Raw genomic sequence first — 115,343 nt, forward strand, 5'->3', positions numbered from 1 at the left:
GGCTCCAGCCGGGCCCACTGGCCGTTCGTCAGATCACCACGTCCCACAGGACGTGATCATCAACGAACAAGATCCACTTTCGCAACAGGCCCTAGGCCGTCCACCAACGAGGCCACCAGGCGCGTCATGGCGGACCGTGGGTCAGGCGCGCCGGGCCAGCTGGTCAGCAGAAGATGGTGGGCGGTACCGACGATCGCGAGAGCCATGGTGCACGGGTCGACGGTCTCCGCCACCCTGCCGAGCCCCTGCTCGGCCTTCAGATAGCTGGTGATGGCCTCCTGGATCGCGGTGAAGCCCGGTGCCCCCTCTTGCATGGCCGCGCGGATGCGCAACGCGGCGGCAGGTCGAGTCATGGCCAGGCCCGACAGTGCGGGGCCGCCGGAGTCGAACAGCGCGAGGACGACAGCGTCGAGGTTCCGCGCCGCCGTGCCCTGCCCGGCGAGCACCGACAGCGCCTGCGCCTTCGCCGCCGTCCGCGCGAACCGGTCGAGGCAGAGCTCGGCCACGAACTCGTCGAACCCTGCGAAGTGCGCGTGCAACAGCCCCTTGGCACAGCCCGCCTCGGTGGTGACCGACCGGCTGGTGAGCGCGCCGGGGCCGTCCCTTTCCACGACACGCTCGGCGGCCGCGAACAGCCGCTCGCGCACGTCCGGCGTCGCTACTCCGCGCGGTGACATGGGCCTCTCTTCCGTTCTGCCGCCATCACCCACAAGGGTTTCAACTCATTGGATGGTAGCGGGAATTGTTTATTTGGGCACGTGCCCATACAGTTTGGGCGCACGCCCATTCTCCGTCGTCCCTTCAGGAGGCGCCCGTGTCAGACGTCGTCAACATCGACCAGGCAAAGGCATGGAACGGCCCCGAAGGCGCCCACTGGGCACGCAACCAGGACCGCTGGAACGCCGTGAACGAGGGTTTCAACGAGCCGCTACTCGAAGCCGCTGCCATAACCGCGGCTCATCGGACACTCGACCTCGGCTGCGGCTCTGGGCAGACCACGCGCCTCGCCGTGCTCCGGGCACTCCAAGGGAGCGCGCTGGGCCTCGACCTGTCCGGCCCAATGCTGGCTGAGGCTCGGGCCCGCGCGGAGAAGGACGGCATCACCAACGTCTCCTTCGCACAAGGCGACGCGCAGGTGTACCCCTTCGAGCCTGGCGCGTTCGACGCGGCGATCAGCCGCTACGGGGTGATGTTCTTCACCGACCCTGTGGCGGCCTTCAGCAACGTCGGCCGGGCACTGCGACCTGGTGGGCGCCTGGCGTTCGTCTGCCCGGCCGATGCCATGCTCAACGGCTGGGTGGCGGCGGTGGCGTCACTGCGCGACTTCCTGCCGGTCGGCGACTTCGGGACGTCGGGGCTGCCCGGAATGTTCTCCCTGGCCGCCCCGGACCACATCCGTGATGTCCTCACCGCGGCTGGATTCACCGGCATCACCATCACCCAGGCGCAGGTGTATGGGGCATGGGGACGCGGAGCCGAGGACGCGGCGGAGTTCCTGCTGGGAACGGGCCCCGGTCGCCACCTGATGGAGCAGGCCGACCCGGCTGCACGGGCACGCGCCCGCCGCACCCTGACGGAACACCTGCGCGACCACGAGGCGGCAGACGGCACGGTCCGGCTGCGCAGCACGTCATGGCTGGTCACGGCAGATCGCCCGGCCGACCCATCGGACAGGCCCTAGACCAGCGGTTGTGTACCCGTCAGCCGCCGTCTGCTCGGTCCACGTACCGGTGACGACGTTCCGGTCAGCTCCACGCTCACGAACCCCTCGCTGGCGCAGGTCAAGCAGAAGATCGGCGCGTAGCGGCCCAGGGCGGGCCCTAGCCGATGTGGCCTCGTGTCGGCAGGGGCTTGCCGTACCAGAGTTCGATCAGTCGGGCGGCGATCGAGATGCCGTAGGGAGGCAGCACCTCCCCGGACTCGAACGCGGCCCGCAGCTCTTCGCGGGAGAACCAGCGGGCCTCGTGTATCTCGTCGCCGTCGACGTCCACGGCGGTCGAGGTGGCGCGGGCCATGAAGCCCAGCATGAGGCTGGAGGGGAAGGGCCAGGGCTGGCTGGCGATGTACTCGACCCGGCCGACAGTGACGCCCACCTCCTCGTGGACCTCGCGGCGCACGGACTGCTCGATGGACTCGCCGGGTTCGACGAAGCCCGCCAGGGTGGAGAAGCGGCCCTCGGGCCAGTGCACCTGGCGGCCGAGCAGGATGCGGTCCTCGTCATCCGTGACCGCCATGATCACCGCCGGGTCCGTGCGCGGGTAGTGCTCGGCGCCGCAGGCCGGGCAACGGCGGATGTGGCCGGCCGCCGCGATGACCGTGCGCTCCCCGCAGCGGGAGCAGAAGCGGTGGGTGCGCTGCCAGTTCTCCAGACCCACCGCGTGGACCATCAGGCCCGTGTCCCGCGGCGACAGCAGCATGCCCGCCTCGCGCAGTCCGGCCGGGCGGGCGGACTGGTCCATGCGGCCGGGGAGCGCGTCCTTCTGGAGTGCGAAGTAGCTCACACCGTCGGCGTCGGTGCCCAGGAAGTAGCGGTGGGCCTCGGTCAGGGGTGCCTCGAAAGAAGGGGTCATGACGAGTTCGGTGGTGCCGTCCGCGGTCTCGTCGATGAGGACCTGGCCGCCGGAGACCACGAAGCAGCGGGTCGTGGGGTGGCTCCACGCCGCCGCGAGCCAGGCCTCGTCGAGCCGGTGGTGGGCGGCCCGGTCGATGCCGCTCGGGGCGGTGAGTGAGATGGGGCGGTCGGCGGTGTGGTCGGTCCAGGTGGTCACGTGTGCTTCCAACTCCCCCGGTGAAACGGTTGATGGGGCGGGCGATGCGGAGGGGCGTGCGGCGGGCGCGTGCGCCGGTCCGCGGGGGGTCTTCTTCAGGGTGCCTCGCGGGCGCTTCGGGCCAGTTCGTCCCAGAGGTGGGCGCTGGTCTCCACGCCCTTGAGGAGCAGGTCCAGTTCGATCTTCTCGTTGGGGGCGTGCCAGCCGTCGGAGGGGACGGAGACGCCCAGGAAGAGCACGGGTGCGTCGAGGACTTCCTGGAGGTCGGCGGCGGGGCCGGAGCCGCCCTCCCGCGTGTAGCGGACCGGCTGCTGGAAGGCGCGGCCCATGGCTCGTACGACCGCCCGCAGGGCGGGGTGGTCCAGAGGCGTGAGGCATGGGCGGGTGGAGCCGCTGAAGGTGATCTCGTGCCGGATGCCGACGGGGATCCGCTCGGCTGCCCAGGCGGTGACAGCCTTCTGAATGTGGTCCGGATCCTGCCCGGCGACCAGACGGAAGGACAGTTTCACCATGGCCGAGGACGGGATGATCGTCTTGCTGCCCGCGCCCTGGTAACCGCCGCCGATGCCGTTGACCTCGGCGGTCGGGCGGGCCCAGACGCGTTCCAGGGTGGTGTGTCCGGCCTCTCCGTGTGTGGCCGTGGACCTGGCCGTGCGCAGCCAGCGCTCCTCGTCGAAGGGGAGTTCGGCGAAGAGTTCGCGCTCATGGTCGGTGAGGTCGACGACGCCGTCGTAGAAGCCGGGGATCGCCACGCGTGCGTGCTCGTCGTGCAGGGCGGCGACGAGGCGGGCGATCGCGGTGGCCGGATTCGGCACGGCACCGCCGAAGGAGCCGGAGTGGACGTCCTGGTCGGGGCCGTACAACCGGATCTCGCACTCGGCGAGGCCGCGCATGCCCGTGCACACGGTGGGGGTGTCCTCGGCCCACATACCGGTGTCCGAGACCACCACCGCGTCGGCGGCGAGCCGCTTGGCCTGCTCCTCGACGAGGGCCCTGAAATGCGGGGAGCCTGACTCCTCCTCGCCCTCGATCAGCATCTTCAGGTGGACGGCGGGGGCGGTGCGGCCTGTGGCGGCCAGGTGGGCGCGGACACCGAGTGTGTGGAAGAACACCTGGCCCTTGTCGTCGGCCGCCCCGCGCGCGTGGAGGCGGTTGCCACGGATCACCGGCTCGAACGGCTCGGTGTCCCAGCCGTCCACTCGCGCCGCGGGCTGGACGTCGTGGTGCCCGTAGACCAGGACCGTGGGGGCCTCGGGGTCCTCGCAGGGCCAGTGCGCGAAGACGGCGGGGGCGCCCGGCGTCTCCCAGACCTCGGCGGTGGGGAAGCCGGTCTCCTGGAGCTTGGCGGCCAGCCAGTCGGCGCTGCGTCGTACGTCCGTCGCATGCTCGGGCTGGGCCGAGACGGACGGGATGCGCAGCCATTCCACGAGGTCGTCAAGGAAGGCGGCGCGGTGGGTCTCGATGTACTCACGGACGACGCTGACGTCGCTGTCAACGGGCTGGCTCATGCTCACGAGCCTATCGGCCCGCACCGGCGCGCTCGTCCGGCGGATCGTCCGTGAACGCTCCTGGCCCGTCGGCGTCCCCTTCCTGCCTCTCGGTACCGGCCTCCTCCAGCAGCAGCCGCTCCAGTGCGTCCCGGCCCGGCAGGTCCCCGGGCCGTACGACGTCTCCGGTCCGGACGTACAGGAAGGAGGCCCCGACCGCCTCCAGGGGCACGCCCCGCTGTTCGGCCCAGGCAAGCCGGTAGAGGGCGAGCTGGAGCGGATCCGCAGTGCGGGTGCGGCTGGTCTTCCAGTCGACGATCTCGTACGTGACCGTGCCGTCAGCGTCGGTCTCCCGGTAGACGGCGTCGATGCGGCCGCGTACGACGCGGCCGGCGATGCCGAGCTGGAAAGGTGCCTCGACGCGGTACGGAGTGCGGTGCGCGTACGGGGTCCGCTCGAAGGCGTCCTTGAGTGCCTCGAGGTCCCGTTCGTCGGCGATCTCGGCGTCGCCGCCGGGCAGCTCCTCGGGCTCCAGCATGGGCAGCCGCAGTTCCTCGAAGCGTGCCTCGACCCAGGCGTGGAAGCGGGTGCCTCGGCGCGCCGCCGGCTGCGGGGGGCGTGGCATGGGGCGCGCGAGTTCCTGCGCGAAGCCGTCCGGGTCGGCGGCCAGGCGCAGCAGTTGCGAGGCGGTCAGCGACGCCGGGAGCGGTACGTCGGTGACCTTGGCGCGGGAACTCAGGAGCTCTCCGGTGAGAGCGTCCAGGTCGCGGTCCCAGGAGGCGACGGTGCGGGCCTCCTCGGGGGTGAGGCCCGATGCGGCGGGGGGCCTGCGGGCGTGCGGGACGACAGGTGGGCGCTCGTCCTGGCCGACGCTCGGCACGCGCGCGCGGGTGGCCTGGTCGGGCCGGTCGGGCCGGTCGGGCGACCAGGAGTTCCAGTCGGAGGTGTCGTCCTGCGGGAAGCCGTCGGACGTGTCCGGGGGGAGGCCGTCCTCCTCGTAAGGGGCTCCGTCCGGGAAATCGTCGTCCCCGTACCGGGCTTCTCCTTCCTCGCGGAGGAGTTCTTCGTCGTCCGGTGGCGGTGGCCAGTCCGGGTCGTCGTAGGAGTGGGCCTCGTAGGAGTGGGCGTCGGGGGCATGGGGGTGGGCGTCGGGGGCGGCGCCGGGATGTGTGTCCTCGTGGGAGGAGGCCCTCTCCAGGTGGGCCAGTACGGTCGCGGCGGCCGCGCGGCGGCGTGTCAGTGCCGTGTCGTCGAGCGGGAGTGGCCAGGCGTGGTCGGCGGCCGCCTCGTGGAGGGCGGGGTTCTCTGCGTCCTCCTCGGGTTCGTCGGCCCAGAATTCGATCTCGCCGTGTCCGGCGGCACAGTGCGCGTACAGGTCGAGCAGGAAGTCGGACGGTCCGCGCGGGCGCTTCTGGGACGGGCCCCACCAGTGGCCGGAGCCGAGGAGCAGGGAGCGGGGGCGGGTGAACGTGACGTAGCCGAGGCGGAGTTCCTCGGTGTGCTGGTGGTCCTTCATAGCCTCCTGGAAGGCCTTCAGGCCCCGCGAGTCCCAGGCCTCGACGTCGGGGAGGGTGTCGGCGTCCCCGCGCAGTCCGTGTGGCAGGACCTTGCCCTGGGCGGTCCACCTCTCGCGTCCCTGGGTGCTGGGGAAGGTGCCGGTGACCAGCCCGGGGACGGCGACGACGTCCCATTCCAGACCCTTGGACTTGTGGGCGGTGAGCACCTTGACGGTGTTCTCGCCGCCCGGCAGGGCGTTGTCGAGGCCCTTCTCGTACTGGGCGGCCGTAGCCAGGAAGCCGAGGAAGGCCAGCAGGCCGGCCTCGCCGCCGCTGTTGGCGGCGAAGGAGGCGGCGATGTCGAGGAAGTTGGACAGGGTCTCGCGGCGGCGGGCGGCGAGCGCGTGCGGGGAGGCGGACAGTTCCACCTCCAGCCCCGTGACGGCGAGCACCCGGTGGAGGACGTCCATGAGCGGGTCGGCGAGCGAGCGGCGCAGGTCGCGCAGCTCGGCGGCGAGGCGGGCGAAGCGTACGCGCGCGTCCGGCGAGAACGGCAGTCCGTCGTCCTGTGCCTCGGCTTCGAGGGGCAGCTCCAGGAACGTGTCGAGCGCGTCCGCCAGCGAGATCACCTCGGCCGGGTCGACACCCTCGACGGCCGCGGCGAGCCGTCGGTCCGGGTCGTCGTCGCCGTCCACGCGCGCGTGGGAGACGAGCAGCCTGGCCCGGCGCCCCAGGAGGGCGAGGTCGCGCGGGCCGATCCGCCAGCGGGGGCCCGTCAGGAGGCGGACGAGGGAGGCGTTGGCGCCGGGGTCCTGGAGGACCTCGCACACGGCGACGAGGTCGGCGACCTCGGGGAGGTGGAGGAGTCCGGAGAGGCCGACGACCTCGACCGGGATGTCGCGGGCCACGAGCGCGCCCTGGATCTCGGCAAAGTCGCCGGCCGTGCGGCACAGGACCGCGATCTCGCCGGGCTCCTTGCCGGTGCGCACGAGGTGGGCGATCGAGTCGGCGATCCAGTCCAGTTCCTCCGCGTGGGTGTTCAGCAGGGCGCAGCGGACCACACCGTCGCGTTCGGCGCCGGGGGCGGGTCGCAGGGCCTCCACGCCCGCGTGCATGGCCCGCAGCGGCTCCGCGAGGCCGTTGGCGAGGTCGAGAAGGCGACCGCCGCTGCGGCGGTTCTCGCTGAGCGACTGGCGGGTCGCGGGGCGGCCGTCGGCGCGTGCGAAGTGTTCGGGGAAGTCGTCGAGGTTGGCGACGGAGGCCCCGCGCCAGCCGTAGATGGCCTGGCAGGGGTCGCCGACCGCCGTCACGGGGTGGCCGGTGCCGCCGCCGAACAGGCCCGCCAGCAGTACACGTTGGGCGACCGAGGTGTCCTGGTACTCGTCGAGCAGAACGACCCGGAACTCGTCCCGCAGGATGCGCCCCACCTCGGGGAGCCGGGCGAGGCCGGCGGACAGGGCGATCTGGTCGCCGAAGTCGAGGAGGTCCCGCTCGCGCTTGGCCGCGCGGTACCGGCCGACCAGCTCGGTGAGTTCGCGCCGGGCCGCGGCCGCCTCGGGGACCTTGCGGAGGTCCGCGTTGGTGAGCTTGGCGCTCTCCAGTTCGCGCAGCAGTTCCGCGTCGTACGCGCGCAGGTCCTCGGGGCGGACGAGGTGTTCGGCGAGTTCGGAGTCGAGGGCGAGGAGGTCGCTGACCAGGTCGGGGAAGGAGCGGGTGAGCGCCGGGTAGGGGCCCGGGGACTCGCGCAGGACCCGTGCGGCGAGTTGGTAGCGGGTGGCGTCGGCCAGGAGCCGGGAGCTGGGTTCCAGGCCGATGCGCAGTCCGTGGTCGGTCAGGAGGCGGCCCGCGAAGGCGTGGTACGTGGAGATGACGGGCTCGCCCGGCGGGTTGTCCGGGTCGATCACGTCCGGGTCGGTGATGCCCGCCTTCACCAGGGCCTTACGGACACGCTCGGCGAGTTCGCCCGCCGCCTTGTTGGTGAAGGTCAGGCCGAGCACCTGCTCGGGGGCGACCTGACCGGTGCCGACCAGCCACACCACGCGCGCCGCCATCACCGTGGTCTTGCCCGACCCGGCTCCGGCCACGATCACCTGCGGGGCGGGCGGCGCGACGATGCAGGCCGTCTGCTCCGGGGTGAACGGGATACCGAGGAGCTCCTTGAGCTGCTCGGGATCGCTGATACGGGCGGACATTCCAGAGAGGCTAGCGGCGGCCACTGACAGCGGGTGCCGGGTGGCCTGTGGACGGTGTCACTCGACCACGTGGCGTCCCTCCGGGCGGGCACTGCAGGACGCCCGGAACGCGCAGTGTGCGCAGTGTTGTCCCGTGGTCGGGGAGAAACGTTCGTCCAGGACCTTGCCGGCGGCGGTGGCGAGGAGGTCCCCGACCCACTCTCCTTCCAGGGGTTCCTGGGCCTGCACCTTGGGCAGGGTCTCGCCGCCGTTCTTCTTGGCGGCGCCCTGCCGCAGTTGGACGAGTTCGGCGCCGCCCGGTTCGGGGCGGGTGCCGCCGAAGGGCTCGTCGACGGCACCCTCGCGGACCGCGAGCTGGTACACGGCGAGCTGGGGGTGGCGGGTCACCTCGGCGGAACTCACGGGCTGCTTGCCCGTCTTGAAGTCGACGACGTAGGCGCGGCCTTCCGTGTCGGCCTCGACGCGGTCCATGGAGCCCCTGATGCGCACCTCGTAGTCGCCCGCTTCGAGGGTGACGTCGAAGTCGTGCTCGCTGACCACCGGGGCGCGCCCCGTGCGGTCCATGACGTGCCACTTCAGGAAGCGTTCGAGCGCCACGCGCGCGTGCTGCTTCTCCTGCTCCGACTTCCAGGGCGCGTCGAAGGCGAGCGCGTTCCACACGGAGTCGAGGCGCTCCATGAGGACATCGAGATCGGCGGGGGTGCGTCCGGAGGCGACCTCGTCGGCGAGGACGTGCACGACGTTGCCGAAACCCTGGGCGGCTGTCGCGGGCGCGTCGGCCTTCACCTCTCGGCCCAGGAACCACTGCAGGGCGCAGGTGTTGGCGAGTTGGTCGAGGGCACTGCCGGACAGCACGACGGGCTGGTCGCGATTCCGGAGCGGCACCTTGCTCTCGGTCGGCTCGAACATGCCCCACCAGCGGTAGGGGTGCGCCGACGGCACGAGCGGGCGCCCGTCCTCGTCGCTCAGCGCGGCCAGGCGGGCCAGACGCAGGGCGGCGGCCTCTCGGAGGGTGTCCGACACCCGCGGGTCCACCGTCGTGGCCCGCAGCTCGGCGACGAGGGCGGCGACGGACAGCGGGCGGCGGGGGCGACCGGTGACGTCCTGGGGTTCGACGCCGAGTTCGGTGAGAAAGCGGGAGGGCTGGTCGCCGTCGTCGGCGGGAGCCTTCACGGCGGTGACGACGAGGCGTTCACGCGCGCGCGTGGCGGCCACGTAGAACAGCCGCCGTTCCTCCGCGAGCAGCGCGCCCGGAGTGAGCGGTTCCGCGAGACCGTCGCGGCCGATGCGGTCGGCTTCGAGGAGCGAGCCGCGGCGGCGCAGATCCGGCCACAGGCCCTCCTGGACGCCCGCGACGACGACCAGGCGCCACTGGAGGCCCTTGGAGCGGTGCGCGGTCATCAGGCGTACGGCGTCGGGGCGGACGGCCCGGCCGGTGAGCGTGTCGGCGGCGATGTCCTCGGCCTCGATCTCCGCCAGGAAGTTGAGCGCGCCGAGGCCGCCCGTGCGCTCCTCCGCGCGGGCCGCCGTGGCGAACAGCGCGCACACGGCGTCGAGGTCACGGTCCGCGTTGCGTCCGGCCGCGCCACCGCGCCGGGCGGCCCGCTCCAGCCGCCTGGGCCAGGGTGTGCCGTCCCAGAGCTCCCACAGCGCCTCCTCGGCCGTCCCGCCACCGGCGAGTCGCTCACGAGCCTTCCGCAGCAGCGTGCCGAGACGTTGTGCGCCCCGCGCGTACACCGGATCGTGCGCCACCAGCCGCTCCGGCTGCGCCAGCGCACGCGCCAGCAGTTCGTCCGAGGGCGGCGGTACGGGATTGCCCCCCGCCCTCTCCTCCTCCCGCAACGCGCGGCCGAGACGCCGCAGATCGGCGGGGTCCATGCCGGCTAGCGGGGAGGCGAGGAGGCTGAGCGCGGTCTCGGTGTCGAGCCAGGAGGGCTGTGGCTCGGGAGCGTCGGACGGGTCGGCGAGAACGACGGACGGGCTGGCGAGGTCGACGGGAGCGCCGGACGAGTCAGCGAGAGCGCCGGACGGCTCAGCAGGAGCGCCGGACGAGTCGGCGAGAGCGCCAGACCGGTCGACAGGGGCGTCGGACAAGCCGTCAGGGGCAGTGGGCAGGTCGTCCGGGGCCACGGACGAGCCGTCGGACGCCTCGGCCGGCGCGGTCGCCGCCGGCCCTCCCGACTCCGCCCGCGCCACGGCCCGCAGCGCCGTCAGCAGTGGCTGCACGGCGGGTTCGTGACGCAGGGGCAGATCGTCGCCGTCGACCTCCAGGGGGACGCCGGCGGCGGTGAGGGCGCGCCGGATCGAGGGGATCGTGCGGGTGCCGGCACGCACCAGGACGGCCATCTCGTTCCAGGGGACGCCGTCCTCCAGGTGGGCCCGGCGCAGGACGTCCGCGATGTTGTCCAGTTCGGTGCCCGAGGTCGGGTACGTGTAGACCTCGACCCGGCCGCCGTCGCGGGCGGGCCTCAGTTCGCGGTGGGCCCGTACCTTCTCCGCCGGAAGACGGGTGAGCGGCATGCGCTGGGTGAGCAGGCGGGTGGCGGCGAGCAGGGCCGCTCCCGACCGGCGGGAGGTCCTGAGGACCGCGACCGGGGCCCGGCGGCCGTCCGCGCGCGGGAAGGCGACCGGGAACTCCAGGATGCCGTTCACATCGGCGCCCCTGAAGGTGTAGATCGACTGGTCGGGGTCACCGAACGCGACCAGGGTGCGCCCCCCGCCCGTGAGGGCCCTCAGCAGCCGTACCTGTGCCGGGTCCGTGTCCTGGTACTCGTCGACGTAGACCGCGTCGTACCGCGCGGCCAGTTGCTCGGCCGTGCCGGGGCGGCCGGCGAGGAGCACCGCGCGGTGGACCAGTTCCGCGTAGTCGAGCACTCCCTGCAGGTCGAGGACGTCGAGGTACTCGGCGAGGAAGGCGGACGCCGCGAGCCAGTCCGGGCGGCCTGTGCGGCCTGCGAAGGCACGCAGGTCCTCGGGGGCCAGTCCCAGTTCACGGCTGCGGGCGAGGACCGCGCGGACCTCGTCGGCGAACCCGCGCGTGGTGAGGCAGGCGCGCAGTTCGTCGGGCCAGCGCACATGGGCGAGGCCCAGGCGCTCCAGATCGGGCTGGCCCGCGAGCAGTTCTCGGACCGCCACGTCCTGCTCGGGACCGGACAGCAGCCGCAGGGGTTCGACGAACAGGTCGCTGTCCTGGTGGGCGCGGACCAGGGCGTAGCAGAACGAGTGGAAGGTGGTGGCCTGCGGGGCGCGGGCGGCGCCCATGCGCAGGGCCATCCGGTCACGCAGTTCCACGGCGGCCTTGCGGCTGAAGGTGAGGACCAGGACGCGTGCGGGCTCCGCTCCGCGGGAGACACGGGCCGCCACGGACTCGACGAGCGTGGTCGTCTTACCAGTACCCGGACCTGCCAGGACGAGCAGAGGTCCGGTCTCGTGGTCAACCACGCCGCGCTGCTCGGCGTCCAGACGAGGGGGGTCCGTCCGGGCCGGTGGGGTACGCACCAGTCGGTAAGCGCCACGACTCCCCTGTCGCACCGGGGGGTGCGACAGGCGTCTGGTGGAGAAAGAGGAGCTCACGTGGTTCGCCGGTCCTGGTGGGTGTGCGAGATGTCACTGCCGACGCGGTGCGCCGTCGTCGAGGGGTGGTGGTCGGGAAACGGGGGGAGGGCCCGCCGCTCGGTGAGGACGGTGGCCACGGAGTGAGGGGGACGCGTGCAGCCGACGCTACGCCGACGGAGGGCACGGAAACAGGGCTTCCTCTTGTTCCCTCCCGACTCGCGCGGCGCCTGCGTCCCTCGCCCCACGAACGTACGGCATGCCACCGACGTCCCCCGCTTCCCCCGTACGGGCCAGGGGGCGCCCCGACGTCCGCCGTATGCCGGAAGCTGTCAGGTGTGACCCTCCGCGCGTCCGACGCCGTCCCAGCGTGCTCGCCTCATGTCGACACGCGGCACATGACCCTCGCTGGTGCGGCTCGCCTCGCGCAGGGGGGTGCCCTCGGCCCGGTAGTGGTCCAGGGCTCTCAGCTCGTGGCCGGGCAGCAGGACACCGTCGGAGCGGACGACCCGCCACCACGCTGCCGCGCCTCCGTAGAGGGCCATCACACGGCCCACCTGGCGCGGGCCGCCCTCCCCCAGCCATTCGGCGACGTCCCCGTATGTCATGACCCGGCCCGGCGGGATCAGGTCGGTGACCTCGAGGACCCGCTCCGCGTACTCCGGCAGGGCATCCGTCGGAAGGCTCTCCTCGCTCATCCGCCCCATCCTGCCCCACCCCACCGACAATGGGAGGTGGTGGCCGACGTGTGCGTTCCTCGCCCCGGGGGCGGTCTTCCGGCAGACTGTGCGCCCCCGCATCGCACCCTGATGCCCCCGTGTGCCCACCGGGCATGCCACCATCGTGCGGGCGGTGACTGGTGATACGAGACCAAGAAGAGACGATGAAGCAGCAGAGCGTGCACCCCGAGGACGCGGCGGGCACCTCTGACGCCTCCTCGCGCCCGGACACCTCCGAAGCGGACGACAAGGACGCCGGCGCCGGCTCGCAGAAGGACTCCGGTGCCGTCTCGAAGGACTCCGGCGCCGCCTCACCCTCGGGCCAAACGGACTCCCCCAGGGCGCAGGAGAGCGAGAAACACCAGGTCGGGCCGATCGAGGACGATCTGGCGGACGCCCACGCCGAGGAGGTCGAGGGCGACGAACCGTTGCTCCCCGCGCGCGTGCACCGTCCTTCCGATCTCATGCGGCTCTCGGTCGGCATCCTGGGGATCATCGTTCTGCTGGCGATCGCCGCGTTCGCCCATGGCACCACCTCCGGGCTCGAACAGGACATCAGCAAGGGCACGGGACAGGCGCCAGACCTCCTGATCAAACTCGCGGGCCTCGGGTCGAGCATCGCGATCCTGCTGGTACCGGTCGCCTTCGCGATCGAGCGGCTGATCAAACGGGACGGCCTGCGCATCGCCGACGGTGTGCTGGCGGCGGTCCTGGCCCATGGTGTGACGCTGGCGACGGACCTGTGGGTCGCACGGGCCGCCCCGGACTCGATCCAGGAGGCGCTCACCCAGCCCTCCCCGGGCGACGTCCACGCCCTCACCGACCCCGTGCACGGCTATCTCGCGCCGGTCATCGCCTACATGACCGCCGTCGGCATGTCACGCAGACCCCGCTGGCGGGCCGTGCTGTGGATCGTCCTGCTGCTGGACGCCTTCTCGATGCTGGTGACCGGCTACACCACACCGTTCTCGATCATCCTGACGGTCCTGATCGGCTGGACCGTCGCCTACGGAACGCTGTACGCGGTCGGCTCGCCGAACGTACGTCCGACCGGCCGGACCCTGATGGCGGGCCTCCGGCGGGTCGGCTTCAGGCCGGTGAGCGCGGCCCGGGAGGAGATCCCGGAGACGGCGGAGGTCGGTGACCGGGGCCGCCGGTACTTCGTGACCCTGGAGGACGGCCCACCCCTCGACGTCACCGTCGTCGACCGGGAGCAGCAGGCACAGGGGTTCTTCTACCGCGTCTGGCGGCGGCTGACACTGCGCGGCATCACCACGCGCCGGAGCCTCCAGTCGCTGCGTCAGGCGCTGGAGCAGGAAGCCCTCCTCGCGTACGCGGCGATCGCCGCCGGCGCCAACGCGCCCAAACTGATCGCGACCTCCGAACTCGGGCCGGACGCCGTGATGCTCGTCTACGAGCACACCGGCGGACACACCCTGGACTCCCTGGCGGACGACGAGGTCACCGACGAGCTGATGTCCGACACCTGGCACCAGGTGAAGGCACTGCAGTCGCGGCGGATCGCACACCGCCGGCTCGTGGGCGACGCGATCCTGGTGGATCGTTCCGGCACGGTGATCCTGACCGATCTGCGCGTCGGCGAGATCGCGGCCGGCGACCTCGTCCTGCGCATGGACGTCTCCCAACTCCTGACGACACTGGGCCTGCGGGTGGGCGCCGAACGCGCGGTGGCCTCGGCGGTGAGCGTTCTCGGCCCCGACGCGGTGGCCGACTGCCTGCCGATGCTGCAACCCATCGCGCTCTCCCGCTCCACGCGCGCGACACTGCGCCGACTGGCCCGAGAGCGTGCGGAGCGCGAGCGCGAGGCGGTCCTGGAGGCCTCCCATCTGGCCAAACAGGCGCGCGCGGAGGAGCACAAGGAGGCCGCCGAGCCCGGCAAGGCCGACAAGAAGGCCGTAAGGGCCGAGCAGCGGGCCGAGAAGCGGGCGATCGACGAAGCCGTGGAAGAGGCCCGCGAGGAGGACCTGCTCACCCAGATCCGCCACCAGGTGTTGTTGATCAGGCCCCAGGCACCGGTCGAACCGGCCCGTCTGGAACGGGTCAAGCCGCGCACACTGATCAGCCTCATCGCCGGTGCGATCGGCGCGTACTTCCTGCTGACGCAGCTCACCCACATCGAGTTCGGCCCGCTCATCGAGAACGCCGAGTGGGGCTGGGTCGCCGCCGCCGTGTTCTTCTCCGCGCTGAGCTATGTCGCGGCGGCGATGAGCCTGCTGGGCTTCGTGCCGGAGCGGGTGCCGTTCCTGCGGACGATCGCGGCGCAGGTCGCCGGCTCGTTCGTGAAGATCGTGGCGCCGGCCGCCGTGGGCGGTGTGGCACTCAACACACGCTTCCTGCAGCGCGCGGGGGTGCGGCCGGGGCTCGCGGTGGCGAGTGTCGGCGCGTCGCAGCTCTTCGGGCTCGGCTGCCACATCCTGATGCTGCTCGCCTTCGGCTACCTGACCGGCACGGAGAAGACCCCGTCCCTGTCGCCGTCCCGTACCGTCATCGCGGGCCTCCTGACGGTCGCGGTGCTCGTCCTGGTGGTGACGTCGATCCCGTTCCTGCGCAAGTTCGTCGTCACGCGCGTGCGGTCGCTCTTCGCCGGTGTCGTGCCGCGCATGCTCGACGTGCTGCAGCGGCCCCAGAAGCTGGTCACCGGTATCGGCGGCATGCTGCTGCTCACCGGCTGCTTCGTGATGTGCCTGGACGCCTCGATCCGCGCCTTCGGCAACGACGACGTATCGATCAGCATCGCCAGCGTCGCCGTCGTCTTTCTCGCGGGCAACGCGCTGGGGTCCGCGGCGCCGACCCCGGGCGGTGTGGGCGCGGTCGAGGCCACTTTGACGGTCGGTCTGATCGCCGTCGGCCTCCCCAAGGAGGTCGCCGCCCCCGCGGTGCTGCTGTTCCGACTGCTGACCCTGTGGCTGCCCGTGCTGCCGGGATGGCTGGCGTTCAACCAGTTGTCACGCAAGGGCGCGCTCTAGAGACGGTGCCACGCGCGTGGCAGCCGTTCCATACGCGCGCGTGGGCAGCCGTCGCCGCAGACGCGGTGCCACGCGCGCGTGGGGGTGGAGGCATGTCCCGTTCCTCACCCGCACGGGCCCGTGTCCCGAGCGCGCCGATCCCGGCGGCTCCACGATGGACGCATGCCCACCTCGCCCCGGCCGCCCGCCGTCGCCGTGACCGTCGTCGCCGTGACCGTCGTCGCCCTCGTCATGTCCCTGTCCGCGGCGGGCTGCGGCGGCGGGGCGCCGGGGAACGGCGAGGACCTCAGGGCCCAGAAGCTGAGCTGGCAGACCTGTGAGGCACCCTCGGAGGCCGAGGGCGGTGGCGCCGCTCCCTCGCCGCTGCCGGGCGGCGAAGACTGGCAGTGCGCGACCATGAAGGCCCCCCTCGACTGGGACGCCCCCGACGGTGACACCATTTCCCTCGCCCTCATCCGGGCCCGGTCGAGCGGCGCCCGGGACCGGCGCATCGGCTCGCTCCTCTTCAACTTCGGCGGGCCCGGCCTCTCCGGCGTCAAGACGCTCCCCGCCTTCGGCGAGAGCTACGCGAAACTGCGCACCCGCTACGACCTGGTCAGCTTCGACCCACGCGGCGTAGGCCGCAGCGCGGGGGTCGAGTGCCTGGACGACGACAGACTCGACGAGTACTTCCAGCAGGACGGGACCCCGGACGACGCGGGCGAACGGACGGAGTTGCTCGACAACACGAAGACGTTCAACTCCGCCTGCGAGAAGAATTCCGGCAAGACCATCCCGCACGTCCGCACCACGGACGCGGCCCGTGACATGGACCTCATTCGCCAGGTCCTGGGCGACGACAAGCTCCACTACGTCGGCTTCTCCTACGGCACCGAACTCGGCGGCGTCTACGCCCATCTGTTCCCCAAGAACATCGGACGGGCCGTCTTCGACGCGGTCGTCGACCCGACGCAGACGGCGGAGCAGGGGGCGCTCGCACAGACCAAGGGCTTCCAACTGGCGCTCGACAACTTCGCGCGGGACTGCGTGTCCAAGCCGGAGGGTTGTCCGGTCGGCGACACCGTGCAGGACGTCCAGGGCCGGATCACCAAGCTGCTCGGCGACCTCGACACCAAGCCGATCAGCGGAGTCTTCCCCCGTGACCTGACCCAGTCGGAGGCGACGACCGGGATCGCCCAGGCCCTGTACTCCCAGAACCTCTGGCCGTATCTGACACAGGGCCTCGAACAGGCATACGGCGGGGACGGCCAGCTGCTGATGCTGCTGTCCGACTCGATGAACGGGCGCGACGAGAACGGCGAGTACAGCAACCTCGCCGCGGCGCACACCTCCATCAACTGCGCGGACAACAAAGCGCGCCACACGGTCGAGGACGTGGAGGCCAGGCTGCCCGCGTTCCGGGCGGCCTCACCCGTATTCGGCGAATGGCTGGCCTGGTCCATGATCACCTGTACCGACTGGGCCGTCGCCGGCGCCGCCGACCGGCCCGACGTGCGTGCCCCGGGCGCGGCGCCGATCCTCGTGATCGGCAACACCGGAGACCCCGCCACGCCCTACGCGGGTGCACGGAAGATGGTGGAGGCACTGGGGGCGGGCGTCGGAGTCGAGTTGACGTACAGGGGGCAGGGGCACGGCTCGTACAGCAGCGGGAACGCGTGTGTACGGACGGCCGTCAACGACTACCTGCTGGCGGGGAAAGTACCGAAGAGCGAGACGATCTGCTCGTAAAACCGCAGGTCAGATCGTTATCCACAGGCAATCCCGCAGGCACGGCGGTCCACATACCATGGCATGACCGTCATTCGGGACGACCGGCGGACGGTATCGCGAGAGGGGGGAAGTACTCATGGCGCGATTTTCACGGGGAGCGACTCTGGCCGCGGCGGTGCTGCTGGCCGCCGGCTGTACCGGCGGCACGGACGAGAGGGCGGACGACAAACCGAGTGACGGCAGGGCACCGGCCTCTTCACCGGCGTCACAAGAGCTCGACTGGGGGCGCTGCAAGGCGACTTCCGAGGGCCCGGCGCCGGGTGACGAATGGCAGTGCGCGACGCTGAAGGTGCCGTTGGACCACACGAACCCGGACGGCGGGACGATCGACCTCGCCCTGATCCGCAGCGAGGCGACCGGCGGCGACGACAAGCGCCTCGGCTCGCTCCTTTTCAACTTCGGCGGGCCCGGCGGCTCAGGCGTGTCGATGCTGCCTTCGTACGCGGGGCTCACGAGTGAACTGCGCGAGCGGTACGACCTGGTGAGCTGGGATCCGCGCGGGGTCGCCGAGAGCGAGGGCGTGCGCTGCCGCGGCGACAAGGAGATACAAGCCGGCGAGTCGGTGGACGCGACCCCCGACGACGCGGCCGAGGAGACGGCCTTCTTCGAGGACGCGGCCGCCTTCGGCGCGGGCTGCGAGAAGGCGGCGGGCAAGCTGCTGTCGCATGTCTCGACCGCGGAGACCGCACGTGACATGGACCTCATGCGCCAGGCCCTCGGCGACGACAAGCTCCACTACTTCGGCATCTCGTACGGCACCGAACTCGGCGGTGTGTACGCCCATCTGTTCCCCGAGAACGTGGGACGTCTTGTCCTGGACGCGGTGGTGGACCCGACCGCCGACACCGTGGGCCACGCGAAGAACCAGGCCCTCGGTTTCCAGCGCGCCCTCGACAACTACCTGAAGTCCACGGGCCAGGACCCCGAGGAGGGCACGCGGAAGATCGCGGCCCTGCTCGAGCGGATCGACGCGAAGCCGCTGGCGACGACATCCGGCCGTGAGCTCACCCAGACGCTCGCGACCACCGGCATCGTGCTGCCGCTGTACAGCGAGCAGAGCTGGCCCACTCTGACCAGCGCGCTCGACGCGGCGGAGGACGGCGACGGCACCGAACTGCTGGCGCTCGCCGACGGGTACAACGAGCGCGACCCCTCGGGCCGTTACGGCACGACGACCCACTCCCAACGGGTCATATCGTGCTTGGACCAGAAGCAGCGGCCCACACCGGAGGCGACGAAGAAGCTGCTGCCCGAATTCCGGGAGATCTCGCCCGTGTTCGGCGAGTTCCTGGGCTGGGACACCGCGGGCTGGTGCCACGACTGGCCGGTGTCCGGGCTCACCGACTCACCGGAGGTGAGCGCGCCGGGAGCGGCACCCGTCCTCGTCGTGGGCAACACCGGGGATCCGGCGACTCCCTACGAAGGGGCGCGGAAGATGGCCGAGGAACTGGGCGCGGGCGTCGGCGTGATGCTCACCTGGAAGGGCGAGGGCCATGGGGCGTACGGCAGCGGCAGCAGTTGCGTCGACTCGACGGTGAACGCCTATCTGCTGAACGGGACGGTGCCGAAGGACGGCAAGGTCTGCACGTAGCCGGCCCCGCGACGGAAAGGGGCCCGGCACCCGTGGTGCCGAGCCCCATCCAGGAAGGCCGGTGCCTAGTAGACCGGCTTGTGCGGCTCGATCTGGTTGACCCAGCCGATCACGCCACCGCCGACGTGGACCGCGTCTGCGAAGCCGGCCGACTTCAGGACGGCGAGGACTTCCGCACTGCGAACACCCGTCTTGCAGTGCAGGACGATCTTCTTGTCCTGCGGGAGGGCCTCCAGGGCCGTGCCCATGAGGAACTCGTTCTTGGGGATCAGCCTGGCGCCCGGGATGGAGACGATCTCGTACTCGTTGATCTCCCGGACGTCGATGATCTCGATGTTCTCGCCGTCGTCGATCCACTCCTTGAGCTGCTTGGGAGTGATGGTCGAGCCGGCGGCCGCCTCCTGGGCCTCCTCGGAGACGACGCCGCAGAAGGCCTCGTAGTCGATGAGCTCGGTGACGGTGGGGTTGTCGCCGCAGACCGCGCAGTTCGGGTCCTTGCGTACCTTGACCTGGCGGTACTGCATCTCCAGGGCGTCGTAGATCATCAGGCGGCCGACCAGCGGCTCCCCCGTGCCGGTGAGGACCTTGATGGCCTCGGTGACCTGGATGGAGCCGATGGAAGCGCACAGCACACCGAGGACGCCGCCCTCGGCGCAGGAGGGGACCATGCCCGGCGGCGGGGGCTCCGGGTAGAGGCAGCGGTAGCAGGGGCCGTGCTCGGACCAGAAGACGGAGGCCTGGCCGTCGAAGCGGTAGATCGAACCCCAGACGTACGGCTTGTTCAACAGCACGGCCGCGTCGTTGACCAGGTAGCGGGTCGCGAAGTTGTCCGTCCCGTCGACGATCAGGTCGTACTGGCTGAAGATGTCCATCACGTTCTCGGCCTCGAGCCGCTCTTCGTGGAGGATCACGTTCACGTACGGGTTGATCCCCAGGACGGAGTCGCGCGCGGACTCGGCCTTGGAGCGGCCGATGTCGGCCTGGCTGTGGATGATCTGGCGCTGCAGGTTCGACTCGTCGACCTCGTCGAACTCCACGATGCCGAGCGTGCCAACGCCCGCCGCGGCCAGGTACATCAGCGCCGGCGAGCCCAGGCCGCCGGCGCCCACACAGAGCACCTTGGCGTTCTTCAGCCGCTTCTGCCCGTCCATCCCGACGTCGGGGATGATCAGGTGGCGGGAGTACCTGCGGACCTCGTCTACGGTGAGCTCGGAAGCGGGCTCGACCAGGGGTGGCAGCGACACGGGGACTCCGTTGGTCGGTCAATCACTACAGTTGTTCTCCGCGTAACACTGCCACGCCCTTTTTCATTCCGAGACACCCGTTCCAACAAGCGAGACGATGTCGTCCCAGTAGCCGGGCATCGTCGCCCAGGGGTCGATGCGGCCGCCGCGGTCCGTGCGGTCGGTGAAGTAGATCGTGGCGGCGCCCTGCCAGCGGGCGATGCGCAGCGCCTCGTCGAGGTGGCCGCGGGGGACACCGTGGACGAAGTGGCAGAAGCGCTCGGGTGGATGGTCGGCGGTCCATTCCGCGACCTGCGACCAGCGGTAGTCGCTCCACGAGCCGGAGTAGGTCACCAGTTGGTCGGCGATCTCGGGCGCGGCATAGCCGGGATACGGGTGGGTGCCGTGCCCGAGGACGATGTGGCCACCGCCGAGGAGCGCGCGGAGCGCGGTGACGGTGCGGCGGATCTCGGTCAGGGCACTTGGCTCGGCGGGACAGCGGCCCAGGAGGAAGCCATCGACCTGATACCAGTCGCGATAGCGACGCGCCTCGGAGACGGTCTCGGTGAGGGAGCGCGCCCCATGGGTCGCGTCCAGGTGGCCGAGGATCCGGACACCGGCGTTCCGCAGCCGCCCGGCCGCTTCCAGGCAGTGCGGGTCGGGCCGGGCGCCGGGGCCGTCGGAGACGTTCAGGACGACCCAGTGCAGCGGGGTGCCGGGGCGGGTGAGTTCGCCCCATTCCAGTGGAGCGACGAGGGGGTGGGCATAGCCGGGGATGCCGAAGCGGAGACTCAGGCCGGTGCTGGTGGTGCCCGACGGCGCGGGCGTCAGATACGGCATGCCGCCTCCATCCAGATGTCGGCCAGGGACTCCTCGAGGTTGATCCGGGGCCGCCAGCCGAGCCGGTCGCGGGCGGTGCGTACATCTGCCTGCTGCCAGCTTCCGCAGCCGTCGGGGTAGGGGTGGGTGACGGGGGTGGCGTGGTCCGGGTCGGGGCGGGGGTGACCGATGGTCGGCCTGAGAGGCACGGGTGGGGAGTCGAGTTCGTGGAGGGCGCCGCCGTAGCCGGCCACGCGGGCCAGGACGGCCGCCGCGTCGCGGAGGCGCACGGCTCGGCCCGAGCCGATGTTGATCACCCCCTGGGCGGCGGAGAGCGAGGCTGCGTGGACTGCGCGGGCCACGTCGCGTACGTCGACGAAGTCGCGCTGGACGCCGAGGCCGCCGAGTTTGAGTTCGCCGTCGCTGGACTGCATGGCGCGGCGCATGGCCTCGGCGAGGCGGCCCAGCGGGGAGCCGGCGGGGGTACCGGGGCCGGCGGGCGAGAAGACCCGGAGGACCACGGCGTCCAGGCCGGAGCCGAGGACGAGTTCGGTGGCGGCGAGCTTGCTCACGCCGTACGGGCCGCCGGGGCGGGGCACGGCGTCCTCGGCGGTGGAGGAGCCGGGCTGGCTGGGCCCGTACTCGGCGCCGCAGCCGAGTTGCACCAGGCGCGCCCCGCAGCCGCTGCGGCGCAGGGCCTCGCAGACGGTGGCGACGGCCACGGTGTTGTGCCGGGTGAGTTCGCGGGCGCCGCCGCGGGTGGCTCCGGCGCAGTTGACGACGACTCCGGGGTGGACGGCGTCCAGGAAGCGGGTGAGCGCGCCGGGGCTCCCGGTGGCGAGGTCGAAACGTACGTCGGCGTCGTCGCCACGGCCGAGTGCGGTGAGCTGCACGGCCGGGTCGGCGAGCAGGCGTTCGGCGACGAAGCGGCCGAGATATCCGTTGGCTCCGATCAGCAGGACCCTCATCGGGCGGCTCCCGGGGCGGGTTCTCCGGTTCGGGAGGTGATCATCTGGTGGTCTCCTTATGGGTGGTGCCGTGAGTGATGAGGTGGGCCCGCGGTGTCGGCCCCGTGAGAGGGAGGCGTCCGGGACGTGGGTCCGGGCCTCGGTCGGGCTCGGGCTCCGCCACGGCGATGTGCGGCCGCAGTGGCGGGGCGGAACTGGGGTCAGGCCGCCCCCGGGGACTGGGCGTGGGCCGAGGCCCGGGTCAGCGTGCGGGTGGCGTGGACGAGGAGGACGAGTGCGGCCGTGCCGCACACGAGGGCGGGGACGGCGCCGGGTCCCCAGGCAGCGACGACGGCCTCGACGGGAACGGCCAGGTAGGAGCAGGCGGGCAAGCGGCTTGCGAAAGCCGTGGCCAGTGCGACCGCCTCCGTCAGGGCGGCCGCGCGGAGGGCGACGGCCGGGGCGTGGGTGAAACCGCGCGCGATGAGGAGCCTGGCGAGCAGGAGAAGCGCGCCGAGTGCGCCGGCTCCGGCATACCCGGGCGGCTCCTCCACAACCCTGCCGCTCAGCGCCAGCAGGGCGGCCAGGGCGCAGAGGTGGAGTGCGAACACGCCGAGGATCAGGGGCTTCACGGAATCGGAGAACTCCGCGAGGCCCCGGCTGGCGGCGAGTCTGCGGCGGGCGCGCACGGAGAGGAGGTGGGCGCACCAGGTGGCGGGGGCACAGGCCAGGGTGAGCGCGAGTACGGGGGCGGTGGCGAGGGGCCACGGACCGTGGGGGCCGTCGTCGAGGCCGGCGGTCAGCAGGCCGTCACCGAGGAGGGCGTACGCGATCAGCCAGCAGGTCCAGGTGCGGGTGCGGCTCGTGGTGCCGGACGGGGTGCGCAAGGGGCCCCGGTCGATGGCCACGCGGAGGCCGAACGCCACCGCGAGGGCGCCGACGGCGGCGATCACGAGACGGGACGGCCCGTCGGTCAGCCGTACTCCCACCACGGCAGCCGCGCACAGGGCGCCCGGCAACAGGGCGAGCACCGCCCATCCGCCGCGCGCGCCGGGCGCATGGGGCATCGGCTCGCGCTGGGTGGATTCCTCCCCGTCACGCGGCACGCGCGCGTACATCTCCTCGGCCAGCGAGAACACGTCCCGGTGCCGGAAGCGGGCGGCCGTCCGGTCGGTCACCCCGTGCGCCTCCAGCCCGGCGGCGATCTCCAAGGGGTCCACCGCACGCTCGCAGAGTTCCCGGTGCCGGTGCATCAGGGCCTTCACGGGGTCGACGGCACCGCGTCGAGCGGCGGGCTCGGCAGTGGCCTCGGCGGAACTGTCGTCGACCGGCCGGGGGGTGGCAGTGGGGGCGGCCACCGGGACGGGGTCCTGCGGGGCCAGAAGGCTTGAGGAGGTAGAGGGATCTGAGCAAGCGGATGAAGCAGACGAAGCGGATGAAGCGGACGAAGGAGGGCCGGGGTCGACCCACGGTTCCAGCCCGGCGGAGTGGTCAAGCCCATGGAGCCCGTCCACCTGCAACTCGCTCATCGGGACCCCTCCCCCGCACGCACGGGCTCCCCGGCCGCCGCGGCCGGAGGCGCAGCGCCGGTCCTGGCCGGTGGCGGAGGCGCTGTCGAGGCCGCAGTCGACGCCGTGGCCCGCCCAGCCGTAGTCGACGACACCGGCGATCCCACCGCCCAGCGCGGTCGCCCGACGGCGCCCCCGCCGAGGCCCGTGACACCGGCAACCCCAGCCACACCGGTCACCACATCAGCGACGCCGGCCACCCTCGCGACCCCTGCCACCCCCGCCACACCGGCACCTCCCATAGCCCCAGGGCCCCTCTCCTCTGCCGTGGACTCGGCCCAGCGGCCGGGTACACGGGACTCGGCCGGCGTACCGAAGGGCCGTGGTTCGCCGGTGTCGTCGAGGACGAACCTGCGTACCGGAGCGTGCGCGAGAACCTCGAGGTAGATGCCACGAAATGCCGCGACGTTCTGCTCGACGGTGAAGAGTTCGAGGGCACGTGCGCGGGCGGCCGCGCCGAGACGCGCACGGCGTCGGGGTTCGCGCAGGAGCGCCACGCACGCCTCGGCGAGCGCGCGCGGATTGCGCGGCGGGACGACGAGCCCCGTACCGCCGATGACCTCCACGACCGCCCCCACATCGGTGGAGACCGTCGGCCGGCCACAGAACATGGCCTCGACCAGGGTGATCGGGAACCCTTCGACGACACTCGACAGCACGACGACGGCACCGGCCGCGTAGGCCTCGGCCAGGTCGGGGACGGCCGGGTCGCCGACCTCCTCGAAGGAGACGGGGTGGTCGCCGATCGCATGAACGCCTTCCGCCTCGTCGGGGAAGAGCTGCGCGGCCAGAACCTTGCAGTGGCCCAGATAGGCGGTCGCCTCGGCGCCCGCCGCCGCTCCCACGATCCTGAGCCGCGCCTTGGGCTCCGCCCGGCGGATCTCGGCGAAGGCGTGCAACAGGGAGATCAGGTCCTTGGCGGGTTCGATACGGCCGACCCACACCAACGTGTGCGGATCCGCGCTCTCCGGTGACTCACCGACCTCCGCGAATCGAGCGGCGTCCATTCCGGGATAGACGGTCCGGATGCGCGCGCGGTCGGCACCGCAGCGCTCCTGCCAGCGTCGGGCATGAGTGTTGCCGGGAGTGAGGCAGGCGGCCCGCCGGTAGACCTCGGCGGTCAGTCGCCGGTGGAAGGCCGCGAGCAGGGCGCGTACCGGCGCCTCTCCACAGGCCCCGAGGTAGTGCGCCCGCAGCGGCACGCCGTACTCGGTGACCAGGAGTGGCACTCCGTGGAAGTGACGGGCAAGCAACCCGGGCAGTGCGGCCGAGCCACCCGCCGCCGCGTGGCAGAGGTCGACCGAGCCGAGCCCGTCGTCCTCGTACCAGCCGAGCGAAAGAGGGCGCAGGGCGCGTTCGAGATGGGAGGCGACCGTCAACAGATCCGGTACACGCGCCTCGCGCGCCCCTCGTAGAGCGCCCGGCGCCCGACAAGCTCGCTCCAGCGTGCGCACGGCGCTCTCGGACCGCAGCGCGCCCACCAGTCCGCCCTTGTCACGGGCCAGCTCGGCGAGCCCGTACAGCGCGTTGCCGAAACGGTCCGCCTCAGGGTCGGAGCCCCCTTCGCAAGCCCCCACGCCCTCACCGGCCCCACGGGCCTCACCCGCTCGAGCAGCCGCCCCGACCCCGCCGAGCGCTCCGGCGACGCTCGTCGCCCCACCGAGCAACCCGCCTACACCGAACGCCCCGCCGCCTCCTCCTGAGCACACCGACGCCACCAGTTCGCCGTACGCCTCCACGAAACGCCTGCGCGCCCGGCGCCCGTGAACCACTCCGTCGTCCTCGGCGGTCCACAGCGGTGCCGTACGGACCCGGCTGACCTGCTGCGGCAGGGGGACCCAGCCCTCGTCCTCCTGCCGCTCGCTGCGGCTGAGCGCGTAGATGTCGAACTCGTGGCGGTCCAGCCCACGTACGAGTCGGTCGCACCAGAGCCTGGCGTCACCGCTCACATACGGATAGCCACCCTCCGTAAGCAGTCCGATGCGCACGCGTGCACCCCCGATCTCCCGTTTGAGGAGCCGCCGTTCACCCGGCGGCCAGCGGGACGAACGTATGCGGACAAGGCGGTGGCGCGATGGACGGTTGTCCATCGCGCCACTAAAAGGGGTGAACGGCCGTAACTTTCGCTAGCAGGCCGCGTTCGGTCGCGCTAAGGGATCAGTTGATCACGGGACGCCATATCCACGACCGGGATCCGTTCAGCTCCCGGGGTACGGCCACGGATTGGCTCTGCAGGTGATGCCGCCGTACGTGAGGAACTTGCTCTGCTGCTGCATGACGGGCGCGAGTTCGCCGTCCTTGTCGCAGGTCACATGGCTGTAGCCGAGACGATGGCCGATCTCGTGGTTGATCAGCATCTGCCGGTACGCGTGGATCTCGTCACCGTACGTCTCCGAGCCCTGGGCCCAGCGGTATGCGTTGATCATCACGCGTTCGGTGGCCGCCGAGTCGCAGGACACGTTGTCCACGGTCGTGTCGAGCCCCGACTTGGCGCACCAGGTCGCGGTGGTGCCCGGACTGGCCAGGGTGATCACGAAGTCCGGCGTCCCGGAGGAGATCCGTTCGAACGTACGGCCGCCGCTGTGGGCCCAGCTCCGGTCGTCGTTGAGTGTCTTGTGCACGGCCTCGGCGAACAGCTCCGCGTCCAGCCCGAGCCCCGCCTCGACATCAACCCGGTAGCGGTACCTCTGCCCTGCCCCCGGCCCCTCGTCGAAGCCCCTGACCGCCTCGAACTCCCCACCGCCGGCCAGGTCGGCCGGGAGCGCGTACTTCTGCCCCATCTTCTCGTCATAGGACAGCGGGGTCGCGGTCGGGCTCGGCGTGCTGGACGGTGTGGGCCGGTCTTCGCTGCGCGAGGTGTCGCGCACATCACGCTCTCCGGCAGCGGCGTCGGCGGCCTGCGGCCGCGTGACGGTGGCGTCCTGTCCGCCCAGGACCTGCCCGCCCACGACGGCAACCAGCACGGTCGTCACCGCGGCGGCCGCGATCCCGGCGAACGCCCGACCCTTGCCGCCCTTCGCCGCCCGCTCGCCCCCAGGCTCGTGCTCGTCGCGCCGTGACCGCTCTCGCGCAGGGGCTGGCGGCAGTGGCTGCTCCTCGATCGCCGCCTCGACCCCGCCATCGGCGTCGGCATCCGCCGCGCCGCGGGGGGTTGAACCGGGTGCGAAGACGTCGTCGAGCTCGTCGAAGGCGTCCAGATAGGCCTGACGGGGGCCACCAGGAGGCATGGTCTCCTGCCGCTGCCGGGGGATGGGGACACGGCGGCCGGAACGCTCCGGAGACCCGCCGTGCGGGGCGCCATGGCGTGCCGCCTCGCCCGGCACACCATACGGATCCCCCGGAGGCGCTCCTCGCGCCACGCCGTGCCCGGCACCCGACCGGCCCCCACCGTCACCCAACTGCCCCCAGCCTCCGCCAGCTTCTTGCTGCTCCGGGTGGCCGCTTCGGCTCCCGGAGAAGCCACGGGCCGCAGTGCCGTCGGGGAGCTGGGGAGAACCATGAGCAGCCGTGCCGTCGGGCAGCCGGGGAAACCCGTGCGCGGGCGTGCCGTCGGGGTGACTCGGCACACCGTGGACCGGCACCCCGTGAACCGGCACACCGTCAGGAAGCCGCGGGAAGCCGTGCGCGGGCGTGCCGTCATGGAAACTCGGCACGCCATGAGCGGCCACGCCGTGAACTGGCACGCCATCAGGCAGGCGCGGGAAGCCGTGCGCGGGCGTGCCGTCGGCGAAATGAGGCACTCCGTGGGACGAGGTGCCATCAGGGAAACGTGGAAAACCATGCGCGGGCGTGCCATCAGGGAAGCGCGGACCCTGCTGCCCGGGCGCTCCGTCCGGGTAGCGGGGCGGTCGTACCCCCGCCGCCGTCGCCCGAGCCGGTGCGCCCCCGGCGCCCCGGGACGTCGGCTCGCCCGAGTCCGACGCGCCCTTGGCCCCTGGCGCTCGCAACGCCGCCGATCCGCGGTCGCCCGATCCTGCGGGCCTCACCGCTCCGGCTTCCCTCGTATCGCTCGTGTCGCCCTTCGGCGCCCGCCCCTTGCGGCTGTGCCGTCCCACGCCGCGCCTCAGCTCCCCCCACCGGGAGAGCCCCCTGGGGGCCCGCCGGTGGCCGATTCCTCACCGTCGGCGGCACCCGAGGCGGAGACCGAAGCCGAAGCCGAAGCCGATGGAGCCGAAGGCGACCCTCCGTCCGCACCCGTTTCCGCGACCGCTTCCCAAGCGTCCGCGGTCTCCGCCGCCCCGGAACCCATCACCGGACTCGCCGGTGCGTCCACCCCACCGCCCGTCTTCGCCGCATCCGCGAGCAGTTCCCGGAAGGCGGCGGCGACCGCCTCCGGGTACTCCATCATCGCCACGTGGCCCGCGTCCGGCAGGCAGACGAGGCGGGAGTCACGGAAGGCACGGGCGGCGCGCTGGGCCATACGGAAGCCGACGAGCTGGTCGCGACGGCCGTAGACGAGGAGGGTGGGGGCGAGGACGCGCTCGGCCTGGCGCCACAGCGAGTGCTGCCCGCCGAGGGTGTACGCGTCCACGATCCCGCGCGCGGAACGAGTCAACGCGTCCCACATGTACGGCAGTTGGAGGCGTCGTTCCATCTCCTCCACGGCGTTGCGGAAGCCCTCCTCCGTGACCCGCCCGGGGTCGCCGTAACAGAGCGCCGTGACGCCCCGTACGCGCTGCTCGGCGCTCCAGCCCCTGGTGAAGCGGGTGAAGAGCGCCGCCATGCCCGGCAGCGCGAGCATCGCGGTCGGCACGGCGGTCCGCTGCACACGGAGCTCCGGCAGGGCGGGCGACACAAGGGTCAGGGTGCGGACGAGATCGGGGCGCAGGGCGGCGACGCGCGTGGTGATCGCGCCGCCGAGGGAGTTGCCGAAGAGGTGCACGGGGCCGCGCCCGGCGGCGTCGAGACAACGGATGACCGCGCGCGCGTGGCCCGTGACGGAGTAGTCGCCGTCGTCCGGCGGCGGGGAGTCGCCGAAGCCGGGCAGGTCGAGCGCCTCGCTGTCCACGAGCCCGTCGAGCAGTGGCATCAGCGCCGACCAGTTCTGCGAGGAACCGCCCAGGCCGTGCACGTACAGAGCGGGCGGGAGCCCCTCGCGCGCCGGCGGTCTCGACCGCAGCGTCAGTGTGATCCCCGGCAACCGGACCGACCTGAGCCGCTCCCCGGGGGCCACGCGCACGGCACTCGCCTTCGGCGACGCGGTGGCGGTCAGCAGGGACGGCAGATCGGTCGAAGACATGCGGCAATGTTACGAGACGATCACGCAGTGGCTCATGTGTTCGCCGTCACAGCATCCGCTGTAAATCGGCCACTTGTCCGGGGGTACAGGGGTGCGGAGCAGCACCGCCGGAGGGCGGTCGGGGATGACACCGCCGGAGAGGATGCGAAGTGGTCACCGCGGGAACCCGAGCAGTCACAACCGCGGGAACCGGAGCGATCACCGCAGGAACCGGAGCAGTCACACCGCGGGAACCGGAGCAGTCACCACCGGATCACGCCGGACCGCATAGCGCCACCATCGGCTGTCTCCTAGGCTCGTAGGCAGGGCACCCGTATGTGACCCCTGCCGCCTCCAGGACGTCCGGCGGCACCAGGGCAGCACCAGGAAGGGAACCCCACGATGGCCGTTGACCCGAGCGACCCCGACACCTTCGTCGAGGAGGAATCCGTGGAGATCGACGACGTCGAGGCCCCCGAGGCCGATGCCGCCGAGCAGCACACGGACGTCGCCCCGGACCGGGACGCCCCACTGATCGACGTCGACCGGGACGCCGCCAGCGAGGCAGACCTGGCGGAGCAGGCCCGTGTGGTCTCCCTCGACGAGGACGACTACCGGTGACCGGTCCTCCCCGGATACCCCCCGATCACCGATCCTCACCAGCGGCGATGACCGTGGACGCGAAAAACGACGATCGGTGACGGGAAAGGGCATCCTTCTGCCCGCCCTGCCCTTGTTTGACGTGGTACGCGGCACTTTCCCCGCCGTCCGGTCCGTGAAATTCTGCGCTCGCACCGCGCACACCCGGGTTACCGAAAAGTACGATGGCGGCGCGGCGCACACCGCATGTGGACGATCTTGGGAGGCGGCGTGACAGCCATCGAGCAGACAGAGGCGGCGCGCCCGCGGGGCACACGCCTGCCGCGCCGAGCCCGACGGAACCAGTTGCTGGGCGCCGCCCAGGAAGTCTTCGTGGCCCAGGGCTATCACTCGGCCGCGATGGACGACATCGCCGAGCGCGCCGGCGTCAGCAAGCCGGTGCTCTACCAGCACTTCCCCGGCAAGCTCGACCTCTATCTGGCTCTGCTGGACCAGCACTGCGAGTCCCTGATCCAGACCGTGCGCAGCGCGCTCGCGTCGACCACGGACAACAAGCAGCGCGTTCTGGCCACGATGGACGCCTACTTCGCGTACGTCGAGGACGAGGGCGGCGCCTTCCGGCTGGTCTTCGAGTCGGATCTGACGAACGAGCCCGCCGTCCGCGAGCGCGTCGACAAGGTCACGAACGAGTGCGCCGAGGCGATCCGCGACGTCATCGCCGAGGACACCGGTCTCTCCCGCGGTGAGTCGATGCTCCTCGCCTCGGGTCTGGGCGGCCTCGCCCAGGTGGTGGCGCGGTCCTGGCTGCACAGCGACCGCAGCGTCCCGCGCGAGCAGGCGGTCCAGTTGCTGGCCTCGCTGGCCTGGCGCGGAATCGCCGGCTTCCCGCTCCACGGCATCGACCACCACTGATCAGCCACCGATCGGCCCGACCGGTCGGCCACCGCTGATCGGAGACCTTCGACCAGCCACCTCTCCATCCCACCCGCGCCGATCGGCCGTACCGGTCACGCACATCCCGGGCCGGGGCCGTGACACGGCCCCGGCCCGGAGTTTTGTTCCCGCGCTCTGTTCGCTCCTGGCGTTCTCACCCGGAGCGTGTACGTCCCCTCACCGGGCTAATGTGTGCTGCGTACGGCGCGGAAGCCCGCGCGTTTTCACTGACCGTCGGAGGGACATAGCCGTGGAGGTCAAGATCGGCGTGCAGCACGCACCCCGCGAGATCGTGCTGGAGAGCGGTCAGAGTGCCGAGGAGGTCGAGCGTGCCGTTGCCGAGGCGCTGGCCGGCAAGTCGGCGCTGCTGAGCCTCACGGACGAGCACGGCCGCAAGGTGCTGATCCCGGCCGACCGTCTCGCCTACGTCGACATCGGCGAGCCGACCGTCCGCAAGGTGGGCTTCAGCGCGCTGTAGTCGAGGGCACGGAGACCAGAGGAAGGGGCCCGGTGGTGTGAACCCACCGGGCCCCTTCCGCATACCCGCGCGTGTCCGCTCCTCATCCCCCATGGCACACGCCCGCGCAGAGCGACCACATCTCATCCACAGCCGATGATTGCGTTCGGTGACTCGCGGGTAATACGGGCTACGACCGATTTGCCCAGGCCAGGCCGTGCGGGAGGGAACCCGATCATGTTCTTGGAAGCACTCGGATCCGCACTCCTCGGCCTGGCCCTGGCCTGCGCCGCCGCCTACCGTCTCCCCCACCGCCTGCCGCCCCGCACCCTGGTCCTCCCGACCGGCACGGCCGGCGCCCTCTTCGGCGCCTTCCTCACCCACACGGCACTGGGCTCGGCGAACTACCCGCTGATCCTCAGCGGGGCCCTGATCGTCGCCGCCGCGTCGCTCTCGCTCCTCCTGCGCCCGACGGAACGCTTTCGACGCAGGGGCTCGGCAACGGCGTAAAGAAGACCGCGCCCCCTGATCAAGGGGCGCGGTCCAGTGCGGCAGGGCGGGCCGGAGCCCGGTCAAGCCCGGCTCACGCCGCGAGGCCCAACGCGGCCATCCGCTTGGTGTGCGCCTCGGTGATCCGCGAGAACATCCGCCCCACCTCGGCCAGATCGAACCCGTCGGCAACACCCCCCACCAACATGGTGGACAAGGCGTCCCGATCGGCCACCACCCGCTGGGACTGCGACAGCGCCTCCCCCATCAAACGCCGCGCCCACAGCGCCAACCGCCCACCCACCCGCGGGTCCTCGTCGATGGCAGCCCGCACCTTCTCCACGGCGAACCCGGCGTGACCCGTGTCGTCGAGCACCGCCAGCACCAGCCCGCGTGTGTCGGAGTCGAGGTGCGCGGCGACCTCCCGGTAGAAGTCACTGGCGATCGAGTCACCGACGTAGGCCTTGACCAGCCCCTCCAACCAGTCGGACGGCGCGGTCTGCTTGTGGAAGCCGTCGAGCGCGTCGACGAACGGCTCCATGGCCCGCGTCGGCTCCTCGCCGACTTCGGTGAGCCGACCGGCGAGCCTCTCGAAGTGATGGAACTCGGCCGCCGCCATCTTCGCCAACTCCGCCTTGTCGACGAGGGTCGGCGCCAGCTTCGCGTCCTCCGCGAGCCGTTCGAACGCCGCGAGCTCCCCGTACGCCAGCGCGCCGAGCAGGTCCACGACCGCGGCGCGGTACTGCGGGTCGGCGGAGGCCCGCGCCCAGTCCTGGGCGGCGATCCCGGTGACCTCGGCGGTGTCGGTGGAGTCGGTGCCGGCGGCGTTCTCAGGCTTGTCAGACGTGGTCATGCAGCGCACAATAGCCCGCTCCGCGCGCGGCGGAAGGGCACGGTCATCCAGTGTGACGACGACTACGTGACCAAATCGGCCATCGCATATGCGTGATTCCGGGGTATGGTGGTAATGCGCCTGCTGGTACGTCGACGTAGCTCGACCGTGTCTCGACAGGCCGCACGCATGAGGATGCCCGGTCGGTGGCCCGATCGGCTCCGACCCGACAGCCCTCCTTTTCCGTACGGCTCTACGCGTACGGCGTCCGGAGGGAACCCCTCAGCGGTATGAGCGCTAGAGCGTCGGCAGTGGTCCCGTGCCACACGGCCCGCCCGTGAGGGCGGCCGACGTCCCCCGGTACGGTCCGACACGACCCCCGCGCTCGCCTCACGCCGCGTACACAGAAGAGGCAGCACCCTGACTACGACTTTCCGAGATCTCGGAATCTTTCCCGAGACGGCCGAGGCCCTCGAGGCCGTCGGCATCATCAACCCCTTCCCCATCCAGGAGATGACGCTCCCGGTCGCCCTCTCCGGCACCGACGTCATCGGCCAGGCGAAGACCGGCACCGGCAAGACGCTGGGGTTCGGCCTCCCGCTCCTCGAGCGCGTCGTCGTCCCCGCCGACGTCGAGGCCGGCCGCGCCAAGCCCGAGGACCTCGTCGAAGCCCCGCAGGCGCTCGTCGTCGTCCCGACGCGCGAGCTGTGCACCCAGGTCACCAACGACCTGCTGACCGCGGGCAAGGTGCGCAACGTCCGCGTCACCGCGATCTACGGCGGGCGCGCCTACGAGCCCCAGGTCGAGGCCCTGAAGAAGGGCGTGGACGTCGTCATCGGCACCCCCGGGCGGCTCCTCGACCTCGCGGGCCAGAAGAAGCTGAACCTCAAGCACGTCAAGTGTCTGGTCCTCGACGAGGCCGACGAGATGCTCGATCTCGGCTTCCTGCCCGACGTCGAGAAGATCATCAACATGCTTCCGGCCCGGCGCCAGACGATGCTGTTCTCGGCGACCATGCCGGGCGCGGTCATCGGTCTGGCCCGCCGTTACATGTCGCAGCCGACCCACATCCGCGCCACGGCGCCGGACGACGAGGGCGCGACGGTCCGGAACACCTCGCAGCACATCTACCGCGCGCACAACATGGACAAGCCCGAGTTGGTCGCGCGCATACTGCAGGCCGACGGCCGGGGACTGGCCATGGTCTTCTGCCGCACCAAGCGCACGGCCGCCGACCTCGCCGACCAGCTCAAGCAGCGGGGCTTCGCGTCCGGCGCGGTCCACGGCGACCTCGGCCAGGGCGCCCGCGAGCAGGCCCTGCGGGCCTTCCGCAACGGCAAGGTGGACGTCCTCGTCTGCACCGACGTCGCCGCGCGCGGAATCGACGTCGAGGGTGTCACCCACGTCATCAACTACCAGTCCCCCGAGGACGAGAAGACCTATTTGCACCGCATCGGCCGTACCGGCCGCGCGGGTGCCAAGGGCATCGCGATCACGCTCGTCGACTGGGACGACATCCCGCGCTGGCAGCTCATCAACAAGGCGCTGGACCTCGGGTTCAACGACCCGCCGGAGACGTACTCCACCTCCCCGCACCTCTTCGAGGAACTGAGCATCCCCGCCGGTACGAAGGGCGTCCTGCCGCGCTCCGAGCGCACCCGGGCCGGCCTGGACGCCGAGGAGCTGGAAGACCTCGGCGAGCCGGGCGGGCGTGGGCCGCGCGGTCGTGGCGGCCGGTCCTCCGGTCCGTCGTCCGCCGAGCGGGACCGTGAACGGGAGAGCCCGGCGCGTACGCCGCGCCGTCGCCGCCGGACGCGTGGTGGCGCCACCGTCGACGGGGCGTCCCCGGAGGCCGCCGCCGTCACGGAGCCGTCGGCGTCCGCGCGGACTGCGGGTGCTGACTCCGCCGAGGCCGAGCCCCGTGCGCCTCGCCGTCGCCGCCGTACCCGCGCCGGGGTGAACCCCGCCGCCGAGGCCGTGGTGGAGACGGTCGAGAGCACGCCAGCCGCGGAGGCGGTCGTCGAGCCCGTCCAGCCCGCGGAGGCGGTCGAGGATGCCGCCAAGCCGCGTCGCCGCCGCACCCGTAAGTCGGTGGAGGCTGTTACGGCTCCGGTCGCCGAGGCCACGTCCAGCCCGGAGGCCGCGCTCGACACGGCCGAGGGCACGACCGCCGCCGAACCGGCCGACGAGACCCCGGCCACGCCGCGCCGACGCACCCGCAAGGCCGCCGCCCCCGCCCAGGCCGTGGTCGAGGAGGCCGTCGCCGAGGAGGCTCCGGCCAAGCCCCGACGACGGACCCGCAAGGCCGCCGAGGCCGCCGAGGCCGCCGTCGAGGCGACGGACACTGCCGCCGAGGCCGTGGCCGACACCGTCGAGGCGCCCAAGCCGCGCCGACGCACCCGCAAGGCCGCGGTGGCCGAGGCTGCCGAGAGTGTGGTGGAGGCTGTCGCGGAGGAAGCGACGCCCGCGCCTCGCCGCCGGACCCGGAAGGCTGCGGCGGCTGTCGCCGAGGCCGCGCTCGACACGGCCGAGGGCACGACCGCCGCCGAACCGGCCGACGAGACCCCGGCCACGCCGCGCCGACGCACCCGCAAGGCCGCCGCCCCCGCCCAGGCCATGGTCGAGGAGGCCGTCGCCGAGGAGGCTCCGGCCAAGCCCCGACGACGGACCCGCAAGGCCGCCGAGGCCGCCGAGGCCGCCGTCGAGGCGACGGACACTGCCGCCGAGGCCGCGGCCGACACCGTCGAGGCGCCCAAGCCGCGCCGACGCACCCGCAAGGCCGCGGTGGCCGAGGCGTCGGTTCCCGCGCAGCCGACGGAGGAGCAGGCCACGAAGCCGCGTCGGACGCGGAAGGCCGCGGTGTCTGCGGCTGCCGCTGAGGACGGGGTGACAGGTGAGGCTCCGGCGCCGCGGCGTCGGACGCGGAAGGCTGTGGCTGCCGTGGAGCCCGCGGAGGGCTGAGCGATCCGGTCAGTGAAGGCCCGGTTCCCGATTCGGGGGCCGGGCCTTCAGGGTTCTGTGGGTTTGTCGCCCCCGCCGCCCCTACCCGTCCCATCCCCAGGGGCGGTGCCCCTTCGATCCCCGTCAAAGAGACCCCCGTCAAAGACTCGGGGCTCCGCCCCGGGCCCCGTTCGCACAGTTCCCCGCGCCCCTGAAGGGACAGTCCTCCGCGCTCCTGCCGCGTCGGAAGTGCCGCCGGTTTTCCGCAGTTCCTCGGCTCTTTGGCCGTCAGGGTCACGGGACCAGCAGGACCGTCCCCCCGCCCGCCAGCTACCCTCCCCCCATGAGCCGTCCCCCGACGTTCACCCCGCCTCCCGGCGCCCGTGCCCATCTGCTGCGCACCTCCCGTGGGGAGTTCGCGGTGATCGAGGCAGGAACGGCGGTGAAGGGGAGTGTGCTGCTCGTGCCGGGGTTCACCGGGAGCAAGGAGGACTTCATCGCGCTGCACGAGCCGTTGGCCCAGGCCGGGTACCGGACGGTGGCGGTGGACGGCCGGGGACAGTACGAGAGCCCGGGCGCCAGGGACGACGAGGCGCCGTACGCACAGGCGGAGTTGGCCAAGGACCTGCTCGCTCAGGCGGCGGCCGTGAGTGACGGCGGCCCGCTGCATCTCGTCGGCCACTCCCTCGGCGGCCAGATCTCCCGTGCCGCCGTACTGCAGGACGCCTCCCCCTTCGCCTCGCTCACCCTCATGGCCTCGGGCCCCGCCCAGATCTCGGCCGGCCAGCAGCAGCGTGTGCAGCTTTTGCGGGACGCCTTGGCCGTGATGGACATGGAGCAGGTGTGGGAGGCCATCCAGGCGATGGAACCGCCGGAGGAGACCGAGACGGGGACTCTCGACGAGGGGCTGGACGATCGCGCCGACCTGCGCCGCCGATGGCTCGCGACCAGTCCCGCCCAGCTCATCGCCACGGGCCGCCAACTCTGCGCGGAACCGGACCGCGTCACCGAACTCGCCGCCGTGGACGTGCCCAAGCACGTCCTGTCCGGCGAACGCGACGACACCTGGCCGATCCCGGTCATCGACGACATGGCCGTACGTCTGCGGGCGCGCCGCACCGTGATCCGCGACGCGGAGCACTCCCCCAACACGGACCAGCCGAAGGCCACGGCGGCCGCCCTCACCGGCTTCTGGGACGAGATGACCGGCTGACCCGACGAGCAAGCGGACGGGCCGGCAGACCGTTGAACCCGGGTGGGCCCTCCGGCTGGTGATCGGGACGGGGGCGGCGGTCCCCGACGGAAGTCGGCGATACGGTGCTCGACCCACTCGGCGTAGGCGCGCGCCGGGCGCCGTGCCCGACGACCGGGTCAGCAGTGGCGACGGGCTCGAAGGCGACGCACCGGCCCAGCAACGCCCCGCCGGCTAGTACTGCGCCCTCAAGTGCTCCCAGAACCCGTCCCGCAGCGCACGTCTCAGATCGGCCTGGCCCCGCATCGAGTACTGGAGCAGCCCCTCCGCCTCGACGAGCAGGTCCTGGTCGACGGAGCCAGGAAGGTACGGGTGGCCGTGCAGAAGCTCCTGCAGACTCTCCCGACCCCGGGAGGCCAGCCACTTCGCGGCGATCTGGGCGCCGACGAAGCGGACGTCCTCGCGAGTGGGCCGAACGCCGGTGGCGGCCTCGTAGATGGTGGCGGCCCGCCGTGACACATACGGCTTGAAGAAGTCGAGGTCGAAGGTGCGCTGGCTGTCGACCTCCCAGAGCAGCGGTTCGGCCTGGTTGCGCCCCTCGGGTGCCTCGATGCCCCACAGGTGGACCCGCGCCCCGTACCCCTGCGCGGCCTCGACCGCCGAGACCAGGTCCTCGTCGCCGCCGATGAGGGCCGCGTCGCTGATCGCCCGGTGCCGGGCCAGTGACTCCAGGTCGGTGCGGATGAGGGAGTCGACGCCCTTCTGCTGGTTGTTGGCGTTGAGGTTGCCGAGCCGGACCTTCACGTCCGGCAGTTCGGCGATCGACTGCTGCTCCGCCGTGTGGATGCGGCGGCGCGCCCCGTCGTACCAGTAGACCCTCAACAGCCGGCTGTCCGCGAAGATCGTGCGCGCCTTGTCGATCAGCGCCTCGATGAGACCTTCCGGGTCGAGATCGAAGGACCGCCGGTCCTCGGTGCCCGCGACGAGCCGTCCCACCGCCGCGTACAGATACCCGGCATCGACGAAGATCGCGTGTGTCGAGGGCGTCTTCGCCACCTCGGCGAGCATGCGGTGCAGCAGCTCGTTCGTACGGTCGATGCGGGCGCCGAGCGCCGTGAGGTCGTCGTTCATATACTTCCATTGTCCCGGTGGTCACGCTACGAACACAACCGGTCCCGTTCAGTCTTCCTGCCTCCAGGTAGCCATACCTGGTCGCACCGCTCACCGGTTAGTAATTAGTCACTCAAAAAATTTCGTTAGCGTAGGGAATGTTCGCCGTGTGCATACCGTTGAGCACTCATGGAACACGGGCACCGACGACCCGCGCACCACCACCAGCAGTTCTCCTCAGGAGGATGACCAGACGAAGGGAGAAGCCCTTGCGCTTCGAAATCCTGCGACTCGACGATGTCAGCGGCATGCCCGTCGACAGCACCGTCGTGGACGCCGCCTCCGTCAATCGGATCGTGCAGCAGGCCGCCGCCATCGGGCAGCGCCTGTGGATCCGCCCGGCCGACGCGACCGCCTTGTAACGGGCGGATCCGTTCACACTTCAGAGCCCCGTACGGCCCATGCCGTATGGGGCTCTGCCACATGCGGTGACACTCCGGGTGACACGCGGCGACCGTGGCTCAGCCGCCCCGCACCACCTGGGTGACACCGTTGATGATCTGCTGCACGGCGATCGCGGAGAGCATCATGCCCGCGAGCCGGGTCACCAGCACCACACCGCCGTCCCTGATGACCCGGATGATCAGCAGCGAGTACCTCATCGTCAGCCACAGCACGACATGGATCGCCAGGATGGCGGCCCACACGGAGGCCTGACCGGCCACACCGTCGGCCTTCTGCACCGCCAGGATCACCGACACGATCGCACCCGGACCGGCCAGCAACGGCATTCCCAGCGGCACGAGCGCGACATTCACGTCCTTCGTCTGCTTCGGCTCGTCCGTCTTGCCGGTCAGTAGATCCAGCGCGATGAGCAGGAGCAGCAGTCCACCGGCGATCATCAGCGCCGGCACGGACACATGCAGGTAGTCCAGGATCTGGTGCCCCAGCAGTCCGAAGACGGTGATCACGCCCCCGGCCACACATACGGCCTGGAACGCCATCCGCTTCTGCGTCCGAGCCGGCCGCCCGGCGGTGAGCCCGAGGAAGATCGGAGTGATCCCCGGAGGATCCATGATCACGAACAGGGTGAGGAAGAGGGAGCCGAACACGGCGAGATCGAACACAGCGATGCCTTGCGAGAGATGATGACGTAAGAAAAAAGGGCAGCCCGAGGACGGTCCGTCGATGGCCACTGGACGACCGCGGTGGGCAGTCGTTCCGCGTCGGCGGAACGGTGGGCACGGCCGGCAGCGGCCGGGTGCCGTACGACCTACGACCGGGATCGGCTAGTTCCCGCCGGTCCCCGGGACGGGAAACGCTCCGGTGGCCCGTCGTGTGATCTCCCCGTAGACCTCGGGGTCGGTCGTGTACTCGCCGAGCACGCAGGTCTTTCGGCTGCCGTGGTAGTCCGAGGAGCCGGTGGTGAGCAGCCCCGACTCCCGGGCCAGCCCGCGCAGCCGCGCCCGCGTGGCCCGGTCGTGCTCCATGTGGTCGACCTCGATACCGTCGAGCCCCGCGGCGGCGAGCTCGGCGATTGCGGACTCCGGTACGGTACGGCCGCGCTTGACGGCGGCGGGGTGGGCGAAGACGGCGACACCGCCGGCACCCTTGATCAGCCGGATCGCCTCGAACGGGTCGGTCTCGTGCTTCTCGACGAAGGCGCGGCCCCCGTCGGCGAGCCACTGCTCGGTGAAAGCGTCGTCCACGGTCGGTACGACGCCGAGTTCGACGAGGGCGGTGGCCACATGCGGCCGCCCCACGGAACCGGCCCCGGCGATCCGCGCGACCTGCTCCCACGTCACCGGCACACCCAGTTCGTTGAGCTTGGCGATCATGCCCTTGGCCCGTGGTACCCGGTCGTCCCGGACCAGCTCGCGCTCGGCCAGCAGGTCAGGCTCCTCGGGGTCGAACAGATAAGCGAGCATATGCATGCTGACGCCGTCCAGCCGGCATGACAGCTCGGCACCGGTGACCAGCGTGAGCCCCTCCGGCAGCGCGGCGATCGCCTCGGCGTGCCCGCGCGTGGTGTCGTGGTCGGTCAGCGCGACGACGTCCAGCCCGGCCTCCCGCGCCTTGCGGACCAGCTCCGCGGGAGTGTCCGTACCGTCGGAAGCGGTGGAGTGACAGTGCAGATCGATACGCACGACTCGGACTCCAGGCGCAGACGACGAAACGGAAGCGGACACTCAAAGCAGCGGACGCTCAAGGATAGCGCCCTTTCGGACTACTCCTGTCATACCCGAAAGCGCCGAGTGCCCCCTACACACCTCGACGAGCACACGCGACGGTGCGGGGTCGGCGCCACCCCGACCCGGGGCAGTGGACCAGGGCGCCCTACGGTTCGAGGATCCGAGGCGACAGCGCCCCGCACGGCAGCAGTTCCACCTCGGCGCCCGCGTCCCGCAGATCCGTCAGCACGAGCTCGTCATACATCAGCAACCCCGTCTGCTCGGGCCACACGATCGCCCACAACCACAGCCCGAGCGCCTCCCCCGCGAAGACCGCACGGTCGTCCGGCGCACCCGAGACGTGCCACAGCGGTGTCGGCCGCCCGGCGGCCAGCACCTTCGCCTGCGGCGGCTTCTCGACGTTCAGATACGGTCCGGGGTCGGGCCCGTCGATGCCGGCGTACCGCGCGCCGAGGCCGACGCCGAGTTCCTCCGCGATGAGGACGAGTTCCCCCACGCCCCCGAGCGGGCCCGGACCGGAGCAGGCCACGGCCGTGGCGCGACCGCCGCTGCGGTCGTCCCCCGCGAACGCGGCCCCGGTGAACAGCCAGCCCACGGGCAGCGGCCACGGCATCCAGACCGGCACCTTGGCGCGGTGCACCACCACACCGAGGGCCTCGACGCTGGGCGGGATCACGGGCTGCATCGGGTGCACCGTGCCGTGCACGGCGCACTGCCAGGAGTCGGCAAAGAGGCCGGGAGCCCTGACCCGGCCACCACACTTCGGGCAACTGGGTTCGCCCCTCATAGGGCCCAACGGTCCTCCCCGTGCTTCCTCGCGTCAAGGACGATCACCCGTCCGGCGTGTGCGCGTCACATTCCGCGCACAGTCGCCCGAGTCGGGACAGCGGCCGACCCGCTGGACCAACCAACGGAATCAACTACCCACACGGTCAAGGGAAGCGGCGGTTTTCAGCCACCTGCCGAGCGCCCTCCGGTCACGAACGGCGTGCCGTCCGTCACACGAGGAAGTCGGCAAGGGTGGTCCGGTCAGTCCAGCGGGACAGACCTGCGGGCCGGGTCGCGGAGATCCGTCCCGTGGGTGAGCCAGCGCTCCTGGAGCGCCTGGGCGCCGTGCACCCGCTTCCAGGCGGCCTCGTTGGCGGTCATCGGCAGGAGGGGCAGGAACCGTACGGGGTCGGCGGGGGCGTCGAGTTCGAGGTCCTCGACCAGACCGCCGGGCTCGGCGACGAGGACGGCGGTGAACGGCGCACCGGGCCACAGCGGCCCGCCCACGTCGAGGGATGCGCCGGGGGCCACGATCACACCTTCGACCTGCGGCGACGCCGCGAGCACGGCGAGCGGGCGGAGCACCTTGTCGGTGTCGGCGACGCCGTGCCGTACGGACAGCACGAGCTCGGCGCGGGGGCCCTCGACCGGGTCGGCGAGCACCGCCGTGGGGTCGGACATCGGCTGGGCGGACATCCCGAGGGTGGCGTAGCGGACGACGTCGCCGTCGGTGAAGCGGAGGACCTCGATACGGTCCGTGCCGAGGAAGGTGACGGCGGCGCGCGCGTCCGGTTCGCCCAGCGCGATGCGCAAACGGGCCTCCACCAACGGAAGAACATCAGCCATGGGCCGAGCATAGAACTCGTCAGGAACCGGCAAACGGGCACCTTGACACTTCAGCTGACTGTTAGTCTTGGCCGCCGGTCGAGACAGCGCACGGGCACCACGCAGAAGCGTCGCTCTCACGCCTTCGCGTCTCGGACCGAAAGACTGACTCCCCTACGGGGAACCCCGGAAGGGGTATGGAACGTCCCTTACGAGGGACCGGCCGGAGGAGGTGGGGCTGCGATGGACCGAAGTCGACCGTGCAGTACCACCCGCTCTTCCGCCCACCGAGTTCCGTAGCTCTGGCTTCAGCTCTCTGCTTGGCTGCCACCCTCATTCGCGCCGTACCGCCTGTCGGTCGTCGCGCAACGGAAGAGCACTTCTTTCCCGTCTTGATCTGAATCACTGATCTGAATCAAGCGAAGCTGTCACCGCGACGGTGCGGTGCTCCCCGCTTTGTGGACGTGCCAAACATCCGCAGTCAAAACGTCCCCATTCCGGGTAGTTCCAACCGTCGTCGACGGCCTTTCGTTGCGAAGGAGCCTGCTCATGTCGATGATCCACAACCTGCGTGCCGCAGTTCGCCCGTCCCGTCCCTCCCGGCTGTCGCTGCGCAAGGACGGCGGCGTGTACGACGCCACGCGTCCGGCGGAGGCGCCGACGGCCGTGGTCGACTGCGGCGTGTACCGCGACGGCGCGCGGGTCGCGTTCGAGCGCAGCCTGACGCCGCACGAGGCGATCCGTCAGGTGCGTCGCGACGGGGGCTTCGTCTGGATCGGGCTGCACGAGCCGTCGGAGGCCGAATTCTCCGATATCGCGGCCGAGTTCGGGCTGCATCCACTGGCCGTGGAGGACGCGGTGCACGCGCACCAGCGGCCAAAGCTGGAGCGCTACGACGACACGCTCTTCACCGTCTTCAAGACCATCCACTATGTCGAGCACGACGAACTCACCGCCACCAGCGAGGTCGTGGAGTCCGGTGAGGTCATGTGCTTCACCGGACGGGACTTCTTCATCACGGTCCGGCACGGCGGGCAGGGCTCGCTGCGGGCGCTGCGTCACCGACTGCAGGACGACCCGGAGTTGCTCGCCAAGGGCCCGTCGGCCGTGCTGCACGCCATCGCCGACCATGTCGTCGACGGGTACGTGGCGGTCGCCGACGCCGTGCAGGACGACATCGACGAGGTGGAGACGGAGGTGTTCTCCCCCGGGCGCAAGGGCACGCCCCGGGGCACCGACGCCGGCCGGATCTACCAACTCAAGCGCGAGGTCATGGAGTTCAAGCGCGCGGTGCTGCCGCTGGTGCGGCCCATGCAGCTGCTGAGCGAGCGGCCGATGCGGCTGATCGACCCCGACATCCAAAAGTACTTCCGTGATGTGGCCGACCACCTCGCCCGGGTGCAGGAACAGGTCGTCGGCTTCGACGAGCTCCTCAACTCGATCCTCCAGGCGAACCTGGCGCAGGCCTCCGTCGCGCAGAACGAGGACATGCGCAAGATCACGTCATGGGCGGCCATCATCGCCGTACCGACCATGGTGTGTGGCGTCTACGGCATGAACTTCGACTACATGCCGGAGACCCAGTGGAAGTACGGCTACCCGGTGGTCCTCGGTGTCACGGTCGCGCTCTGCCTCGGTATCCACCGCACGCTCAAGCGCAACGGGTGGCTGTAGTTAGGCTGCCTCCATGACCGCCGACTCGCTGACCGCCGCCGCGTTGCTGGATCAGGCCCTCGTGGAAGAGGCCACCAAGAAGTCCGGACTCATCTGGGTACGAGGGCCGGGGCCGGACGCGCCGTCGCGTGTGGTGTGGCACGTCTGGCACGAGGGTGCGGCGTGTGTGGTCGGCGACGGACCGGGGGAGCAGCCGTTGACTGGGCTGGCCGACGGAGACTCGGCGGTGGTCACCGTGCGCAGCAAGGACAAGGGCGGGCGGCTGGTGAGCTGGGCCGCGAGCGTGGTGGAGCTGGCCCCGGACTCCCCCGCGTGGGAGGCGGCCGTGGCCGAGCTCAAGGGCAAGCGCCTCAACGCCCCCGACGGCGAGGCGATGCCTGCCCGCTGGGCGCGGGAGTGCCGGGTGCTCCGCCTGGAGCCGGCGGGGTCGACCCTGCCGCTGCCCGACCACGACCTGGCCGAAGCGCCGGCCCCGACCCGCGCGACGACCCGCCGACCCATCCCGGCGGCGGTACCACGCCTGCTCTTCGGCCGCCGCCGCAAGCGAAAGTGAACGACCCCGGGCCCTGTCCGTGGGCCCGACCCCCGTTCCGCACCGCCGGTCGCCGCGAGAGGCGCCGGGTTCGAGCGGCGTCGGGCCTCACGCGGTGAAGCGTTGCGGCAAGCGGTGGACGGCGAGCAGCGCAAACCTCGGGCAATCCGAGCGTTGTGATCACGGGCGACGGAGGTTCGGGAGCCAGCGGTCGGCGGCAGGCGTGGAGAACCGAGCACCGCATCGTGTGGCGGGCCGAGGGCGCGGCAGCCGAGATCACGCCCGGCGGTCCGGCAGCCCGGCAGCCCGGCAGCCCGGCAGTCCAGCGGTCCAGCGGTCTGTTACGACGTCGGTAGTTGTTTGCCGTAGTCGACGACCGACTTCTTGTCCGGTTCCGCCAGGGTGAAGTTCTTGCCCCAGTCGGTGAGGAGGATGGTGCCGGCGTCGCCGGCGCGGACGAGGCGGAGGGGGTAGGGGGTGCCTTCCAGGGAGACGTCGAGGGTGCCGCCGGAGCCCTTGTCGCCGGTGATGCGGATGGTGCGGGTGCCGGACTGCTCGTGGTAGCCGTCGGTGGACAGCGTGCCGTGCAGCGTGAGGAGGCTGTTGAGGAGGACGTCCTTGTCGGTGAAGCCGCTGAAACGCTTGTAGGCGGGGTCCCCGGTCGGCACCTTCACATACATGCCGTCCAGCTTGTCCGCCGCGGCCGTCTCCGACTCGTCGCGGCCCTTACCCTCCTCCCCGTCCTTCCCGGAGCCCTGGTTGTTCCAGAACTCCGCGTCGGCCTTGAGGAAGAGGTGCTCGCCGACCTTCAGCAGCCGGAAGGTGGAGCCCTCCGACGTCACCGACCCAGTACCGCCGTCCTCCTTCAGGCGCATGTCCAGCTTGTAGGTCCTGCCGTTGCTGACGACCGCACCGGACAGCCGTACCGTGTCCGCCGCCGTGGCGGCCGCCTTCGTCCTGCTCTGGATCTTCTCCGGCGTCAGTTTGCCGACCCCGTTGGTGCCCTCGTCGGGATCCTCACCGCCGCACCCCGTGAGCCCCAGCCCGCCGACCACGAGGGTGCAGACGGCGCTCACCAGTGCGGCCCTTCGGGTACGGGGAATCACAGTCACAGGCGATGCACCTCTTCGTGGGGAGTCCAGGCCTACCGCAGAGTACCGGGGGTCCCGGCATGCCACGGAGCCAGTCCGTCCGCACCGCTCACCAGGGCATATCCGATCGGGACGGGCTAGCCTGAAGCCGTCCTCGGCGGACAATCCCCTCACGACGGGAAGGAAAGGGGCGGCTCATGGCGGCGGTGGCGCCGCGGATCTTCGTCTCCCACCTCTCCGGTGTCGCCGTCTTCGATCCGAGCGGCGACCAGGTGGGCCGCGTCCGCGACCTCGTGGTCATCCTCCGGGTGGGCCGCAAGCCCCCGCGGCTGCTCGGGCTGGTCGTCGAACTGTCCACGCGCCGCCGCATCTTCCTGCCCATGACCAGGGTCACCGGCGTGGAGTCCGGCCAGGTCATCACCACCGGTGTCCTGAACGTGCGCCGCTTCGAGCAGCGGCCCACCGAGCGGCTCGTCATCGGCGAACTGCTGGACCGCAGGGTCCGGCTCGTGGAGTCGGGCGAGGAGGTGACGGTGCTCGACATCTCGGTGCAGCAGTTGCCGGCCCGCCGGGACTGGGAGATCGACCGGGTGTTCGTCCGCAAGGGCAAGGGCGGGGCGTTCCGGCGGCACAAGGGCGAGACGCTGACCGTGGAGTGGTCGGCGGTCACCGGCTTCTCGCTGGAGGAACACGGGCAGGGCGCCGAGAACCTCCTGGCCACCTTCGAGCAGCTCCGTCCGGCCGACCTCGCCAATGTGCTGCACCACCTCTCCCCCAAGCGCCGTGCCGAGGTCGCCGCCGCCCTCGACGACGACCGGCTCGCCGACGTCCTGGAGGAGCTGCCCGAGGACGACCAGATCGAGATCCTCGGCAAGCTCAAGGAGGAGCGCGCCGCCGACGTCCTGGAGGCCATGGACCCCGACGACGCCGCCGACCTCCTCGCCGAGCTGCCGGAGGAGGAGCAGGAGCGGCTGCTGACGCTGATGCAGCCGGACGACGCGGCCGACGTACGACGGCTCATGGCGTACGAGGAGAAGACCGCCGGTGGTCTGATGACCACCGAGCCGATCGTGCTGCGCCCGGACGCGACCGTCGCCGACGCGCTGGCCCGGGTCCGCAACCGTGATCTGTCCCCGGCCCTCGCCGCCCAGGTGTACGTGTGCCGGCCGCCGGACGAGACCCCGACCGGGAAGTACCTCGGCACGGTCCACTTCCAACGGCTGCTGCGGGACCCGCCGTACACCCTGGTCAGCGCCCTCCTCGACGACGATCTGCAGCCGCTGGACCCGAAGGCCGCGCTGCGGGCCGTCGCCGGGTTCTTCGCGACGTACGACATGGTCGCGGCGCCCGTGGTCGACGAGAGCGGTTCGCTGCTGGGGGCGGTGACCGTGGACGACGTGCTGGACCACATGCTCCCCGAGGACTGGCGCGAGACGGAGTTCCATCTGTACGAGGACGACGGTGTCGCCGCCGGCGCCGCCGACGAGGGGACCGCCGATGGTTCCTGAACGTGATGGGCGTGAGGGGCGGGACGGGGGGCGTGAAAGGGCCCACTCACATGCGGGCCCGCGCGAGCGCGCACACGCCCCCGGAACGCCTCTTCGGGAGCGCACGCCCTCCGGGGCCACCGCACGCCCCCGTACGCGCCTCGACCAGCCGCTGCAGCGCCGGGCCAGGCTCCTGCCGGAATGGGACCCGGAGGCCTTCGGACGGCTCTCGGAACGGATCGCGAGGTTCCTGGGCACCGGCCGGTTCATCGTCTGGATGACCTTCGTCATCATCCTCTGGGTGGTCTGGAACGTCTCCGCCCCGCGCGACCTGCGCTTCGACAACTACCCGTTCATCTTCCTGACCCTGATGCTCTCCCTCCAGGCCTCGTACGCCGCCCCGCTGATCCTCCTCGCGCAGAACCGTCAGGACGACCGCGACCGGGTCAACCTCGAACAGGACCGCAAGCAGAACGAGCGCTCGATCGCCGACACCGAGTACCTGACCAGGGAGATCGCCGCGCTGCGGATCGGTCTCGGCGAGGTCGCCACCCGCGACTGGCTGCGCTCGGAGCTCCACGACCTGGTCAGGGAACTGCACGAGCGCGACGCCGACGGGGCGCGCGGCACCCGGACCGTATTCCCGCCGGAACACCCGCGCGGGCGTGACATGGGCGACCGCTGACAGGGCTCCCAGGCCCCCGCGCCTCGCCGTACCATCGTCTCTATGGCTACGGAAGACGCGGTGCGCGAAGCACTGTCGACGGTGAACGACCCCGAGATCAACCGTCCCATCACCGAACTCGGGATGGTCAAGTCGGTGGAGATCGGCGCGGACGGAGCGGTCGCGGTCGCCGTGTACCTGACGGTCTCCGGCTGCCCCATGCGCGACACGATCACCCAGCGGGTGACAGAGGCGGTCTCGCGGGTCGAGGGCGTCACCCGCGTCGACGTCGAGCTGGACGTGATGAGCGACGACCAGCGCAAGGAACTGGCGAACGCGCTGCGCGGCGGCCAGGCCGAGCGCGAGGTCCCGTTCGCCAAGCCGGGCTCCCTCACGCGCGTGTACGCCGTCGCCTCCGGAAAGGGCGGCGTCGGCAAGTCCTCGGTGACGGTGAACCTGGCGGCGGCCATGGCGGCCGACGGTCTCAAGGTCGGCGTCGTCGACGCCGACATCTACGGCCACTCCGTGCCCCGCATGCTGGGCGCCGACGGACGGCCCACCCAGGTCGAGAACATGATCATGCCGCCGTCCGCGAACGGTGTGAAGGTCATCTCGATCGGCATGTTCACCCCCGGCAACGACCCGGTCGTCTGGCGCGGCCCGATGCTCCACCGCGCCCTCCAGCAGTTCCTCACAGACGTCTACTGGGGCGACCTGGACGTGCTGCTCCTCGACCTTCCGCCGGGCACGGGCGACATCGCCATCTCCGTCGCCCAGTTGGTCCCCAACGCCGAGATCCTGGTGGTGACCACGCCCCAGCAGGCCGCGGCCGAGGTCGCGGAGCGGGCCGGGTCCATCGCCGTCCAGACCCACCAGAAGATCGTCGGCGTCGTCGAGAACATGTCGGGCCTGCCCTGCCCGCACTGCGACGAGATGGTGGACGTCTTCGGCACGGGCGGCGGCCAGAGCGTCGCCGACGGCCTCACCCGTACCACCGGCGCCACCGTCCCGGTCCTCGGCAGCATCCCCATCGACGTCCGCCTGCGCGAGGGCGGCGACGACGGCCGCCCCGTCGTCCTCTCGGACCCCGAGTCCCCCGCAGGCTCCGCCCTCCGCGCCATCGCGGGCAAGCTGGGCGGCCGCCAGCGGGGTCTGTCGGGCATGAGCCTGGGAATCACCCCGAGGAACAAGTTCTGAGCCGTCCGGCACCCCTTCAGGGCGCGGGGCGGTGACACTCTGCGGCTCCGTCGCACCTGCGCGGCGGAGCCGTGACGCACCCACGGCCCCGAACCCACGCAGGAACCCGGCGCAGGTACCCACGCAGGGACCCACGGCGACAGGGGCACCGCGTCCCGCCCAAGCGGTGCCCCTCGGACAGGCTCGGCCCCGTCGGCTACTCGCCGTACGAGGCGATGTCCTTGATCACGGAGAAGCCGAGCCCGTACGCGCTCATGCCCCTCCCGTACGCACCCACGTGCACCCCCTCCGAGGTCGACCCCGCGAGCACCCACCCGAACTCGGACTCCCGGTAGTGGAACGGCGTCGGCACCCCGTCGACGGGCAGGGACAGCGTCGACCAGTCCGGCCCGGCGAGATCGTCCGCGAGGACCCACGCCGTCTCGGTCTGCTGGTCCAGCCAGTCGTCCCGCCGGATGTGGTCCAACTGCCCGGGCCAGGTGAAGGACAACAGCCCCACCCCCGCCAGCCAGGCGGCTGAGGCGACCGAGGTGGCCTCCAGCAGCCCCGTCCCGTCGGCGCTGCGCCGTACGTCGTTCGCCGCGACGGTCACCACGACCGCGAACCGCTCCTTGACCTCGTCGTCGGCACCTGCGGTGAACTCGTTGCGCACCGAGGGCTCGTCACCGTGGCCGATCGAACCGTGCTCGACGGCTCCTTCCGCCGACATACCGACCTGCATCAGCCAGCGCGGCCCCGTGAAGGCCTCATCGAGGCCGTACCACGGGAAGGGCGCCAGCAGGTAGCCGTCGACCGTGCGTCGGGCGGAGGGGACGGCTTGTCCACCCTCCGCGGCCGACGCCTGCGTGCCTACCCGGCTCGTCGTCTCCATCTGCCCGGACGCCTCCTCGCTCTCGGCGGACCGGAGCGGCCCGCCCCCCTCGGGCGTCGTCGCTCGCCGGCCTTTCGGTCCGCACAACAACTGGGCAGCATAGCCACAGCTCTCCGAGCAGCAGGGAAAGCGCCCGGCGCGTAGGACGGCGCACGGGCGGCTTCAGGCCGTACCAGGGTGCGTGACGGTATGAATCGCATCACGTGAGGGGCGCTGCGGCACACGGGTGTAGGACGTCGGAGCGCAGGCCGAACTGCGGCCGGGCAGCCGTGCGGCCGCACGGCCGGGCGTACGGGTCAGGTGGCGTCCATGTCGTACGGCGGACGCTCTTCCAGCTCCAGCTTCTCGCGCTTCTTGGACATGTCGACGGAGCCACCGGAGGAGCCACCGGAGTCGGTACCGGTGGAGGAAGACGACGAGGAGGAGGACGACGAGGACTCGGACTCGCGGCCGTGGACCGCGTCCGTGAGCTCGGCCATCTCCTTCTTCAGGTCAAAGCCGTTGCGGATCTCCTTGAGCCCCAGCTCGTCGTTGTCCAACTGCTTGCGGAGGAACGTCTTGGGGTTGAGGTCCTCGAACTCGAAGTCCTTGAACTCCGGGCCCAGTTCGTTGCGGATGTCCGCCTTGGCGCTGTCCGAGAACTCGCGGATCTTGCGGATGGTCCGCGTGACGTCCTGGATCACCTTCGGGAGCTTGTCCGGGCCGAAGACGAGCACGGCGAGGACGACGAGCGTCACCACCTCGAGCGCACCTATGTCATTGAACACCTAAGGCTCCTTGCGATGTCCTCGGTCCCGTCCTCGGGCCTCGGCAGGTCTTCCGTGGTCCGGGCCGGATCCACGGTACCCGGCGATCCCGCCGATCCGGTACTGCCGGGCGGCCTCCGGCCACCTCCCTGCGGCGGGTTTTCCCTGCTGTTTGCCTGGCAGGAGGGGGTGTGAGCCCCCTCCTGTGAAGTTGGCGTCAGTGCCCCGCGCCGCCCCGGCCGCCCCTGGTGCCCGTCAGTCGCCGCCGGACGAGCCGAGGGTCAGGGTGACCGTCCGCTCTTCGCCGTTCCGCTCGAGGGTGAGCTCCAGCCGGTCGCCCGGCCGGTGGGCGCGGACCTTGACGATCAGCTCGTCGCCGGAGTGGACGCGCCGGCCGTCGACCTCGGTGATGACATCACCGGCGCGTATGCCCGCCCGGTCGGCCGGGCCGCCGGCGGTCACGGCGGACCCGCCGCCGCTGCCCTTCTCGCCGACACGGGCGCCGTCACCCGAGTAGTCCATGTCGAGGGTGACCCCGATCACCGGGTGGGTCGCCTTGCCCGTGTTGATCAGCTCCTCGGCGACGCGCTTGCCCTGGTTGATGGGTATCGCGAAGCCGAGGCCGATCGAACCGGCCTGCCCGCCGTCCGACTCCGAGCCGCTGCCGGCGGAGCGGATGGCGCTGTTGATGCCGATCACCCGGCCCTTGCCGTCGAGGAGCGGTCCGCCGGAGTTGCCGGGATTTATCGGCGCGTCGGTCTGCAAGGCGTCCACGTACGACACGTCGCTGACGCCACCGCTCTCACCACCGGCCGTGATGGGCCGTTCCTTGGCGCTGATGATGCCGGAGGTGACCGTGTTGGCCAGGTCGAAGGGGGCGCCGATGGCGACGACCGGGTCGCCGACCCTGACCTCCTCGGAGTTGCCGAGGGGCAGCGGCTCGAGTCCGCCGACACCGGAGACCTTGACGACGGCCAGGTCGTAGCCGGTGTCCCGGCCGACGACGGTGGCCTTGGCGGTCTCCCCGCCGCTGAACGTCACCGATATGTCGCCGCTCGTGCCGGCGGGCTCGACGACGTGGTTGTTGGTGAGGATGTGTCCACGCCCGTCGAGCACGAACCCGGTGCCGGTGCCCTGCGCGCTCGATCCGCTCACATGCAGGGTCACGACGCCGGGCAGCGCCCCGGCGGCTATTCCGGCGACGCTGTCGGGCGCCCGCCCTGTCACCCCGCCACCGGCCTGCGGCAGCTCGATCTCACCGACGCCGCCGTTCCGCTCCAGATAGACGCCCATGACACCGCCGACGCCACCGGCCACCAGAGCGATCAGCAGGGCCCCGGCCAGCAGCCCTTTCAGGCGCCGCCCGCGCCCCCGCCCTACGTCGGCCCCACCGGCCCCGTTCTGCTGCAACGCCCCTGAACCGGTCCAGGGGTCGTAGTTCTGCCACGGCCCCGGCGACGCCTGCGGGACGGCTCGGGAGGCGTCCGCATAGACAGCCGGTGAAGCCTGAGCCCCGTTGTCGTACGGAGCCGCCCCGGCCGGCCCCGCCGCCGCCTCGAAGGGCGGTGGCCCCGGCTGCGACGGGTACGCGTAGGAGGCTCCTGGCGGCTGAGCCGCGTCGGGGAAGGGGGCCGCGGTGGGCTGAGGTGCGCCGGGGAGGGAGGCCTCGGCTGGATGAGGTGAAGTGCCCGGGAAGGGGGCCCCGGCGGGCTGCGAGGCTTCCGGGAACGGAGCAGCCGGGGGCTGCGAGGCCTCCGGGTGCGTAGGTGACGCGGGCCGGGGCGCTTCCGGGTGCGCAGGTGACGCGGGCCGGGGCACTTCCGGGTGCGCAGGTGACGCGGGCCGGGGCACTTCCGGGTGCGCAGGTGACGCGGGCCGGGGCACTTCCGGGTGCGCGTCGCCCGCGGCCTCGGGTGCTTGCGGGTACCGGGGGGCCGTGGAGTGCGCCGCGTCCAGGTGCGGAGCCGCCCCCGGCTGGGGCCCGCCCGGGTGGACGGCGGCCGTCGCGGGCCGGGGCGCGCTCGGCGGTACGGCGGTGCCGTGGGTCGGGGTCACAGGGGTGGGCAGGGCCGCCGAGGGCGCCTCCGCGCGGGCGGGGGCACCGGGTGCACTCGTCCCGGTGTGCGCCGGGACACCTGCCGAGGGCGCCCCCGACGGCGCCGGGGCGGTCGCCGGGGCTCCACCGGCCTGCGTCGGCGCCCCCGTCGGGGCGGGCACGCGGGGTGCCGGTGCCGGGGTCCGGACGTGCGTGCCGTGCGCGGGAGTCGTCGCCGGGTGCTGGACCGGCGGAGCGGGCGCCCAGGGGCCGGGCTCGCCGTAGGGCGGGGTGCCGTAGGGATCGGGGTCATGCAGCGGCCTGGGGCGCCCGGAGGGCCCTTCAGGAGCGCTCAATGCGCTTGCCTCAGCCGACGGCTGGGCGTCGTCGACGGTGGCGGCAGCCGCGGCACCAGCAGCGGCACCAGCACCGGCACCGGACACACCGGGCTCCTCGATGAGGTGAGCCGCCGCGTCGTCGGCCTCGGCCGCAGGAGCGGACGCGACGGTTTCGGGAACCGAAACGCCATCGACCACCAGCCGTTTCGTTTCACCAGCACCGGACGCCTCTGCGTTCGGGACGCTCCTGGCCGACCCCAGCCGCGCGGTCGGCCCACCGGAGGCGGTCGCACTCGCCTCACCGGCCGTGGCGTTGCCCTCGTTACCCTCCCGCTTGCCCTGCTCCGACCCAGAACGCGTGGTCATGTCGCCCGAAGCCGACGAACCCGCCCGCGCCATCGCCCCGTCGCCGGTGTGCGCGGCCTCTGTCGCGGGCGCCCCTGCGGGCACAGCGTCAGCAGGCTCCGCCGGGACAACTCCGTGGCTCGTCGCGACCGCGCCAAGGGGCCCTCCGTCCGCCGACGCCGGTCGCTCCAACTCGAAGTCGCCGTCCGTGTCGACGGCCGCGTCCGGCGTCGGCGTGGAGCCTGCCCCCTGCGGGTCCTCGGCGGCCGGGCGGGCCAGCTCGAAGTCAGTGTCCGTGCCGGTGCCGGCGGCAATGTCGGCCCCGGCAGTCACAGGCGACGGCCCCGGTGCCCGCGCCGGCCGTTCCAACTCGAAGTCGCCCTCGCTGTTCGCCCCACCGACAGCCTCGTCGGGCACCTCGGTGTGGTCCCCCGTCGCTCCGGCCCCCGCGCCGTGCGCTCGGGGTCGGCTCCACCATTTCGCCTTCGTGGGCTTCCCCTCGTTCATGTTCTCCCCACACCTGGAGCCGGCCTCAAGGACCCGCCCGCCGCCCACCGTTCGCCGAGTGCCGCAGGCCGGAACCGGCCCGAGCGGACACGGCCCACTCTGGATTCAACCAGGTTCGCGGGCCGGCGCGCAGAACTCGGGGTCAGCGGAGGACGGGCGAGGTGGGAGTGGGGGACGAGGTGACCTGGGGAGCCGTCAGGAGGCCCGGGCCCACGAGTTCGGGTGCCGGGGACCAGTCGGTCAGCTGAAGCGGCGGTGCGGCGGTGAGCGGACGTATGAGCGGCGACATGACGGCCGCGCCGGCCAACACGGGCGCGGTCAGCGGGTGTACGGCCTGTCGGTCCTGCCCGGCCGGAGCGGGGACTCCGGGCAGCAGGGGTGCGGCGATCTCCGTCGGGGCGACGGGCACCTCGCCGGTGAACTGCTGGCCCTGTCCCATCAGTGGCCCGACGGTTCCCCGGCGGCGCTGCGACTCGGGTGCCGGGACCGCCCCCGAGGCCTGGGTCCGCAGCGGGGTGACGTTGCTGCCGGAGCCGGAGCCACCCCGGGCGTCCACCGTCTCGCCCGGCATCCCGTTGGTCACGCCGCCGAGGGCGATCGCGGCCAGGGACACCGCGCCGGCCGCCACGAAGGCGAACCGCATCCCGCGCGAGGCCGAACGCTCGGCCTCCTGACGGCTCACGTCATGGATCCGAAAGCCACGGTCACCCGTGGTCCCTCTGTCGTCGTCGGTGGCTCTCCCCCGCCGGTCCTGGCCGGCGCCCGCCTCACCGGAGAGGCCTCGGCCGCCGCCCGGGAAGCCGCGGTCGCCCAACTGCCCGCGATCGCCGAGGAAGCCGCGTCCGCTCAGGAAGCCCCGGTCACCGAGAAGCCCACGGCCGCCGGGCAGACCTCGGCCGCCGCCGAGGATTCCGCGGCCTTCCGACGGCGTCAGCGCGCCGCCGTGTGGTCCCGACGGGACATATCCGAAGGAGTCGCCGCCGGGTCCGAAGACACCGAAGTCGGCGAAGTCCCGGGGGCCGGAGGGGTCACCGGGAAGACCCGGACCACCGGCCGTGCCCCCGAGTCTTCCGCCGAACCCGCCGGAGAGCGGTGAGCCGCCGTCGCTGTCGCCGCCCGCCGGGAGCATCTGCAGACGGGCCAGGAAGCTCTCGGAGGGAGGCGGCGGGGCCGCCTCCGCGAAGACGTTCTTCAGGCGTCGCTGCTCGTCCGCCTCCGTCTTGCACTTCGCACAGGTGGCGAGATGTGCAAGGACGCGGTCGCGCGCCTCATGACCGAGTTCTCCGTCGACCAGGGCGGAGAGGCGGTCTCCCAGGTGCTGCTCGGCAGGCGTAGGACGGGATCCACTCACGCGGTCGCGCCCCCTCCTCCCAGCACGGGCACCCGGGGCACCGTGAACCCCCGGCGCTGCTCGGCCCGGGCCTCCGGGGAGCGGTGCGCGAGGGCCTTGCGGAGCTGGGAGCGGCCACGGTGGATCCGCGAGCGGACCGTGCCGAGCTTGACGCCCAGGGTCGCGGCGATCTCCTCGTAGGACAGCCCTTCGATGTCACAGAGGACGACGGCGGCGCGGAACTCCGGCGCGAGGGTGTCGAGGGCCTGCTGGACATCGGCGTCGAAGTGCGCGTCGTTGAAGATCTGCTGCGGGGTGGGCTCGCGGCTCGGCAGGCGCTCGGCCGCGTCGTCCCCGAGGGCGTCGAAGCGGATGCGCTGCTTGCGGCGGACCATGTCCAGGAAGAGGTTGGTGGTGATGCGGTGCAGCCAGCCCTCGAAGGTGCCGGGCGTGTAGGTCGACAGGGAGCGGAAGACGCGGACGAAGACCTCCTGGGTGAGGTCCTCGGCGTCGTGCTGATTGCCGGTCAGGCGGTAGGCCAGGCGGTAGACGCGGCCGCTGTGGGTGCTGACGATCTCCTCCCAGGTGGGCGGAGTCCACGCCTGTGCGTGCGCGTCCGTGGTGAAGGTCGCGGTCTGTGCCCCGCCCGCGGCGGGAGCGTCGGCGTGGCTGTGGTCAGCGGTGTCGTTCACGGATTTCGGCCTACCCGCCGATCCGAGAAAGCGCCGCAGCACTCCTCCCCGATCCACAGGCGCAGCCGCACCTCCCCTATCGGCTCTGGTGGTGTCCAGTGGAGCCCCTACCATAGCCACCTCGCCCGTTAGCTCCGGATAAGCGGTTTTATAGGAAATCGATGTGCGCCGATGTGGCTCATATGGCTGATGCGGCTCATATGGCTTTGTCAGCACCTGCACCTGTGCCTGCTCGTCGTACCGGTCCATCCCGTGCCCCCGTCGCGGCCCCCGTCACTCACTCATCCCTTTAAACGACCGGTCCCATCAGCAGGTTCCCGACGGCAACGGATACAGTCACGCCCAGGCATCCACGGGGACATAAGGAGAGGGTCATTACCGGCAACCGGCTGACGAGCTGGGCGTTCGCCGACGCCTTTGTCGCCGAGGACGACGCGCTGCGCTGGGCCCGTGAACGGGCCCGGGAGGCAGGGCTGCGCTCGGTGTCGCCCGGCACGGGCGCCGCGCTGCGGGTGCTCGCCGCCACCGTGGACGCGAAGGCGGTGGCGGAGATCGGGACCGGGACCGGTGTCTCCGGGATCCATCTGCTGCACGGCATGCGGCCGGACGGGGTGCTGACCACCGTGGATCCTGAGCCGGAGCACCAGCAGTTCGCCCGTCAGGCGTTCCGCGCGGCCGGCTTCGCCAGCAACCGCGCGCGCTTCATCCCGGGGCACGCCCTTGACGTGCTGCCCCGGCTCGCGGACGCCGGCTACGACCTTGTCTTCTGCGACGGTGACCGGCTGGAGAGCCTCGACTACCTCGCTGAATCGTTGCGTCTCCTCAGACCCGGCGGGCTCGTCGCCTTCGAGGGCGTCTTCGCCAGCGGCCGCACGGTGGACTCCAACCCCCAGCCGACCGAGGTCATACGCCTGCGGGAGCTGCTGCGCACGGTCCGCGAGAGCCCCGAGCTCGTCCCGTCCCTGCTCCCGGTGGGCGACGGCCTGCTGTGCGCGGTCAAGCGCTAGGGGCGTCGCCACGGTCGGCTCGGATCTCTGCCAACCCTGCCCCGACCCCTGCCCCCGGCGCCTGCTCCGGCCCCGCCGCGGCCCCTGGCACAACAGCGCCCCGGCACCGCCGAGTGGGGCGGTGCCGGGGCAACTGAAAGGGTATGGTCGCTACGCGCGTCAGCCGACGACCTTCTTGAGGGCGTCGCCGAGTGCGTCGGCCTCGTCCGGGGTCAGCTCGACGACGAGCCGACCGCCGCCTTCGAGCGGAACGCGCATGACGATGCCCCGCCCCTCCTTGGTCACCTCGAGCGGGCCATCGCCCGTCCGCGGCTTCATGGCCGCCATGCTCGTACCCCTTCCTGAAACCAGCTCATCGCCTAAGCCGACGGCCCTGGAGGGCAGGCGCGGTCCCACCTGGGGGCACGCGACACCGGCATCGAACACATTGCTTCCAGGCCATTATCCCGCATCTCAGGACCCGATGACCAACATCAGTCGGCATCGCTTGGGCAACGCGCGCGAGCAAAACCACTCAATTCGGCGATGTGACTGCGATACTGCGCCACCACACGGTCCCGGGTCGGCGCTCGTCCATCGGAGATTCTTTGACGCAGGTCACACGTCCGACCCGCGTCGGGCCCCGTGATCTCCGCCATGCTGTGCTGTGACGCAGGGCGTACTGACCAGTACGCCGCCAGCCGCGACACCGGAGGGGAACCGCCATGGCCGACACCGTGCTCTACGAGGTGCACGACGGACTCGCGACGATCACGTTGAACCGCCCCGAGGCGATGAACGCGCTGAACATCGCGACGAAGGTCGCTCTGCGGGAGGCCGTGGAGGAAGCCGCCGGGGACGACGCGGTGCGGGCGGTGCTGCTGACGGCCGCCGGGGAGCGGGCGTTCTGTGTGGGTCAGGACCTCAAGGAGCACATCGGGCTGCTGATCGAGGGCTCGGGGCAGGTCATGAACACGGTCAAGGAGCACTACAACCCCGTGGTGAAGGCGCTCACGAGCATGGCGAAGCCCGTGGTGGCCGGGGTGAACGGGGTCGCGGCCGGTGCCGGCCTGGGGTTCGCGCTCGCCGCGGACTACCGGGTGGTCGCCGAGACGGCCTCCTTCAACACGTCCTTCGCCGGAGTGGCCCTCACGGCCGACTCCGGAGTCTCGTGGACCCTGCCGCGGGTGATCGGTCCCGGCCGTGCCGCTGATCTGCTGTTGTTCCCGCGCAGCATCAAGGCGCAGGAGGCGTACGAGCTGGGGATCGCGAACCGGGTCGTTCCGGCGGCCTCGCTGCACGCGGCCGCCGAGGAGGTGGCGCGGATGCTGGCCGAGGGGCCGACCCTGGCGTACGCGGCGATCAAGGAGGCGGTGGCGTACGGGTTCTCCCACTCCCTGGCGGAGACGCTGGAGAAGGAGGACGAGCTGCAGACGCGGGCGGGGGCCTCGGAGGACCACGGGATCGCGGTGCGGGCCTTCGTCAACAAGGAGGAGCCGAAGTACTTGGGCCGGTGAGCCCGAGGAAACCGGACACCGTCGGGGAACTGCGGGTCGTTGTGGCTGATCAGACCCGCGCGGCGGAGCCGCACATCGGTACGGTCCCGCGCCCCTAGAGGGGCGCGTTCCTCGCCGCGCAGGACTCCAAGTGGTCGTTCACCAGGCCGCACGCCTGCATCAGCGCGTACGCCGTGGTCGGGCCGACGAAGCGGATGCCCTGTTTCTTCAGGGCCTTCGACAGGGCCGTGGACTCGGGGGTGACCGCCGGGACGTCCGCGAGGGTTCGCGGGGCCGGGCGGTTCACCGGGTCCGGAGCGTGGGACCAGATCAGGGTGTCCAGGTCGCCCGGGGCCCAGGTGGACAGCGCGCGGGCGTTGGCGAGCGTCGCCTCGATCTTGGCCCGGTTTCGGATGATGCCGGGGTCGGCCAGGAGGCGTTCCTGGTCGGCCTCGGTGAAGGCGGCGACCGAGGCGATCTTGAAGTCGGCGAAGGCGGAGCGGAAGCCCTCGCGGCGACGCAGGATGGTGATCCAGGAGAGGCCGGACTGGAAGGCCTCCAGACAGAGCCGCTCGTACAGGGCGTCGTCGCCGTGGACCGGTCGGCCCCACTCCTCGTCGTGGTACGCGACGTAGTCCTCGGTGGACAGGGCCCACGGGCAGCGCAGGGCGCCGTCGGGGCCGGCCAGCGCGGTGGCGTCGCTCACTGGTGGTCCCCCTGCTCCGGCTTGTGGAGCGAGGTCGCGGTGGCCGCGCGGGCGCCCGCGAGCGCGGACTCCAGGTCGGCGATGCGGGCGTCCCGCTCGGCGATCTCGGCGCTGAGGCGGCCGAGGGCGTCGTCGACGTCCACCATGCGATAGCCACGGACGGCGACAGGGAAGCGGAGCGCGTCGATGTCCGCGCGGTTGACCGGACGGTCCGCCGGCAGCGGGTCCTGCAGCCGCTCGCCCGCCGCCTCCGGCAGCACCGCGTCGTCGCCGCCGCCGACCACCGCGAGCGTCACCGCGGCGACCACGACGGCGAGCGCGACGACCAGGAACAAGAACATGAACATCGCTGGGTCCCCTCGAGTGTGTTCGGCTCCGATCGTGCCATGCGAGTCTGACAGTTAAGGTCGCTCACGGTTGAGCGAGGCGGTCGATCGGCCGGACGTACTGGGAGAGGTCACAGCGGATGCTCAGGCTGGGCAAGCGGGAATTCGGCCCGCGGGAGCCGGTGATCATGGCGATCGTGAACCGGACCCCGGACTCCTTCTACGACCAGGGGGCCACCTTCCGGGACGAGCCGGCGCTCGCGCGCGTGGAGCGGGCGGTCGCGGAGGGTGCCGCCATCATCGACATCGGCGGGGTCAAGGCCGGGCCGGGGGAAGAGGTGACCGCCGAGGAGGAGGCACGGCGGACCGTCGGTTTCGTGGCGGAGGTGCGGCGGCGGTTTCCCGACGTGGTCATCAGTGTCGACACCTGGCGGCACGAGGTCGGCGAGGCCGTCTGTGAAGCCGGGGCGGATCTGCTGAACGACGCGTGGGGTGGGGTGGATCCCCGGCTCGCGGAGGTGGCGGCGCGGTATCGGGTGGGGCTGGTGTGTACGCACGCGGGTGGGGCTCAGCCGCGTACCCGGCCGCATCGGGTCGAGTACGACGATGTCATGGCCGACATTCTTCGGGTGACCCTGGGGCTGGCGGAGCGGGCGGTGGCCTTGGGGGTGCCCCGGGAGTCGGTGCTGATCGATCCGGGGCACGACTTCGGGAAGAACACGCGGCACAGTCTTGAGGCGACTCGGCGGTTGGGGGAGATGGTCGCCACGGGGTGGCCGGTGTTGGTGTCCCTGTCCAACAAGGACTTCGTGGGGGAGACCTTGGACAAGCCGGTGAAGGAGCGGGTGGTGGGGACCTTGGCCACCACGGCCGTCTCGGCCTGGCTGGGGGCTCAGGTGTATCGGGTGCATGAGGTGGCTGAGACTCGGCAGGTGGTGGAGATGGTGGGGGCGATCGCGGGGTCCCGGGGGCCTGCCGTTGCCCGGCGGGGGCTCGCCTAGTTCTTTTCGCCCCCGCCGCCCCTACCCGCCCCGTCCCCAGAGGGCTGCGCGCCCTTTTGACCCCCGTCACAGACTCGGGGCTCCGCCCCGGACCCCGTTCGCGCAGTTCCCCGCGCCCCCGGATAGGGGCGCGAGGGGGTTCTGCTGGTTACCGGCCTGCTTCCTTCGAGACCAGGGCCACCGCCTCGTCGACGTCGTCCGTGACGTGGAAGAGGGTCAGGTCCTTCTCCGATGCCTTGCCCTGGGCGATGAGGGTGCTGGTGAGCCAGTCGACCAGGCCGCCCCAGTAGGACTCACCGAAGAGGACGATGGGGAAGCGGGTGACCTTCTGGGTCTGGACGAGGGTGAGGGCCTCGAAGAGTTCGTCGAGGGTGCCGAGGCCGCCGGGCAGGACCACGAAACCCTGGGCGTACTTGACGAACATCATCTTCCGGACGAAGAAGTAGCGGAAGTTGAGGCCGATGTCGACGTACGGGTTGAGGCCCTGTTCGAACGGCAGCTCGATGCCGAGGCCGACGGAGGTTCCGCCCGCTTCGAGGGCGCCCTTGTTGGCCGCCTCCATGGCACCGGGGCCGCCGCCGGTGATGACGGCGAAGCCCGCCTCCACCAGGCCCCGGCCGAGCCGGACGCCCGCCTCGTACTCGGGTGAGTCGGCCGGTGTGCGCGCGGAGCCGAACACGCTGATCGCGGGCGGGAGTTCGGCGAGCGTGCCGAAGCCCTCGATGAACTCCGACTGGATGCGCAGGACGCGCCAGGGATCGGTGTGGACCCAGTCCGAGGGGCCACCCGCGTCCAGCAGCCGCTGGTCCGTCGTGCTCGCCTGCACCTGGCCGCGTCTGCGCAGCACCGGCCCCAGCCGCTGCTCGTCCGGTGGCTGCTTCTTGCCCTCGGGGTTGCCGGTCGCCATGTCCGCTCCCTCCGCCGTGCTGTTCGTTCACCTCAGCGTAGATCCATGCGGGTTACGGACAGGGGACGCGAGCGTGTCCGCCATGAACCGCCGTCCCGGACACGTCACGCCGTGAGCCAGGACCTGAGCCGTTCCTCGCCCACCAGGATCTTCGCGGTCTCCACCCGTTCGTCGCGCCGGTGCGCCAGGTGAGGGTTGCCGGGGCCGTAGTTGACGGCCGGGACGCCGAGGGCGCTGAAGCGTGAGACGTCCGTCCAGCCGTACTTGGGCTTGGCCGTGCCGCCGACCGCCTCGATGAAGGCCTCGGCCGCCGGGTGGGACAGGCCGGGCAGCGCGCCGGGGCTGTGGTCGTCGACGACGAACTCCTCGACACCGCAGTCCGCGAAGACCTCGCGGACGTGGGCGATGGCCTCCTGCTCCGAACGGTCGGGCGCGTAGCGGAAGTTGACCGTCACCACGCACTCGTCGGGGATGACGTTGCCCGCCACCCCTGCCTTGATCCCGACCGCGTTGAGACCCTCGCGGTACTCCAGGCCGTCGATCACGGGGTAGCGCGGCTCGTACGAGGCCAGCTTCGCCAGGATCGGGGCCGCCGCGTGGATGGCGTTGGTGCCCATCCAGCCGCGGGCGGAGTGGGCGCGCTCGCCCTTGGTCTTCAGCAGCACCCGCAGGGTGCCCTGGCAGCCGCCCTCCACCTCGCCGTCGGTGGGCTCCAGCAGCACCGCGAAGTCGCCCTGAAGCCACTCGGGGTGCGCCTCGGAGACGTGCTTCAGGCCGTTCAGGTCGGCGGCGACCTCTTCGTTGTCGTAGAAGACGAAGGTCAGGTCGCGGTTGGGGGCCGGGACCGTGGCCGCGATCCGCAACTGGACGGCGACGCCGGACTTCATGTCGCAGGTGCCGCAGCCCCACAGGACGCCGTCCTCGTCGAGGCGGGAGGGGACGTTGTCCGCGATGGGGACCGTGTCGATATGGCCGGCCAGGATCACGCGCTCCGCGCGGCCCAGGTTCGTACGGGCGACGATGTTGTTGCCGTACCGGTCGACCGTGAGGTGCGGCAGGGCACGCAGGGCGGTCTCGATCGCGTCCGCGAGCGGCTTCTCGGTGCCGCTCTCGGAGGGGAAGTCGACGAGCCGCGCGGTCAGCCGCGCGGCGTCCAGCGTGAGGTCAATGGGGGTCTCGGCCATGTCCCGACCCTAACGCGCCCGAGGCGCGGGGCCGCCCGGCCGGGGCTTCCCGGTCACCTCGCCATCACTGTTCACAACTCCTACACGAGGGCCGTTACTCTCCAGTACCTTGGATCGCGTGTCAGAGCCGCACCCCTTCTCCCCAGGTCCTCGCCCCCGCCGTCGCGGCCGTCGTGTGCTGCGCTGGTCGGCGGCGTTCGTCGTGCTGGTCGCGATCGGCGCGTATCTCACCGTGCAGTACCTGACCGGTGGGAACGGCACACCGCGCTGCGTGGTCGTGTCCGGTGCGCGCGACGGGGCGGCGTACGAGTTCACACCCGAGCAGGCGGCGAACGCGGCCACGATCTCGGCGGTCGGCACCTCGCGCCGGCTGCCCGAGCGGGCGGTGACGATCGCCCTGGCGACCGCACTCCAGGAGTCGAGCCTGCGCAACATCGGCCATGGCGACCGGGACTCGCTCGGGCTGTTCCAGCAGCGGCCGTCGCAGGGCTGGGGCACCGAGGAGCAGATCCAGGACCCGGTGTACGCGGCGGGCGAGTTCTACGAGCACCTCGTCAAGGTCGACGGCTACGAGCGGCTGCCGCTGACCGTCGCCGCCCAGCGGGTGCAGCGCAGCGGCTACCCGGAGGCGTACGCCAAGCACGAGCCGGACGCCACACTGCTCGCCGCCGCGTTGACCGGGCGGTCGGCGGCCACGCTGACCTGCGAGGGGCGCCGGGACACGAGCGGCACGGGCACCGCGTACGCGGGCGGCCCGGACGCGGTGCGCAGCGCGCTCGCCCGGGACTTCGGGGACGAGGCGTTCGAGTCCGCCGGGGCCGTCGTGCGCTCCGAGGGCAGCGCCTCGGGCCAGGCGACCCCGACGCCCAGCGCGGCCGTCTCCCCCGCCGGGACCGTCACCATTCCCCTGACGGACGCCGGGGACGCCGCCGAGGTCCGGCAGCGGGGCTGGAAGCTGGCCCACTGGGCCGTGGCCAACTCCTCCCGCCTGGGCGTCGAGCGCGTCTCGTACGCCGGCCGGGAGTGGGTCGCCGAGGGCCGGGCCGGAGCGTGGCGCAAGGCCGCGACCGCCACGGGCGACGCGACGCCGGGCTCCACGGCCGAGGTCCGAATCGTCACTGGACAGTAGGCGCCGCGGCTCACCCGTGCGGGGTATGCGCGGCGCGTCGCGTGGACGGGGTGCGCAGGTTTTCGCCCGGCCGACCTCCTCGCGCGGGAATCGTTGAGAACAAAGAGACGTAAGGATTCAGCAGACTTTCCGACCGGGTGGCGTTCGTCCGCTTTCCTCCACATTCGATAATGCGACACATTGCCAACTCTTTACGTCGGGCCGCCGCAACCTTCGCGGACTTCGAGCGGTAGTCACTGCGTCCGAGCCCGGAACGATCAACTCCCGGGCACGGTCGGACACTTCAACGTTCTCTTCCGTCAAAGGAGCACCATGTCCCTCCCCCTGACCCGCCGGATCGCCCGTGCCGCGCTGCTCACCGCAGCGGGAGCGGCCTCCGTGGTCGGTGCGGCCGGCTCCGCGAGCGCGGCGCCCGAACTCCCGGCCACCCCGAACCTCGGCGGCCTGTCCGCCGTGGACGGGGCGAACGCCGGCGCCACCGTGGACGGCGCGGCGCAGAACGTCACCGGGGTCGCCGGCTCCGTCGGCGGCAAGGCGGCCAAGGAGACCCTGCCGACCGTGAGCAAGACCGGCGGGAAGGCCGTCAAGAAGACGACCCCGGTCGCGCAGAAGGCCGCGGGTGAGGCCGCCGGTTCGGCCGGGTCCGTCCTGGGTGACACCACCAAGAGCGCGACGAAGGACGGGCTGCCGACGGACGCCGTGGCCAAGGGCGGGTCCCTGCCCTCGGGGAAGCTGCCGGTGCAGAGCCCGCTCGGCTGACGTCTGATCCACCGATGAGGGGCCCGGGGTTTCCCCCGGGCCCCTTCGGGTTCCGTGCCGCCGTGCCCTTGTGTGCCGTGCCTTGTGTGCCGAGCCCTTCGTGCCCTTGTGTCAGGCCTGGCGCAGGCGTTCCACCGCTGCGGCCACTCGTTCGTCCGTCGCCGTGAACGCCACGCGTACGTGGTGGGCGCCGGCGGGGCCGTAGAAGTCGCCGGGGGCCACGAGGATGCCGAGGTCGGCGAGGTGGGCGACGGTGGTCCAGCAGGATTCGTCCCGGGTGGCCCACAGGTAGAGGCTGGCCTCGCTGTGTTCGATGCGGAAGCCGTGGGAGACCAGGGCTTCACGGAGGGCCGCGCGGCGGGCCGCGTAGCGGGCGCGCTGCTCGTGGACGTGGGCGTCGTCCCCGAGGGCGGCGACGACGGCGGCCTGGGTCGGCGCCGCGGTCATCATGCCGCCGTGCTTGCGGATCTGCAGGAGCGGACCGAGGACGGCCGGATCTCCGGCCAGGAAGGCCGCGCGGTAGCCCGCCAGGTTGGAGCGCTTGGAGAGGGAGTGAACGGCGACGATGCCCTCGTACGAGCCGCCGTTGACGTCCGGGTGCAGGACCGAGACCGGGTCGGCGTCCCAGCCGAGCTCCAGGTAGCACTCGTCGGAGACGAGCAGGATGCCGTGTTCGCGGGCCCAGGCCACGATCCGGGTCAGTTCGGCCTTGGCCAGGACCTTGCCGGTGGGGTTGGACGGCGAGTTCAGCCAGAGGAGCTTGAGGCCGGTGGGGTCCAGGGCCGTGGGGTCGTCGTAGGCCTCGTGCTCGGCGCGGGCGAGGCGGGCGCCCACCTCGTACGTCGGGTAGGCGAGGCGGGGGAAGGCGACCCGGTCGCCGGGGCCGAGGCCCAGTTGGGTGGGGAGCCAGGCCACCAGTTCCTTGGAGCCGACGATCGGCAGGACGTGCCGGTGGGTGACGTCACGGGCGCCGAGGCGGCGCTCCAGCCAGCCCGTGATCGCGTCGCGCAGTTCCACGGTGCCCCAGACGGTCGGATAGCCCGGGGAGTCCGCCGCGGCCACCAGCGCCTTCTGGATCAGGTCGGGCACCGGGTCGACCGGGGTGCCGACGGACAGGTCGACGATGCCGCCGGGGTGGGCGGCGGCCGTCGCCTTGTACGGCTCCAGCTTGTCCCAGGGGAAGGCGGGAAGGCGGTCGCTGACAGCGGACACGGGATCTGGCTCACTTTCTCGTACGTACGCTCCCGAGCGGCGCAACGGACGCGTACACACCGCTCGTACGGCGAACGCCTCGGTCCCGTACGGCGATCATGGTGATCGGGCCGTACGGGACCGAGGCGGCGCGGATGCGGGCCGCCGGGGCGTCGCCCCGGGGCCTGCGGCGTCGCTCTCAGGCCTGCGGCGGGAGTGCGGCGACGAAGGGGTGGTCACGCTCGATCAGACCGAGCTTGCTGGCACCACCGGGCGAGCCGAGCTCGTCGAAGAACTCGACGTTCGCCTTGTAGTAGTCCTTCCACTCCTCCGGGGTGTCGTCCTCGTAGAAGATCGCCTCGACCGGGCACACCGGCTCGCAGGCACCGCAGTCGACGCATTCATCCGGGTGGATGTAGAGGGACCGCTGCCCCTCGTAGATGCAGTCGACCGGGCACTCCTCGATGCACGCCTTGTCCTTGACGTCGACACAAGGCTGCGCGATGACGTAGGTCACGCTGTCGTTCCTCCTCGATAGGGCGCTGGCGGGCCTCCTCAGGCTCCGCCGCCTGGCGCGCGGGAGCGCGGCGTCGTCGATGCCCGCACCTAGTATCTCCGTTCCTGGGCATGATCCGAACAGGAGGGGTGGACGGACCTGTGGAAATCTCTGCCGGTGGACGTCTCGAGATCCGTGTCTCCGCTGCTGACGTGGGCAAACGCGTATCCGTGCGGCGTGTCGACGACGATGCCGCGGCGGGCGGGAAATTCACCGACACGGTCGGTGTTCTCACATCATGGGACGACGGCGTCGTGGTGATCACCCGCCGTGACGGGGAGCGGGTGCGGATCGAGGAGTCGTCGCTGGTCGCGGGGAAGGTGGTCCCCGCCGCCCCGGCCCGCAGGCGCGGACCCGCCGCCTCGTACGGGGAACTGGCGCATGTCGCGGCGCGGGCCTGGCAGCCGGTCGAGCGGGAGCGGCTCGGCGAGTGGGAACTGCGGGCCGCCTCCGGTTTCACCCGGAGAGCCAACTCGGTGCTGGCCCTCGGAGACCCCGGCATGCCCCTGGACGAGGCGCTGAGGGCCGTACGCGGCTGGTACGGGGCGCGGGGGCTGCCCGCCCGCATACAGCTGGCCACGGGCGCCGAGGGCACCCAGGAGCTGCTGTGCGCCGAGGTGGCGGAGCGCGGGTGGGCCCTCGAGGTCACCGCCGAGCTGTGGATCGGGGCGCTCGCGCCGGTCGCGGACCGGGAGGCGGCCGGGGTCGAGCTGTCGCGGACGGCGGACGAGGCGTGGCTCGGCCGCTACCAGCGCAAGGGCGTCGGTGCGGTGGCTCTCGAGGTGCTCGGGAGCGGGCCGTCGGTGTGGTTCGCAACGGTCCCGGGGGCTGCGGGCGAGGGGCCGGCCGCGATCGGACGGTGCGTCGTTGACGGGCGCTGGGCCGGGTTCGCGGCCGTCGAGGTCGACCCGGCCCGGCGGCGTCGAGGGCTCGCGACGACCGTGATGGCCGCGCTGGCACAGCGGGCGTTGGACGAGGGGGCGTCGGCGGGCTGGCTGCAGGTGGAGACGGACAACCTGGGGGCGCGGGCCCTGTACGGAGGGATGGGGTTCGCGGTGCATCACTCGTACCACCACTACCGGGAGCCATCGTCATGAACGGGTATCACCCTGCTGTGGGCGCTCCCTATCCCCCTGAGCCCGAGCGGGCCGCCGAGGTGCGGCGGCGGTTCGCCGAGGAGGCGCGGGCCGAGCGGCCCGATCTGGCCATGCTGTGTCTGCTGGTGGGGGCCGCGGGAGACGGTGCGCTGGACGAGACCGGCATGGACGCCGCCGAGATCGAACTCGACCGGCTGGCCGGGCTGATGCCGTACCGGCCCGGCTCGCCCCGTGCGTGGGCGGTCGCGACGGCCGAGCTGCTCGGGGAGCGGTACGGGTTCCGCGGCTCCCCCGGGGACTATCAGCGGCTGGAGTCGTCACTGCTGCACCAGGTGCTCGAACGGCGGCGGGGGCTGCCGATCCTGCTGTCGGTGGTGTGGATGGAGGTGGCCCGCAGGGCGGGGGCGCATGTGTACGGGGTCGCGCTGCCGGGGCACTTCGTGGTGGGGTTCGGGCCGCCCGAGGAGCAGGTGCTCGCTGATCCGTTCGACGGGGGGCGGGTACTGAGCGGGGACGATGCGGAGTTGTTGGTGGCCGGGGCCACGGGGGCGCCGTTGGATCCCGGGATGCTGAGTCCCGCGGATCCGTCGGATGTGGTGGTCCGCGTCCTGAACAACGTGCGGGCGTGGGCGGCGGCGCGGCCGGAGCGGTCGGATGTCGCGTTGTGGGCCCTGGAGCTGTCGCTGGCGATGCCTTCGCATCCGGCGCGGTTGCGGTACGAGTGGGCGCGGCTGTTGGTGCGGCGGGGGGAGTACGCGCGGGGCGCTGCCGCGTTGGAGGAGTACGCGGACGTCGTGGCCGGGGTGGACGAGGGAGCTGCGGAGAAGGTGCGCAGGCAGGCGGGCGCGGCTCGGGCCCTGCTGAACTGAGGGCGCCTGATCGCCGTGGGGCGCTATTCGTCGTGGGGCGCTGTTCGTCGTGGGGCACCTGATCGCCGTGGGGTGCCTGATCATTTTCGGGCGCCTGTTGTCGGGCGTGTGCGAGGAAATCGTGGCTGGTCGCGCGGTTCCCCGCGCCGCTTGGGGGTGCCCCTGGTCGGCGGCCGCAAGCGCCCTGCCCCCGCAGATCCGGCCGTTCCTCCCCACAGCCGGGCACTCGCTCACAGCCAGCCCTTCTCCCTTGCTGTACGGACCGCCTCCGTTCGGTTTCTCACCGCCAGTTTGTGGATCGCCGTGGAGAGGTAGTTGCGGACCGTGCCCTGGGAGAGGTGCAGGGTCGCCGCCAGTTCGGCGTTCGTCGAGCCGTCCGCGGCCGCCCGGAGGACCTCGCGTTCGCGGTCCGTCAGCGGGTTGGCACCCTCGGCCAGGGCCGCTGCCGCGAGGATGGGGTCGATGACACGCTCGCCCGCCAGCACCCGGCGTACGGCGTCCGCCAGTCGGGCGGCCGGGGCGTCCTTGACCAGGAACGCGTCGGCGCCGGCCTCCATGGCGCTGCGGAGGTAGCCGGGGCGGCCGAAGGTGGTGAGGACGACCAGTTTCACGGCCGGGAGTGCCCGGTGGACCTCGGCGGCCGCTTCGATGCCGGTGGCACCCGGCATCTCGATGTCGAGGAGGGCCACGTCGATGTCGTGGGCGCGGGCGGCGGGGAGGACCTCGTCGCCCCGGGCCACCTGGGCCACGACCTCGATGTCCTCCTCCAGGCCGAGCAGGGCCGCCAGGGCCTCACGGACCATCGACTGGTCCTCTGCTAGCAGGACCTTGATCGTGCGGGTCATGCGCCGGATCCTACGTCCGGGGCAGGGGGTGCGGCGGGGGCTCTGGCCACCAGGCGGAAACCGTGCCGGGAGGGACCAGCCTCCAGGGTTCCGCCCACCTTCTCCAACCGTTCGGTGAGGCCCCGCAGACCGCTGCCGGGGGCCTCTCCGGGCGGGGCGCCCGGGGCGCCCGTGCCGTCGTCGTCCACGGTAAGTTCGAGAACCGGGCCGTCGAGGCTCTGGCGGCGGACGATGTCGACCGTGCAGTGGTGGGCGCCGCTGTGCCGTACGACGTTGGTGACGGCCTCGCGCAGGGCCCAGGCGAGGGCGGACTCGATGTCGTCGGAGACGTCGGTGAGGTCGGGGTCGGCGGCCGGCAGGTCGGCGGTGACGCCGGCGACCGACAGCGCGTCCCGGGCGCCCGCGAGTTCGGCGCCCAGGCGGGGGCGCCGGTAGCCGGTGACTGCCTCCCGGACGTCGACCAGGGCCTGGCGGCTGACCTGTTCGATGTCGGCGACCTGCTGGGCGGCCTTCTCGGGGTGGTCAGGGAGCATCCGGCCCGCCAGCTCGCTCTTGAGCGTGATCAGGGAGAGGGAGTGGCCGAGGAGGTCGTGCAGGTCCCGGGCCAGGCGCAGTCGTTCCTCGTTGGCGGCGAGCTGGGCGACCGTCGCCCTGGCCTCGCGCAGTTCCCCCGTCGTACGGATGAGTTCGCGGACGCCGGTCATCGAGAAGCCTCCGAGGAGCGCCGGGAGGAGCAGCGAGGCGAGGTAGGCCTCGCCGCCCGGTACGGCGAGGGCGATGGCTGTGAGCAGGGCGGACACCGCCGGGATGGTGAAACGGGCGAGCCGTAGCGGGAGGGCCGCGCCGGAGGCGACCGTCACGTAGACGAAGAGGACGAGCCACTCGCGACCGAGGGTGAGGGCGAGGATCGAGGACTGGGCGGTGAGGACGGCGAGCGAGCCGAGCACCGTGCCGACGATCTCGCGGCGGCCGGTACGGAAGATCAGGACGTAGTACCAGGCGACGAAGGCCACCAGGCCCAGCCAGCCGAGGACCCGGACTCCGTCGCTGTGGCCCCCGTGCAGCAGGTCGCTGACGGGGGCGCTCAGATAGGCGAGCCAGATCCCGGTCCAGAGGAACTTGATCGCCCTCTGTCTGCGGTTCTGCGGGCGCTGCCCGATTCCGACGGCACTCACGCCTTCCGCGTGTCCTTCCGGTAGAGCCAGGCCGCGCCGCCCGCGAACAGGACGAAGGAGACGGCCAGGACGACGAGGTCCTTGGCGTGCGGGGCCTGACTCTGTTCGATCGCCTGCCCCAGGGCGGCGTACGCGTGGGTCGGCACCCACTTCGCGATGTCCTGGAGCCACTCGGGGAACGTCGTCGTCGGCATCCACAGGCCGCCGAGCATCGACAGACCGAAGTAGACGATCATCGTGATCGGGCGTACCGCGTCCCCGGTGGCGAGGTAGCCGATGGCGACGCCGAGCGCGGCGAAGACGAGGCTGCCGGCCCAGATGGCGCCGGTGAGGGCGAGCCACTGCCAGGCGTCCAGGCGTACGTCCTTCACGGTGGCCGCCACCACGAAGACGATCACGATGGACGGCAGGCTGACCACCGCCGCGCTCGCGGTCTTCGCGAGGACGTAGCCGCGCCCCGGCAGCGTGGTGAGACGCAGTTGCCGTACCCAGCCGCCCTCGCGCTCCTTGGCGATGCGCTCGCTGTTGCCCATCAGGACGGCGGTCAGGGCGCCGAAGGAGGCCATGGAGACCATCATGTACGTCGGGAGGGTCAGACCGGTGTCACCGAGTTCGTCGGTGCTGCTCGCGCTGCCGGCGATGAGCAGGAACAGCAGCGACGGGTAGAGCACCGAGAAGAACATGGCCTTCCGGTTGCGCAGGGCGCGGACGAGTTCCAGCTTGATCAGGCTGTTCATGACTGCTGCTTCGCCTCCTGGGCGCTGGTGATCGCGACGAAGGCCTGCTCCAGGCCGAGGCCGGTGACTTCGAGGTTGCGGGGGCGGAGGCCGAGGCCGTAGAGGGCGTGGACGGTGGCGTCGGCGTCGGTGGACTGGATGCGGACGGTGCGGCCGGACACGTCGATCCTGGTCAGGTAGGGGAGGCCCCGCAGCCGAGGCTCGTCGGCCTGGCCCGCGGGCAGGTCGAACGAGATGCGGCGGGCGCCCGCCTTCGCCTTGATCTCGGCGGCCGTGCCGTCGGCCAGCAGTCGGCCCCGGTGCAGGACGAGGACGCGGTCGGCGATGGCGTCGGCCTCTTCGAGGTAGTGGGTGGCGAAGAGGACGGTGCGGCCCTGGTCGGCCTGTTCACGCATGGTGGCCCAGAAGGCCTGGCGGGCGGAGACGTCCATGCCTGTGGTGGGTTCGTCCAGGACGATCAGGTCGCTGTCGCCCGCCGTGGCGAGGGCGAAGCGGACACGCTGGGCCTGGCCGCCGGACAGCTTGTTCACCTTGCGGTGGGCGATCTGGGTGATCCCGGCGCGGGCGAGCACGTCGGAGACCGGGTACGGCCTCGGGTGCAACGCGCGGGCGAGGCGTACCAGTTCGGCGACCGTGACCTCGTCCATCAGGCCGCCGCTCTGGAGCATGGCGCCGACGCGTCCGGCGACGATCGCCTCACGGGGGCTGGTGCCGAAGACGCTGACCGTGCCGCTGTCGGCGCTCCTGAGGCCGAGCAGCAGGTCCAGGGTGGTGGACTTGCCGGCCCCGTTCGGGCCCAGCAGGGCCACGGTCTCCCCCGGGCGCAGCGCCAGCGTCAGGCCGTCCACTGCCCGGACGTCGCCGTACGCCTTCGTCACCTTGTCGAATCCCACCACCGTCGAGTCGGTGGCCGTTGTCGTGGTCGTCATGCGCACCATCGTCGGCGCACGGGGGGTGTCGTCGGCAGTGTCGGCGGTCCTGACCCCGACATGACAGAAGTCATACCCGTGGCAGTGACGGCATACGGCGAGGGGGCACCCGGCGCGTGCCGGATGCCCCCTCACCGATGCGATCGAGCGGCTAGCTCGGGTTCGTCTCGATGACCGCCGTGCGGTTCGTCTCGCTCTTCAGGGCGAGGCGGAGGGCACTGTAGACGTCCTCCACGGTGACCGGGGTCTTCTCGCCGTTGCCACGGGTGATGAGGACCTCGTCGAAGGTGCCGCCGTAGAGGTCCTTGAGGGCCTTCTCGTCGTAGGAGTCGACGAGCTTGCCGTCGACGGCCTTGACGGTGAGGAACTTCCACAGGGAGTTCTGCGGACTCAGCAGGACGCTGTGCGCGGCGTCCGTCTGCACGGTGACGCTGGCCGACATGGCCGGCTCCGCGAACTCCTTCATGAACCGGTCGACCTCGGCCTTGCTGACCGACGGCTCCTTGGTCGTGGTCGGCAGCGGCACCGCGGCGGCCTCGCCGGTCTCGACCTGGGTGCGGTAGGCCTTTTCGACGGCGGCGGTCGACTCGTCGACGTCGATGCCCTTGCCCGCCTTGCCGTAGACGGGCACGGCCTTGCCCGCCTCGTACTTGACGGTGCCGTCGCTCGCCGATCCGGAGCTGCCCGCGGCGCGCTGCAGAGCGGCCGCCAGCTTCTCCTCGTCGACGGGCATGACGGGCGCGACGACCCGCTTCTGGCCGAAGAGCGCGCCGATCACCGAGACGGGGTTGTAGTCGCTGACGGCGGCGGCGCTGACCGTGGCCTGCTTGTCGAACTGCAGTCCTGCCTGGTCGGGCTTGAGCGAGACGGTCTCGCCGTCGACCGTGAGCTTCAGCGCCTCGTTCGTGCTCCTGCCGAAGGCCTCGTCGAGCTTGTTGACGGCCTCGTCGCGGGTGCTGCCGCCGATGTCGACGCCGAGGACGGTGGTGCCCTTGGGGACGTCGGAGTGGTTCAGCAGCAGACCGGCGCCGTAGACACCGCCGCCGAGGACGACCACACCGCCGAGGAGCAGCCCGAGCTTGCTGCGGCCCTTCTTCTTGGCCGGCTTCGCCGCCTTGCCGTTCTTCCCGGAGCCGGCCTTCTGCCCCGGGCCGGGGTCGGGCAGCTTCGGCGGGGTGTGCCGCACCGCGCCTTCGGGGCCGCCCGTGCCGAACGGCGCGCCCTGGGAGCCGGGAGGCACTACCGGGATGCCGCTGGTGAGGGTGTGCCCGGAGGGGTTGTCGACGACGGGGCCGGAGCCGCCGTAGCCCGGGGTGCCCGGTTCGGGGGCGGGCCGCTGCGGGGTGAGGACGGCGGTGTCGTCGCTGAGGCCGCCGCCGGGGCGGGCGTAGGCGCCGGGCGCGGAGAAGTCCGCTCCGGGGCCGGAGAAGTCGGCGCCAGGGCCGCCGAAGGGGCTGCCCGGGCCGGTCTGGCCGCCCTGGCCGGGGGGCGGGCCGAGCGGGCTGTCACCGGTGACGGGGCCGCTGGTGGGGCCCGCGGGGCCGGAGCCGCCGTTCGGGCCGCCGTGGCCGAGCCCGGCGCCGCTGTCGGAGAAGTACGGCAGGTCGTCGCGCTCGGGCTTGGTGCCGGCCAGCGCGGCCGAGACGTCGAAGGAGCCGGTGCCGCCGCCGTGGCCGGGAGCGACCGGCTGGGCGCCGGTGGCACCGGGGAGCCCGGCGCCGTTCGTACCGCCGGGCCTGGGGCCGGTGCCCGCTCCGGGGCGGGGGCCACCCGGCTGTGCGGTGCCGGGGCCGCCGGACAGCGGACCCGCTCCGCCCTGGCCGCCGGGGCGGGCGCCCGTGCCTGGGCCGGCCGGCGCGCCGGAACCGGGGGCTCCGGTCATCGGGCCCGTGGTGAACCCGGCCCCGTTGCTGCCGCCCGGGACCTTGGGCGGGGCCGAGCCCTTGCGGGGCGCGAACCAGTCGCTGGTGGGCTTGTCGTCGGCCGGTGCGGCCGGCTCCGGCGCGAGGGGCGGGGTGTCCGTGAACACGGGCATGGCCGTGGTGCCGGTGGTCTCCGACTCGGATCCGGCGTCCTCCGACGCGGCCTCGCCGTCACCGACGGGCTTGCGCACGACCACGGGCGGGATGGGACGCGACCCGGGAATGTTGATCCGGACCCGCGTCGTCAGTGTGGTCTCGGTCTTCGGTCCGTCCGGTCGCTCGCCGGCGGCCGACCGGGCCGCGTCGGCACCGGCCTCGGTGGCCATGGGCGTGCCGTACGGCGGTGTCCCCGACGGGTACGCGGTGCTGCCGCGCCCATTGGCCCCGGAGGACGAAGTGTCAGTTTCACGACTCAAGGCAGGTTCTCCCGGTTTGCTCCGCCGCCCGTCACGACCTCAACTCAGCGGGCAGCTCGGCGGCGCACACCACCATACTGGCCACTTCCGGCGCGTATCCCACGACCGCGTGGGAAACCCGCACCGGCCCCGCACCCGCGTACTGCGGCGAAGTGGTACGTCACTTGCCAAGTCGGGCGTCGGGCCCGCTCGGTTGCCGTCCCCACCCAAGGGTGGCGCACATCACAGCCACGGCCATGCCGCCGAGCAGGAACAGATACGAGCCCGCTCCCGCACCGAACAGGAAGTCGCCCTCCGGCCGGGTGGAGGTGAGCAGGATGACGGAGATCGTCCATCCGGCGGCCGGCGCAACGGCCCCCGCCCTGCCGCCCATCGCCCGCGCGCCCCCCAGGAAGAGCCCGGCCGCGCCCAGCAGCGCGAGCAGCAACCCGCCGGGGAACCAGGCGGGTTGGACCAGCCCGCCGGCCGCGCCGACCACGGCTCCCAGCACGAAGAGCCCCAGGTGGGCGGCGGCCCGCCCGAGTGGGGGCAGCGTCAACGGCTGCGCGAGCGCGCTGCCTTGCCCGCCGGAGGGACGGTCGGTCGACTTCATCGCCGGCCCTCCTCTCGGCGGGCACCGAAGCGCACGGCGCCACGGGCGCCGAAGCACATCGCCCGGCGGGCGCGGGAGCGCACCACTCGTCTGTCATACACATGCGTACGCATCACAGGGCCGTTCCGTTCTGAGATTCCTCGAAAGACTCCAAAGAAATACCGGGAATCCCCTCGAACAAGTCGCTCTCCCGGCTCCCTCCCGCGCGTCTGCCACGCACCAACTCGTAGTACTCGGTGGTCAGGAGGGGTTGCGCCAGTTGGTTGGAGAGGGCGAAGTACGGTTCGGCGACCTCGATCTGGGTGGCGTGCGCGCGCATCGCCGCGACCTTCGCTGCCGCGAAGCCGGTGCCGTCGATCTCGGTGGTGACGACGTGGTCGTCGACCACTCCGGGCACGTCGGTGACGGCCGCGGCCCTCCGGAACGGAAGACGGCCGGGCTCGGCCAGGTCGCGGTGGAGCCGGCCGAAAGCCTCCAGGAGTACACCGCGCGGCACGCGGTTCCAGTAGACCTTCGCGATCTCCCAGGGCTCGCCCAGCTCGGGCCGGAAGTCCGGCTCGGCGCTCAGGTCGGCGGCGCGCATGGCGACGCGGTGGGCCCGGATGTGGTCGGGGTGACCGTAGCCGCCGTCGGGGTCGTAGGTGACGAGGACCTGGGGGCGCGCCTCGCGGACCACCCGGACCAGGTGGGCGGCGGCCTCGTCGAGGTCGGCGGACCAGAAGGCGCCGGACCGCTCGTTCTGCTCGGCGCCCATCATTCCGGAGTCGCGGTAGCGTCCGGGGCCGCCGAGGAAGCGGTGGTCGGTGACGCCGAGCTCCTTCATGGCCTCGGCCAGTTCGCCGACCCGGTAGGGGCCCAGCTCGTCGTCCCGGTCGGGCGCGAGATGGGCCAGCTGCGGCGGGATGACCTCACCCTCTTCACCGAGGGTGCAGGTCACCAGCGTCACCCGCGCTCCCTCGGCCGCGTACTTGGCCATGGTCGCGCCGTTGTTGATCGACTCGTCGTCCGGGTGCGCGTGCACCAGGAGCAGCCGGCGAGCGGAGCGAGATGGGTGTCCCCCCGTCCGCAGACCGGGGGAGGGCAGATCCGTCATGGACCCACCCTACGAGGCGCCCGGCCCCGCCGGTGCCGGGCATCGGCTCGCACGGGAACGATCGGCCGCGGGGGTCGCGGGCCTGGTGGGACAGGCCCTGGGAGAGGCCCCGGCGGCCGGGGGCGTCAGAACTTGATGCTGCCGATCATGCCCGCGATGTTGGTCGTCAGCTCGCTGATCGTCGGCGCGATGGTCGAGGAGGCGAGGTAGAAGCCGAGCAGGATGCAGATGATCGCGTGTGGTGCCTTCAGCCCTGACTTCTTGATCAGGATGAAGACGATGATCGCCAGCAGCACCACCGCCGAAATCGAGAGTGCCACGGCGGCTCACCTCCAAAAGTTCCCTGGGACCTGGGGAGCGAAGCAGTTGTCGAAGGATGACGGCGGAGCCGACGTCAACCGATGACGTGGGTGACGCAGTTGTGAATCCGTACAGCGGCCAGCAGGTTCATACCCACTCACCGGTAGTGATCATAACTATCCATACGCGCGCATCGATCGGCGCACGGCCGCACAAGGGGGCGCATGGCCAATATGGTCGGACCATGACGACCCGACCCGAGTCCTTCCCCCGCCGACACGCCCGGACGCAGCGTTTCTCCCTCGGCGCGCCGCGCGCCTTCTCCGTCGCGCCGGACGGTTCCCGCGTGGTCTTCCTGCGGTCCCCGTCAGGCTCCGAACGGGCCAACAAGCTGTGGGTGCTGGACCTCCCGGACGGTGGCGAGCGGATCGCGGCGGACCCGGTCGCGTTGCTCGGCGGTTCCTCGGAGGAGTTGTCGGCCGAGGAGCGCGCCCGCCGTGAACGCAGTCGTGAGGGCGGCGCGGGGATCGTCGGCTACGCGACCGACGCGGCCGTGGAGTTGGCCTCTTTCGCCTTGTCAGGGCGGCTGTTCGTGGCCGAGTTGCGGGCCGGGACCGCCCGGGAACTGGAGGTCCCCACACCGGTGATCGACCCCCGGCCCTCCCCGGACGGCCGGTACGTCGCCTACGTCGCCCGGGGTGGGCTGCGGGTCGTCGGGGCGGAGGGCGGCGGCGACCTGGGGCTCACCGAGGAGGGGACGGAGAACGTCTCCCACGGGCTGGCGGAGTTCATCGCGGCCGAGGAGATGGGCCGTTCCCGTGGTTTCTGGTGGTCGCCCGACTCGGACCGACTGCTGGTGGCCCGCGTGGACGACACGCCGGTGCGCCGGTGGTGGATCTCGGACCCCGCGCAGCCGGAAAGGGACCCGCAGCGGGTGGCCTATCCGGCGGCGGGATCGGCCAACGCGGAGGTACGGCTCTTCGTGATCGACCTCTCGGGGACCCGCACGGAGGTGGTGTGGGATCGGGCGCGGTACCCCTATCTGGCGCATGTGCACTGGTCAGCGGCGGGGGCGCCGCTGCTCCTTGTGCAGGCGCGGGACCAGCGCAGCCAGTTGTTCCTGGCCGTGGACCCGGACACGGGGGCGACCCGGATGGTGCACGCCGACGAAGATCCACATTGGCTTGATCTTTTCGCCGGGGTGCCCTCATGGAGTCCGTCGGGGCAGCTCGTGCGTGTCGCGGACGAGGGCGGCGCGCGGGTGCTGGCGATGGGTGCACGGCCGCTGACGGGACCGCAGTTGCACGTCCGCGCGGTGCTCGACGTGTCCGACGACGACGTGCTGGTCTCGGCCTCGGCCGGCGAGTCGGCCGAGGCCGATCCGGAGATCGGGGAGATCCACGTCTACCGCGTGAACGAGCTGGGCGTGGAGCGGGTCTCCGAGGAGCCCGGGGTGCACTCGGCGGTGCGCTCGGGGGGCGTGACCGTGCTCCTCTCGGCCGTTCCCGGGAAGGCGGGCGCCCAGGTACAGGTGCTGCGGGACGGCAAGAGGGTGACGACCGTGGCGTCCTATGCAGAAGACCCCGGTATGTCCCCGCGCGTGCGGTTCACACAGGGGGGCGCACGCCGCGTACCGTGCGCCCTGCTTATGCCGAGGGACTACGACGGGGACACACCCCTACCGGTCCTCATGGACCCCTACGGCGGCCCCCACGGTCCCCGGGTGCTCGCCGCGCACAACGCGCACCTCACCTCCCAGTGGTTCGCCGACCAGGGCTTCGCGGTGGTGGTCGCCGACGGGCGCGGCACCCCCGGCCGCTCCCCCGCCTGGGAGAAGGCGATCGACGGCGACTTCACGCTCTGTCTGGACGACCAGGTGGACGCGCTGCACGATCTCGCCGAGTCGTATCCGCTGGACCTCTCCCGGGTGGCGATCCGCGGCTGGTCGTACGGCGGCTGGCTGGCGGCCCTCGCGGTGCTGCGCCGCCCGGATGTCTTCCACGCGGGCATCGCCGGCGCCCCCGTCACCGACTGGCGGCTGTACGACACGCACTACACGGAGCGGTACCTGGGCGATCCGTCGGCCGATGCGGCGGCGTATGCGAAGAGTTCCCTGGTGGCGGACGGCGGGCTGTCCGCCCCGGCCGAGCCGCACCGCCCGCTGATGATCGTGCACGGCACCGCCGACGACAACGTCGTCTTCGCCCACGCCCTGCGCCTGTCCTCCGCGCTCCTCGCGGCCGGCCGGCCCCACGAGGTCCTGCCGCTCTCCGGGGTCACCCACATCACCCCGCAGGAACAGGTGGCGGAGAACCTGCTGCTGCTCCAGGTGGACTTCCTGAAGCGGTCGCTGGGACTGCGGTAGTCGCGGGCGCACGGCAACGGGCCGGGGCTACATGGCGAGCCCCGGCCCGTTTACGGCACCCGCACGGCCGTACGTTGATCAGGTTCGCGCGTCCGTATATCGGAACGGGGTCGGCGAAGTTGCCTGCGTGTTAACGCGGTTGGTGCCGATTTGTAGGGTTATTCCGCACGATCTGTATGATCGTCCGCCGATCCGCCGCCCGGTCCGTCCGCCGGGACCACCTGCTTCTCCTCCGCGAAGTGGCAGGCCGAGTCATGGGCCGCCGGTCCGGTCGTGAGCCGGAACTCCGCCGGGACCGCGAGCAGCGGCACCTCCAACGCGCACCGCTCCCGGGCCTTCCAGCAGCGGGTGCGGAAGCGGCACCCGGACGGGATCGCGGTCGGGGAGGGCACATCACCGAAGAGGATGATCCGCTCGCGGTGTTCGCGGGCCTCCGGGTCCGGAACGGGCACGGCGGACAGCAGCGCCTGGGTGTAGGGGTGCGTCGGGTGATCGTAGATCTCGGCGTCGCGGCCGATCTCCACGATCCGCCCGAGGTACATGACACCGACCCGGTCGGAGATGTGCCGCACGATCGACAGGTCGTGCGCGATGAAGACGTACGACAGTCCGAACTCGCCCTGGAGCCGGTCCAGCAGATTGATGACCTGGGCCTGGACGGAGACGTCGAGGGCGGAGACGGGTTCGTCCGCGACGATGACCTCGGGGCGGAGCGCCAGCCCCCGGGCGATGCCGATGCGTTGACGCTGGCCGCCGGAGAACTGGTGCGGATAGCGGTTGATGTACTCGGGGTTGAGGCCCACCACGTCGAGGAGTTCCTGCACCCGGCGCCGGCGGTCCCCCTTGGGCGCGACCTCGGGATGGATGTCGTAGGGCTCCCCGATGATGTCGCCCACGGTCATCCGGGGGTTGAGGGAGGTGTACGGGTCCTGGAAGACCATCTGGATGTTGCGGCGGACGGCCTTGAGGGCCTTGCCGGAGAGTTTGGTGATGTCCTCGCCCTTGTACTTGATCGACCCGGCGGTGGGACGCTCCAGATGGACGAGCATCTTGGCGACCGTCGACTTGCCGCAGCCGGACTCACCGACGATGCCGAGGGTCTCCCCCTTGGCGAGTGTGAAGTCGACGCCGTCGACGGCCTTGACCGCACCGATCTGCTTCTTGAACAGGATGCCCCGGGTCAGGGGGAAGTGCTTGACCAGTCCACTGATCTCGATGATCGGCTCGGTCGTCGGCGCGGTCGTCGGAGCGGTCATCGGCTCACCCATGGAGACACTCCCGCCAGAAGTGACAGGCACTCATCCGGATGCCGTCGGCCGGCTCCACGTCGTACAGCGGCGGTACCTCGGTCCGGCACAGGTCGCGGGCCATCGGGCACCGGGGGTTGAAGGCGCAGCCCGAAGGGATGTCCATCAGGTTGGGCGGCAATCCCTTGATCGCGTACAGCTCCTGGCCCTTCTGATCGAGGCGGGGAATGGAATCGAGGAGTCCGCGCGTGTAGGGGTGGGCCGGCGCCTTGTAGATGTCGTGGACCGGTGCCGACTCGACGATGCGGCCCGCGTACATGACGGCGATGCGGTCGGCGACGTCCGCGACCACGCCGAGGTCATGGGTGATGAGGATGAGGCCCATGTTCAGCTCGCGCCGGAGCTCCGCGAGGAGGTCCATCACCTGGGCCTGGACGGTGACGTCCAACGCCGTCGTCGGTTCGTCGGCGATGATCAGCGCAGGTTCCAGGGCCAGCGCCATGGCGATCATGATGCGCTGGCGCATTCCGCCGGAGAACTGGTGGGGGTAGTCCCGGACCCGCTCCTTGGCGGCCGGGATACGGACCCGGTCCATCAGCTCGACGGCCCTGGCGCGGGCGTCCTTCTTCGTCATGCCCCGGTGCACGACGAACATCTCGCCGAGCTGGTCGCCGACGCTCAGTACGGGGTTCAGGGACGACAGCGCGTCCTGGAAGATCATCGCCATCCCGGCGCCGCGGATCTTCCGCCGCTCCTCCTCCTTGAGCTTCAGCAGGTCCTGGCCCCGGAAGAAGATCTCGCCGGCTGTGATCCGGCCCGGAGGCATGTCGAGGATGCCCATGATCGCCTGCGCGGTCACCGACTTGCCCGAGCCGGACTCACCGAGCACGGCCAGGGTCTGCCCCTCGTCCACGCCGTACTCGACACCGTTGACGGCCTTGGCGACCCCGTCCCGGGTCCGGAACTCCACGTGCAGATCACGCACTTCGAGCAGCATGGGGGCGGCTCACCTCAGCTTCGGGTCGAGGGCGTCGCGCACCGCGTCGCCGAGCATGATGAACGCGAGGACGGTGATGGCCAGGGCTCCCGAGGGCCACAGCAGCGCGTGCGGGGCGTTGCGGATGTAGGGGGAGGCGGCGGAGATGTCGATCCCCCAGGAGACGCTCGGCGGTTTCAGGCCGACGCCGAGGTAGGACAGGGTCGCCTCCAGGGCGATGTACGTGCCGAGGGCGATGGTGGCCACGACGATGACCGGGGCGACCGCGTTCGGGGTGATGTGCCGCAGCAGTACGCGGGAGTGGGAGGCGCCGAGGGCGCGGGCGGCCTGGACGTAGTCGTTCTGTTTGGCGGTGATGACGGAGCCGCGGGCGATGCGGGAGATCTGCGGCCAGCCCAGCAGCACCATGAAACCGATCACCGGCCAGATGCTGTTGTTCGTGACGACGGACAGCAGCACCAGGCCGCCGAGGACCACCGGGATGGCGAAGAAGACGTCGGTGATCCGGGACAGGATCGAGTCCCAGAACCCGCCGAAGAACCCGGCGAGCCCGCCGAGCACCGACCCGAGGACCGCGACGCCGAGCGTGGCGCAGACGCCGACGGCGATCGAGACGCGCGCCCCGTAGACGGTGCGGGTGTAGACGTCGCAGCCCTGCCCGTCGTACCCGAAGGGGTGTCCGGGCTGCGCTCCCTCCTGGGCCTTGGCCAGGTCGCACTTGAGCGGGTTGCCGGAGGCGATCAGCGACGGCCACAGGGAGATGACGACGAGGAAGCAGATCACCAGGGCCGAGATGATGAAGACGGGGTTGTGGCGCAGGTCGCGCCAGGCGTCGGACCAGAGGCTGCGGGGCTTGCCTGAGGGGCCGCCGTCGCTCGGGGCGGCCGGGCCCTTCTCCAGGGTCTCGCCCTCGGTGGTGGCCAGGTCCATCGCGCCTCCCATCCCGGTCGCGGCGATCGCACCGCCCTCCGCCCCGCGGCCGCCGCCCGAGACGTGCGGCTGAGGGAGCTGCGGCTCAGGCATAGCGGATCCTCGGGTCGAGTACGGCGTAGAGGAGGTCGACGAGCAGGTTGGCGAGCAGGAACACCAGGACGAGGACGGTCACGAAGCCGACGACGGTCTGGGTGTTCTGGCGGAGGATGCCCTGGTAGAGCTGGTAGCCGACGCCGTGGATGTTGAAGATCCGCTCGGTGACGATCGCGCCGCCCATGAGGGCGCCGATGTCGGTGCCGATGAAGGTGACCACGGGGATCAGGGAGTTCCGCAGGAGGTGTTTGCGGATCACCCGGTGCCGGGGCAGGCCCTTGGCGACGGCGGTGCGGACATAGTCGGCGCGGGCGTTCTCGGCGATGGACGTGCGGGTCAGCCGGGTGACGTACGCGAGGGAGACGGAGGCGAGGACGAGCCCTGGCACGATCAGCTCGTCGAAGGGCGCGTCGGAGGAGACCGAAGGACGGATCCAGCCCCACTCCACACCGAGCAGGAGCTGGAGGAGCAGACCGGTGACGAAGGTGGGGACCGAGACGACGACCAGGGTCACCAGCAGCGCCCCGGTGTCCACGGGCCGCCCTCGCCGCAGCCCCGTGACGACACCGAGGGTGATCCCGATGACGATCTCGAAGAGGATCGCGACGATCGTCAGCCGGATGGTGACCGGGAAGGCCGTGCCCATCAGCTCGGTGACCTCCTGCCCGTTGAACGCGGTGCCGAAGTCGCCGGTGAAGACGTTGCCCATGTAGGTCAGGTATTGCTGCCAGACGGGCTTGTCGAGACCGAACTCCCGGCGCAGCTGGGCGGCCGTCGCCGGATCGCACTCCCGGTCGCCGCAGAGGCCGGCGATGGGGTCGCCCATCACGTTCACCATCAGGAAGATCAGGAGGGTGGCGCCCACGAACACCGGGATCATCTGCAGCAGGCGCCGGGCGACGTACCGTCCCACGGGAGGTCAGCTGACCTTGATCCGGTCGTACACCGGCACGCTGAACGGGTTCAGGGACACGTCGGAGAGGCGCTCGGAGTAGCCGGCGCTGCCGTTCTGGTACCAGAGCGGGATCGCGGCCATGTTGTCCCGCACGACCTCCTCGGCCCGCTGGAACGTCTCCACGGCCTTCGCCGTGTCGGACTCGGCGTTGGCCTCGTCTACGAGCTTGTCGAACTCGGCGTTGGTCCACTTGCCGTCGTTGGAGGAGGCGTTGGTGTAGTAGAGCGGCTGGAGGAAGTTCTGGATGAGCGGGTAGTCCATCTGCCAGCCGGCGCGGAACGGGCCGCTCATCTTGCGGTCGGTGATCTGGTTGCGGAAGTCGGCGAAGGTGCCGACCGGGTTGCCGACGCACGCCTTGTCGTTGTCCAGGGCGTTGTTGATGGAGTTGCAGACGGCGTCGACCCACTGCTTGTGGGAGCCGGTGTCCGCGTTGTACGTGATCTTGACCTGGCCGCCGGGGAGCCCGCCGCCCTCCTGGATCAGCTTCTTGGCCGCGGCCGCGTCGTACTCGCAGGCGTCACCGCACAAACCCTCCTTGTAGCCGCCGTCCTCGCCGAGAACGGGTGAGGTCCAGTCGGTGGCGGGGGTGCGGGTCCGCTGGAAGATGGTCTCGGTGATCTGGTCGCGGTCGATCGCCCGGGACAGGCCCTCGCGGACCTTCTCCATTCCGTCCTTGCCCCAGTTCCTGTCGTAGTAGGGGAAGGCGAGCGTCTGGATGATGCCGGCCGGGGTGTTGATGTACCGGTCGCCGAGGTCGGCCTCGACGTTCTTCAACTGGGCGGCGGGGACGTCGTCGACGAGGTCGAGGTTGCCGGCCATCAGATCGGTGTAGGCGGTGTTGTTGTCGGTGTAGACCTTCAGGTCCACACCGCCGTTCTGCGCCTTGTCCTCGCCGGGGTAGTCGTCCCACTTCCGCACCGACAGCTGGGCACCCTTGGTGTACGACTCGACGGCGTACGGGCCGTTGCCCACGGGCTTGGCCAGCCAGGAGTCGTGGTCGGTGAAGAACGACCGCGGCAGCGGGGCGTAGGCGTTGTAGCCGAGGGTGTCGGGGAAGGTCGAGAACTTCTGGGTGAGTCTGACCGTGAAGGTGTTGTCGTCGACGACCTTCAGCCCGGAGAGGGTGTCCGCGGTCTGCTTGCTGCCGTCGTCGGGGTGCGTCTTGTCGTAGCCCTCGATGTACTCGAAGAAGTACGCGTTGCGCTGGTTGTTCTTCAGGCTCGCCCCGTAGTTCCAGGCGTCCACGAAGGACTTGGCGGTGACCTTCTCACCGTTGCTGAAGGTCCAGCCGTCCTTGATGGTGATGGTGAAGTTCTGCGAGTCGGTCGTCTCGATCCTCTCGGCGAGCATGTCCTTGGCCTCACCGGTCTCGGGGTCGTACCGCTTCAGCCCGCGGAAGATCATGTCGAGCACCTTGCCGCCCTGCACCTCGTTGGTGTTGGCCGGCTCCAGCGGGTTCTGGGGGTCGCCCCAGGAGGAGCTGAGCACGGCGGCGCCGTCACCGCTGCCGCTGCCGCCGTTGTCGTCCCCTCCCCCGCAGGCCGTCGCGGCGAGAGCGACGGCCGCCGCGCCGGCGATCCATCGGGCGTGCGTGGCTCCGCGCATGGGGTGCCTCCTCGTGAGTGAACCGTTATCGGCCAATATCGGGGCATCTGGGGTGAGACGCATGTCTGAGAGGGCCGGATGGGGGTGCGGGAGGGGGTGCGGTAAGGGCGGGAGGGGCCCGGGTGCGTCCGGTGGGGGTGCGTGCGGGTGCGTGCGAATGGGGGCGCACAGGTGAGGGTGGGGGCACGGGCGGGTGGGAGCACGGGGCGCAGCCCCTGCTTCTCAGGGGCTGCGCGGAACTGTGCGAGCAACCACACACCACCCGACCCGCCGACGCACCCGCGCCCCCGAGCCCGACCGCGAAAGCCAAAAAACCCCGAAGATCCGGTAAGAGGAGGGTTCGACCCAGTAAGAGCGGGGTCGGGAATGCCCCTCTCCTTGGTCAAGGCCGTCAACAACGCATTGACCGGGGAGCGCGGCGAGTTGAAGGGTCACGTCATGGGGACCTCACCTATGCCCTTGGCCACCGCGCCACCCCGGCCCGTCGGCGGCACCAGTTCACCCGCCCGGATCGCCTGGCGGCGGTTCCGCCGGGACCACGCCGGCGTCGTGTCCGCGTACATCGTGCTGTTGTTCTTCGCCGCCGGCATCGCCGCCCCGCTGATCGCGAGGGCGTACGGCAAGGACCCGTACACGACGTACGGGCAGAACCAGCCGGGCCTGCTGAACCAGTTCGGTTTCCCGATCGCGCCGAACGGCGGGGTGAGCGGCGACTTCTGGTTCGGCGTAGAACCGCAGCTCGGCCGGGACGTCTTCACCCTCCTCCTCTACGGCATCCGCAACTCGCTACTGATCGCCACGGCGACGACCCTGCTGGTCACGGCGCTCGGCATCGTGGTCGGAGTGACGGCGGGCTATCTCGGCGGCCGGATCGACAACGTCGTGGGCCGGATCGTCGACATCCTGCTGGCCTTCCCCTCCACGCTCTTCTTCATCGCCATGTGGCCGGTGTTGCTCTCGATCCTGGTCCCGCCCGACGAGAACACCCCGACCTGGCTGACGGTGGTGAGCCTGATCGCGGTGATGACGGCGTTCGGCTGGGCCCCCATCGCCCGGTTGCTGCGCGGTGAGGTCCTCGCCCTGCGCGAGCGGGAGTTCGTGGAAGCGGCCAAGGTCACCGGCGCCTCCCCCGCCCGTATCGTCTTCCGGGAGCTGCTGCCCAACCTGTGGACACCGGTGCTCATCCAGGCGACGCTCGCGCTGCCCATGTACGTCACCACCGAGGCGGCCCTCGCCTTCCTCGGGGTCGGGCTCAGCGACCCGACCCCCGACTGGGGCGTGATGATCCAGCGTGGCGCGCAGGTCTACCAGAGCGACATCACGTACATGCTCTTCCCCGGCCTGTCGATGGTGATCTTCGTGATCGCCTTCAACCTCCTCGGCGACTCGGTCCGCGACGCGCTGGACCCGAAGACGAGGTCCTGACGGCGACCGAACGACGGCCCCCTCCCCCTTTCCCGGTCAGCGGCACAACGCCCGACCTCACCTCCCCTCTCCCGGTCAGCGGCACAACGCCCGACCTCCCCCTCCCCTCCCTTCTCCCTGATTCAGGCAGGACAGACACCATGTCGATCTCCCGCAGGAACTTCGTCATCGCGAGCTCGGTCGCGGCCGTCGGCGGCTCGCTGGTCCTCAGCGCGTGCAGCAGCGGCGGGGGCGGTACGGCGGGGAGCGGGTCGGCGACCGGCTCCTCCACGTACTCCAAGGTCACCGTCGGCACCGCGGCGGACTCCACCGGCCCGGCCCCGGAGATCCCGGGCGCGCGCAAGGGCGGGACGATCAACCCGATCGGTCCGGACGACTTCTCCCACCTGGACCCGCAGCGGATCTACTTCGCCTGGAACTCCACGGTCGCGAACCTCTACGTCCGCTGCCTCACCGGCTACAAGATCGCCTCCGACGGTTCCATGAAGCTCGTGGGCGACCTCGCCACCGACACCGGCACCATGTCCGACGGGGGCAGGACCTGGACGTTCACCCTGAAGGACGGCCTGAAGTGGGAGGACGGCAGCGAGCTGACCGTGGACGACGTACGCCACGGCATCGAGCGGGGCTTCGCGAGCTTCACCACCGAGGGCGCCACCTACGTCCAGACCTGGCTGACCGGCTCCCACGACTTCCGGTCGGTCTACAAGGGCCCCTACGGCGGCGAGCACCTCCCCTCCGTCGTCACGGACACCGCGAAGAAGACCATCACCTTCCAGCTGAAGACGGCCCGCCCGGACCTCAACTGGGCGCTGGCGATGCACTCCTACGGGGCCGTGCCGGTCGCGCACGACAGCAAGGAGAACTACGACAAGGACCCGGTCTCCTGCGGCCCGTACCGGATCAGGCAGCACTCCGTCGACAAGTCCCTGACGCTGGTGCGCAACACCCACTGGGACCCGGCGACGGACCCGATCCGCAACGCCTACCCGGACTCCGTCGTCTTCGAGTTCGGCCCCGAGGCGCTCCCGGCCACCGACCGGCTGATCGCCGACGCGGGGAGCGACCAGTACGCGGTCATGGCGTACAGCGGGGTGCCCGCCGAGCGCATCCAGAAGGTGATCAGCGACGCGGACCTGCGTTCCCGCAGCATCAACGGCCTGCTCACGGGCCTGTACTACTACGCCGTCAACTGCCGCCGCATCAAGGACGTCCGCGTCCGTCAGGCCCTCAACCACGCCTGGCCCCTGGAGCAGATCCGCTCCATCTACGGCGGCCCGTCGGCCGGTGACTACGCGACCACCATCCTCAGCCCGGACATCGCGGGCCGGGTGAAGTTCGACGTCTACGGGAAGCTGAAGAACCCGCGCGGCGACACGGCCAAGGCCAGGTCCCTGCTCAAGGAGGCCGGCAAGCTCGGCCAGAAGATCGTGTACACCTATCCGCAGGGCGCCAACGACGCGTACGACAAGACGAAGGTCGTCATCGTCAACGCCTTGAAGGAGGCGGGCTTCGACCCGGTCGTCAAGCCGGTGGAGTCGACGAGCTACTACGACCAGGTCGGACAGATCGACAACCAGTTCGATGTGATGTGGTACGGCTGGTCCCCGGACTGGCCCGCCGCCTACACCCTCATCCAGCCGCTCTTCGACGGCACCACGATCGCCGACGATGCCCCCAACGTCTCCCAACTGAACGTCAGTTGGGTCAACAGTGCCATCAAGAAGGACTCCACCATCACGGACACCGTGAAGGAGAACGCGGCCTGGGCCGCCCTCGACAGGGCGATCATGAGCAAGGAGGCGCCGATCATCCCGGAGACCTACCAGCGGCGTTACTACCTGTACGGCTCCAAGGTCGGCGGCGCCGAGTTCGACCCTCTGTTCTCGGCGTTCCTCATCCACAAGCTGTACGCCAAGGCCTGAGCCGACCCGGGACCCGAACAGCCATGCTCCGCTTCGTCGCACGCAGGACGCTGAGCGCGCTGCTGATCCTGCTGATCATCAGCGCCCTCACCTTCCTCCTCTTCTACGTCGCCCCGCGCGACCCCGCCCGCGCCGCCTGCGGCAAACTGTGCACCCCGCAGACGCTCGCGCTGGTCCGGCACAACCTCGGTATCGACGACCCGCTGCCGGTCCAGTACGGGCACTGGCTGGCGGGGGTGTTCGTGGGCCGCGACTACGCCGGGCTCGGCCCCTGCCCGGCCCCCTGCCTCGGCTACTCCTTCACCAACCACGAACCGGTCCTCGGCCTCATCACCGACCGCTTCCCGACCACGCTCTCCCTCGCCCTCGGCAGCACGGTGGTCTTCGTGGTGTTCGGCGTGGGCACGGGCATGATCGCGGCGGTGGCGCAGGGCCGGGCCCTGGACAAGATCGCCTCGTCGGCGTCCCTGGTCGGCTCCTCGCTCCAGATCTACATCGTCGGCGTGGTGGCGATGTACTACCTCTCCGACCAGTGGGGCCTGCTCCCCCGCCCCTCGGACGCCGTGGGCTTCGCCCAGGACCCGCTGAGCTGGTTCAAGGGTCTCCTCCTGCCCTGGCTGGTCCTCGCGATCATCTTCACCGCCAACTACACGAGGATGACCCGCTCCCAGCTCGTCGAGACCCTCGCCGAGGACTACGTCCGCACGGCCCGCGCCAAGGGCATGTCCCGGCCCACGGTCTTCTTCCGGTACGCCTGGCGCGGCGCCATGGGCCCCATCGTCACCATCCTCGGCCTCGACCTCGGCTACCTCCTGGGCGGCGCCATCATCACGGAGGAGACCTTCGGCCTCCACGGCATCGGTGCCCTCTCCATCAAGGCCGTCCGCGACAACGACCTGCCCCTGCTCCTGGGAGTGGTGCTGGTCGCCGCGGCCGCGATCGTCGTCGCGAACATCGTGGTGGACGCGGTGTACGCGCTGATCGATCCTCGGGTGCGGCTGGCGTAGGGCCGCGGGAGGCACGGACCGGCCGGAGGGGTCAGCCCAGTTCCCCGCGCTCCACGCAGAACTCGTTGCCCTCGGGGTCTGCCATGAGGACCCAGCCGCCGCCGTCGGGGCGGGTGTGGTCGGAAACCACCCGGGCGCCCAGCGAGAGCGCCCGCTCGACCTCCTCGGCGCGGGTGCGGCCGTGCGGCTTCAGGTCGAAGTGGACCCGGTTCTTCACCGCCTTGGCCTCCGGCACCCGGACGAACAGCAGCCTGGGACCACCGGCGGGATCAGCGATCAGCGCCTCCGGGTCACCGGGCTTGTCGTCGTCGGCGAGCGGTCGGCCGAGCAGCTCGCTCCAGAACAGGGCGACGTCGTACGGGTCGCCGGTGCAGTCGAAGGTGACGCTGTGGATGGCCGGGTGGGTGAGGCTCAACTGGGGTCTCCGTCGTGAGTCGGTGGTCATCGGTCGGTGCCGTGAGTCGGCGGACACACGCCGGCCTTCCTACGCCGTGGTCGCCGAACCGTGGTGTCCGCGCGGGTCGGCTCGACAGCGCCGAGATCAGCGCCCCAGCGTCCCGCCCCCGGCCACGGGCACGCCACCGGATTTCCCCGACACAGCAGCGGCGCTCGTTCTCGCCGTACGGGCGACGGCTCAGACCTCGGCCGCCATCCCTGGTCGTCGACCCCGCGCCGATGACCGAGGCCGCTGGCATGCCACAAGCCGGCAACGCCGTGGTGCCCCCATGGAACGGCCGGTGTCCCGGCGCGCGGAGCACGATCGCTCCGTTCGCCGGGACACCGGCCAGGCCTTCGGGAAGGCTGCTCCGCCGACGTGACATGTCGCGCCGGTCAGTCCTTGCTGATCTCCCCGGTGGCCGCGTTCTTCTCCAGCGCCTTCAGCGCCGGGTCCAGCACGACATCCTCGCCCCGGGCCTCCGTCGTCGGCTCCTCCGGGAAGTGGCAGGCCGTCAGGTGGCCGTCACGGTTGCCGGAGATCTGGACCAGCGGGGGCTCCTCGCTCGCGCACTTGTCCTGTGCCTTCCAGCAGCGGGTCCGGAAACGGCAGCCGGACGGCGGCGAGATCGGCGAGGGCACGTCGCCGTAGAGGCGGATCCGTTCCCTGTCCTGGCCCTCGTCGTCGATCTCCACTTCGGGGACCGCGGAGAGCAGGGCGTGGGTGTAGGGGTGACGGGGCCGGTTGTAGATCGAGTCCCGGTCGCCGACCTCCACCACCTTGCCGAGGTACATCACGGCCACGCGCTGCGAGAAGTGCCGGACGATGGCGAGGTCGTGGGCGATGAACAGGAAGGCGATGCCCAGCTCCTGCTGGACCTGCTGGAGCAGGTTCACCACCTGGGCCTGGATCGACACGTCCAGCGCGGAGACCGGCTCGTCCGCCACGATCAGCTTCGGGTTCAACGAGAGGGCACGGGCGACACCGATGCGCTGGCGCTGCCCGCCGGAGAACTCGTGCGGGAAGCGGTTGTAGTGCTCGGGGTTGAGGCCGACCAGTTCCAGGAGCTCGCGGACCTTCTTCTCCCGGCCCCCCTCCGGCTCGATCCCGTTGACCTCCATCGGCGACTTGATAATGGAGCCGACCGTCTGCCGCGGGTTCAGCGAGGAGTACGGGTCCTGGAAGATCATCTGGATCTCGGACCGGACGGGCGCCAGTTGCCTGCGCGAGGCGTGCGAGATGTCCTTGCCCTGGTACCTGATCGTGCCGGCCGTCGGCTCCATGAGCCGGGTGATCAGCCGGCCCGTTGTCGACTTGCCACAGCCCGACTCGCCCACCAGGCCGACGCTTTCGCCGACACCGACGGTCAGATCGACACCGTCGACCGCCTGGACGGCGCCGACCCTGCGCTTGATCGGGAAACCGCCGTAGATGGGGAAGTGTTTGGTCAGGCCCTGGACCTCGAGAAGGGCTTCCTTCGCGGTGTCGGCGGGGCCCTGCTGTGCGGGGAGGGTGAGGTTGTCGCTCATGATCTCGGTTCTCCCTAGCGCAGCCGGGGCTGGATCTTGTCGATGAAGATGGTCTGCTTCTGCTCCGCGGTCAGATGGCACGCGGAGGCGCGGCCCTCACCCAGCGGGGGGCGGGAGTCGGTGCACAGGGTGCCGACGACCTCGCCGGTGAAGGCGCACCGGGGGTGGAAGGGGCAGCCGGAGGGTGGGTTGAGCAGCGAGGGCGGGGAGCCCGGGATCGGCGTCAGCATCTCGTGGATGTCGCCGTCCAGGCGCGGCATCGAGCTCAACAGGCCCCAGGTGTAGGGGTGCTTGGGGGCGCGCAGCACTTCCTTGACGCTGCCGCGCTCCACGGCGCGGCCCGCGTACATCACCAGCAGATCGTCGGCCATGTTCGAGATGACGCCGAGGTCGTGGGTGATGAAGATGATCGCGGAGCCGAACTCCTGCTGGAGGTCCTTGAGCAGGTCGAGGATCTGGGCCTGCACGGTCACGTCGAGCGCCGTCGTCGGCTCGTCGGCGATCAGCAGATCGGGGTCGCACATCAGCGCCATGGCGATCATCGCGCGCTGGCGCATACCGCCGGAGAACTGGTGCGGGTAGTCGTCGAAGCGCACCTTGGGCTGGGGGATGCCGACCTTCTCCAGCATCTGGATCACCCGGGACTTGGCCTCCTTCTTGGAGGCTCCGGTGTGCTTCATGAACGGCTCGGACAGCTGCCGGCCCACCGTGTAGTAGGGCGACAGAGCCGTCAGCGGGTCCTGGAAGATCATCGCCATCTTGTTGCCGCGGAGCTGCTCCAGCTCCTTCTCCGTGGCGGTGACGAGTTCCTTGCCGTCGAGGACGATCTCGCCGTCGACGGTGCTGGTCCGGGGGTTGTGCAGGCCCAGGATCGTCAGGTTGGTGACGGACTTGCCGGAGCCCGATTCGCCGACGATGCCCAGGGTCTTGCCGCGCTCGACATCGAAGGAGAGCCCGTCGACGGCCTTGACGATGCCGTCCTCGGTGGAGAACTGCACCCGCAGGTCACGGACCGAGAGGAAGCTCTCGGGCCCGGTCGGGGCCGGGGCGTCCTCGGTCTTGGTCAGTGTGGTCACGGTGGTTCGTTCTTCCTAGGAGAGCCGGACGCGCGGGTCGATGTAGGCGTACGCGATGTCGGTCAGGATGTTCACGATCAGGATGAAGAAGGCTCCGAACATCATGACTCCCATCGTCAGCGGGAGGTCCTTGGAGCCGGCGCCCTCCACAGCCAGGCGTCCGATGCCCTGGAGGGAGAAGGTGATCTCAGTGACGACGGCACCGCCGAGCATGGAACTGATGTCGATGCCCAGGACGGTGACGATCGGAATCATCGAGCCGCGCCAGGCGTAGCGGAAGAAGACGTACTTCTTCGGCATGCCCTTGGCACGAGCCGTGCGGACGTGCTCCTCCGCAAGCTGCTCGATCATGGCGGCACGCGCCATACGCGTGTACTGCGCGGTGAAGATGGTGGCCATCACGACCACGGGGATGGACATGCCGATGAACCAGCCGGCCGGGTCCTCGGTGATGGGGACGTACTTCGGATCCTCCATCCAGCCCGTGCTGTAGACGAAGATGATCAGCACGATCGGGCCAAGGAAGTAGATCTGGAAGGAGCTGAGCACCATCGAGGTGCCGGTGGCCACCTTGTCGAGCATGGAGCCGCGCCGGTAGGCGGCGAGCATGCCCGCCCCCACTCCGATGATGAGGAAGCAGACGGCGCCACCCACGGTGAGCGTGAGGGTGGTCGGGAAGCGGTCCATGATCGTGTCCCAGACCATGTCGCCCGAGTGGAACGACTGGCCGAGGCACGGAGCGGCGCAGTGGCCGTCCGGGAAGTCACGGCCCATCACGATGCCGGACATGAACTGCCAGAACTGGGTCGCGATGGGGAGGTTGAGGCCGAGCGCCTCGCGGATGTCCTGCAGTCTCGAGGCGGAGCAGTCCCTGCCACAGGCCAGCGAGGCGTAGTCGGACGGCGCGGCGACGAACAGGAAGAACGTGGCGGCGCCGATGAGGAACAGGGTGACGACGGCACCGGCCAAGCGCCGGATGATGAACTGAAGCATGGCGGGGAGGCTGCTCTCTGCAGAGAGGGTGGACGGTTTCACGGAACCGCGGGAGTGCGCTCCGCCTGGTGCGCACCCCCGCGATCAGCCGTAGCGAGTTACGACTTCAGGAACAGGTTGTTGACGTCGATGTAGCTCGACTCGGTGCTGTAGCGGGCACCGCCGATGTTCGACCCGTAGAGCTGGAACTGCTTCGTGTACCACAGCGGAGCGGCCGGGTTGACCTTCTCCAGGATGTACTTGTGCGCTTCCTTCCAGGTCGCGGCAGCCTCGGTCGGCTCCTGGGTCAGAGCCTTGTCGATGAGCTTCTGGACCTCGGGGTCCTTGATGTGCGAGTAGTTCGACTGTCCGTCACCGACGAGCGAGGGGTCGTATACCGGCGTCACGACCGTGGCCGGGGACGGCCAGTCCTGGCCCCAGCCGGTGATGTAGATGTCGTACGGGTTCTTGACCTTGCCGATCTGCTCGTAGTAGCTGGCGGCGTCGACCTCCTTGGAGACGACGTCGATGCCCACCTTGCCCAGCGCGTCCTCGATGGCGACCTTGCGCTTCTGGCCCTGCTCGGTGTTGCCGTAGGCGAAGACGAGCTTCTTCTCGGCGGCCGGAACGTCCTTCAGGAGCTCCTTGGCCTTCTCGATGTTGCCCTGCGGCGTCTTCAGACGGCCGTAGGGGTCGTAGTCCTTCTCGTAACCCGGCAGAGTCGGGGCGAACAGGTTGGGGGCGACGTCACCGCCGTACGCACCGCCCTCACCGGCGATGAGCGACTTGGAGTTCACCGCGTAGGTGACGGCGTCACGCACGGTCTTGTTCTTGACGCGGTCCAGGTTGAACGTCAGCTGCATGACGTAGGGCTGGTAACCCTTGATCGTGCGCTTGTTGATGGCAGGGTCGCTGATGACGTCCTGGATCTGGGTGGACTCGACGCTGCCGGTGAACTGGATGGCGTTCTTGGAGACGCCCTGGTCCGCGATCAGACGCTTGGTCTGAGTGGACTCGGTGACGCCGAAGTCGACGTTCCAGCCGTCCACGTACTGGTGACGCACGGAGTCGCTCTTCGGGTCCCACTGGTCGTTCTTGACCAGCTTGAGGGACTTGCCGACCTTGTACTCGGAGATCTTGTACGGGCCGAGGGAGACCGGGGCCTTGTCGTACTTCTCCTTGGTGTCGGTCTTCTCCGGGACGATGGAGTAGCCCGGCATGGCCAGCGTCTGGGGGAAGTCCGGACGCGCGGTGTCGAAGTGGAAGACGACCGTCTTGTCGTCCGGCGTCTCCAGGACGGAGTCGGGCAGGTGCTTCTCACCGTAGCCGCCGTCCGGCAGCAGCTTGCGCGGGTCGTCCTTGTACTGGTTCCCCGCGAGCCAGGACCGGATGTAGGGCGGGCCGTCGAAGATGAACTTCGCGAACTGGCGCTCGAAGGTGTGGCGGACGTCGGCCGAGGTGATCTCGTTGCCGTTCTGGTCCTTGATGCCGTCCTTCAGCTTGTACGTCCAGGTCTTGCCGCCGTCGGAGGACTGGCCCGAGTCGGTGGCGACGTCACCGACCACGGAGACGCCGCCCTTGCCGTCCTCCTTGAAGTTGGTCAGCCCGCGGAAGATCAGGTTGGAGATCTGGCCGGCGTCGGAGACGTAGATCTGCCCCGAGTCCAGGTGGGACAGGCCCGCCTCCTGGTAGACCTGGATCGTGCCACCCGCCTTTGCACCCGCCACTTCCGCGGCCGGTCCGGTGGAGGCCGCCGCGTCGCCATAGGTGACGGGCTTGGACTGCGCCGACGCCTCCTTCTGGTCCTTCTTCGAGTCCTTGTTGGTGCTCGTGCCCTTGTTCTCGGAGCAGCCGGTGAGCGCGAGGGAGCCGGCCGCGAGGGCGACGACTATGGCTCGCGCTCTACGCGAGGTGAGCGACTTCATGACGGTGTATGCACCTACCTGTCGGTTGTTATCCATGAGTACTGCCTGACGCGGCTGGTAGGCCGACGCGGGGGCGGCAGTCACCCCCCACCAATGGACGATTCAGCGCCCGGACTTGGGGTCGAAGGCATCCCGTACGGAGTCTCCGAGGAGGTTGAAGCACAGGATGAAGATCACCAACGCCACACCCGGGAAGAACATGAACGCCGGGTCCTGCTCGGCGTACCTGGCGCCGACGGCGAACAGCCGTCCCCAGTCCGGCGTGGGCTCGACGAAGCCGACACCGGCGAAGGAGAGAAAGGCGATGGTGAGGATCGTGCTGGGCAGTTGGTACGTGAACTGCACCAGGATGGGCGAGACGACGTTCGGCAGGATCTCCTTGCGGACGATCCTCCAGGGAGAGGCACCGGAGACCTTGGCCGCCTCCACGAACTCCCGCTCACGAAGGGACAGCACGGTGGAGCGGACGAGTCTGGCCATTCCCATCCAGCCCAGCACCCACAGCACGATCAGGATCGCCACCGCTCGGAAGTAGGTGGGCGTCTCCTCCCGCGGGTCCACGAAGAACGCGGTCACCACGGGCATGAAGGCGATGAAGAAGAGCTGTTGCGGGAAGGACAGGAAGAAGTCGGTGACACGCCCGATCCAGTAGTCGGTCCTTCCGCCGAAGTAGCCACCGATCAGACCGATGATGACACCGGTCAGCATGACCAGCGAGGTCACGCCCAGCGCCATGAAGAGCGATGTGCGCATGCCGTACATCAGCATGGCGAACAGGTCACGACCGTACTGCGGCTCGACACCGAACCAGTGCTCCCCCGAGAGACCACCGAAGTAGCCGAGCGGCAGCCCGAAATCGTCCAGCACAGGCTGGTCCGCGTACGTCGGGTCCTGCCCGTACAGCGTGTACGGGTTCGTCCCGCTAATGGCGGTGAGCAGCGGTGCGCACAGCGCCACGACGAAGTAGAAAATCACTACCCCCGCGCAGAACATGCCGGTACGGTCGCGCCGGAAGCGCTGCCACATCAGCTGGCCGGGGGAGCGGCCTTCAAGCTTCTTGGGCTCGTGGACCTCAGAGGTCGAAGCCAGTTCGGGGTCCAAGGCGACCGCGGACCCGGAGCCCTCGGCCTTGGTTGGACTGGTCATGTCTGTTCTTCCCCCGGGGGGTTGGAGAGTTGAGCGCAGCACAGATACCGGCGGGTTCTGTGGTTTGGGGGAACTTTCGCCAAACGGGTCAACGCGCGTCAAGGGCGGGAGACATAGGGATCTCCCTACCGTCCATATTTTGAGCAAAAATTGCAAAGATTGACACCTCAGCGCGCTTGACAACCGAACCGAAGACTTCACAAAACGGACTTTCAAGCACGGATTTTTGTTTACATGTCCGAAACCTGATCGCTGGATCACCGATATCCGAACGGTCCTTGACAGGCCGCGGACAGCATGCCGAAGGACCCGAAGCGGGTCCGGCCCTCTCGGTGGTGCGCGCACACCGAGAGCCCGGCCGTCCTCAGGGTGGAGAGACGGGGCGACGGGTGGACGACTCCTAAGTCTACACGCGTAGCACGGATGCGCTCGTGCCTGTGGGACGGCCGCGAAGATTTCCCGGCGCCGAGGGCAACGGTTCTCCATGCCCATGGACTCTATGGGTCGTCAAGGGAGGTACCCATGGGGGACCAGAAGGCGACTCGGGACGAGGAGTTCCAGAGTTTCGTCATCGGCTGCTGGCCACGGTTGCTGCGTACGGCCTTTCTCCTCTCCGGCGAGCAGCATGCCGCGGAGGACCTGGTGCAGGCGACGTTGGAGCAGGTGTACGTGGCCTGGCGCCGTGTCGGATCGGCCGACGCGCCCGAGGCGTATGTACGACGCGTGCTGATCAACACGCACGCGCGCAGACATCGCAGACGCCTCAAGGAGTTCCTGTCACCCAAGGGCGACTCGGGCCTCGGGCACGAGCGACCCGACCCCGGCGATCCGATGGGCCGGGCCGACAGCCGCAGTGTCCTGCTCAAGGCTCTCGCCCAACTGCCGCCACGACAGCGGCAGGCGGTGGTCCTCCGTTACTGGGAGGACCTGACCGAGACACAGACGGCGGAGGCGATGGGCTGCTCGGTGGGCGCGGTGAAGAGCAACGCGGCGAAGGGGATCGCGAAGCTCCGCGCCATTCCGGGGCTGGACGAGATGGTGACGAGCGGAGGGCGGAAGTGATGACCGCAGGACAGGAGAACCACGACGTGACACACAGGGACATCGCCCTCCTCCTCGCGGACGCCGCGGACGAGGTCGAGGTCGGCATGGCGCCGGTTCAGGCAGTGGTCCGCGGCGGCCGGCGCCGCAAGACCCGCCGTTGGGCAGTGGGTGCGGCGGCGGCCCTGGTGATCGTCAGCTCGACGGCGTCGCTGGCCGTGGCGGAACTGCGGGGCGGAGACAGGAACAGCGTGGCACCGATGGCCACCCAGTCGCCAACGGCCGAGGAACGGGACGTACGCGCACCGCAGCGGACCCTTCTGGCACGCGGTACCTTCCGAGGCAAGGAGTGGACCGTGTACCTCGACGTGTGGGTGGCGCCACGCGACGCCGCGGAGGCCCGGGAGCAACTGACGGCTATGGACGAGTTCGAGGTGCGTCCCACAGACGCTCATAAGGCCTCCGAACTGATCGGCAAGAGTTCGTACGTCGTCTATCGGACCTTCGGGGACACCGTTTCGAGAACCTTCATTGACGTGTTCACGAAGGACGACACCATGACGGGCACGGACATGCAGTCCGGCGAATTCTTGCTGAATGCGGAATCCGACGGCCCTTACGGCCTGGTCATCGGCCAGGTCGCCAAGACTGCCCAGCGCGTCACATGCACCTGGAACGACGGCACGACCGCCGAAGTCCGCAGGGCACCGGAGAAAGACCACGTCAACAGCGGCGAACAGGCGATCCGTTCGTCGAAGGGGTCCCCGGTGGACTGGTTCGTGTGCCTGATTCCGGAAGGCAAGAAAGGCATGAAGGGCAAGACGGCGAAGGTGACGGGTTGACGTGCAACCTCCCCCTGAAGGGAGAGGATTCCGGCCGGAGGCCAGCAGCTGAACCAAGGAGCAGGGCTTGGCGACCCACTACCTGAGCCATTGTCACGAACGGGCCCGGTCACCCACCTCGGTGGGTGACCGGGCCCGTTCGTCGGCTGCGGCGACCGATCGCGTAGCGACCGATCAGCCGTCTCGGAACATTCAGCCGTGCTTGGCCCGGCTCGCCGCACGCGCGCGCTCGCGGGCGTCCAGGTTGACCTTGCGGATGCGTACGGCCTCCGGGGTCACCTCGACGCACTCGTCGTCGCGGCAGAACTCCAGGGACTGCTCGAGCGACAGCTTGCGCGGCGGGACGATCGACTCGGCGACGTCTGCGGTCGAGGACCGCATGTTCGTGAGCTTCTTCTCCTTGGTGATGTTGACGTCCATGTCGTCGGAGCGCGAGTTCTCACCGACGATCATGCCCTCGTACACCTCGGTGCCGGGCTCCACGAAGAGCACACCGCGCTCCTGAAGGTTCGTCATCGCGAACGCGGTGACGGCACCTGAGCGGTCGGCGACCAGCGAGCCGTTGTTACGGGTCTGCAGCGCGCCGAACCAGGGCTCGAAGCCCTCGTGGATGGAGTGCCCGATGCCCGTACCGCGGGTCTGCGTGAGGAACTCGGTACGGAAGCCGATGAGACCGCGGGACGGGACCACGAACTCCATGCGGACCCAGCCCGAGCCGTGGTTGGACATGTTGTCCATGCGGCCCTTGCGGACACCCATGAGCTGGGTGACGGCGCCCATGTGCTCCTCGGGCACGTCGATCGTCATACGCTCGACCGGCTCGTAGACCTTGCCGTCGACGTCCTTGGTGACCACCTGCGGCTTGCCGATGGTCAGCTCGAAGCCCTCACGGCGCATCTGCTCGACCAGGATGGCCAGCGCCAGCTCACCGCGGCCCTGCACCTCCCAGGCGTCCGGACGCTCGGTCTCCAGCACGCGCAGCGAGACGTTACCGATCAGCTCGCGGTCCAGGCGGTCCTTGACCTGGCGGGCGGTGACCTTGCGGTCCTTGACGGCCGCCTTGGCGTCGGCGCCCTTGCCGGTGCCACCGCGGCCGACCAGCGGCGAGGTGTTCGTACCGATGGTCATGGAGATCGCCGGCTCGTCGACCGTGATCAGCGGCAGCGCGACCGGGTTCTCCGGGTCGGCCAGCGTCTCGCCGATCATGATGTCGGGGATACCGGCGACGGCGCAGATGTCACCCGGGCCGGCCTTCTCGGCGGGCTTGCGGGTGAGCGCCTCGGTCATCATCAGTTCGCTGATGCGGACGTTGGCGACGGACCCGTCGCGCTTCATCCAGGCGACCGTCTGACCCTTCTTCAACTCGCCCTGCTGCACGCGCAGCAGCGCGATACGGCCGAGGAAGTTGTCGGCGTCCAGGTTGGTGACGTGCGCCTGCAGCGGGGCCGTCTCGTCGTACGTCGGCGCCGGGATGTGCTCCAGGATGGTCGAGAAGAACGGCTCCAGGCTGGTGGAGTCGGTCGGGACCGTGCCGTTGTCGGGCTTGGTGAGGGACGCGACACCGTCACGGCCGCACGCGTAGACGATCGGGAACTCGATCTGGTCCTCGTCGGCGTCCAGGTCGAGGAAGAGGTCGTACGTCTCGTTGACGACCTCGTCGATCCGGGCGTCGGGGCGGTCCGTCTTGTTGATGCAGAGGATCACGGGCAGCCGGGCCTGCAGCGCCTTGCGCAGCACGAACCGGGTCTGCGGCAGCGGGCCCTCGGAGGCGTCGACGAGCAGGACGACACCGTCGACCATCGACAGACCGCGCTCGACCTCACCACCGAAGTCGGCGTGACCGGGGGTGTCGATGATGTTGATGGTGATGACGTCCCCCCCGTCCTTCGGGTGGTACTTCACCGCCGTGTTCTTGGCCAGGATCGTGATGCCCTTCTCACGCTCCAGGTCGTTCGAGTCCATCATGCGGTCGTCGACGGAGTCGAGCTGGTGGGCGGCGAAGGCACCGGCCTGCTTCAGCATTCCGTCGACGATGGTCGTCTTGCCGTGGTCTACGTGAGCGACGATGGCGACGTTGCGAATGTCGTGACGTGTTGAGGACACAGCCATAGTGCGGCGATTCTCCCGGGGTGTGTGGACGGCCCTCGCGTACGTCTGCGTCACGCGGACCCTGCCGGGCTGGACACGCCACGGCCTCACCCCATGGTACGGGGCCGCCGCAGTAGAGGCTCCCCGGGCTGTTCCGGCCCGCCTCAGGACGGGCCGGCACCAGCTCAGGGAGGGTGATCCCTACTTTTCCGAGGGGCGTGCCGGGCCCTTCGCCCCCTTCTTCCGGAAGCCCATGTCCTCGTAGAGGGGGGTCTGGAAGCCGAAGGCGCCCACGTTCGCGAGTGGGGTGCGGGCGGCGACGAGCTGGGGCCGCTGGTAGAGGGGGATGGACCCGGCGGCGGCCCAGATGCGGGCGTCAGCCTTGCGGATCAGGGAGCGGTTCCTGGACTCGTCGAGGGTGGCCACGGCCTGGTCGAAGAGCTGGTCCACCTGGTGCGTGCCGACACGCGTGTAGTTCTGCTCGACGCTCAGCGAGCCGTCGGCCGCCGGGACCGGCTTGGCGTAGATCGGCCGGGCGTCGGTGGCGGGGAAGGCGGAGGTCGGCCAGGAATACAGCGCGAGGTCGTACTGCCCGTTCGCGATGTGATCCTTGAAGTAGCTCTCGTCGGCGACTTTGCTGACCTCAGTACGGATCCCGACGCGGCCCAGCATCACCGCGATCCGCTCACCGACGGCCCGCAACGACTCCGTGCCCGGCCCCGAGGGCAGCACGAACCGCAGCGTCAGCGGCTTGCCGTTCTTGGCGAGCGGTGCCCGTGCCGCGTCGGCGGGCGCCCGCGTCCCGGTCGGCGCGTACGCGCCCGGCGCACCGCCCGGCTTGAACCGCTTGCCGTCCTGAGCCAGGTGCTCGCTCTCGTCACCCACCTTCTGGTCGTCGATGCCCTGGTCCTGTCTCGCGGCCGGCTTGTTCTTCTCGTCGTCGCCCTTCTTCTCCTTCTCCTCCTGCTCCTGCTCCTGCTTCGGTTGCTGCTCCTGCTCCTGCTTCTGTTTCTGCTCCGTCTCGGCCTCCGCTCCCGCCGCCTTCTTGACCTCCTTGAGGGGCCCGCCCTGTACCCACCCTGCGTCGGCGAGCAGGGCGCGCGCCTCCTTGGTGTCCTGGCCGCCGAGGGCGCCGCTGTTGTCGGCGTAGGCGGCCTGGCCGGCGAGGGCGAGGTGGCTGCCGACTGGGACGGCGGGCAGCCCCAGGGGCTTCAGGACGAGGGCGGCGAGCTCCTCGCGGTCGAGGGCACGGGCCACCGCGCGGCGGACGCGCTCGTCGGCGAGGGGGCCCTCGGAGCCGTTGAGGGCGAGCTGGGTGAAGGAGGGTTCGAGGGAGCGCCGGACGGTGTAGCCGCGCAGGGCGGACTGCTCGGCGGCGTACTCCGCGACCGCCGCGCGCCGCTCCTTGCGGGCGCTGACCTCGTGGTCCGCGGCCTCCTCGTCGGAGCCGTGGGCGACGGCCCAGGACCGCAACGACTTCGCGGGCGTCAGATCGGAGCCGGGCCCGTGGCCGTGGACACTCCCCTGGGCGCGGAGGCCCTGCTCGGTGAGGGGGCCGTTGCCCGCGAGCGGACCGGCGGCGCCCCGCGTCCCCTTCTTGTCGCGGGAGGCCAACATGATCCGCTCGGCCTGTGCGGAGTCGACCTCGGCGATGTCGACCTTGTTCGCGGCCAGCGCCTGGACCCGCTCGGTGCGCGGTACGGCGCGCAGGACCAACTGGGAGAGCTTGGCCTGGCGGCCCCACCAGCGCGGGTTGCGGGTGAGGGTGACCTCGCCGTCCTTGCTGTCGATCTCCTTCAGCGCGAAGGGCCCGGCGGTGACGTCGAGCTTCTTGCGGGCACCGTCGTTGAAGGAGTCGGGGCTGCCCATCACCTGCTTGGGGTACAGCGGCGAGAACAGTGACTTCCAGTCGGCGTACGGGTGGGCGAAGGTGACCCGGACCTCCAGGTCGTTCTTGCCCCGCTCGATCTTCTCGATGCGTTCGTACCCTGCGTTCCGGGCCGTCCAGTAGGCGGAGTCCTTGCCGGACAGGGCCCGCCACTGCGCGGCGAAGTCGGCGGCGCCGATCTCCCGGCCGTCGCTCCACACCGCCTCCTGGTGCAGCTTGTAGAGCACGACCTGCCTGGGCTCGCGCTCGACGACCTTCGCGGACTCCACGTAGTCGGAGTTGAGCTGGGGGCGCCCGCCGGCGTCGAGGCGGTACATCGACGGCAGGACGGCGCCGGCGACCCGTGCGGTCGCCGGGTCGGCGTCGGCCTGGAACGTGTTCAGCGTCTCCGGCAAGACGTCCACCGCCCAGCGCAGGGTGCCGCCGTCCTCGAGCAGTTCCCGGGCGGCGGGGGCGATGTCCTGTTCGGCGACGGGCCTGCCCGCCGGGTCCTTCTCACCGCACGCCGCCAGCAGGGGCACCGCGAGCGCACCCGCGGTCAGGAAGGCGACCGAGCGCGTGAGCGCGCGCGGTCCGACACCGTCGTGGGACATCTCTGCTACCTCCGGTGGGCCGCACCGCCGACGATCGGGGTTTATGATCACTTTTGGGTGCATATGGAGCTGATCAGATCTAAGCCACACACTGAAGAGGAAGGGACGGACCGACCGACGGCGACACGGCGACGGGGAGCGAAATGCCACCCGTGCGGCGCAACACGCCGCACCCGGACCCCGGCGCACTCCGAACGTGCGTGGGCGTGCGCGACGGGCATGCAATCCGCCAATCGATGCACATCCCTTCACAGCGCAACGTGTGACGCGCAACACTCGCAGGCGCATGAACGTTGCCGCCTCGGACCTCCAGACCCGCGGAAGTGAGGGCAAGTCATGTCCGTGCACGATGAATTGACATCGGTCCAACGGTGCCTCGACGACCTGTACCGGTCGGTGGGACGCCTGGAACAGAAGATCGGCGGGGGCGGGCCCGACATGCGCCGCGTCCGCGCCGACATCACCCATCTGCGCGAGAGCGTCGCGCTGCTGCGCGAGACGGCCTCCGGCGCCTCGACCCCCAAACGGCCCGAACTCGTCACGATCCCCGACACCCCGTACGACGACTCGCTGTGGACGGACTCGGACGACGAGGGTCTTGGCGCCCGGGACCGCCGCGCCCCCTGAACCCGAGCGTCCGGCAGCCCGAGACCTCGACGACCTGAGCACCCGACCGGGAGTCCACGTTGGCCACTGGTACGGAACCACCAGCGACACAACCCCATCCAGAACGCGGCGGCGTACGCACCGCCACGCGCGCCGCGATCACCGCCCCGCATCTGCGGACCGACCGCTGGTGGCTGGCCCCCGCCGCCACGGCGGCCGGTCTGCTGGCCTTCGTCGTGTACTCGACCTGGCGGGCCTTCGCGGACGCGCACTACTACGCGGCGCCGTACGTCTCGCCCTTCTACTCGCCCTGTCTTGCGGAGCGCTGCGAGCCCATGCGCGCGGGGCCCAACTGGGAGATCTTCGGCGCCTGGTGGGGTATCTCACCGGCGATCATCATCCTGATCTTCCCCCTCGGCTTCCGCCTGACCTGCTACTACTACCGCAAGGCCTACTACCGGGGCTTCTGGGCGTCCCCGCCGGCCTGCGCGGTGGCGGAGCCGCACAAGAAGTACACCGGTGAGACCCGCTTCCCGCTGATCCTGCAGAACATCCACCGGTACTTCTTCTACGCCGCGCTCGTCGTCGCCGGCATCCTCACGTACGACACCGTCCTCGCCTTCCGCGACGAGAACTACGAGTGGGGCCACATGGGCCTCGGCACGATCGTGTTCCTGATCAACATCGTGCTGATCTGGGCGTACACCCTCTCCTGCCACTCGTGCCGGCACATCGTCGGGGGCAAGCTCAAGCACTTCTCCAAGCATCCCGTGCGCTATCGGATGTGGCAGTGGGTCGGGAAGCTCAACGCCCGCCACATGCAGCTGGCCTGGGCCTCGTTGGTGAGTGTGGCGCTCGCCGACTTCTACGTGTACCTGGTCGCGTCCGGTGCCTTCGACGATCCGAGGTTGTTCTGATGTCCGTGGTCGACCGGCAGGAGTGGGACGTCGTCGTGGTGGGCGCGGGCGGTGCCGGACTGCGCGCCGCGATCGAGGCCCGCGAACGGGGCGCCCGTACGGCCGTGATCTGCAAGTCCCTGTTCGGCAAGGCCCACACGGTGATGGCCGAGGGCGGCATCGCGGCCGCCATGGGCAACGTCAACTCCGGTGACAACTGGCAGGTCCACTTCCGCGACACCATGCGCGGCGGCAAGTTCCTCAACCAGTGGCGGATGGCGGAGCTGCACGCCCGCGAGGCCCCGGACCGGGTGTGGGAGCTGGAGACCTGGGGCGCCCTCTTCGACCGTACGAAGGACGGCCGTATCTCGCAGCGGAACTTCGGCGGCCACGAGTACCCGCGCCTCGCCCATGTCGGCGACCGTACGGGCCTGGAACTCATCCGCACGCTCCAGCAGAAGATCGTCGCGCTGCAGCAGGAGGACCACAAGGAGACCGGGGACTACGAGTCCCGGCTGAAGGTCTTCCAGGAGTGCACGGTCACGCGGGTCCTGAAGGACGGCGCGCGGGTGAGTGGTGTCTTCGGCTACGAGCGCGAGTCGGGCCGTTTCCTCGTCCTCGAAGCACCCGCCGTCGTCATCGCCACCGGTGGCATCGGCAAGTCCTTCAAGGTGACGTCGAACTCGTGGGAGTACACGGGCGACGGGCATGCGCTGGCCCTGCTCGCGGGCGCGCCCCTGCTGAACATGGAGTTCGTGCAGTTCCATCCGACGGGCATGGTCTGGCCGCCGTCGGTGAAGGGCATCCTGGTCACCGAGTCGGTACGCGGGGACGGCGGGGTGCTCAGGAACTCCGAGGGCAAGCGGTTCATGTTCGACTACATCCCGGACGTCTTCAAGGAGAAGTACGCGGAGTCCGAGGAGGAGGGCGACCGCTGGTACGAGGATCCGGACCGCAACCGGCGCCCACCGGAGCTGCTGCCGCGCGACGAGGTGGCGCGGGCGATCAACTCCGAGGTCAAGGCGGGCCGTGGTTCCCCGCACGGCGGGGTGTTCCTGGACGTGTCCACGCGGATGCCGGCGGAGACCATCCGCCGCCGACTGCCGTCCATGTACCACCAGTTCAAGGAGCTGGCGGACGTCGACATCACGGCGGAGGCGATGGAGGTAGGGCCGACCTGTCATTACGTGATGGGCGGCATCGCGGTCGAGTCGGACACGGCGGCGGCGCGCGGGGTGCCGGGGCTGTTCGCGGCCGGTGAGGTGGCCGGCGGTATGCACGGCTCCAACCGGCTGGGCGGCAACTCCCTCTCCGACCTGCTGGTGTTCGGCCGCCGTGCGGGGCTGCACGCGTCCCAGTACGCGGCGGGGCTCACCGGTTCCCGGCCCCCGGTGGACGACATCGAGGTCGACACGGCCGCCGCCGAGGCGCTGCGCCCCTTCTCCGCCGAGGGACCGGCGCCGGGCGAGGACGCGACCGGACGGCCGCCGGAGAACCCGTACACCCTCCACCAGGAACTGCAGCAGGCCATGAACGACCTCGTCGGCATCATCCGCCGGGAGGGCGAGATGGAGCAGGCGCTGGAGAAGCTGGCGGACCTGCGGGTACGGGCGCGCCGGGCGGGTGTGGAGGGCCACCGGCAGTTCAACCCCGGCTGGCATCTCGCCCTGGACCTGCGGAACATGCTGCTGGTCAGCGAGTGCGTGGCACGGGCGGCGCTGGAGCGCACCGAGTCGCGCGGCGGCCACACCCGCGAGGACCATCCGGCGATGGAGCGCGACTGGCGCCGGGTGAACCTGCTGTGCCGGCTGACCGACCCCACGGGCGAGTTGGCAGCCCCCGCCGGCGCCCAGATCTCCCTCACCCGTGAGACCACCGAACCCGTCCGCCCCGACCTGCTCGCCCTCTTCGACAAGGAGGAGCTGGTCAAGTACCTCGCCGAAGAGGAGCTGTACGAGTGAGCAGCCACGAGGAGCCGCGGTCATGAGCGGCGGTTACAAGGCCCGCTTCAAGGTGTGGCGGGGCGATGTGAGCGGTGGCGACCTGGAGGACTTCGCGGTCGAGGTCAACGAGGGCGAGGTGGTCCTCGACATCATCCACCGCCTCCAGGCCACCCAGGCCCCCGATCTCGCCGTCCGCTGGAACTGCAAGGCGGGCAAGTGCGGTTCGTGCTCGGCGGAGATCAACGGGCGTCCCCGGCTGATGTGCATGACCCGGATGTCGGTGTTCGAGCGGGACGAGACGATCACGGTCACCCCGCTGCGGGCCTTTCCGGTGGTCCGCGACCTGGTCACGGACGTCGGCTTCAACTACACCAAGGCGCGTGAGGTGCCGGCCTTCGTGCCGCCGGAGGATCTCGGTCCCGGCGAGTACCGCATGATGCAGGAGGACGTGGACCGCCCGCAGGAGTTCCGTAAGTGCATCGAGTGCTTCCTGTGCCAGGACACCTGCCATGTCGTCCGCGACCACGAGGAGAACAAGTCGGCGTTCGCGGGCCCGCGTTTCCTGATGCGGGTCGCGGAACTGGACATGCACCCCCTGGACGCGGCCGAGGACACCGGCCTGGACCGCAAGAAGACCGCCCAGGACGAACACGGCCTCGGCTACTGCAACATCACCAAGTGCTGCACGGAGGTGTGTCCCGAGGGCATCAAGATCACCGACAATGCGCTGATCCCGCTCAAGGAGCGTGCCGTCGACCGCAAGTACGACCCGCTGGTGTGGCTGGGCTCGAAGATCAGGAGGCGTTCCTCAGCAGGGTGAGGGACCGCTGGACGGCGTGCTCGGCGATCGCCCGCATGAACGCGGGGTCCGGGAAGTCGCCGTCGAGGAGGCGGAGGGGACCGGCGACGAGGCTGAGGTTCATGGCCAGCCGGTAGAGGCGGAGCCGGTCCTCGTCGAGGCCGGACCCGGCTCGCCCCGCCCGCAGGGCGTCGTAGTGGGGGCCGAACCGGATCTCCAGGAACACGTGTTCCCACTCCGGGTCGAAGTACATCAGCCCCTCGATGTCGATCAGGACCGGCTCTCCACCGGCCCCGACGAGCACATGGTCGGGGCCCAGCTCACCGTGGATCAGGGTGTGGTGCCGGCGGGGCCGGGCGGCGGAGGCGAGCCGGTGTATCTGCTCGTCCAGCGCCTCACGTGCCTCAGCGATCCGGGAATCCCGTCCCGCCGCCTCCTCGATGTCGCGCAGAGCCCGGTCCCGTACGACCCGCACACAGGAATCGCCGTGCGAGGTGCCGCCCCCGTCCACGACACCGACCTTCCCGAAGGCCGGCCCCGACCCGCAGCCCCGCAGGGTCTCCAGCACCCGGGCCAGTCGCTCCAGGGTGACCGCCGCCGTCCGGGGGTCGCGCTCCAGCGCTTCCTCCAGGGTCCCCTCACGCACGTCCTCGACGACGGCCGCGTCCGCCGCCAGGTGACGGCCGCTGCGGTCGGCGAGCAGCAGGCGCGGGGTCCGGACACCGAGGTCCGCGAGCCGGTCGTGGGCCGCCGTGAACAACTCGATGCCGGAGGCGTGCGAGAAGGGGTGGCGTGGGTCGGGGGCGGCGGTGCCCTCGGTGCCGGTCCAGTAGTCCTCGTCCGGGGACCACACGTACGCGACCGCCGTCCCGCCGTCGTCGAGAACGAGCCGGTACACACCCTTCTTGCTGCCGCCGCGCAGCCGCGAGACGGCGGTGAGACGCCGGTCGCGGCCCAGGGCGGCCCGTGCCAGGGGCTCCAGGTCGGCGCGGGTAAGGGGGCAGCGGGGGGTGGTCATGGGTTGGTCACTGCCGGGCGGAGCGGGGCGGCCCCGGGCGGGTCGCGAGGAACGACAGCACCGTGTTCGTGAGGATCAGGGCCAAGCCCCCCAGGCCGAACGCACCCGCACGATCGGTCGCCACGCCGACGCACCAGAGGCACAACCCCGCGCTGCCGGCGAGCGTGGCCCAACCCCACAGCACCGGCCGGAACGTGGTGCGGCGCAGCCAGGGCAGCATCCACCCCGTGCGGATCGCGGCGACGCCGAACACGGTCGTGGCCACCATGGCCGCCGCTAGCAACCCGATCCCGATGTTCGTCAGCATGTCCCTGCCGCCTCCCCCTCGCCACCGAGGCGATCATGACATGCCCTCCTCACCGGCCGCCAGCCTCCGCCTCCCCCACTCCGCCGCCTCCCACTCGCGACGACGCGAGACCGGCCATACGCTCCCAAACGTGATGTCGCGCCCAAGGTCGAGCCGGCCCCGCCCCACCCCCGCCCACATACCCACCCACCTCGCCCACACCGCGTTCGGCGTACTGGCGGCGGTGGGGTGGCTCTTGCTGCCCACGGTGACGGGTGCGGGGGTGAGCGGGCACGTCACCGGGGCGGGTGAGCGGGTGGCCGGGGTGGACGGCGAGCGGTCGGCGAGGGCGGCTGCGGGTGGGCAGGTCGTGGGAGCGGCCGCCGGCGAGCGGTTCGTGGGAGCGGCGGAGGGCGGACAGGGGGCAGGGCCGGGTGGCACCGAGCTGTTCATGGGTACGGCCCTGGGCGGGCGCGGCGGAGAACGGGGTGCCGTCGGGCGGCCCGTGGAGACGGTGGGGGGCGGGGAGAGCGCTGCGCCGGGCGCCAGCGCGCAGCCCATGGGGGCGGCCCTGAGCGGGCAAGGCTTGGAGGCGGGCCTGAGCGGGCAACGCGTGGAGGCGGGCGTCGACGGGCGGTTCACGGATGCGGCGGTCGGCGACCGGCGGCGACCGGGGTCGGCCGACCGGGACCGGCCCGCGCCCCGGACCACCGGCGGACAGCCGGTGCACCCGGCGAGCGGCGAACGACCCGCAGAGCCGGCCGACGCCCACCAGCCCGCGTCGGCCACCACCGACAAGCCACGTGCGCGCCCGGCGAGCGGTGAACAAGCCGCCGTGTCGGTGGTCCCCGACCGGTCCGCGCGCCCGACCACCGGCCGACAGCCCTCGCACCCCGGCCACGAACACCTCAGCGGCCCGGCCGCCGCCGACCAGCCCGGAGTTCCGGTCACCGCCGGGCGGCACGGGGTTGCGCGGGGCTCGGTGGCCGCGGCAAACGGTGAGTCCTCCGGGGTCGATCTGATCCTGCCAGTGGCGGCTGCGGGCGCGGCGATCGCCGTGGCCACGTACTCATACGTACGACGCAAGCGGCGCGCAGCGGCACGTACGACGCCCACCGGCACGTTCGAACCGCCCGTCGCCTCACTGCCGGACCTGCGTCGGCGAGCGGAGCGGCTGCTCGTGGAGACGGACGACAGCGTGCGCACGAGCGCCGAGGAACTCGGCTTCGCGACGGCGGTGTGGGCGGGTCGTGCGGCCGGTGTGCCGGACGCGGAGGGGCCGACGAGCCACGGCGACACGGAGACCTCCGCGGAGAGCCCGGGGCACCACGGCCACACCGCGCCCTCGTCCGCGAGTCCGGCAAGGGGTTCGGCGAGTGGTCCGGAGGCCGGGACACACGAGGAGACGTCGACCGAGCCCGACTCGACCGGGCCGGACGCGGCAGGGCCGGACGCGGCAGGGCCCGCGGGCCACGAGGCAATCGAGCCCCGTGAGGAAGGCACTTCGCCTGCCCACTCGAACCAGCCGGACGCGGAGGCATCGTCGGCTGCCCACCCGAACCGGCCGACACCGGACAAGCCGGCAGCAGCCCGCTCCGACAAGCCGGGCGCGGAGGTGCCTGCCGCTGCGACGCGCTCGAACGAAGCGGACGCGATGAAGGCGGCGGGGGTTCTGTGGGGCCGGTCGCGTGGCGGGACGGGTGCGCTCGATCCGGCCAAGGCCTACGCCGAGACGCCTGCGGCGCGAGACGCGGTCATGCCGTTCGCGGAGGCGTTGGCGGACGCGGGCGGAGAGCTGGCCGGGGCCTTCCGGGCGGCGCAGCGGCTGGACGAGGAGGCCGGCGCCCTGTCGCCCGACGAGGAACGCGCACTGTGGGAGGAGATTCTCACCCGGTGCACGACCGCACAGCGCCGGCTCGACACGGCGACGCCCGCCTTCGACCAACTCCGCTCCCTGGAGCGGGACATCACCCCGGCCCTGGAGTACGCGGAGGCCCGCTTCCGCGAGTTGACGGGCCGTACGGCGACCGCGACCACCACCCTCGCCGCCCTCCGTGACGGCTACGCTCCGGCCGCCTCCCTCTCCGTCGCCGGCCACGTCGAACAGGCCAAGGACCGCCTCGTCTTCGCGACGACCGAGCTGAACCGGGCTCGCCAGGCCGCCTACCCGGGCGATCTGGAGACCGCGGCCGTACATCTACGGGCCGCCGAGGGCGCGATCCACCAGGCGGACGTGTTGGTGACCGGCGTGGAACGACTCGCCGCCGAGCTGGCGCGCGCGGCCGCGACCACGCAAGAGGGCGCCCCCTCCACCGGCTCCTACGACGACCCTCTCGACGCCCTGTGCCGCCAGGGCCGCTGGGTCCTCCCGGCCCACAGCGCCGTGGCCGCCGCGACGGACTTCGTCACCACGCATCGCGGCGCCATAGGGGTGAAAGCCAGAACCCGCCTGGCAGAAGCCCGACGGCACCAGGCCGCCGGCCCCGGCGTCGACCGAGTGCCCGACCTCATGGCCTCCGACGCCGTCCATGCCCAGCGCGCCCTCGCCCTCGCGCGGGAAGCCCGAGGTCTGGCCGAGGAGGACGTACGGAGGTACGAGAATCCGTACGGCGGCCCCGTCGGCGGCGGCCTGGCCGGGGCGGTGCTGGGCGGGATCATCCTCGCCGAGGCGCCCGGCGACGACGGCCCCGTCCACCCACGGGGCCCGGCCTGCTACGGCGGCACGGCGACCCGCGCCCGCAGGGCAGTGGACGGCCACTTCTGAGCCCCGCCGGCCCCACCGGAGAGCCGCAGCCCCAAACCGCAGGGAACCGGAGCCGTACGAGGGCCGCCGCGCCCTAGAACAGGCTCAGCAATGCCTCCGCCGGATCGGTCAGGCCGTTCTCCCCGCCGGGCAGCGGCAGTTCGAACCACACCGTCTTGCCGCGTGGCGTCCGGCGGGAGCCCCAGGCGGCGGAGAGCAGGCCGACGAGCTGCAGCCCTCGTCCCCCCTCGTCGGTGTCGCGAGCCCGGCGCCGACGCGGCTGGACGAGACCCGCGTCCCAGACCTCGCAGACCAGCGTTCTGTCGAGGAGGAGCCGCAGCCGTATCTCACCCTCGCCGTACCGCAGCGCATTGGTGACGAGCTCGCTGACCAGCAGTTCCGCCGTGTCGACCAGGGGTTCCAGGTCCCAGGCCAGCAGTCGGCCCCGGGCGTGCTCGCGGGCCCGGCCGACGCTGCGCGGCTCACGCGGCAGGGTCCAGTCGCCGACGGAGTCCTCGGGCAGCCCTTGGACGCGTGCCATGAGCAGCGCGATGTCGTCCTCGCCGTGGTGCGTGTCGAGGGTGTTGAGGACGTGGTCGCAGACGTCCTCCAGCGAACGGGGCTCGTCGGCCCGCAGCGCGGTCGGCGGTTGGGCGGGGTCCGTGAGCGCGCCGACGAACGCCTGGAGACCCTCGTCGAGGGGGTGATCGCGGGATTCGACCAGTCCATCCGTGTAGAGCGCCAGCAGTGCCCCTTCGGGCAGTTCGACCTCCACCTCCTCGAACGGCTCACCGCCGACCCCGAGCGGCATGCCCGGCGGCACGTCGAGCATCAGCGCGCTCTCCCCCGGCTCGACCAGCACCGGCGGCAGATGCCCCGCGTTGGCGAAGGTGCAGCGGCGGGTGACTGAGTCGTAGACGGCGTACACGCAGGTGGCGAGGTATACCTCGGAGAGGTCCTTGTCGCTGGGCCGGCTGGCGGCCGTGCGGGAGGCGGACTGTGCGCCACCGGAGGTGCCCAGGCCTCGGGCGATCTCGTCGAGGGCGGAGAGCACTTCGGCGGGTTCGAGGTCCAACAGGGCCAACGTACGAACGGCCGTGCGGAGTTCACCCATGGCCACCGCTGCCCGGAGTCCGCGGCCCATCACGTCGCCGACGACGAGTGCCGTGCGGTGGCCGGGGAGTTCGATGACGTCGAACCAGTCGCCGCCGACCTCGGTGGCCGCGTTGCCGGGCAGATAGCGGCAGGCGATGTCGAGACCGGAGGCCTCGGGGTCGCCCGGGGGCAGGAGCGAGCGCTGGAGGATGAGGGCGCGTTCGTGTTCACGGCGGTACAGGCGCGCGTTGTCGATACAGACGGCGGCGCGGGCGGCGAGCTCGACCGCCAGCCCTCGGTCGCGTTCACCGAACGGCTCGCTGCCCTTGGTGCGCGAGAACTGCACGAGTCCCACGACGGTGTCGTGCGCGACCATCGGCACGGCGAGTGTCGTCTGGATCAGGTTGCCCTCCTCGGGCACCTGTTGGGGGCGGGCGGTGCGCAGGGCGTCCGCGCAGGGGGAGTTGAACGGGTAGTGGTGGACCGCGCCGACGCGCACCGGGGCCGGTCCGCCGACGAAGGGCGCGTCGGACACCGCGCTGGCGAAGGCGACGCGGCGCAGTTCGGCGCTGCCGTCGGCGAGTCCGGGCGGGGTCTCGTCGCCCACCAGGAGGCCCTGGTAGAGGTCGACGGTGGCGAGGTCGCAGAAGCCGGGGACGACCACGTCGAGGAGTTCGCGGGCGGTGGTCTCCAGGTCGAGGGAGTTGCCGATGCGTGAACCGGCCTCGTTGAGGAGGGCGAGATTCCGCCGGGCCGCCGCGGCTTCGCGGGCGGCGGCGCGGCGGGCCGTGACGTCGAGGCCCAGCCAGGCGATGCCGATGGGGCGGCCGGTGCCGCTGTGCACGCGATAGAGATTGACGGACCAGTGGCGGCGCTCGTCGGAGCCGGGCACGAAGCCCGTGATGTGCATGTCCGTGATGGAGTCGCCGGTCTCCATGACCCGTCGCAGAGTCGCCTCGACCCGCTCGGCCTCCGGGGACCGCAGATAGTCGTGGACGCCCCGGCCGCGGTGGTCGTCGACGTCGCCTCCGTAGATGGAGGCGATGCGATGGTTGACCCGCCGCACCCGAAGATCGGTGTCTATCAGGAGGAAACCAAAGGGGGATTGGCCGAAAATGGCCTGCGATGCGGCAAGGTCGGTCTCTATCCGTCGCAGCGTGCGGACGTCCACGACGATGCACACGGCGGCCCGTTCGCCACCTTCCACGGTGGTGGGCATCACATAGACCTCGGCCAGGCCCTCCACCCCCTCGGGACCCGGCACCCGGAAGGGAACCACGCCGGTCCACTCCCGGCCGTCCAGGACCTCGGCCATCTTCCGCTGGCCCTCCGCACGCCGGTCGGGATCGATGAACGCCTCGATGGGGTCCATGCCCACGGCCCGTTCGGCCGATATGCCGAACAACTGCTCGGCCCGCAGACTCCACTGGTCGACGAGTCCGTCGGCGCCGATGGAGAACGAAGCAACCTTGATGTAGTCGTATATGGATCCTGGCGGGCTGGTCTGCCACATCGCATCACCGGCCCCCTGACCGGCCATGACGCCCACGCTCGCGACGGCCTCGACGGCGGCACCCTCCGGCCCGGCATGCGCGCGCCCCCCGGGGTCCCGGCCCGTCGGGGCGTCACCCGTCCTGTCGCGTGCGGCCCCCTGTGCGGCCCCCCTGTCGCGGGAGGCTCCGCCCAGGCCTGAACCGCTCGCGGCCTCGGGCCTCGCGCGGTCCGACGGGTTCGTGGACCCCGTGGACCCCGTGGACTTCGCTGGTATCTCGCTCACGCGAACCGTCCCCTCCAGCTCACCGCGTCCGGCTTCGGTCACCAGGGGCGGCTGCCCGCAGTATCCAGCACTACGGCGCCGCGCAACACGGTGTTCACGATCACAGCACGGTCCCGATCGTTTTTGGACCGGCCGGAACATACTCCCAAGTCTTCTAACCAGGCGGTGCCCGCTCGAATCAAAGACTCCAGCCAGCGCTACTGGCTTGAACCAGTCGGTCGCACGCGCGCCCCGGGGAGCCGCCCCCTCCCCCGGACCGTACGCCGTGGACTCCGGTCGTGCACCAGGTCGTTCACCCCGTACGCCGACAAGGGGGTTCAGCCGGGAACCGCCAGCTCGAACCAGACCGTCTTGCCCGTTTCCCCGGGGCGGGTACCCCAGGCCCGGGAGGACCAGGCCACCAACTGCAGACCCCGGCCGCTCTCGTCGTCGGCATCCGCCGCGCGCTCGCGCGGGGGATCGGGCAACGGGTCGGAGACCTCGACCAGGAGAGCACCCGAGGGGTCGGCGGGGCGCACGAGCCGTACCCCGATGGGCCCCGTCGCGTGCCGCAGCGCGTTGGTCACCAACTCGCTCACCAACAGCGTGGTGATGTCCCCGAGCGTGTCGAGCCCCCACGCCCGCAGTTGCCCGCGCACCACCGCACGAGCGTCACGCACCGCCCCGGGCTCCGCCGGAAAGGTCCATTCGGCGCACTCGTCTCCGGTGTCGATCACGCCGATCACTTCCCAGTCCAGAAGCGGACCCTGTCCGATTTCGTGGGGTTAATGGGCACATACCCGATATCCCTACCGAAGTACCGCGCATGAGGGCGCACAGTGGCACGAACGGCGTAGGGGGCGCAACACCCCGACAGAAAGAGTGGGCAGCGCCCCATCAGGGGCGCGGGGAACCGTGCGAGCAGCCACAAGAAACGCACAGCCGACGAACGACTCGCACACCAGGCCGGGGCGCGGACGAACGGGACGCGGGGCGCCGCGACAGGGGGCGGCCGGGGTCCGAGGGCGCCAACCCCCGGGCATCCGGGGTCGAGGGCAGCGCCCTCAGGGGTGGCGGGTGGGACGGGTAGGGGCGGCGGGGGCGGGAGAACCGGCCACGACCGGCGGCGCGGCCACCCCGCGGCCGCTCAGCCCCCGTCACCCCAAGCGATCCGCGCCGTCTCCATCACCGCCGGCACGTCCTGATCCAGCCAGTCGACGTCCCACACCTCATCCGCGGTCAGCCAACGCACCTCGTCATGGTCCTCCAGCGGCCGTGGCTCACCGGACAGCAGATGTGCGATCCACACCCGCAGCACATAGCCCGGACGCACCACCCACTCACCGGGCACCCGCTCCGCGGACTTGGCCTCGACCCCCAGCTCCTCGCGCAGCTCACGCGTGAGGGCCTGTTCGGGCGACTCGCCGGGCTCCATCTTGCCGCCGGGCAGCTCCCAGCGTCCCGCCAGCTCAGGCGGTGCGTTACGGCGCGCGGCGAGCAGTCGTCCGTCACTCAGCAGGGCGGCCCCCACCACCACGATCGGTTCGGTCATGCGCGGGAGCCTACGGGAGGGGGCACGGGCGCCGAACAGGGTGATTCACTTGCCCGCACTCTGACCGTTCTGCCCGTTCTGCGCGATGCGTTCGACCCAGTAGAGCTGCTTGTGGCCGCGATGGTCGAGGCTGTCGGCGATCTCCTGCGCCTCAGCGCGCGTCGCGTACCTGCCGACCCGATAGCGATTGCCGTTGTCGTCCTGCCTGATGACGAGCCAGGGAAGAGTGATCGCGCCGTCGTTCATCGCCCCCCACCGATCCTTCCCGCTCCGGCTCGCCCGGGTCCCGTTCCCGTATGTCGCCGCGCCCCGCCACCTGAGGAAACCGCACTCCGCATATGCCCGAGCGTACGCCTTGCCTTTACGCAGCGAATCCGTCTTTTCACAAAGAGGTACGCAACCAGCCAAGACGAGAGGGACGCACCCCGTCGAACGCGCCGCCAATCGCTACCCGCACGCCCCCCGGCGCACCGGCGAGCAGCGATCCAGCGCCGATGTCGCGAAACGTGCCGCCACCAGGCGCCATGGCGGCCCGGCCGCAAGAACGACCGAATTCGAACTACGTTCGGACAGCCCCCGAGGCTCCGACAGGTCCAACTTCACTGAGGCAAAGGCAACTTGGCCCATGCCCGCGTCGCCGCCCCCTACACAGGGAACGGCCGCTTCCGCTCATGGGTGGACATCGTCAGTCACTTGAACCGGCCGCCACCCGCACCCATGGACGACCGGCCCTCACCCAGAGCCTCCTGGAACCCGGCGGTCACTTCACCGGAAGGTGATACGCCACGCGGTAGCGGTCCGCCGGCACCACCACGTCGGCCGTCTCCACGGGGCGGCCCGAGGCGAAGTACGTGCGCTGGACGACGAGGACTACATGGCCGGGGACACCGCCGAGGGCGAACAGTTCCTCGGCGAGGCCGGGACGGGCACCGACCTCCTCGGTGACGTTGTCCACCACGACGTCGATGGCGGCCATGCGCTCGACGACGCCCATGCCGCCGAGGGGGCCCTCCTCGGGGAGCATCACGGGTGTGCGGCCGGTGACGGCGAGGGGCTCCCAAGAGGTCGAGAGCATCATCGTCTCCCCCGCGTCCCGGAAGGTGTACTTGGTGCACATCACACGGTCATCGGGCTGGATCGCGAGCCGCTCGGCGATCGCCCGGCCGGCCTCGACCTGCTCGCTGCGCGACTCCCAGGTGCCGCGCGCGGCGACGTCGGCCTGCTCCTGCCGGAAGGGCGTCGCCCCTCCGGCGGGCCGGAACCCGGAACGGGCCACCCGGCGCGGCACGGGCCGCTCTCGCACATACGTGCCTGAACCGGAGCGGCCTTCCACCAGCCCCTCGGCCATGAGAACCTTGCGGGCCTCCAGCGCGACCGTGTCCGAGACGCCGTACTCCTGGCGGATTCGGGCCTGCGAGGGAAGGCGGGTGTGCGGCGGCAGCGATCCGTTCACGATCTTCCTGCGGAGATCACCCGCGACACGCAAGTACGCCGGCTGCTCACCGAAAGTCACTGGCCGCTCCCATCAGCTTGTACAGACAGCAACAGCGTGGCAACCGTGGGTTGTGCCGGGCAAGCAAAGGCCAGAGAATCACTCGATGTGATGACAAGTGCCTGGTGAGGGCTCACGCAGGCACTTTCTCCCCACTATGGGTGCGGTCACACGTGCGCGTCGGAGCCGCCCTCCCCCGCGCCGTCGCCGCCGCCCTCGCCGTCGTACAGCGGCGACTCGGCGGTCAGCCCCAGAGCCTTGCGGGCGGTGACCACCTTCGGGCCGTGGGTCAGCCCGTACGACTTGTCCCAGTGGTCGCTGAAGTCATCGGCGTCGCTCGCCCTGTTCGCCCCCTCCCACTCCACGCGCGCCCGGTCCAGGGCCTCGACGTAGGCGGTGACCGCCTCCTCGGCGGAGTGCCCCCATTCGTGCGCGCGAAGTGCGGACGTCTGGCGCTCCAGAGCCCGGACCATCTGCCCGGCCCACACCTTGTGCGCCGTCAGGTCGTCCTCGACGTACTCCGTGTCGGGCACGCCGTCGAAGGCGTCCCTGAGGATCGCCTCGCCCTCCAGGAACGCGAACTGGTCGTCGTCGAGGGTCGTCTCGTCCTGTCGCAGCGAGCCCGTCAGGCTGCCCTCGGCCTCCTCGTCGCCGAACACGCAGATGACC

Annotated in this window: 96 protein-coding genes (1 of these 96 running past the window's edge); 34 read left to right on the forward strand and 62 right to left on the reverse strand. The window is 70.9% G+C overall.

Annotation, left to right across the window (positions count from 1 at the left end; all coding sequences use genetic code 11):
* Window positions 1–59: 59 nt before the first annotated feature.
* Entirely contained in the window at window positions 60–677 is a 618-nt protein-coding gene (locus ACFY9I_RS34660; protein WP_391008963.1) for a TetR/AcrR family transcriptional regulator, read from the reverse strand.
* A gap of 137 nt (window positions 678–814) precedes the next feature.
* On the opposite strand from ACFY9I_RS34660, the gene ACFY9I_RS34665 reads away from it, so the two are divergent.
* The gene (locus ACFY9I_RS34665; protein WP_391008966.1) at window positions 815–1,681 is read left to right on the forward strand and encodes a methyltransferase domain-containing protein; all 867 of its coding nucleotides are present in this window, start codon (window positions 815–817) and stop codon (window positions 1,679–1,681) included.
* Window positions 1,682–1,820: 139 nt separating this feature from the next.
* Here ACFY9I_RS34665 and nudC read toward each other — a convergent pair whose 3' ends face one another.
* The 6 genes from nudC to ACFY9I_RS34695 form a co-directional block, all read right to left on the reverse strand.
* On the reverse strand, window positions 1,821–2,768 hold the full coding sequence (gene nudC, locus ACFY9I_RS34670) for an NAD(+) diphosphatase (RefSeq protein WP_391008969.1): 948 nt from the start codon (window positions 2,766–2,768) through the stop codon (window positions 1,821–1,823).
* A gap of 95 nt (window positions 2,769–2,863) precedes the next feature.
* Window positions 2,864–4,276, reverse strand: coding sequence for a dipeptidase (locus tag ACFY9I_RS34675; RefSeq protein ID WP_391008972.1), 1,413 nt, complete (start codon window positions 4,274–4,276; stop codon window positions 2,864–2,866).
* A gap of 10 nt (window positions 4,277–4,286) precedes the next feature.
* Entirely contained in the window at window positions 4,287–7,943 is a 3,657-nt protein-coding gene (locus ACFY9I_RS34680; protein WP_391008975.1) for a UvrD-helicase domain-containing protein, read from the reverse strand.
* 57 nt (window positions 7,944–8,000) lie between these two features.
* Window positions 8,001–11,516 (reverse strand): UvrD-helicase domain-containing protein, encoded by a 3,516-nt coding sequence (locus tag ACFY9I_RS34685; protein ID WP_391008978.1) that lies wholly within the window; start codon window positions 11,514–11,516, stop codon window positions 8,001–8,003.
* The gene (locus tag ACFY9I_RS34690) at window positions 11,513–11,635 is read right to left on the reverse strand and encodes a hypothetical protein (protein ID WP_391008981.1); all 123 of its coding nucleotides are present in this window, start codon (window positions 11,633–11,635) and stop codon (window positions 11,513–11,515) included. Before ACFY9I_RS34690 ends, ACFY9I_RS34685 begins: the two co-directional genes overlap by 4 nt.
* Window positions 11,636–11,827: 192 nt before the next feature.
* Window positions 11,828–12,193 (reverse strand): MGMT family protein, encoded by a 366-nt coding sequence (locus ACFY9I_RS34695; protein WP_391008984.1) that lies wholly within the window; start codon window positions 12,191–12,193, stop codon window positions 11,828–11,830.
* 185 nt (window positions 12,194–12,378) lie between these two features.
* Between ACFY9I_RS34695 and ACFY9I_RS34700 the strand changes: the two genes are divergently transcribed.
* The 3 genes from ACFY9I_RS34700 (at window position 12,379) to ACFY9I_RS34710 (ending at window position 18,562) form a co-directional block, all read left to right on the forward strand.
* Window positions 12,379–15,201: a lysylphosphatidylglycerol synthase domain-containing protein gene (locus ACFY9I_RS34700; protein WP_391008987.1), complete on the forward strand. Its 2,823-nt coding sequence runs from the start codon at window positions 12,379–12,381 to the stop codon at window positions 15,199–15,201.
* A 162-nt stretch (window positions 15,202–15,363) separates the two neighbouring features.
* Window positions 15,364–16,929, forward strand: coding sequence for an alpha/beta fold hydrolase (locus ACFY9I_RS34705; RefSeq protein ID WP_391008990.1), 1,566 nt, complete (start codon window positions 15,364–15,366; stop codon window positions 16,927–16,929).
* 118 nt (window positions 16,930–17,047) lie between these two features.
* Entirely contained in the window at window positions 17,048–18,562 is a 1,515-nt protein-coding gene (locus ACFY9I_RS34710) for an alpha/beta fold hydrolase (protein WP_391008993.1), read from the forward strand.
* 65 nt (window positions 18,563–18,627) lie between these two features.
* Here the strand turns inward: ACFY9I_RS34710 and moeZ are convergent, their stop codons facing one another.
* The 7 genes from moeZ to ACFY9I_RS34745 all read right to left on the reverse strand — a co-directional run bounded on the left by moeZ (window position 18,628) and on the right by ACFY9I_RS34745 (window position 28,358).
* Entirely contained in the window at window positions 18,628–19,806 is a 1,179-nt protein-coding gene (gene moeZ, locus ACFY9I_RS34715) for an adenylyltransferase/sulfurtransferase MoeZ (RefSeq protein ID WP_391008996.1), read from the reverse strand.
* A 63-nt stretch (window positions 19,807–19,869) separates the two neighbouring features.
* Window positions 19,870–20,625 carry a spherulation-specific family 4 protein gene (locus ACFY9I_RS34720; protein ID WP_391008999.1) on the reverse strand — a complete coding sequence of 252 codons (756 nt, stop codon included), beginning with the start codon at window positions 20,623–20,625 and terminating at the stop codon, window positions 19,870–19,872.
* Window positions 20,613–21,572 (reverse strand): NAD-dependent epimerase/dehydratase family protein, encoded by a 960-nt coding sequence (locus ACFY9I_RS34725; RefSeq protein WP_391009001.1) that lies wholly within the window; start codon window positions 21,570–21,572, stop codon window positions 20,613–20,615. Before ACFY9I_RS34725 ends, ACFY9I_RS34720 begins: the two co-directional genes overlap by 13 nt.
* A 200-nt stretch (window positions 21,573–21,772) precedes the next feature.
* On the reverse strand, window positions 21,773–23,080 hold the full coding sequence (locus ACFY9I_RS34730) for a hypothetical protein (protein ID WP_391009003.1): 1,308 nt from the start codon (window positions 23,078–23,080) through the stop codon (window positions 21,773–21,775).
* Window positions 23,077–25,107, reverse strand: coding sequence for a DUF3492 domain-containing protein (locus ACFY9I_RS34735; protein ID WP_391009005.1), 2,031 nt, complete (start codon window positions 25,105–25,107; stop codon window positions 23,077–23,079). Before ACFY9I_RS34735 ends, ACFY9I_RS34730 begins: the two co-directional genes overlap by 4 nt.
* 210 nt (window positions 25,108–25,317) lie before the next feature.
* Window positions 25,318–26,346: a DUF3152 domain-containing protein gene (locus ACFY9I_RS34740; protein WP_391009008.1), complete on the reverse strand. Its 1,029-nt coding sequence runs from the start codon at window positions 26,344–26,346 to the stop codon at window positions 25,318–25,320.
* Window positions 26,347–27,182: 836 nt separating this feature from the next.
* Window positions 27,183–28,358, reverse strand: a complete 1,176-nt coding sequence (locus ACFY9I_RS34745; protein ID WP_391009011.1) for an alpha/beta fold hydrolase — start codon at window positions 28,356–28,358, stop codon at window positions 27,183–27,185.
* Window positions 28,359–28,739: 381 nt separating this feature from the next.
* Between ACFY9I_RS34745 and ACFY9I_RS34750 the strand changes: the two genes are divergently transcribed.
* From ACFY9I_RS34750 to ACFY9I_RS34765, 4 genes are all read left to right on the forward strand, one after another.
* The gene (locus ACFY9I_RS34750) at window positions 28,740–28,958 is read left to right on the forward strand and encodes a hypothetical protein (RefSeq protein ID WP_391009014.1); all 219 of its coding nucleotides are present in this window, start codon (window positions 28,740–28,742) and stop codon (window positions 28,956–28,958) included.
* Between the two features lie 249 nt (window positions 28,959–29,207).
* Window positions 29,208–29,849, forward strand: coding sequence for a TetR family transcriptional regulator (locus ACFY9I_RS34755; protein ID WP_391009017.1), 642 nt, complete (start codon window positions 29,208–29,210; stop codon window positions 29,847–29,849).
* Between the two features lie 271 nt (window positions 29,850–30,120).
* Complete coding sequence (locus tag ACFY9I_RS34760) at window positions 30,121–30,348, forward strand: DUF3107 domain-containing protein (protein WP_009293559.1); 228 nt, start codon at window positions 30,121–30,123, stop codon at window positions 30,346–30,348.
* Window positions 30,349–30,564: 216 nt separating this feature from the next.
* Window positions 30,565–30,837 (forward strand): hypothetical protein, encoded by a 273-nt coding sequence (locus tag ACFY9I_RS34765; protein ID WP_391009020.1) that lies wholly within the window; start codon window positions 30,565–30,567, stop codon window positions 30,835–30,837.
* A 73-nt stretch (window positions 30,838–30,910) separates the two neighbouring features.
* Here ACFY9I_RS34765 and ACFY9I_RS34770 read toward each other — a convergent pair whose 3' ends face one another.
* On the reverse strand, window positions 30,911–31,678 hold the full coding sequence (locus ACFY9I_RS34770; RefSeq protein WP_391009022.1) for a ferritin-like fold-containing protein: 768 nt from the start codon (window positions 31,676–31,678) through the stop codon (window positions 30,911–30,913).
* A gap of 483 nt (window positions 31,679–32,161) precedes the next feature.
* On the opposite strand from ACFY9I_RS34770, the gene ACFY9I_RS34775 reads away from it, so the two are divergent.
* Entirely contained in the window at window positions 32,162–34,609 is a 2,448-nt protein-coding gene (locus ACFY9I_RS34775) for a DEAD/DEAH box helicase (RefSeq protein WP_391009025.1), read from the forward strand.
* A 322-nt stretch (window positions 34,610–34,931) separates the two neighbouring features.
* On the forward strand, window positions 34,932–35,801 hold the full coding sequence (locus tag ACFY9I_RS34780; protein WP_391009027.1) for an alpha/beta fold hydrolase: 870 nt from the start codon (window positions 34,932–34,934) through the stop codon (window positions 35,799–35,801).
* 213 nt (window positions 35,802–36,014) lie between these two features.
* Here the strand turns inward: ACFY9I_RS34780 and ACFY9I_RS34785 are convergent, their stop codons facing one another.
* Window positions 36,015–36,911, reverse strand: a complete 897-nt coding sequence (locus ACFY9I_RS34785) for an NYN domain-containing protein (protein WP_391009030.1) — start codon at window positions 36,909–36,911, stop codon at window positions 36,015–36,017.
* 224 nt (window positions 36,912–37,135) lie between these two features.
* Here ACFY9I_RS34785 and ACFY9I_RS34790 point away from each other — a divergent pair, with 224 nt between their 5' ends.
* A complete protein-coding gene (locus ACFY9I_RS34790) occupies window positions 37,136–37,312 on the forward strand; it encodes a hypothetical protein (protein WP_391009283.1) in 177 nt (58 codons plus the stop codon).
* Window positions 37,313–37,411: 99 nt separating this feature from the next.
* Here the strand turns inward: ACFY9I_RS34790 and ACFY9I_RS34795 are convergent, their stop codons facing one another.
* The 4 genes from ACFY9I_RS34795 to ACFY9I_RS34810 form a co-directional block, all read right to left on the reverse strand.
* Complete coding sequence (locus ACFY9I_RS34795; RefSeq protein WP_391009033.1) at window positions 37,412–38,017, reverse strand: MarC family protein; 606 nt, start codon at window positions 38,015–38,017, stop codon at window positions 37,412–37,414.
* A 162-nt stretch (window positions 38,018–38,179) separates the two neighbouring features.
* Window positions 38,180–39,037 (reverse strand): PHP domain-containing protein, encoded by an 858-nt coding sequence (locus ACFY9I_RS34800; RefSeq protein ID WP_391009036.1) that lies wholly within the window; start codon window positions 39,035–39,037, stop codon window positions 38,180–38,182.
* A gap of 190 nt (window positions 39,038–39,227) precedes the next feature.
* A complete protein-coding gene (locus ACFY9I_RS34805) occupies window positions 39,228–39,869 on the reverse strand; it encodes a DUF6758 family protein (RefSeq protein ID WP_391009038.1) in 642 nt (213 codons plus the stop codon).
* A 242-nt stretch (window positions 39,870–40,111) separates the two neighbouring features.
* Entirely contained in the window at window positions 40,112–40,696 is a 585-nt protein-coding gene (locus ACFY9I_RS34810) for a suppressor of fused domain protein (RefSeq protein ID WP_391009041.1), read from the reverse strand.
* 528 nt (window positions 40,697–41,224) lie between these two features.
* On the opposite strand from ACFY9I_RS34810, the gene ACFY9I_RS34815 reads away from it, so the two are divergent.
* Both ACFY9I_RS34815 and ACFY9I_RS34820 read left to right on the forward strand, forming a co-directional pair.
* Window positions 41,225–42,349, forward strand: a complete 1,125-nt coding sequence (locus tag ACFY9I_RS34815; RefSeq protein ID WP_391009044.1) for a CorA family divalent cation transporter — start codon at window positions 41,225–41,227, stop codon at window positions 42,347–42,349.
* A gap of 13 nt (window positions 42,350–42,362) precedes the next feature.
* Window positions 42,363–42,902, forward strand: coding sequence for a hypothetical protein (locus ACFY9I_RS34820; RefSeq protein WP_391009047.1), 540 nt, complete (start codon window positions 42,363–42,365; stop codon window positions 42,900–42,902).
* Between the two features lie 320 nt (window positions 42,903–43,222).
* Here ACFY9I_RS34820 and ACFY9I_RS34825 read toward each other — a convergent pair whose 3' ends face one another.
* Window positions 43,223–43,993: a hypothetical protein gene (locus tag ACFY9I_RS34825; protein ID WP_391009050.1), complete on the reverse strand. Its 771-nt coding sequence runs from the start codon at window positions 43,991–43,993 to the stop codon at window positions 43,223–43,225.
* Window positions 43,994–44,169: 176 nt separating this feature from the next.
* Between ACFY9I_RS34825 and ACFY9I_RS34830 the strand changes: the two genes are divergently transcribed.
* The 3 genes from ACFY9I_RS34830 to ACFY9I_RS34840 are packed head-to-tail and all read left to right on the forward strand — an operon-like array spanning window position 44,170 to window position 47,320.
* Window positions 44,170–45,480 carry a magnesium transporter MgtE N-terminal domain-containing protein gene (locus ACFY9I_RS34830; RefSeq protein ID WP_391009053.1) on the forward strand — a complete coding sequence of 437 codons (1,311 nt, stop codon included), beginning with the start codon at window positions 44,170–44,172 and terminating at the stop codon, window positions 45,478–45,480.
* A complete protein-coding gene (locus ACFY9I_RS34835) occupies window positions 45,470–46,144 on the forward strand; it encodes a DUF1003 domain-containing protein (protein ID WP_391009056.1) in 675 nt (224 codons plus the stop codon). The genes ACFY9I_RS34830 and ACFY9I_RS34835 overlap by 11 nt, the downstream gene beginning before the upstream one ends.
* A 42-nt stretch (window positions 46,145–46,186) precedes the next feature.
* Window positions 46,187–47,320: a P-loop NTPase gene (locus ACFY9I_RS34840; RefSeq protein ID WP_391009059.1), complete on the forward strand. Its 1,134-nt coding sequence runs from the start codon at window positions 46,187–46,189 to the stop codon at window positions 47,318–47,320.
* Window positions 47,321–47,516: 196 nt separating this feature from the next.
* Here the strand turns inward: ACFY9I_RS34840 and ACFY9I_RS34845 are convergent, their stop codons facing one another.
* The 5 genes from ACFY9I_RS34845 to sigE all read right to left on the reverse strand — a co-directional run bounded on the left by ACFY9I_RS34845 (window position 47,517) and on the right by sigE (window position 54,226).
* Window positions 47,517–48,191, reverse strand: coding sequence for a hypothetical protein (locus ACFY9I_RS34845; RefSeq protein ID WP_391009062.1), 675 nt, complete (start codon window positions 48,189–48,191; stop codon window positions 47,517–47,519).
* A gap of 296 nt (window positions 48,192–48,487) precedes the next feature.
* Window positions 48,488–48,958 (reverse strand): sec-independent translocase, encoded by a 471-nt coding sequence (locus tag ACFY9I_RS34850; protein ID WP_391009065.1) that lies wholly within the window; start codon window positions 48,956–48,958, stop codon window positions 48,488–48,490.
* A gap of 234 nt (window positions 48,959–49,192) precedes the next feature.
* On the reverse strand, window positions 49,193–50,893 hold the full coding sequence (locus tag ACFY9I_RS34855) for a trypsin-like peptidase domain-containing protein (RefSeq protein WP_391009269.1): 1,701 nt from the start codon (window positions 50,891–50,893) through the stop codon (window positions 49,193–49,195).
* Window positions 50,894–52,304: 1,411 nt separating this feature from the next.
* Entirely contained in the window at window positions 52,305–53,513 is a 1,209-nt protein-coding gene (locus ACFY9I_RS34860; RefSeq protein ID WP_391009068.1) for a zf-HC2 domain-containing protein, read from the reverse strand.
* Window positions 53,510–54,226, reverse strand: a complete 717-nt coding sequence (gene sigE, locus ACFY9I_RS34865) for an RNA polymerase sigma factor SigE (RefSeq protein ID WP_391009272.1) — start codon at window positions 54,224–54,226, stop codon at window positions 53,510–53,512. Before sigE ends, ACFY9I_RS34860 begins: the two co-directional genes overlap by 4 nt.
* 263 nt (window positions 54,227–54,489) lie before the next feature.
* Here sigE and ACFY9I_RS34870 point away from each other — a divergent pair, with 263 nt between their 5' ends.
* Complete coding sequence (locus ACFY9I_RS34870; protein ID WP_391009275.1) at window positions 54,490–55,191, forward strand: class I SAM-dependent methyltransferase; 702 nt, start codon at window positions 54,490–54,492, stop codon at window positions 55,189–55,191.
* Window positions 55,192–55,350: 159 nt separating this feature from the next.
* Here the strand turns inward: ACFY9I_RS34870 and ACFY9I_RS34875 are convergent, their stop codons facing one another.
* On the reverse strand, window positions 55,351–55,518 hold the full coding sequence (locus ACFY9I_RS34875; protein ID WP_003966491.1) for a DUF3117 domain-containing protein: 168 nt from the start codon (window positions 55,516–55,518) through the stop codon (window positions 55,351–55,353).
* A gap of 377 nt (window positions 55,519–55,895) precedes the next feature.
* On the opposite strand from ACFY9I_RS34875, the gene ACFY9I_RS34880 reads away from it, so the two are divergent.
* Window positions 55,896–56,687 (forward strand): enoyl-CoA hydratase-related protein, encoded by a 792-nt coding sequence (locus ACFY9I_RS34880; protein WP_391009070.1) that lies wholly within the window; start codon window positions 55,896–55,898, stop codon window positions 56,685–56,687.
* 94 nt (window positions 56,688–56,781) lie between these two features.
* Here ACFY9I_RS34880 and ACFY9I_RS34885 read toward each other — a convergent pair whose 3' ends face one another.
* Together ACFY9I_RS34885 and ACFY9I_RS34890 are read right to left on the reverse strand one after the other, a co-directional pair.
* The gene (locus tag ACFY9I_RS34885; protein WP_391009073.1) at window positions 56,782–57,372 is read right to left on the reverse strand and encodes a DNA-3-methyladenine glycosylase I; all 591 of its coding nucleotides are present in this window, start codon (window positions 57,370–57,372) and stop codon (window positions 56,782–56,784) included.
* Complete coding sequence (locus ACFY9I_RS34890; RefSeq protein WP_391009076.1) at window positions 57,369–57,719, reverse strand: DivIVA domain-containing protein; 351 nt, start codon at window positions 57,717–57,719, stop codon at window positions 57,369–57,371. The genes ACFY9I_RS34885 and ACFY9I_RS34890 overlap by 4 nt, the downstream gene beginning before the upstream one ends.
* A gap of 119 nt (window positions 57,720–57,838) precedes the next feature.
* On the opposite strand from ACFY9I_RS34890, the gene folP reads away from it, so the two are divergent.
* Window positions 57,839–58,699, forward strand: coding sequence for a dihydropteroate synthase (gene folP / locus ACFY9I_RS34895; protein ID WP_391009079.1), 861 nt, complete (start codon window positions 57,839–57,841; stop codon window positions 58,697–58,699).
* Window positions 58,700–58,847: 148 nt separating this feature from the next.
* Here folP and ACFY9I_RS34900 read toward each other — a convergent pair whose 3' ends face one another.
* Together ACFY9I_RS34900 and dapE are read right to left on the reverse strand one after the other, a co-directional pair.
* Window positions 58,848–59,606: a TIGR00730 family Rossman fold protein gene (locus ACFY9I_RS34900; protein WP_391009082.1), complete on the reverse strand. Its 759-nt coding sequence runs from the start codon at window positions 59,604–59,606 to the stop codon at window positions 58,848–58,850.
* Between the two features lie 104 nt (window positions 59,607–59,710).
* Window positions 59,711–60,790 (reverse strand): succinyl-diaminopimelate desuccinylase, encoded by a 1,080-nt coding sequence (gene dapE / locus ACFY9I_RS34905; protein WP_391009085.1) that lies wholly within the window; start codon window positions 60,788–60,790, stop codon window positions 59,711–59,713.
* Window positions 60,791–60,908: 118 nt separating this feature from the next.
* Here dapE and ACFY9I_RS34910 point away from each other — a divergent pair, with 118 nt between their 5' ends.
* Both ACFY9I_RS34910 and ACFY9I_RS34915 read left to right on the forward strand, forming a co-directional pair.
* The gene (locus ACFY9I_RS34910) at window positions 60,909–61,919 is read left to right on the forward strand and encodes a heavy metal transporter (RefSeq protein WP_391009088.1); all 1,011 of its coding nucleotides are present in this window, start codon (window positions 60,909–60,911) and stop codon (window positions 61,917–61,919) included.
* Window positions 61,920–62,231: 312 nt separating this feature from the next.
* Entirely contained in the window at window positions 62,232–62,678 is a 447-nt protein-coding gene (locus ACFY9I_RS34915) for an ATP-binding protein (protein WP_391009091.1), read from the forward strand.
* 111 nt (window positions 62,679–62,789) lie between these two features.
* Here ACFY9I_RS34915 and ACFY9I_RS34920 read toward each other — a convergent pair whose 3' ends face one another.
* Window positions 62,790–63,890 carry a bifunctional succinyldiaminopimelate transaminase/glutamate-prephenate aminotransferase gene (locus ACFY9I_RS34920; protein ID WP_391009094.1) on the reverse strand — a complete coding sequence of 367 codons (1,101 nt, stop codon included), beginning with the start codon at window positions 63,888–63,890 and terminating at the stop codon, window positions 62,790–62,792.
* A gap of 178 nt (window positions 63,891–64,068) precedes the next feature.
* On the reverse strand, window positions 64,069–64,386 hold the full coding sequence (gene fdxA, locus ACFY9I_RS34925) for a ferredoxin (protein WP_005480604.1): 318 nt from the start codon (window positions 64,384–64,386) through the stop codon (window positions 64,069–64,071).
* 140 nt (window positions 64,387–64,526) lie between these two features.
* On the opposite strand from fdxA, the gene ACFY9I_RS34930 reads away from it, so the two are divergent.
* Window positions 64,527–65,522, forward strand: a complete 996-nt coding sequence (locus ACFY9I_RS34930) for a GNAT family N-acetyltransferase (RefSeq protein WP_391009097.1) — start codon at window positions 64,527–64,529, stop codon at window positions 65,520–65,522.
* Window positions 65,519–66,391 (forward strand): tetratricopeptide repeat protein, encoded by an 873-nt coding sequence (locus ACFY9I_RS34935; RefSeq protein ID WP_391009100.1) that lies wholly within the window; start codon window positions 65,519–65,521, stop codon window positions 66,389–66,391. Before ACFY9I_RS34930 ends, ACFY9I_RS34935 begins: the two co-directional genes overlap by 4 nt.
* A gap of 230 nt (window positions 66,392–66,621) precedes the next feature.
* On the opposite strand, the gene ACFY9I_RS34940 is transcribed toward ACFY9I_RS34935, so the two are convergent.
* The 8 genes from ACFY9I_RS34940 to ACFY9I_RS34975 form a co-directional block, all read right to left on the reverse strand.
* Complete coding sequence (locus ACFY9I_RS34940) at window positions 66,622–67,236, reverse strand: response regulator (RefSeq protein ID WP_391009103.1); 615 nt, start codon at window positions 67,234–67,236, stop codon at window positions 66,622–66,624.
* Window positions 67,233–68,411 (reverse strand): histidine kinase, encoded by a 1,179-nt coding sequence (locus tag ACFY9I_RS34945; protein ID WP_391009106.1) that lies wholly within the window; start codon window positions 68,409–68,411, stop codon window positions 67,233–67,235. The genes ACFY9I_RS34940 and ACFY9I_RS34945 overlap by 4 nt, the downstream gene beginning before the upstream one ends.
* The gene (locus tag ACFY9I_RS34950) at window positions 68,408–69,148 is read right to left on the reverse strand and encodes an ABC transporter permease (protein WP_391009108.1); all 741 of its coding nucleotides are present in this window, start codon (window positions 69,146–69,148) and stop codon (window positions 68,408–68,410) included. The genes ACFY9I_RS34945 and ACFY9I_RS34950 overlap by 4 nt, the downstream gene beginning before the upstream one ends.
* The gene (locus tag ACFY9I_RS34955) at window positions 69,145–70,086 is read right to left on the reverse strand and encodes an ATP-binding cassette domain-containing protein (RefSeq protein ID WP_391009111.1); all 942 of its coding nucleotides are present in this window, start codon (window positions 70,084–70,086) and stop codon (window positions 69,145–69,147) included. Before ACFY9I_RS34955 ends, ACFY9I_RS34950 begins: the two co-directional genes overlap by 4 nt.
* 142 nt (window positions 70,087–70,228) lie before the next feature.
* Complete coding sequence (locus ACFY9I_RS34960) at window positions 70,229–72,325, reverse strand: hypothetical protein (protein WP_391009114.1); 2,097 nt, start codon at window positions 72,323–72,325, stop codon at window positions 70,229–70,231.
* A gap of 250 nt (window positions 72,326–72,575) precedes the next feature.
* Entirely contained in the window at window positions 72,576–73,007 is a 432-nt protein-coding gene (locus ACFY9I_RS34965; protein ID WP_391009117.1) for a DUF6113 family protein, read from the reverse strand.
* Between the two features lie 112 nt (window positions 73,008–73,119).
* On the reverse strand, window positions 73,120–74,100 hold the full coding sequence (mshB, locus tag ACFY9I_RS34970; RefSeq protein WP_391009120.1) for an N-acetyl-1-D-myo-inositol-2-amino-2-deoxy-alpha-D-glucopyranoside deacetylase: 981 nt from the start codon (window positions 74,098–74,100) through the stop codon (window positions 73,120–73,122).
* A gap of 125 nt (window positions 74,101–74,225) precedes the next feature.
* Window positions 74,226–74,420, reverse strand: coding sequence for a hypothetical protein (locus tag ACFY9I_RS34975; protein ID WP_005480627.1), 195 nt, complete (start codon window positions 74,418–74,420; stop codon window positions 74,226–74,228).
* 224 nt (window positions 74,421–74,644) lie between these two features.
* Here ACFY9I_RS34975 and ACFY9I_RS34980 point away from each other — a divergent pair, with 224 nt between their 5' ends.
* The gene (locus ACFY9I_RS34980) at window positions 74,645–76,765 is read left to right on the forward strand and encodes a prolyl oligopeptidase family serine peptidase (RefSeq protein WP_391009123.1); all 2,121 of its coding nucleotides are present in this window, start codon (window positions 74,645–74,647) and stop codon (window positions 76,763–76,765) included.
* A gap of 158 nt (window positions 76,766–76,923) precedes the next feature.
* Here ACFY9I_RS34980 and ACFY9I_RS34985 read toward each other — a convergent pair whose 3' ends face one another.
* The 5 genes from ACFY9I_RS34985 to ACFY9I_RS35005 are packed head-to-tail and all read right to left on the reverse strand — an operon-like array spanning window position 76,924 to window position 82,595.
* Window positions 76,924–78,033 carry a dipeptide ABC transporter ATP-binding protein gene (locus tag ACFY9I_RS34985; RefSeq protein ID WP_391009126.1) on the reverse strand — a complete coding sequence of 370 codons (1,110 nt, stop codon included), beginning with the start codon at window positions 78,031–78,033 and terminating at the stop codon, window positions 76,924–76,926.
* Window positions 78,026–79,009 (reverse strand): oligopeptide/dipeptide ABC transporter ATP-binding protein, encoded by a 984-nt coding sequence (locus tag ACFY9I_RS34990; protein WP_391009129.1) that lies wholly within the window; start codon window positions 79,007–79,009, stop codon window positions 78,026–78,028. Before ACFY9I_RS34990 ends, ACFY9I_RS34985 begins: the two co-directional genes overlap by 8 nt.
* Window positions 79,010–79,018: 9 nt before the next feature.
* A complete protein-coding gene (locus ACFY9I_RS34995) occupies window positions 79,019–80,032 on the reverse strand; it encodes an ABC transporter permease subunit (protein ID WP_391009131.1) in 1,014 nt (337 codons plus the stop codon).
* A complete protein-coding gene (locus ACFY9I_RS35000) occupies window positions 80,025–80,948 on the reverse strand; it encodes an ABC transporter permease subunit (protein WP_391009134.1) in 924 nt (307 codons plus the stop codon). Before ACFY9I_RS35000 ends, ACFY9I_RS34995 begins: the two co-directional genes overlap by 8 nt.
* A 6-nt stretch (window positions 80,949–80,954) precedes the next feature.
* Entirely contained in the window at window positions 80,955–82,595 is a 1,641-nt protein-coding gene (locus tag ACFY9I_RS35005; RefSeq protein WP_391009137.1) for an ABC transporter substrate-binding protein, read from the reverse strand.
* Between the two features lie 438 nt (window positions 82,596–83,033).
* Here ACFY9I_RS35005 and ACFY9I_RS35010 point away from each other — a divergent pair, with 438 nt between their 5' ends.
* From ACFY9I_RS35010 to ACFY9I_RS35020, 3 genes are all read left to right on the forward strand, one after another.
* A complete protein-coding gene (locus tag ACFY9I_RS35010) occupies window positions 83,034–84,020 on the forward strand; it encodes an ABC transporter permease subunit (protein ID WP_391009277.1) in 987 nt (328 codons plus the stop codon).
* 140 nt (window positions 84,021–84,160) lie between these two features.
* Entirely contained in the window at window positions 84,161–85,945 is a 1,785-nt protein-coding gene (locus ACFY9I_RS35015; protein WP_391009140.1) for an ABC transporter substrate-binding protein, read from the forward strand.
* Between the two features lie 23 nt (window positions 85,946–85,968).
* Window positions 85,969–86,952: an ABC transporter permease subunit gene (locus ACFY9I_RS35020; RefSeq protein WP_391009142.1), complete on the forward strand. Its 984-nt coding sequence runs from the start codon at window positions 85,969–85,971 to the stop codon at window positions 86,950–86,952.
* 31 nt (window positions 86,953–86,983) lie between these two features.
* Here ACFY9I_RS35020 and ACFY9I_RS35025 read toward each other — a convergent pair whose 3' ends face one another.
* The 6 genes from ACFY9I_RS35025 to ACFY9I_RS35050 all read right to left on the reverse strand — a co-directional run bounded on the left by ACFY9I_RS35025 (window position 86,984) and on the right by ACFY9I_RS35050 (window position 94,036).
* Window positions 86,984–87,367 (reverse strand): VOC family protein, encoded by a 384-nt coding sequence (locus tag ACFY9I_RS35025; protein WP_391009145.1) that lies wholly within the window; start codon window positions 87,365–87,367, stop codon window positions 86,984–86,986.
* 416 nt (window positions 87,368–87,783) lie between these two features.
* On the reverse strand, window positions 87,784–88,917 hold the full coding sequence (locus ACFY9I_RS35030; RefSeq protein WP_391009147.1) for a dipeptide ABC transporter ATP-binding protein: 1,134 nt from the start codon (window positions 88,915–88,917) through the stop codon (window positions 87,784–87,786).
* A gap of 14 nt (window positions 88,918–88,931) precedes the next feature.
* Window positions 88,932–89,993 (reverse strand): oligopeptide/dipeptide ABC transporter ATP-binding protein, encoded by a 1,062-nt coding sequence (locus ACFY9I_RS35035; RefSeq protein ID WP_391009150.1) that lies wholly within the window; start codon window positions 89,991–89,993, stop codon window positions 88,932–88,934.
* 15 nt (window positions 89,994–90,008) lie between these two features.
* The gene (locus tag ACFY9I_RS35040; protein ID WP_391009153.1) at window positions 90,009–90,986 is read right to left on the reverse strand and encodes an ABC transporter permease subunit; all 978 of its coding nucleotides are present in this window, start codon (window positions 90,984–90,986) and stop codon (window positions 90,009–90,011) included.
* 98 nt (window positions 90,987–91,084) lie between these two features.
* Entirely contained in the window at window positions 91,085–92,890 is a 1,806-nt protein-coding gene (locus ACFY9I_RS35045; protein WP_391009156.1) for an ABC transporter substrate-binding protein, read from the reverse strand.
* 102 nt (window positions 92,891–92,992) lie between these two features.
* Window positions 92,993–94,036 (reverse strand): ABC transporter permease subunit, encoded by a 1,044-nt coding sequence (locus ACFY9I_RS35050; RefSeq protein ID WP_391009158.1) that lies wholly within the window; start codon window positions 94,034–94,036, stop codon window positions 92,993–92,995.
* Window positions 94,037–94,558: 522 nt separating this feature from the next.
* Here ACFY9I_RS35050 and ACFY9I_RS35055 point away from each other — a divergent pair.
* A complete protein-coding gene (locus ACFY9I_RS35055) occupies window positions 94,559–95,098 on the forward strand; it encodes a SigE family RNA polymerase sigma factor (RefSeq protein WP_391009161.1) in 540 nt (179 codons plus the stop codon).
* Window positions 95,098–95,919 carry a hypothetical protein gene (locus ACFY9I_RS35060; RefSeq protein WP_391009164.1) on the forward strand — a complete coding sequence of 274 codons (822 nt, stop codon included), beginning with the start codon at window positions 95,098–95,100 and terminating at the stop codon, window positions 95,917–95,919. Before ACFY9I_RS35055 ends, ACFY9I_RS35060 begins: the two co-directional genes overlap by 1 nt.
* A 192-nt stretch (window positions 95,920–96,111) precedes the next feature.
* Here ACFY9I_RS35060 and typA read toward each other — a convergent pair whose 3' ends face one another.
* Both typA and ACFY9I_RS35070 read right to left on the reverse strand, forming a co-directional pair.
* Window positions 96,112–98,028: a translational GTPase TypA gene (gene typA, locus ACFY9I_RS35065; RefSeq protein WP_391009167.1), complete on the reverse strand. Its 1,917-nt coding sequence runs from the start codon at window positions 98,026–98,028 to the stop codon at window positions 96,112–96,114.
* 180 nt (window positions 98,029–98,208) lie between these two features.
* The gene (locus ACFY9I_RS35070) at window positions 98,209–100,488 is read right to left on the reverse strand and encodes an ABC transporter substrate-binding protein (RefSeq protein WP_391009170.1); all 2,280 of its coding nucleotides are present in this window, start codon (window positions 100,486–100,488) and stop codon (window positions 98,209–98,211) included.
* Between the two features lie 336 nt (window positions 100,489–100,824).
* On the opposite strand from ACFY9I_RS35070, the gene ACFY9I_RS35075 reads away from it, so the two are divergent.
* Genes ACFY9I_RS35075 through ACFY9I_RS35090 form a run of 4 tightly spaced genes read left to right on the forward strand, consistent with a single transcriptional unit; the run spans window position 100,825 to window position 104,753 of the window.
* The gene (locus ACFY9I_RS35075; protein WP_391009173.1) at window positions 100,825–101,115 is read left to right on the forward strand and encodes a hypothetical protein; all 291 of its coding nucleotides are present in this window, start codon (window positions 100,825–100,827) and stop codon (window positions 101,113–101,115) included.
* A 59-nt stretch (window positions 101,116–101,174) separates the two neighbouring features.
* Complete coding sequence (locus ACFY9I_RS35080; protein WP_391009176.1) at window positions 101,175–102,011, forward strand: hypothetical protein; 837 nt, start codon at window positions 101,175–101,177, stop codon at window positions 102,009–102,011.
* Complete coding sequence (locus ACFY9I_RS35085; protein WP_391009179.1) at window positions 102,011–103,951, forward strand: fumarate reductase/succinate dehydrogenase flavoprotein subunit; 1,941 nt, start codon at window positions 102,011–102,013, stop codon at window positions 103,949–103,951. Before ACFY9I_RS35080 ends, ACFY9I_RS35085 begins: the two co-directional genes overlap by 1 nt.
* Before the next feature lie 22 nt (window positions 103,952–103,973).
* Window positions 103,974–104,753, forward strand: coding sequence for a succinate dehydrogenase/fumarate reductase iron-sulfur subunit (locus tag ACFY9I_RS35090; RefSeq protein ID WP_391009182.1), 780 nt, complete (start codon window positions 103,974–103,976; stop codon window positions 104,751–104,753).
* Here the strand turns inward: ACFY9I_RS35090 and ACFY9I_RS35095 are convergent.
* Both ACFY9I_RS35095 and ACFY9I_RS35100 read right to left on the reverse strand, forming a co-directional pair.
* Entirely contained in the window at window positions 104,728–105,750 is a 1,023-nt protein-coding gene (locus ACFY9I_RS35095) for a phosphotransferase (protein WP_391009185.1), read from the reverse strand. The two genes, ACFY9I_RS35090 and ACFY9I_RS35095, sit on opposite strands and share 26 nt — an antisense overlap.
* A 7-nt stretch (window positions 105,751–105,757) precedes the next feature.
* Entirely contained in the window at window positions 105,758–106,057 is a 300-nt protein-coding gene (locus ACFY9I_RS35100; protein WP_391009188.1) for a hypothetical protein, read from the reverse strand.
* Window positions 106,058–106,187: 130 nt separating this feature from the next.
* On the opposite strand from ACFY9I_RS35100, the gene ACFY9I_RS35105 reads away from it, so the two are divergent.
* The gene (locus tag ACFY9I_RS35105) at window positions 106,188–108,800 is read left to right on the forward strand and encodes a hypothetical protein (RefSeq protein WP_391009192.1); all 2,613 of its coding nucleotides are present in this window, start codon (window positions 106,188–106,190) and stop codon (window positions 108,798–108,800) included.
* A 73-nt stretch (window positions 108,801–108,873) separates the two neighbouring features.
* Here ACFY9I_RS35105 and ACFY9I_RS35110 read toward each other — a convergent pair whose 3' ends face one another.
* From ACFY9I_RS35110 to ACFY9I_RS35135, 6 genes are all read right to left on the reverse strand, one after another.
* Entirely contained in the window at window positions 108,874–111,651 is a 2,778-nt protein-coding gene (locus ACFY9I_RS35110) for a SpoIIE family protein phosphatase (RefSeq protein WP_391009195.1), read from the reverse strand.
* Between the two features lie 317 nt (window positions 111,652–111,968).
* Window positions 111,969–112,376 carry an ATP-binding protein gene (locus ACFY9I_RS35115; RefSeq protein ID WP_391009198.1) on the reverse strand — a complete coding sequence of 136 codons (408 nt, stop codon included), beginning with the start codon at window positions 112,374–112,376 and terminating at the stop codon, window positions 111,969–111,971.
* 401 nt (window positions 112,377–112,777) lie between these two features.
* Window positions 112,778–113,182, reverse strand: coding sequence for an NUDIX domain-containing protein (locus ACFY9I_RS35120; RefSeq protein WP_391009201.1), 405 nt, complete (start codon window positions 113,180–113,182; stop codon window positions 112,778–112,780).
* Between the two features lie 45 nt (window positions 113,183–113,227).
* On the reverse strand, window positions 113,228–113,428 hold the full coding sequence (locus ACFY9I_RS35125) for an SPOR domain-containing protein (RefSeq protein WP_391009204.1): 201 nt from the start codon (window positions 113,426–113,428) through the stop codon (window positions 113,228–113,230).
* A gap of 514 nt (window positions 113,429–113,942) precedes the next feature.
* Window positions 113,943–114,695, reverse strand: coding sequence for a GntR family transcriptional regulator (locus ACFY9I_RS35130; protein WP_391009207.1), 753 nt, complete (start codon window positions 114,693–114,695; stop codon window positions 113,943–113,945).
* 146 nt (window positions 114,696–114,841) lie between these two features.
* On the reverse strand, window positions 114,842–115,343 hold the 3' end of the coding sequence (locus tag ACFY9I_RS35135; protein ID WP_391009210.1) for a DUF4190 domain-containing protein. It continues 719 nt past the right edge of the window; the window shows 502 of its 1,221 coding nt (coding positions 720–1,221); its start codon lies off the right edge, out of view; it ends in the stop codon at window positions 114,842–114,844.

It is taken from the genome of Streptomyces sp. NPDC012510, assembly GCF_042955065.1.
GTDB lineage: Bacteria > Actinomycetota > Actinomycetes > Streptomycetales > Streptomycetaceae > Streptomyces.

Coding starts and splice junctions, on each gene's coding strand:
- ACFY9I_RS35075 (WP_391009173.1), top strand. CDS start 100,825: ATGTCCGTGCACGATGAATTGACATCGGTCCAACGGTGCCTCGACGAC.
- ACFY9I_RS34955 (WP_391009111.1), bottom strand. CDS start 70,086: ATGGTGCGCATGACGACCACGACAACGGCCACCGACTCGACGGTGGTG.
- ACFY9I_RS34985 (WP_391009126.1), bottom strand. CDS start 78,033: ATGGGTGAGCCGATGACCGCTCCGACGACCGCGCCGACGACCGAGCCG.
- ACFY9I_RS35015 (WP_391009140.1), top strand. CDS start 84,161: ATGTCGATCTCCCGCAGGAACTTCGTCATCGCGAGCTCGGTCGCGGCC.
- ACFY9I_RS34675 (WP_391008972.1), bottom strand. CDS start 4,276: ATGAGCCAGCCCGTTGACAGCGACGTCAGCGTCGTCCGTGAGTACATC.
- ACFY9I_RS34995 (WP_391009131.1), bottom strand. CDS start 80,032: ATGCCTGAGCCGCAGCTCCCTCAGCCGCACGTCTCGGGCGGCGGCCGC.
- ACFY9I_RS34840 (WP_391009059.1), top strand. CDS start 46,187: ATGGCTACGGAAGACGCGGTGCGCGAAGCACTGTCGACGGTGAACGAC.
- folP (WP_391009079.1), top strand. CDS start 57,839: ATGCTCAGGCTGGGCAAGCGGGAATTCGGCCCGCGGGAGCCGGTGATC.
- ACFY9I_RS35005 (WP_391009137.1), bottom strand. CDS start 82,595: ATGCGCGGAGCCACGCACGCCCGATGGATCGCCGGCGCGGCGGCCGTC.
- ACFY9I_RS34875 (WP_003966491.1), bottom strand. CDS start 55,518: ATGGCGGCCATGAAGCCGCGGACGGGCGATGGCCCGCTCGAGGTGACC.
- ACFY9I_RS34750 (WP_391009014.1), top strand. CDS start 28,740: ATGGCCGTTGACCCGAGCGACCCCGACACCTTCGTCGAGGAGGAATCC.
- mshB (WP_391009120.1), bottom strand. CDS start 74,100: ATGACGGATCTGCCCTCCCCCGGTCTGCGGACGGGGGGACACCCATCT.
- ACFY9I_RS34785 (WP_391009030.1), bottom strand. CDS start 36,911: ATGAACGACGACCTCACGGCGCTCGGCGCCCGCATCGACCGTACGAAC.
- ACFY9I_RS34820 (WP_391009047.1), top strand. CDS start 42,363: ATGACCGCCGACTCGCTGACCGCCGCCGCGTTGCTGGATCAGGCCCTC.
- ACFY9I_RS34965 (WP_391009117.1), bottom strand. CDS start 73,007: ATGAAGTCGACCGACCGTCCCTCCGGCGGGCAAGGCAGCGCGCTCGCG.
- ACFY9I_RS34780 (WP_391009027.1), top strand. CDS start 34,932: ATGAGCCGTCCCCCGACGTTCACCCCGCCTCCCGGCGCCCGTGCCCAT.
- ACFY9I_RS34880 (WP_391009070.1), top strand. CDS start 55,896: ATGGCCGACACCGTGCTCTACGAGGTGCACGACGGACTCGCGACGATC.
- ACFY9I_RS34830 (WP_391009053.1), top strand. CDS start 44,170: ATGGCGGCGGTGGCGCCGCGGATCTTCGTCTCCCACCTCTCCGGTGTC.
- ACFY9I_RS35085 (WP_391009179.1), top strand. CDS start 102,011: ATGTCCGTGGTCGACCGGCAGGAGTGGGACGTCGTCGTGGTGGGCGCG.
- ACFY9I_RS34660 (WP_391008963.1), bottom strand. CDS start 677: ATGTCACCGCGCGGAGTAGCGACGCCGGACGTGCGCGAGCGGCTGTTC.
- ACFY9I_RS34700 (WP_391008987.1), top strand. CDS start 12,379: ATGAAGCAGCAGAGCGTGCACCCCGAGGACGCGGCGGGCACCTCTGAC.
- ACFY9I_RS34740 (WP_391009008.1), bottom strand. CDS start 26,346: ATGCCTCCTGGTGGCCCCCGTCAGGCCTATCTGGACGCCTTCGACGAG.
- ACFY9I_RS34960 (WP_391009114.1), bottom strand. CDS start 72,325: ATGGCCACCGAGGCCGGTGCCGACGCGGCCCGGTCGGCCGCCGGCGAG.
- ACFY9I_RS35040 (WP_391009153.1), bottom strand. CDS start 90,986: ATGCTTCAGTTCATCATCCGGCGCTTGGCCGGTGCCGTCGTCACCCTG.
- dapE (WP_391009085.1), bottom strand. CDS start 60,790: ATGGCCGAGACCCCCATTGACCTCACGCTGGACGCCGCGCGGCTGACC.
- ACFY9I_RS35125 (WP_391009204.1), bottom strand. CDS start 113,428: ATGAACGACGGCGCGATCACTCTTCCCTGGCTCGTCATCAGGCAGGAC.
- ACFY9I_RS34940 (WP_391009103.1), bottom strand. CDS start 67,236: ATGACCCGCACGATCAAGGTCCTGCTAGCAGAGGACCAGTCGATGGTC.
- ACFY9I_RS35020 (WP_391009142.1), top strand. CDS start 85,969: ATGCTCCGCTTCGTCGCACGCAGGACGCTGAGCGCGCTGCTGATCCTG.
- ACFY9I_RS34730 (WP_391009003.1), bottom strand. CDS start 23,080: ATGAGCGAGTTGCAGGTGGACGGGCTCCATGGGCTTGACCACTCCGCC.
- ACFY9I_RS34810 (WP_391009041.1), bottom strand. CDS start 40,696: ATGGCTGATGTTCTTCCGTTGGTGGAGGCCCGTTTGCGCATCGCGCTG.
- ACFY9I_RS34805 (WP_391009038.1), bottom strand. CDS start 39,869: ATGAGGGGCGAACCCAGTTGCCCGAAGTGTGGTGGCCGGGTCAGGGCT.
- ACFY9I_RS35045 (WP_391009156.1), bottom strand. CDS start 92,890: ATGAAGTCGCTCACCTCGCGTAGAGCGCGAGCCATAGTCGTCGCCCTC.
- ACFY9I_RS34980 (WP_391009123.1), top strand. CDS start 74,645: ATGACGACCCGACCCGAGTCCTTCCCCCGCCGACACGCCCGGACGCAG.
- ACFY9I_RS35100 (WP_391009188.1), bottom strand. CDS start 106,057: ATGCTGACGAACATCGGGATCGGGTTGCTAGCGGCGGCCATGGTGGCC.
- ACFY9I_RS34835 (WP_391009056.1), top strand. CDS start 45,470: ATGGTTCCTGAACGTGATGGGCGTGAGGGGCGGGACGGGGGGCGTGAA.
- ACFY9I_RS34745 (WP_391009011.1), bottom strand. CDS start 28,358: ATGTCTTCGACCGATCTGCCGTCCCTGCTGACCGCCACCGCGTCGCCG.
- ACFY9I_RS34815 (WP_391009044.1), top strand. CDS start 41,225: ATGTCGATGATCCACAACCTGCGTGCCGCAGTTCGCCCGTCCCGTCCC.
- ACFY9I_RS35095 (WP_391009185.1), bottom strand. CDS start 105,750: ATGACCACCCCCCGCTGCCCCCTTACCCGCGCCGACCTGGAGCCCCTG.
- ACFY9I_RS34695 (WP_391008984.1), bottom strand. CDS start 12,193: ATGAGCGAGGAGAGCCTTCCGACGGATGCCCTGCCGGAGTACGCGGAG.
- ACFY9I_RS35010 (WP_391009277.1), top strand. CDS start 83,034: ATGGGGACCTCACCTATGCCCTTGGCCACCGCGCCACCCCGGCCCGTC.
- ACFY9I_RS35060 (WP_391009164.1), top strand. CDS start 95,098: ATGACCGCAGGACAGGAGAACCACGACGTGACACACAGGGACATCGCC.
- ACFY9I_RS34680 (WP_391008975.1), bottom strand. CDS start 7,943: ATGTCCGCCCGTATCAGCGATCCCGAGCAGCTCAAGGAGCTCCTCGGT.
- ACFY9I_RS34935 (WP_391009100.1), top strand. CDS start 65,519: ATGAACGGGTATCACCCTGCTGTGGGCGCTCCCTATCCCCCTGAGCCC.
- ACFY9I_RS34845 (WP_391009062.1), bottom strand. CDS start 48,191: ATGGAGACGACGAGCCGGGTAGGCACGCAGGCGTCGGCCGCGGAGGGT.
- ACFY9I_RS34720 (WP_391008999.1), bottom strand. CDS start 20,625: ATGCCGTATCTGACGCCCGCGCCGTCGGGCACCACCAGCACCGGCCTG.
- ACFY9I_RS34990 (WP_391009129.1), bottom strand. CDS start 79,009: ATGCTGCTCGAAGTGCGTGATCTGCACGTGGAGTTCCGGACCCGGGAC.
- ACFY9I_RS34950 (WP_391009108.1), bottom strand. CDS start 69,148: ATGAACAGCCTGATCAAGCTGGAACTCGTCCGCGCCCTGCGCAACCGG.
- ACFY9I_RS35090 (WP_391009182.1), top strand. CDS start 103,974: ATGAGCGGCGGTTACAAGGCCCGCTTCAAGGTGTGGCGGGGCGATGTG.
- ACFY9I_RS35070 (WP_391009170.1), bottom strand. CDS start 100,488: ATGTCCCACGACGGTGTCGGACCGCGCGCGCTCACGCGCTCGGTCGCC.
- ACFY9I_RS35030 (WP_391009147.1), bottom strand. CDS start 88,917: ATGAGCGACAACCTCACCCTCCCCGCACAGCAGGGCCCCGCCGACACC.
- ACFY9I_RS35050 (WP_391009158.1), bottom strand. CDS start 94,036: ATGACCAGTCCAACCAAGGCCGAGGGCTCCGGGTCCGCGGTCGCCTTG.
- ACFY9I_RS34775 (WP_391009025.1), top strand. CDS start 32,162: ATGACGCTCCCGGTCGCCCTCTCCGGCACCGACGTCATCGGCCAGGCG.
- ACFY9I_RS34915 (WP_391009091.1), top strand. CDS start 62,232: ATGTCCCTCCCCCTGACCCGCCGGATCGCCCGTGCCGCGCTGCTCACC.
- ACFY9I_RS34765 (WP_391009020.1), top strand. CDS start 30,565: ATGTTCTTGGAAGCACTCGGATCCGCACTCCTCGGCCTGGCCCTGGCC.
- ACFY9I_RS35055 (WP_391009161.1), top strand. CDS start 94,559: ATGGGGGACCAGAAGGCGACTCGGGACGAGGAGTTCCAGAGTTTCGTC.
- ACFY9I_RS34890 (WP_391009076.1), bottom strand. CDS start 57,719: ATGTTCATGTTCTTGTTCCTGGTCGTCGCGCTCGCCGTCGTGGTCGCC.
- ACFY9I_RS34790 (WP_391009283.1), top strand. CDS start 37,136: ATGACCAGACGAAGGGAGAAGCCCTTGCGCTTCGAAATCCTGCGACTC.
- typA (WP_391009167.1), bottom strand. CDS start 98,028: ATGGCTGTGTCCTCAACACGTCACGACATTCGCAACGTCGCCATCGTC.
- ACFY9I_RS34705 (WP_391008990.1), top strand. CDS start 15,364: ATGCCCACCTCGCCCCGGCCGCCCGCCGTCGCCGTGACCGTCGTCGCC.
- ACFY9I_RS34725 (WP_391009001.1), bottom strand. CDS start 21,572: ATGAGGGTCCTGCTGATCGGAGCCAACGGATATCTCGGCCGCTTCGTC.
- ACFY9I_RS35120 (WP_391009201.1), bottom strand. CDS start 113,182: ATGACCGAACCGATCGTGGTGGTGGGGGCCGCCCTGCTGAGTGACGGA.
- ACFY9I_RS34710 (WP_391008993.1), top strand. CDS start 17,048: ATGGCGCGATTTTCACGGGGAGCGACTCTGGCCGCGGCGGTGCTGCTG.
- ACFY9I_RS34900 (WP_391009082.1), bottom strand. CDS start 59,606: ATGGCGACCGGCAACCCCGAGGGCAAGAAGCAGCCACCGGACGAGCAG.